This is a genomic window from Thermomonospora echinospora (assembly GCF_900108175.1).
Classification (GTDB): domain Bacteria; phylum Actinomycetota; class Actinomycetes; order Streptosporangiales; family Streptosporangiaceae; genus Thermomonospora; species Thermomonospora echinospora.
The window spans coordinates 55314-170374 of the sequence record NZ_FNVO01000009.1 but is presented as its reverse complement, the minus strand read 5'-3'; the positions used below and the strand labels follow the sequence as shown (position 1 = coordinate 170374).

General features: G+C 72.6%; 99 protein-coding genes and 1 riboswitch (2 of these 100 cut by a window edge). Of the genes, 40 read left to right on the top strand and 59 right to left on the bottom strand.

Annotated features, from left to right (window positions below):
• A protein-coding gene (locus tag C4U03_RS21315) for a YibE/F family protein (protein WP_103939594.1) crosses the window boundary here: on the top strand, positions 1-365 show its 3' portion. 1138 nt of this gene lie to the left of the window's left edge; only the last 365 of its 1503 coding nucleotides appear in the window; its start codon lies beyond the left edge, outside the window; the stop codon is at positions 363-365.
• A gap of 198 nt (positions 366-563) precedes the next feature.
• Here the strand turns inward: C4U03_RS21315 and C4U03_RS21310 are convergent, their stop codons facing one another.
• The 4 genes from C4U03_RS21310 to C4U03_RS21295 all read right to left on the bottom strand — a co-directional run bounded on the left by C4U03_RS21310 (position 564) and on the right by C4U03_RS21295 (position 3669).
• Entirely contained in the window at positions 564-1388 is an 825-nt protein-coding gene (locus tag C4U03_RS21310; RefSeq protein ID WP_103939593.1) for an energy-coupling factor ABC transporter ATP-binding protein, read from the bottom strand.
• 308 nt (positions 1389-1696) lie between these two features.
• Positions 1697-2437: a cobalt ECF transporter T component CbiQ gene (gene cbiQ, locus C4U03_RS21305; RefSeq protein ID WP_103939592.1), complete on the bottom strand. Its 741-nt coding sequence runs from the start codon at positions 2435-2437 to the stop codon at positions 1697-1699.
• A gap of 3 nt (positions 2438-2440) precedes the next feature.
• Positions 2441-2767, bottom strand: coding sequence for an energy-coupling factor ABC transporter substrate-binding protein (locus tag C4U03_RS21300; protein ID WP_103939591.1), 327 nt, complete (start codon positions 2765-2767; stop codon positions 2441-2443).
• A 182-nt stretch (positions 2768-2949) separates the two neighbouring features.
• Positions 2950-3669, bottom strand: a complete 720-nt coding sequence (locus tag C4U03_RS21295) for an energy-coupling factor ABC transporter permease (protein WP_235018016.1) — start codon at positions 3667-3669, stop codon at positions 2950-2952.
• Positions 3660-3885, bottom strand: a riboswitch (cobalamin riboswitch). (Overlaps the previous gene by 10 nt.)
• A 54-nt stretch (positions 3886-3939) precedes the next feature.
• Here C4U03_RS21295 and C4U03_RS21290 point away from each other — a divergent pair.
• Positions 3940-4290: an ArsR/SmtB family transcription factor gene (locus C4U03_RS21290; protein ID WP_103939723.1), complete on the top strand. Its 351-nt coding sequence runs from the start codon at positions 3940-3942 to the stop codon at positions 4288-4290.
• A gap of 263 nt (positions 4291-4553) precedes the next feature.
• Here the strand turns inward: C4U03_RS21290 and C4U03_RS21285 are convergent, their stop codons facing one another.
• Entirely contained in the window at positions 4554-4886 is a 333-nt protein-coding gene (locus C4U03_RS21285; protein ID WP_103939590.1) for a YnfA family protein, read from the bottom strand.
• Positions 4887-4906: 20 nt separating this feature from the next.
• A complete protein-coding gene (locus tag C4U03_RS21280) occupies positions 4907-5800 on the bottom strand; it encodes a polysaccharide deacetylase family protein (protein ID WP_103939589.1) in 894 nt (297 codons plus the stop codon).
• Between the two features lie 153 nt (positions 5801-5953).
• Between C4U03_RS21280 and C4U03_RS21275 the strand changes: the two genes are divergently transcribed.
• Both C4U03_RS21275 and C4U03_RS40515 read left to right on the top strand, forming a co-directional pair.
• Positions 5954-6709: an ABC transporter permease gene (locus C4U03_RS21275; protein ID WP_235018015.1), complete on the top strand. Its 756-nt coding sequence runs from the start codon at positions 5954-5956 to the stop codon at positions 6707-6709.
• Between the two features lie 1223 nt (positions 6710-7932).
• Positions 7933-8088 carry a hypothetical protein gene (locus C4U03_RS40515; protein ID WP_160147054.1) on the top strand — a complete coding sequence of 52 codons (156 nt, stop codon included), beginning with the start codon at positions 7933-7935 and terminating at the stop codon, positions 8086-8088.
• Positions 8089-8174: 86 nt separating this feature from the next.
• On the opposite strand, the gene C4U03_RS21270 is transcribed toward C4U03_RS40515, so the two are convergent.
• Complete coding sequence (locus C4U03_RS21270; RefSeq protein WP_103939587.1) at positions 8175-9368, bottom strand: serine hydrolase domain-containing protein; 1194 nt, start codon at positions 9366-9368, stop codon at positions 8175-8177.
• Positions 9369-9583: 215 nt separating this feature from the next.
• Between C4U03_RS21270 and C4U03_RS21265 the strand changes: the two genes are divergently transcribed.
• From C4U03_RS21265 to C4U03_RS21255, 3 genes are all read left to right on the top strand, one after another.
• Positions 9584-11275, top strand: coding sequence for a serine/threonine-protein kinase (locus C4U03_RS21265; protein ID WP_146087452.1), 1692 nt, complete (start codon positions 9584-9586; stop codon positions 11273-11275).
• Positions 11276-11901: 626 nt separating this feature from the next.
• The gene (locus C4U03_RS21260; RefSeq protein ID WP_103939722.1) at positions 11902-16224 is read left to right on the top strand and encodes a HAMP domain-containing protein; all 4323 of its coding nucleotides are present in this window, start codon (positions 11902-11904) and stop codon (positions 16222-16224) included.
• A gap of 45 nt (positions 16225-16269) precedes the next feature.
• The gene (locus tag C4U03_RS21255) at positions 16270-18705 is read left to right on the top strand and encodes a SpoIIE family protein phosphatase (protein WP_103939585.1); all 2436 of its coding nucleotides are present in this window, start codon (positions 16270-16272) and stop codon (positions 18703-18705) included.
• 38 nt (positions 18706-18743) lie between these two features.
• Here the strand turns inward: C4U03_RS21255 and C4U03_RS21250 are convergent, their stop codons facing one another.
• From C4U03_RS21250 to C4U03_RS21240, 3 genes are all read right to left on the bottom strand, one after another.
• Positions 18744-20042: an alkaline phosphatase family protein gene (locus tag C4U03_RS21250; RefSeq protein WP_103939584.1), complete on the bottom strand. Its 1299-nt coding sequence runs from the start codon at positions 20040-20042 to the stop codon at positions 18744-18746.
• Positions 20043-20335: 293 nt separating this feature from the next.
• The gene (locus tag C4U03_RS21245) at positions 20336-20599 is read right to left on the bottom strand and encodes a hypothetical protein (RefSeq protein WP_103939583.1); all 264 of its coding nucleotides are present in this window, start codon (positions 20597-20599) and stop codon (positions 20336-20338) included.
• Positions 20596-21039, bottom strand: a complete 444-nt coding sequence (locus C4U03_RS21240) for an ATP-binding protein (RefSeq protein ID WP_103939582.1) — start codon at positions 21037-21039, stop codon at positions 20596-20598. Before C4U03_RS21240 ends, C4U03_RS21245 begins: the two co-directional genes overlap by 4 nt.
• A gap of 368 nt (positions 21040-21407) precedes the next feature.
• On the opposite strand from C4U03_RS21240, the gene C4U03_RS21235 reads away from it, so the two are divergent.
• The 3 genes from C4U03_RS21235 to C4U03_RS21225 all read left to right on the top strand — a co-directional run bounded on the left by C4U03_RS21235 (position 21408) and on the right by C4U03_RS21225 (position 22907).
• The gene (locus tag C4U03_RS21235; protein WP_160147053.1) at positions 21408-22232 is read left to right on the top strand and encodes a helix-turn-helix domain-containing protein; all 825 of its coding nucleotides are present in this window, start codon (positions 21408-21410) and stop codon (positions 22230-22232) included.
• Between the two features lie 74 nt (positions 22233-22306).
• The gene (locus C4U03_RS21230) at positions 22307-22507 is read left to right on the top strand and encodes a DUF397 domain-containing protein (RefSeq protein ID WP_235018033.1); all 201 of its coding nucleotides are present in this window, start codon (positions 22307-22309) and stop codon (positions 22505-22507) included.
• A gap of 196 nt (positions 22508-22703) precedes the next feature.
• The gene (locus C4U03_RS21225; protein ID WP_103939721.1) at positions 22704-22907 is read left to right on the top strand and encodes a DUF397 domain-containing protein; all 204 of its coding nucleotides are present in this window, start codon (positions 22704-22706) and stop codon (positions 22905-22907) included.
• 79 nt (positions 22908-22986) lie between these two features.
• Here C4U03_RS21225 and C4U03_RS21220 read toward each other — a convergent pair whose 3' ends face one another.
• Together C4U03_RS21220 and C4U03_RS21215 are read right to left on the bottom strand one after the other, a co-directional pair.
• The gene (locus tag C4U03_RS21220) at positions 22987-23505 is read right to left on the bottom strand and encodes a DUF3237 domain-containing protein (RefSeq protein ID WP_200827374.1); all 519 of its coding nucleotides are present in this window, start codon (positions 23503-23505) and stop codon (positions 22987-22989) included.
• Complete coding sequence (locus C4U03_RS21215; protein WP_200827373.1) at positions 23502-23957, bottom strand: ester cyclase; 456 nt, start codon at positions 23955-23957, stop codon at positions 23502-23504. Before C4U03_RS21215 ends, C4U03_RS21220 begins: the two co-directional genes overlap by 4 nt.
• 78 nt (positions 23958-24035) lie before the next feature.
• Here C4U03_RS21215 and C4U03_RS21210 point away from each other — a divergent pair, with 78 nt between their 5' ends.
• On the top strand, positions 24036-24698 hold the full coding sequence (locus C4U03_RS21210) for a TetR/AcrR family transcriptional regulator (protein ID WP_200827372.1): 663 nt from the start codon (positions 24036-24038) through the stop codon (positions 24696-24698).
• A 254-nt stretch (positions 24699-24952) separates the two neighbouring features.
• Positions 24953-25780 (top strand): SAM-dependent methyltransferase, encoded by an 828-nt coding sequence (locus C4U03_RS21205; protein ID WP_235018014.1) that lies wholly within the window; start codon positions 24953-24955, stop codon positions 25778-25780.
• A gap of 72 nt (positions 25781-25852) precedes the next feature.
• On the opposite strand, the gene C4U03_RS21200 is transcribed toward C4U03_RS21205, so the two are convergent.
• The 7 genes from C4U03_RS21200 to C4U03_RS21175 form a co-directional block, all read right to left on the bottom strand.
• A complete protein-coding gene (locus C4U03_RS21200; RefSeq protein ID WP_103939579.1) occupies positions 25853-26308 on the bottom strand; it encodes an NUDIX hydrolase in 456 nt (151 codons plus the stop codon).
• Positions 26309-26412: 104 nt separating this feature from the next.
• Positions 26413-27075: a hypothetical protein gene (locus C4U03_RS21195; RefSeq protein ID WP_327373279.1), complete on the bottom strand. Its 663-nt coding sequence runs from the start codon at positions 27073-27075 to the stop codon at positions 26413-26415.
• Positions 27076-27236: 161 nt separating this feature from the next.
• Positions 27237-28088, bottom strand: a complete 852-nt coding sequence (locus C4U03_RS40510; RefSeq protein ID WP_160147051.1) for a tetratricopeptide repeat protein — start codon at positions 28086-28088, stop codon at positions 27237-27239.
• Between the two features lie 151 nt (positions 28089-28239).
• Entirely contained in the window at positions 28240-28959 is a 720-nt protein-coding gene (locus tag C4U03_RS21190) for a TauD/TfdA family dioxygenase (RefSeq protein ID WP_103939577.1), read from the bottom strand.
• A 176-nt stretch (positions 28960-29135) separates the two neighbouring features.
• Positions 29136-34286 (bottom strand): DNA repair ATPase, encoded by a 5151-nt coding sequence (locus C4U03_RS21185; RefSeq protein WP_103939716.1) that lies wholly within the window; start codon positions 34284-34286, stop codon positions 29136-29138.
• Between the two features lie 263 nt (positions 34287-34549).
• The gene (locus C4U03_RS21180; protein ID WP_103939576.1) at positions 34550-36712 is read right to left on the bottom strand and encodes a hypothetical protein; all 2163 of its coding nucleotides are present in this window, start codon (positions 36710-36712) and stop codon (positions 34550-34552) included.
• A 190-nt stretch (positions 36713-36902) separates the two neighbouring features.
• The gene (locus tag C4U03_RS21175) at positions 36903-37556 is read right to left on the bottom strand and encodes an OB-fold-containig protein (protein ID WP_103939575.1); all 654 of its coding nucleotides are present in this window, start codon (positions 37554-37556) and stop codon (positions 36903-36905) included.
• A 527-nt stretch (positions 37557-38083) separates the two neighbouring features.
• Here C4U03_RS21175 and C4U03_RS21170 point away from each other — a divergent pair.
• Positions 38084-38905 (top strand): transporter substrate-binding domain-containing protein, encoded by an 822-nt coding sequence (locus C4U03_RS21170; protein WP_103939574.1) that lies wholly within the window; start codon positions 38084-38086, stop codon positions 38903-38905.
• Positions 38906-38971: 66 nt separating this feature from the next.
• Here the strand turns inward: C4U03_RS21170 and C4U03_RS21165 are convergent, their stop codons facing one another.
• The 3 genes from C4U03_RS21165 to C4U03_RS21155 form a co-directional block, all read right to left on the bottom strand.
• The gene (locus C4U03_RS21165) at positions 38972-39832 is read right to left on the bottom strand and encodes a patatin-like phospholipase family protein (RefSeq protein WP_103939573.1); all 861 of its coding nucleotides are present in this window, start codon (positions 39830-39832) and stop codon (positions 38972-38974) included.
• Between the two features lie 58 nt (positions 39833-39890).
• Entirely contained in the window at positions 39891-40328 is a 438-nt protein-coding gene (locus C4U03_RS21160) for an acyl-CoA thioesterase (RefSeq protein ID WP_103939572.1), read from the bottom strand.
• Positions 40329-40390: 62 nt separating this feature from the next.
• Positions 40391-41134 (bottom strand): PaaX family transcriptional regulator C-terminal domain-containing protein, encoded by a 744-nt coding sequence (locus C4U03_RS21155; RefSeq protein ID WP_103939571.1) that lies wholly within the window; start codon positions 41132-41134, stop codon positions 40391-40393.
• A gap of 262 nt (positions 41135-41396) precedes the next feature.
• Between C4U03_RS21155 and C4U03_RS21150 the strand changes: the two genes are divergently transcribed.
• The 3 genes from C4U03_RS21150 to C4U03_RS21140 all read left to right on the top strand — a co-directional run bounded on the left by C4U03_RS21150 (position 41397) and on the right by C4U03_RS21140 (position 43727).
• Positions 41397-41783 (top strand): STAS domain-containing protein, encoded by a 387-nt coding sequence (locus C4U03_RS21150; protein ID WP_160147050.1) that lies wholly within the window; start codon positions 41397-41399, stop codon positions 41781-41783.
• A 41-nt stretch (positions 41784-41824) separates the two neighbouring features.
• A complete protein-coding gene (locus C4U03_RS21145) occupies positions 41825-43081 on the top strand; it encodes a PP2C family protein-serine/threonine phosphatase (protein ID WP_200827371.1) in 1257 nt (418 codons plus the stop codon).
• Positions 43082-43178: 97 nt separating this feature from the next.
• The gene (locus tag C4U03_RS21140) at positions 43179-43727 is read left to right on the top strand and encodes a PaaI family thioesterase (protein WP_103939568.1); all 549 of its coding nucleotides are present in this window, start codon (positions 43179-43181) and stop codon (positions 43725-43727) included.
• A 569-nt stretch (positions 43728-44296) separates the two neighbouring features.
• Here C4U03_RS21140 and C4U03_RS21135 read toward each other — a convergent pair.
• Positions 44297-45688: an XRE family transcriptional regulator gene (locus C4U03_RS21135; protein ID WP_235018013.1), complete on the bottom strand. Its 1392-nt coding sequence runs from the start codon at positions 45686-45688 to the stop codon at positions 44297-44299.
• Between the two features lie 197 nt (positions 45689-45885).
• Here C4U03_RS21135 and C4U03_RS21130 point away from each other — a divergent pair, with 197 nt between their 5' ends.
• The 3 genes from C4U03_RS21130 (at position 45886) to C4U03_RS21120 (ending at position 48014) form a co-directional block, all read left to right on the top strand.
• Entirely contained in the window at positions 45886-46335 is a 450-nt protein-coding gene (locus C4U03_RS21130; protein WP_103939567.1) for a hypothetical protein, read from the top strand.
• Between the two features lie 201 nt (positions 46336-46536).
• Positions 46537-47379 carry a class I SAM-dependent methyltransferase gene (locus C4U03_RS21125; RefSeq protein WP_103939566.1) on the top strand — a complete coding sequence of 281 codons (843 nt, stop codon included), beginning with the start codon at positions 46537-46539 and terminating at the stop codon, positions 47377-47379.
• A 170-nt stretch (positions 47380-47549) separates the two neighbouring features.
• On the top strand, positions 47550-48014 hold the full coding sequence (locus tag C4U03_RS21120; RefSeq protein WP_103939565.1) for a tetratricopeptide repeat protein: 465 nt from the start codon (positions 47550-47552) through the stop codon (positions 48012-48014).
• A gap of 43 nt (positions 48015-48057) precedes the next feature.
• On the opposite strand, the gene C4U03_RS21115 is transcribed toward C4U03_RS21120, so the two are convergent.
• Complete coding sequence (locus C4U03_RS21115; RefSeq protein WP_103939714.1) at positions 48058-48957, bottom strand: LysR family transcriptional regulator; 900 nt, start codon at positions 48955-48957, stop codon at positions 48058-48060.
• A gap of 92 nt (positions 48958-49049) precedes the next feature.
• Between C4U03_RS21115 and C4U03_RS21110 the strand changes: the two genes are divergently transcribed.
• On the top strand, positions 49050-50219 hold the full coding sequence (locus C4U03_RS21110) for an MFS transporter (protein WP_200827370.1): 1170 nt from the start codon (positions 49050-49052) through the stop codon (positions 50217-50219).
• Between the two features lie 49 nt (positions 50220-50268).
• Positions 50269-50790, top strand: coding sequence for a hypothetical protein (locus C4U03_RS40505; protein ID WP_160147049.1), 522 nt, complete (start codon positions 50269-50271; stop codon positions 50788-50790).
• Positions 50791-50850: 60 nt separating this feature from the next.
• Here C4U03_RS40505 and C4U03_RS21095 read toward each other — a convergent pair whose 3' ends face one another.
• The 3 genes from C4U03_RS21095 to C4U03_RS21085 form a co-directional block, all read right to left on the bottom strand.
• Entirely contained in the window at positions 50851-52209 is a 1359-nt protein-coding gene (locus C4U03_RS21095; RefSeq protein WP_103939562.1) for an ABC transporter permease, read from the bottom strand.
• A gap of 4 nt (positions 52210-52213) precedes the next feature.
• Entirely contained in the window at positions 52214-52993 is a 780-nt protein-coding gene (locus C4U03_RS21090; protein ID WP_103939561.1) for an ABC transporter ATP-binding protein, read from the bottom strand.
• Between the two features lie 115 nt (positions 52994-53108).
• Entirely contained in the window at positions 53109-55952 is a 2844-nt protein-coding gene (locus C4U03_RS21085) for an ATP-binding protein (protein WP_103939560.1), read from the bottom strand.
• A gap of 417 nt (positions 55953-56369) precedes the next feature.
• Here C4U03_RS21085 and C4U03_RS21080 point away from each other — a divergent pair, with 417 nt between their 5' ends.
• Positions 56370-57587, top strand: a complete 1218-nt coding sequence (locus C4U03_RS21080) for a PucR family transcriptional regulator (RefSeq protein WP_103939559.1) — start codon at positions 56370-56372, stop codon at positions 57585-57587.
• A gap of 55 nt (positions 57588-57642) precedes the next feature.
• Here the strand turns inward: C4U03_RS21080 and C4U03_RS21075 are convergent, their stop codons facing one another.
• The gene (locus C4U03_RS21075; RefSeq protein WP_160147048.1) at positions 57643-59325 is read right to left on the bottom strand and encodes a substrate-binding and VWA domain-containing protein; all 1683 of its coding nucleotides are present in this window, start codon (positions 59323-59325) and stop codon (positions 57643-57645) included.
• A gap of 339 nt (positions 59326-59664) precedes the next feature.
• Between C4U03_RS21075 and C4U03_RS21070 the strand changes: the two genes are divergently transcribed.
• A complete protein-coding gene (locus tag C4U03_RS21070) occupies positions 59665-60543 on the top strand; it encodes an alpha/beta hydrolase family protein (RefSeq protein WP_103939557.1) in 879 nt (292 codons plus the stop codon).
• A gap of 152 nt (positions 60544-60695) precedes the next feature.
• On the opposite strand, the gene C4U03_RS21065 is transcribed toward C4U03_RS21070, so the two are convergent.
• Complete coding sequence (locus tag C4U03_RS21065) at positions 60696-61601, bottom strand: NAD(P)-dependent oxidoreductase (protein ID WP_103939556.1); 906 nt, start codon at positions 61599-61601, stop codon at positions 60696-60698.
• A gap of 100 nt (positions 61602-61701) precedes the next feature.
• On the opposite strand from C4U03_RS21065, the gene C4U03_RS21060 reads away from it, so the two are divergent.
• Positions 61702-64932 carry a BTAD domain-containing putative transcriptional regulator gene (locus C4U03_RS21060; protein WP_103939555.1) on the top strand — a complete coding sequence of 1077 codons (3231 nt, stop codon included), beginning with the start codon at positions 61702-61704 and terminating at the stop codon, positions 64930-64932.
• Positions 64933-64969: 37 nt separating this feature from the next.
• On the opposite strand, the gene C4U03_RS21055 is transcribed toward C4U03_RS21060, so the two are convergent.
• Positions 64970-65503, bottom strand: a complete 534-nt coding sequence (locus C4U03_RS21055; RefSeq protein WP_103939554.1) for a DUF6817 domain-containing protein — start codon at positions 65501-65503, stop codon at positions 64970-64972.
• 274 nt (positions 65504-65777) lie between these two features.
• Here C4U03_RS21055 and C4U03_RS21050 point away from each other — a divergent pair, with 274 nt between their 5' ends.
• On the top strand, positions 65778-67397 hold the full coding sequence (locus C4U03_RS21050; RefSeq protein WP_103939712.1) for an AMP-binding protein: 1620 nt from the start codon (positions 65778-65780) through the stop codon (positions 67395-67397).
• Between the two features lie 136 nt (positions 67398-67533).
• On the opposite strand, the gene C4U03_RS21045 is transcribed toward C4U03_RS21050, so the two are convergent.
• The 5 genes from C4U03_RS21045 to C4U03_RS21025 all read right to left on the bottom strand — a co-directional run bounded on the left by C4U03_RS21045 (position 67534) and on the right by C4U03_RS21025 (position 71563).
• On the bottom strand, positions 67534-68643 hold the full coding sequence (locus C4U03_RS21045) for an XRE family transcriptional regulator (protein WP_103939553.1): 1110 nt from the start codon (positions 68641-68643) through the stop codon (positions 67534-67536).
• On the bottom strand, positions 68640-69341 hold the full coding sequence (locus C4U03_RS21040; protein ID WP_103939552.1) for a hypothetical protein: 702 nt from the start codon (positions 69339-69341) through the stop codon (positions 68640-68642). The genes C4U03_RS21045 and C4U03_RS21040 overlap by 4 nt, the downstream gene beginning before the upstream one ends.
• Positions 69342-69466: 125 nt before the next feature.
• Positions 69467-69751, bottom strand: a complete 285-nt coding sequence (locus C4U03_RS21035) for a hypothetical protein (protein WP_103939551.1) — start codon at positions 69749-69751, stop codon at positions 69467-69469.
• A gap of 536 nt (positions 69752-70287) precedes the next feature.
• On the bottom strand, positions 70288-70893 hold the full coding sequence (locus C4U03_RS21030; RefSeq protein WP_103939550.1) for a hypothetical protein: 606 nt from the start codon (positions 70891-70893) through the stop codon (positions 70288-70290).
• 316 nt (positions 70894-71209) lie between these two features.
• Entirely contained in the window at positions 71210-71563 is a 354-nt protein-coding gene (locus C4U03_RS21025) for a hypothetical protein (protein ID WP_103939549.1), read from the bottom strand.
• A gap of 570 nt (positions 71564-72133) precedes the next feature.
• Between C4U03_RS21025 and C4U03_RS21020 the strand changes: the two genes are divergently transcribed.
• The 3 genes from C4U03_RS21020 to C4U03_RS21010 all read left to right on the top strand — a co-directional run bounded on the left by C4U03_RS21020 (position 72134) and on the right by C4U03_RS21010 (position 75126).
• Complete coding sequence (locus tag C4U03_RS21020) at positions 72134-72850, top strand: polysaccharide deacetylase family protein (protein ID WP_200827369.1); 717 nt, start codon at positions 72134-72136, stop codon at positions 72848-72850.
• 58 nt (positions 72851-72908) lie between these two features.
• Positions 72909-74159, top strand: a complete 1251-nt coding sequence (locus tag C4U03_RS21015; RefSeq protein ID WP_103939547.1) for a glycosyltransferase — start codon at positions 72909-72911, stop codon at positions 74157-74159.
• A 457-nt stretch (positions 74160-74616) separates the two neighbouring features.
• On the top strand, positions 74617-75126 hold the full coding sequence (locus tag C4U03_RS21010; protein WP_160147047.1) for an STAS domain-containing protein: 510 nt from the start codon (positions 74617-74619) through the stop codon (positions 75124-75126).
• Between the two features lie 299 nt (positions 75127-75425).
• On the opposite strand, the gene C4U03_RS21005 is transcribed toward C4U03_RS21010, so the two are convergent.
• The 5 genes from C4U03_RS21005 to C4U03_RS20985 all read right to left on the bottom strand — a co-directional run bounded on the left by C4U03_RS21005 (position 75426) and on the right by C4U03_RS20985 (position 80287).
• Positions 75426-76352, bottom strand: coding sequence for an SAM-dependent methyltransferase (locus tag C4U03_RS21005; RefSeq protein WP_160147046.1), 927 nt, complete (start codon positions 76350-76352; stop codon positions 75426-75428).
• 279 nt (positions 76353-76631) lie between these two features.
• Positions 76632-77507, bottom strand: a complete 876-nt coding sequence (locus C4U03_RS21000; RefSeq protein ID WP_103939544.1) for a M56 family metallopeptidase — start codon at positions 77505-77507, stop codon at positions 76632-76634.
• Positions 77504-77869: a BlaI/MecI/CopY family transcriptional regulator gene (locus C4U03_RS20995; protein ID WP_103939543.1), complete on the bottom strand. Its 366-nt coding sequence runs from the start codon at positions 77867-77869 to the stop codon at positions 77504-77506. The genes C4U03_RS21000 and C4U03_RS20995 overlap by 4 nt, the downstream gene beginning before the upstream one ends.
• A gap of 70 nt (positions 77870-77939) precedes the next feature.
• On the bottom strand, positions 77940-78953 hold the full coding sequence (locus C4U03_RS20990) for a hemolysin family protein (protein WP_103939542.1): 1014 nt from the start codon (positions 78951-78953) through the stop codon (positions 77940-77942).
• Positions 78953-80287 (bottom strand): hemolysin family protein, encoded by a 1335-nt coding sequence (locus C4U03_RS20985; RefSeq protein WP_235018012.1) that lies wholly within the window; start codon positions 80285-80287, stop codon positions 78953-78955. Before C4U03_RS20985 ends, C4U03_RS20990 begins: the two co-directional genes overlap by 1 nt.
• A gap of 311 nt (positions 80288-80598) precedes the next feature.
• Here C4U03_RS20985 and C4U03_RS40500 point away from each other — a divergent pair, with 311 nt between their 5' ends.
• Genes C4U03_RS40500 through C4U03_RS20975 form a run of 3 tightly spaced genes read left to right on the top strand, consistent with a single transcriptional unit; the run spans position 80599 to position 82716 of the window.
• Positions 80599-80769: a hypothetical protein gene (locus C4U03_RS40500; protein ID WP_160147045.1), complete on the top strand. Its 171-nt coding sequence runs from the start codon at positions 80599-80601 to the stop codon at positions 80767-80769.
• Between the two features lie 52 nt (positions 80770-80821).
• Positions 80822-82069, top strand: a complete 1248-nt coding sequence (locus C4U03_RS20980; protein ID WP_146087450.1) for a sensor histidine kinase — start codon at positions 80822-80824, stop codon at positions 82067-82069.
• Positions 82066-82716: a response regulator gene (locus tag C4U03_RS20975; protein ID WP_103939540.1), complete on the top strand. Its 651-nt coding sequence runs from the start codon at positions 82066-82068 to the stop codon at positions 82714-82716. The genes C4U03_RS20980 and C4U03_RS20975 overlap by 4 nt, the downstream gene beginning before the upstream one ends.
• A gap of 231 nt (positions 82717-82947) precedes the next feature.
• Here C4U03_RS20975 and C4U03_RS20970 read toward each other — a convergent pair whose 3' ends face one another.
• The 6 genes from C4U03_RS20970 to C4U03_RS20945 all read right to left on the bottom strand — a co-directional run bounded on the left by C4U03_RS20970 (position 82948) and on the right by C4U03_RS20945 (position 89439).
• Positions 82948-84870, bottom strand: a complete 1923-nt coding sequence (locus C4U03_RS20970; protein WP_235018011.1) for a PhoX family protein — start codon at positions 84868-84870, stop codon at positions 82948-82950.
• Between the two features lie 161 nt (positions 84871-85031).
• Entirely contained in the window at positions 85032-85577 is a 546-nt protein-coding gene (locus tag C4U03_RS20965) for a hypothetical protein (RefSeq protein WP_103939538.1), read from the bottom strand.
• An 11-nt stretch (positions 85578-85588) separates the two neighbouring features.
• A complete protein-coding gene (locus C4U03_RS20960; RefSeq protein ID WP_146087449.1) occupies positions 85589-86200 on the bottom strand; it encodes a hypothetical protein in 612 nt (203 codons plus the stop codon).
• A complete protein-coding gene (locus tag C4U03_RS20955; RefSeq protein WP_103939536.1) occupies positions 86193-87464 on the bottom strand; it encodes an ABC transporter permease in 1272 nt (423 codons plus the stop codon). Before C4U03_RS20955 ends, C4U03_RS20960 begins: the two co-directional genes overlap by 8 nt.
• Positions 87461-88186 (bottom strand): ABC transporter ATP-binding protein, encoded by a 726-nt coding sequence (locus C4U03_RS20950; RefSeq protein ID WP_103939535.1) that lies wholly within the window; start codon positions 88184-88186, stop codon positions 87461-87463. The genes C4U03_RS20955 and C4U03_RS20950 overlap by 4 nt, the downstream gene beginning before the upstream one ends.
• Positions 88183-89439: an efflux RND transporter periplasmic adaptor subunit gene (locus C4U03_RS20945; RefSeq protein WP_235018010.1), complete on the bottom strand. Its 1257-nt coding sequence runs from the start codon at positions 89437-89439 to the stop codon at positions 88183-88185. Before C4U03_RS20945 ends, C4U03_RS20950 begins: the two co-directional genes overlap by 4 nt.
• Before the next feature lie 130 nt (positions 89440-89569).
• Between C4U03_RS20945 and C4U03_RS20940 the strand changes: the two genes are divergently transcribed.
• Complete coding sequence (locus tag C4U03_RS20940; protein WP_103939534.1) at positions 89570-90700, top strand: HlyD family secretion protein; 1131 nt, start codon at positions 89570-89572, stop codon at positions 90698-90700.
• Between the two features lie 62 nt (positions 90701-90762).
• Here C4U03_RS20940 and C4U03_RS20935 read toward each other — a convergent pair whose 3' ends face one another.
• A complete protein-coding gene (locus C4U03_RS20935; RefSeq protein ID WP_103939533.1) occupies positions 90763-91713 on the bottom strand; it encodes an MBL fold metallo-hydrolase in 951 nt (316 codons plus the stop codon).
• A gap of 204 nt (positions 91714-91917) precedes the next feature.
• Between C4U03_RS20935 and C4U03_RS20930 the strand changes: the two genes are divergently transcribed.
• Positions 91918-93312 carry an FAD-binding oxidoreductase gene (locus C4U03_RS20930; RefSeq protein WP_103939532.1) on the top strand — a complete coding sequence of 465 codons (1395 nt, stop codon included), beginning with the start codon at positions 91918-91920 and terminating at the stop codon, positions 93310-93312.
• Positions 93313-93379: 67 nt separating this feature from the next.
• Here the strand turns inward: C4U03_RS20930 and C4U03_RS20925 are convergent, their stop codons facing one another.
• On the bottom strand, positions 93380-93889 hold the full coding sequence (locus C4U03_RS20925; protein WP_103939531.1) for a YcxB family protein: 510 nt from the start codon (positions 93887-93889) through the stop codon (positions 93380-93382).
• A gap of 225 nt (positions 93890-94114) precedes the next feature.
• Positions 94115-94762, bottom strand: coding sequence for a LysE family translocator (locus C4U03_RS20920; RefSeq protein WP_103939530.1), 648 nt, complete (start codon positions 94760-94762; stop codon positions 94115-94117).
• Between the two features lie 238 nt (positions 94763-95000).
• Here C4U03_RS20920 and C4U03_RS20915 point away from each other — a divergent pair, with 238 nt between their 5' ends.
• Positions 95001-96338: an aminotransferase-like domain-containing protein gene (locus C4U03_RS20915; protein WP_103939529.1), complete on the top strand. Its 1338-nt coding sequence runs from the start codon at positions 95001-95003 to the stop codon at positions 96336-96338.
• A 293-nt stretch (positions 96339-96631) separates the two neighbouring features.
• On the opposite strand, the gene C4U03_RS20910 is transcribed toward C4U03_RS20915, so the two are convergent.
• Positions 96632-97342: a GntR family transcriptional regulator gene (locus tag C4U03_RS20910; protein WP_235018009.1), complete on the bottom strand. Its 711-nt coding sequence runs from the start codon at positions 97340-97342 to the stop codon at positions 96632-96634.
• 264 nt (positions 97343-97606) lie between these two features.
• On the opposite strand from C4U03_RS20910, the gene C4U03_RS20905 reads away from it, so the two are divergent.
• The 6 genes from C4U03_RS20905 (at position 97607) to C4U03_RS42540 (ending at position 105207) form a co-directional block, all read left to right on the top strand.
• Positions 97607-98851 (top strand): CoA transferase, encoded by a 1245-nt coding sequence (locus C4U03_RS20905; protein WP_235018008.1) that lies wholly within the window; start codon positions 97607-97609, stop codon positions 98849-98851.
• Positions 98852-98906: 55 nt separating this feature from the next.
• Positions 98907-99698 carry an FAS1-like dehydratase domain-containing protein gene (locus tag C4U03_RS20900; RefSeq protein ID WP_235018007.1) on the top strand — a complete coding sequence of 264 codons (792 nt, stop codon included), beginning with the start codon at positions 98907-98909 and terminating at the stop codon, positions 99696-99698.
• Between the two features lie 107 nt (positions 99699-99805).
• Entirely contained in the window at positions 99806-100960 is a 1155-nt protein-coding gene (locus C4U03_RS20895; RefSeq protein ID WP_103939525.1) for an acyl-CoA dehydrogenase family protein, read from the top strand.
• Positions 100961-101172: 212 nt separating this feature from the next.
• The gene (locus C4U03_RS20890) at positions 101173-101754 is read left to right on the top strand and encodes an ArsR/SmtB family transcription factor (RefSeq protein ID WP_103939524.1); all 582 of its coding nucleotides are present in this window, start codon (positions 101173-101175) and stop codon (positions 101752-101754) included.
• A gap of 205 nt (positions 101755-101959) precedes the next feature.
• Positions 101960-102712: an ABC transporter ATP-binding protein gene (locus C4U03_RS20885; RefSeq protein ID WP_103939523.1), complete on the top strand. Its 753-nt coding sequence runs from the start codon at positions 101960-101962 to the stop codon at positions 102710-102712.
• Complete coding sequence (locus C4U03_RS42540; RefSeq protein ID WP_103939522.1) at positions 102709-105207, top strand: ABC transporter permease; 2499 nt, start codon at positions 102709-102711, stop codon at positions 105205-105207. Before C4U03_RS20885 ends, C4U03_RS42540 begins: the two co-directional genes overlap by 4 nt.
• 164 nt (positions 105208-105371) lie before the next feature.
• On the opposite strand, the gene C4U03_RS20875 is transcribed toward C4U03_RS42540, so the two are convergent.
• From C4U03_RS20875 to C4U03_RS20835, 9 genes are all read right to left on the bottom strand, one after another.
• Complete coding sequence (locus C4U03_RS20875; protein ID WP_103939521.1) at positions 105372-106376, bottom strand: hypothetical protein; 1005 nt, start codon at positions 106374-106376, stop codon at positions 105372-105374.
• A complete protein-coding gene (locus C4U03_RS20870; RefSeq protein WP_103939520.1) occupies positions 106373-107515 on the bottom strand; it encodes a glycosyltransferase family 4 protein in 1143 nt (380 codons plus the stop codon). Before C4U03_RS20870 ends, C4U03_RS20875 begins: the two co-directional genes overlap by 4 nt.
• On the bottom strand, positions 107515-107865 hold the full coding sequence (locus C4U03_RS20865) for a hypothetical protein (protein ID WP_235018006.1): 351 nt from the start codon (positions 107863-107865) through the stop codon (positions 107515-107517). The genes C4U03_RS20870 and C4U03_RS20865 overlap by 1 nt, the downstream gene beginning before the upstream one ends.
• Positions 107862-108578: a hypothetical protein gene (locus tag C4U03_RS20860; protein WP_103939518.1), complete on the bottom strand. Its 717-nt coding sequence runs from the start codon at positions 108576-108578 to the stop codon at positions 107862-107864. Before C4U03_RS20860 ends, C4U03_RS20865 begins: the two co-directional genes overlap by 4 nt.
• 38 nt (positions 108579-108616) lie before the next feature.
• A complete protein-coding gene (locus tag C4U03_RS20855; RefSeq protein ID WP_103939709.1) occupies positions 108617-108964 on the bottom strand; it encodes a hypothetical protein in 348 nt (115 codons plus the stop codon).
• Positions 108961-109686, bottom strand: coding sequence for a hypothetical protein (locus C4U03_RS20850; protein ID WP_103939517.1), 726 nt, complete (start codon positions 109684-109686; stop codon positions 108961-108963). Before C4U03_RS20850 ends, C4U03_RS20855 begins: the two co-directional genes overlap by 4 nt.
• 53 nt (positions 109687-109739) lie before the next feature.
• Complete coding sequence (locus C4U03_RS20845; RefSeq protein WP_235018005.1) at positions 109740-110927, bottom strand: glycosyltransferase; 1188 nt, start codon at positions 110925-110927, stop codon at positions 109740-109742.
• Between the two features lie 225 nt (positions 110928-111152).
• Entirely contained in the window at positions 111153-114737 is a 3585-nt protein-coding gene (locus C4U03_RS20840; RefSeq protein ID WP_103939516.1) for a WD40 repeat domain-containing serine/threonine protein kinase, read from the bottom strand.
• A 95-nt stretch (positions 114738-114832) separates the two neighbouring features.
• Positions 114833-115061: the 3' portion of a HEAT repeat domain-containing protein gene (locus C4U03_RS20835; RefSeq protein ID WP_200827368.1), read on the bottom strand. 113 nt of this gene lie beyond the right edge of the window; 229 of the gene's 342 nt are visible here — the last part of the coding sequence; its start codon lies beyond the right edge, outside the window; it ends in the stop codon at positions 114833-114835.

Genomic DNA, 115061 nt, shown 5'->3' with positions numbered 1-115061 from the left:
CCGGCACCCTCGGCCTGATCGCCGCCGTCCCCATCACCACCGCCCTGGCCGCCCTCACCTGCGCCGCCCGTACCCGCCCCGCCCCGGACGACGGCCACGGCCCGGCACATCCGGACCACGACCACGGCCCGGACCACCCGCACGGTGGCCACTCCCTGCCCCATCCGCGCAGCGGTCATGTCTCGGCGCATCCGGATGACGATCACGCTCTGGCACCCCCGGGCGGCGGCCACACCTCCGCACGTCCGGACGATGACCACGGCCGGCCCCCTCCGCCCACCGGCCGGAGACGGCCCCGCCCGCCGGCCGCCGAGCCGGACGTGCCGCCGCCCGGCTGGTCGAGGTCGTCCGACCCCTTCGGCTGACCGCCGGGCGGCGGCACGTCTCGTCAACACGGGCGTGAGCCGTGACGTGCGGTACGGGACGCCCCGACGCCGAGGGAGGGAACGCCCACCCGCCATGCCCCTCGCCGAACACAGCGACACCGCTGGCATCACCGGACTCCGGCCGGCGCAGTCCAGCAGGGGACCGTCGCCGTCGGGAAGGCGTGCGGTGAGGGTGGATCAGTCGCCGGTCGCCGCGAGGTCGGCGGGTGTTCGGGGGTCGGGGGCGTCGGCGGGGAGGATGCCGTGGCGGCGCAGCAGGCGGCCGACGGCCGGACCCCAGGCCGGACGGAGCCGGGCCGCGTGCAGCAGGGCCTCGTCGGCGAGCAGGCCGGCGGCCGGGCCGGTGTGCAGGCGGCCGCCGGCCAGGACGGCGGCGTCCTGGGCCCAGCGGTGGGCGAGATCGACGTCGTGGGTGGAGGCCACGATGGTCGTGTCCGCCGCCTGCAGGTCGGCCAGCGTCGCCAGCAGGGCCTCCACCCCGGACGGGTCGAGCCCGGCGGTCGGCTCGTCCAGCACCAGGACGGCCGGGCGCAGCGCCAGCGCGCCCGCGATGGCCACCCGCTTGCGCTGGCCGAACGACAGCAGATGGGTGGGGCGATCGGCCAGCTCGGTGATCTCCATGGCGGCCAGCGCCTCCACCACCCGCGCCCGCACCTCGTCGGCCGGCAGCCCCAGGTTGACCGGCCCGAACGAGACGTCCTGGGTGACGCTCGCCGAGAACAACTGGTCGTCCGGGTCCTGCAGCACGAGCTGGACCCGGGTGCGCAGCTCGGTCAGCCCCCGCCGCGAGTACGACACGGGCGAGCCGTCCAGCCGGATCTCCCCGCGAGCGGGCCGCAGACCGCCGGTGAGCAGCCGCAGCAAGGTCGTCTTGCCGACCCCGTTGGGCCCCAGCAGCGCAAGCGAACGCCCCGCCGCCACATCGAGCGACAACCCGGCGAAGACCGGGTCCGCACCTTCGTAGGCGTACGCGACGTCATGGGCGCTCAGCACAGCGGTCACGGCAGCCTCCGCGAGGTAAGGGTGGCGAGGGCGGCCGGTGGGGTGCCTGGGGCCGCGCCTTTGTCGGCGTACGCGGCGTCGTGGGTGCTTAGCACAGCGGTCACGGCAGGCTCCGTGAGGTGGGGGCGGGGAGAAGGACCGGTGGGGTGACCGGGTCCGTGCCTTTGTTGGCGTACGCGGCGTCGTGGGCGCTCAGCACAGCGGTCACAACAGGCTCCGTGAGGTGGAGGTGGGGAGAAGGGCCGATGGAGTGGCCGGGTCTGCGCTTTTGGCGGGGTGAGTGAGGTTGTGGGTGCTCAGGGTGGTGGTCACGGCAGGCTTTGCAGGGTGAGGGTGGTGAGGATGGCCAGGGCGGCGGGGAGGGGGGCGGTGGCCAGGAAGCGGGTTTTCAGGGGGATCTCCGCGACGGCCACCGACAGGCTGCCGGTGTAGCCGCGGCCGGCCAGGCCGGCCTCCAGCCTGCGGGCCCGGTCGAACGACCGGATGAACACCGCCGAGCCCAGCCCGCCGAGGGACCGCCAAGCCGCCCGCAGTGACCGGGTGCCGAGCCGGCCCGCCTGCGCGTCGCGGATCCGCCGGGTGGTGTCCAGGACGACGAACAGCATCCGGTAGATCAGCGCGGCCACCTCCACCAGCGTGACGGGCAGCCCCAGCCGGGTCAGCCGGGGCAGCGTGTCGGCCAGCGGCGTCGTTCCGGCGAACAACAGCTGGCACAGCAGGGCGGCGGTGCAGCGGGCCACCACGTCGGCCGCCCGCCGTACCCCGCCGTCCGCCCAGCCGAGCCCGTCCGGGCCGACCGTCACCAGGAACGTCAGCGAGCCGGTCAGCGCGAAGCCCAGCGGGGTCCGGGCGGCCCGCAGCAGCGTGCGCGGCGGCACCCGGGCCCAGCCGAGCGCGACCGCCAGCGTGATCGCGGCGGTGACGGGCGCGCCCGGCCAGGGCGGCAGCACCAGCGCGCAGCCCAGCAGCCCGCCGGCCAGCAGCGCCTTGGCGGCCGGATGATGCCGCCGCCAGGGGCTGCGGTAGGCGGCGGCGTCGATGGCGAGCACCGGTCAGTCGTCACCCTGGCGGGCCGTCACCTCGGCGGCCAGCCGGCGACGTGTCCGCACCACCCCGAAGTAGTAGCCGAGGACGCCCGCCCCCAGCGCCGCCTGCAGGGCGAACAGCGCCGACTCGATCTCCCCGGACGGCGGCTCGTACAGCGGAGCGAACCAGGGCTCGTAACCGGGATCGTTCTCGGTGATCGCCGTCTCGGCCTGCCCGTCCGCCCCGGCGAACGGCTCCTCCTTGCCGTCCCCGGCCCCCATCGCCAGCGGCGCGACCGCCAGCGCCACCACCACCAGCACGATCAGCAGATTGACGACCGTCCCGCGCTTCATCCGTCCCCCTCGCGAACGTCCGACGGCACCCGGTGCGGATCGTGTGTCCACGCCACCCGCGCCGTGCTCCTCCACCTCGCCGGCAGCGCGCCGTGGAGTATTGCCTCCCGTCACGCGCCCGCTCGTTGCCGTCTGGTCTGCGTGTTCTCCGGTCAGGTCCGTGTCGTGGTTCCTCGGCTCGTTCACGCGGGCACCTCCTCGCGCTTGCGGAGGACGCCGAGGCGGATCAGGTCGGCGGCGGCCGAGGTGCGCAGCAGGCGGACGACCAGGACGGTCAGCAGGCCCTCGCTGACGGCCAGCGGGATCTGGGTGACGGCGAAGATGCCGCCGAACTTGGCCAGCGCCCCGGTGAAGCCGCTCTCGGCGTCCGGGAAGGCCAGCGCGAGCTGGACGGACGTGACGCAGTAGGTGGTCAGGTCGGCGACGAACGCCCCGGCGAACACCGCCGGCAGCAGCCCGAGGCGGCGGGTCAGGAGGTAGGCGGCGTACCCGGCCCACGGCCCGGCGACGGCCATCGAGAAGGCGTTGGCGCCCAGGGTGGTCAGGCCGCCGTGCGCCAGCAGCAGCGCCTGGAACAGCAGGGTGATGGTACCGAGCACGGTCATGATCGGCGGGCGGAACAGGATCGCGCCGAGCCCGGTGCCGGTCGGATGCGAGCAGCTTCCGGTGACGGACGGGATCTTCAGCGCCGACAGCACGAAGCAGAACGCCCCCGAGGCGCCGAGCAGCAGCTTGTCCTCGGGAGCGGCCTGGATCTGACGGTTGAGCCTGATGACGCCATGGACGATGAACGGAGCCGCCGCCGCGGACCACGCGACGGCATGAGTGACGGGGAGATAGCCCTCGGCGATGTGCACGGGCGTGACACCGGACCTTTCCAACACCTCGTGGACGGTGGTCAAGTGCCGTGGCCGGTCTCCTGGCTGACGGGTCCGGCCCGCCGTTCGACCTTCCCAGGCGCTCGCGCGCCCAGTGGCCTCCCGGCGGGACGTGACCCGTCGGGAAGGAACGGCAGGATCTCCCGATCACAGTGGCGAGGGCCGCTCCGGCCTTGGCGCATCCCCTGGCTGAGGTGCGCCGCACCGGAATTCCCGATCACCACGGCCCGGACAGCCTAGCCATACCTGCACGATTGCGCAGGTATGGGGATGGAGTTCTGGCACCATGGACAGGTGCATCTGGTGCCAGCCGACCGCGCCCACCGCCCCGCCATCGACCAGCACCGGGCCTGCGAGGCCATCGCGGCCATCGGCGACCGCGACCGGGTCGCCGCCTGGGCCCGCCGCTTCGACCTGCTGTCGGAGCCCGGCCGGCTCACCCTGCTGCTGGCCATCGACTCCGCCGGCCCGATCAGCGTGACCGACCTGGCCACCGCCGCCGGCATGTCGGACACCGCCGTCTCCCAGGCGCTGCGCCTGCTGCGCACCGCCGGCGTCGTCGAACCCCAGCGCGACGGCCGCGTCGTCCGTTACCGCATCAGCGACCCCGGCATCCGCCCCCTCCTCAAAGCCGCCACCACCTGATCCCCGCCCCGCGTCGCGTCACTGTCCCGCCGCACCGCACACCCTCGCGAACGAACGGACGCCCACCGCCCGACGCGAGAGCGCCGGCGGCATGACCGGCCAACGGCCCAGGGGACACGGATCCGCACCTGATGGCGTCAGCCGTGCGGGTCGTACGTGCGGGGTCGTAGATGGCCTCAGCCGCGCGGGGCCGTACGTGATGACCTCGACCGCGTGGGGCCGTACGTGATGGCCTCAGCCGCGCGGGGCCGTACGTGATGAGCTCAGCCGCGCGGGGCGTACATGATGATCAGGACGCCCAGCAGGCACAGGGCGGCGCCGGCGAGGTCCCAGCGGTCGGGGCGGAAGCCGTCCATGACGATGCCCCAGGCGAGGGAGCCGGCCACGAAGACGCCGCCGTACGCGGCGAGGATGCGGCCGAAGTTCGGATCGGGCTGGAAGGTGGCGACGAAGCCGTAGGCGCCCAGGGCGATCACCCCGGCGGCGATCCACAGCAGCCCACGGTGTTCCCGCCAGCCCTGCCAGACCAGCCAGGCGCCGCCGATCTCGGCGAGCGCGGCCAGGACGAACAGCAGCAGGGAGCGCAGGACGGTCACCGGCGCAAACTATCCGACCCTCATAGCGGAACGAACGTCATGCCCCGCTTCTTGAGCCGGGGCAGCACCTGGCGCAGGGCGGCGACGGTCTGCGAGCGGTCACCGCCTCCGTCGTGGCAGAGCATGATCGCGCCCTCCTCGCTGTCGAGCAGGGCGCGCTTGATGCGGCCGACGCCGGGGCGGCGCCAGTCCGACGGGTCGACCTCCCAGCCGATCGGGATCATCCCGTACTCGGCGGTCTCCTCCATCACCTGCCGCGACCAGGCGCCGCCGGGGGCGCGGAAGAACTTGGGGACCACCCCGGTGACCTGGGCGACCCGGGCGTGGGCCTCGGCGATCTCGCGGTGGATCCGCCGGGCGCCGATCAGGTTGAACGGCGAGGGGTGGGTCATGGTGTGGTTGCAGATCTGGTGCCCGGCCTCAACGATGCGCCGGGTGAGGAGCGGATACTCCCGCACCATCTCGCCGACGACGAAGAACGTGGCGGTGACCTGGTGCTCGGCGAGCAGGTCGAGGATCTGCGGGGTGTACTGGGGATGCGGCCCGTCGTCGATGGTCAGCGCGAGGGCGCGGGGCGGACGGTCGGGGTCGGGGCCGAGCTCCTTGAGGTTGGTGACCGCGTCCTTGCGTCGCCGCACCCGGGTCGGCTTCCAGCCGGGCCGGCCCGGCAGCAGGGCGGCGGACCCCAGCCCCGGAGGCTGCCCGGGGACCGGCGGGGTCTGTACGGGCAGCGAAGGGGAGGCCGAGGGGACCAGGCCGGGAGTCCGCGAGGGAGTGGGGCGGGCGGCGGGCCCGGAGGAGTTGGCCGCAGCGCCCGTGACACCCCGCACGCTGTCCGAGGCGGTCGCCACCGCGAACCCGACAGCGCCCAACGTCCACAACAGCCGACGGCGGGTCGGCGCGCTGAACTCCATGGCTCAAAAAGGTATCGGGCATTTCCTCGTCCAAGCGTGGTCTTCCCATCAAAACTGGTCATTCCCGGGCACCCGGTGTCGGCGGCATCGTTCGGCACCGCAGGTGGAATGCTGGAGAGCGTTCGCGGCTCCCGGGACGGTGCAGGAGGACGCGTGGCAGCGGTCGCGACGGCACCCCAGGTGGGGCCGCTGCTGGCGGTGGTCCTGCTCGTGCTCGCCGCCGTCGCCGCGCTGGTGGTACGGCTGGGCGGGCTGGGAGCGGGACGCGAGGTCGCCGTCGCCGCCGTGCGCGCCGTGGGGCAGCTCGCGGCGGTGTCCCTGCTGATCGCCGCCGTGCTGCGCAGCGCGGGCTGGACGGGCGCGTTCATCGCGATGATGGTGGCGATCGCCGCGCTGACCGCAGCCCGCCGCATCGCCGGGTCCCGCCGCGCGGGCGCGATCTGGTGGGCGGGGGTGTCGATCGTCGCCGGGGTAGGCCCGGTGCTGGCCCTCGTCGTGGGCTCCACGGTGGTGCCGGCCGAGCCGGTCTCGGTGCTGCCGATCGCCGGGATCCTGATCGGCGGGGCGATGACCGCCACCGCGCTGAGCGGCCGCCGCGTCCTGGAGGAACTGCACGGCCGGTACGGCGAGTATGAGGCGGCGCTGGCGCTCGGGCTGATGCCCAGGGACGCGGTGCTGGAGGTGTGCCGTCCGGCCGCGGCGCTGGCGCTCGTCCCGATTCTGGACCAGACCCGTACGGTGGGGTTGGTCACGCTGCCGGGCGCGTACGTCGGAGTGATCCTGGGCGGTGCCGACCCGATCCAGGCGGGCGCGACCCAGTTGCTGGTGCTGATCGGCCTGCTGGCGGCCGAGGCGGTGTGCGCGCTCACCACGCTGCACCTGGTCGCCGTGGGCAGGCTCCGGCCCTGAACGAGACGGAGCACAGTCCCGGCGGACAGGCTCCGGCACCGGGCGGGATGGAGGGCTGCCGTCGTGGTGGCCGCCGCGCCTCGCGCGACGGAAAGGCGGGGAGAACGGCCTTTGGGGCCAGACGGGATGGAGGGCCGTTGCCGTGGTGGCCGCCGCGCCCGGTGTAAGGGGGCGGGCTCCGGGGGTGGCGGGAAGGCGGCCGGAGTACGGTTGCCGGGCGCGGGCGGGTGAGGAACGCGGTGCGCCCGCTCCGGCCGCCCGCTCCCCTCGGAGCCCCTGCCGCCCGGCGGTCTCGGGGGCGAAGCGAAAACGCGGAGCGGCAAGGGATTAGACGATAACGCCGCAGGTGATTCGCGTGAAGTGACCGAGTGTCTACGGTTATTCACAACGTGTGTCAGTGGCCGGGAGGTATTCGTTGACGGGGTCGGGTGTGATTTTCGGCGCTCGGAGCCATGGATTGTGGCGAAGCTGTTAACGTTGTGTGACCTCGGAGCTCGCCCGGTCGCGTCCGTCGCGGCGCGGCGCGGGCGATCAGGGCCATGGCCCGGCGCAGCGGACGGGCAGGTGACGACCGAGATCATGCTGGGCGGTGCGCCACGGGGGCCGATCTGCTCGCATGCGTCCACCGTCATGTCCGCTGACCCCGCCGCCGGGCCGGGTCACGCACCGTATGCCCCCTTGTGTTCCCGTACGCCTGATGTCGGTGCCGCCATCCCTTTCCTCCTCCGCCCGGACCGGCGCATGCCCGGACTCTGCTGCGGCCTTGATGTAGTTGCAACCCATTTGCGATAGTGGCCGTATGGCGACCTGCATCGAGAAGCCGTGGTCGCTGGACGGACGTGGCCGCCCGGCTCTCCGCCGCCAGGCAGGGCTGACAGACCCCGTGACGTCACGGCGCGAAAAGCTGCGGCGCCTTCTGGACCGGGATCATGCTCAGAACACGTTCCCTCACGGTCCGGAAGGCGCCGCCTCGCATTGTCCACCCTCCGGGAGGGGCACGCAGCTTGTTCACCCTCCGGCAGGCGGACGCGGTTTGCTCACCCTCCGGCAGGCGGACGCGGCGCGGGGCCGCACTCCGGTCCGGTGCGGCATCGGGACGTGAGGCCGGGCGCCCCTCGACGCGTCCGGTGCGCGCGACACGGAACGACGTGCCATGATCCCTCGTTCTCCGGGTAGGGGAACGGGCGAGCCCGATCCCGCGAATCCCACCGGAGGAGGAACCCGTGGCCTCTGTGGTCAACAAGATCCGGCGCTGGCTGCACACCCCGCAGGGCAGGCAGGCCCGCGCCCATGCCGAGCGGCTGGCCCGTGACCCGCGCAACCGTGCCCGCCTGCGCGGCCTGCTGAACCGCCGCGGCGGAAGCTCCCACCACCACTGAGCACCGGCCTGGCCCCGACCGCATCGGCCCGCCGACGCGTGGACCGATCGGGGCAGGCCGGGGCGGTGCGGCGGCCTGAGCATGGCTCAGGGCAGTGCGGCGGCGGCCGGTGCCGTGGAGCGGGTGGCGGCCACGTGGGCGGCCACGGCGCGGAAGGCGGTCAGCTCTTCGCCGCCGGAGGTGGTGGAGTACACGGTGTTCTTGGTGATGACGACGCCGTGCCGGGGGGAGACGTAGATGCGCTGGCCGCCGAGCCCGGACGCCATGTAGTCGCCGTGGTCGCCGCCCCCGATCCACCACTGCAACCCGTACCCGCGTGAGGTCTCGCCCGCGGGCTCGTTGAACGGCGCCGAGGGCCGCGTCGAAGCCCGCACCCACGACTCGGGCACGACCTGCCGGTCTCCGACGCGCCCGTCCCGCAGGTACAGCAGCCCGAACCGGGCGAAGTCGCGTGCCGTCGCGTGTACGCAGCAGTACCCCAGGTCGGCGTCGTAGTGGTCGCTGCCGAGGTAGGCCGTGTCGGCCATCCCGCCGGCGTTCCAGATCCGCTGTTGCAGGTAGTCGCGGAACGGCAGCCCCGTCGCGCGGGCGACCACCCAGGCCAGGACGAAGGAGTTCATGCTGGTGTACTCGAACCGGCTGCCCGGCTCCCACCCGCGCCGCTGCCGGCCCGCCATCCGCTCGATGGACGCGCCCGCCGCGGCCGCCGCGTGCACCACCGGGACGTCCTGCTCCTCGGTCCACTCGATGCCGGACGACATCCGCAGCAGGTCCCGGATCGACACCCCCGCGTACCCGGACCGGCCCAGCTCGGGGACGTATTTGGTCACCGGTTCGTCGATGGACCCGATGTGCCCCTCGCTCAGGGCGATCCCCACCGCCGTCCCGGTGAACGACTTGGCCACCGACCACGACTGGAACCGGGTGTCCCGGCTCGCGCCCCGGTAGCGCTCGGCCACGATCCGCTGCCCGTCCAGCACGACGAAGCCCAGGGTGCCCGAACGCAGCAGGAAGTCGTCGATCGTGTACCGCTGCCCTTCCCACTCGTACGACACCGGCAGCGGTTTGATCGCCTCCTGCAACGGCACGGGGTCGGCCGAGGGCCGCAGCGTGCTCCAGGGCATCAGCAACTGGGACGGCCGGTCGGCCCACGGCCCGGCGGGCGCTGCGGCGGCCGACGTCCGGACCGCCGGGGCGGCGGACGCGTGGGCCGCCGGTGCCGGCGCCGCGGTGACGAGAACGACGGCGGACAGCGCCGCCCAGGCCGCTCTGGCGTACATCGGACTCCTCGGGGCTCGCCGGACGGGGACCGCCCGATCGTCCATCCGCCGGACTGGGCGGACAATGTCCCGGCGGATAGATTTCGCCGTACTCCTCCACGGCGAATGCGCACGCGCGGCGTAGTCCTGTTGTGTTCCGTCCTCTCGGTCTCACGGAGGAGTCAATAGGCTGCTGTGTCCCGATATGGTCCGAAGACCCGGGGGAAGGCGGGGCTGTGGAGCCTGGAGAGGTGCTGGACGGCAAGTACCGCTTGGTGCGGCGGCTTGGCCAGGGCGGCATGGGAGAGGTGTGGGCCGCCGACGACCTGACCCTCAACCGGCGGGTCGCGGTCAAGATCGTGCTGTCGAACCTGGGGACCAACCAGGAACTGCTCCAGCGCCTGCGGCGCGAGGCCCAGGCCGCGGCGTCCCTGCAGCACCCCGGCATCACCGTGGTCCACGCGATGGGGGAGCACGAGGGCCATCCGTTCTTCGTGATGGAGCTGCTGGAGGGCCGCGACTTCCTGGCCCTCCTGGAGGCCAATCCGCACGGGCTCCCGGTCGCCCACGCGGTGTCGCTGGCGGCGCAGGTCGCCGACGCCCTGGCCTACGCCCACCGTAAGGGGGTCGTGCACCGCGACATCAAGCCCGCCAACCTGATGGAGCTGACCGAGGGCCGGGCCAAGATCTGCGACTTTGGCGTGGCCCGTTTCGCCGACGCAGCCCCCGGCCTCACCCCGCTGGGCATCATGATCGGCACGCCTCCCTACACCGCCCCCGAGCAGTACCGGGGCGGCACCGCCGACGGGCGCTCGGACCTGTACTCCTTCGGCTGCACCCTGTACGCGCTGCTGACCGGCAGGCCGCCCTTCACCGGCCCCTCGATGAGCGCGTTCATGCACCAGCACCTGCACGAGGCCCCGCCGCGTCCCACCGCCCTCAGGCCGGACATCCCCGCCGATCTGGAACGCCTGGTGTTGCGGCTGCTGGCCAAGGACCCCGCCGAGCGGCCCGCCATGGCCGACGTCCTGGCCAAGCTCAACGAGCTGAACGCCGCCCCCGCGGCGGCCGCGCCCGCGGCCACCCAGCCCTTCGCCCCGGCGCGGACCGCGGCTCAGCCGCCGCTCCCTCCGGTCGGCCCGCCACCGGCCGACCCGCACCAGGCCCACCAGGCGTTCCAGCCGCCAGGCCCGCCGGCCGATCCGCCCCAAGCCCACCAAGCGCACCAGGCGCCGCCCGCCCCGCCGCAGCCCGTCCAGGCGATCAACGGTGCCGTCGCCCGGCTGCGCGGCCGTCCCGCCCGAGCCGTGTCCAGGTTGTGGCGGGCGCTCGCGTCGGGCGCCGGATGGATGTTCCGCGCCCCCGGCCGGATCGGCCCCGATCCGGCGCACCGCCGGGACGGCGTGGGCCTGGTGCTGCTGGTCGCCGCGGTCGTGTCGGGCACGCTCGTGTGGTCGCGGACGGAGCTCGCCGTGACGACGGCGGGGGCTACGGCGCTCAGGGGCACCTTCGGCCTGGGCGCGTTCGTGCTGCCCGTCCTGGTCTTCCTACTGGCGGGCCGGGTCTTCCGGCGTCCCGAGCGCGGCGCGCAGACCCGCCGGATCCTGCTGGGCTCCATCCTCCTGAGCATCGGGCTGCTGGGCGTCGTCCATGTCGCCGCCGGCGCCCCCAATCTGTTCGAGAGCCCCGAAAAGGTGTCCGACAGCGGGGGCGTCATCGGCTGGCTCGTCGCCGTCCCGCTGGAGGCGGCGCTCACCGCCTGGGGAGCGATCCCCCTGCTGCTCCTGCTCAGCGGCTACGGCCTGCTGGTCGCCACCGCCACGCCCCTGAACCGCGTCCCCGAACGCCTGGCCCGCCTGGTCACCTTCCTCACCTCGGGCGGCGGTGACCGGACTCCCGAGGAACGGCAGGCGCCCCCCGGCCCCTGAACGCGTCCGGCCGAACGCTTGAGAACGCTCGAGAACGCGCGGCGCCACCGGCGTTCTCCGGCAGGCACGTCCTTGGGCATGACCGCCGGAACGACGACGGCGCCGCTGTCACCGGCGTTCTCCGGCGAACATGTCCTCCCGCAGAGCGACTGTCGGAACGATGGTGGCGCGGTGCCATCGGTGTTCTCCGGTGGACATGTCCTCTCGCAGGAAGGATCGTCGGAACGTCGGCGGTGCGGTATCGCCGGCGTGTCAGGTCAGACCGGCTATGGGGATTACGGAAAGTGACGAAATGTCCTTCGTTCGGCCGGGCCGGTCATGCGGGCCGCAGCTTCGACTCGCGGTGCCACGAGGCCGGTCGCGGGTCGCGTTGCCCGCGTCGGCCATGCCTCCGAAGTGCGCGTTCATGGCGGGGACGAATACGGGCGCGGCGGATAATGCGGCCATGGGGCAGGCTGTCGTGAAATGTACCGAGGGGTCTGGCGGCTCAGGTAGGGTCGCCAACAGCCCGTTAATTGCTATACGGAAACTATGCGGTCAGGGGCGTGGCGGCGCGGTTCGGTTGCCGAGGCCCGCGGTGGGTGGGCCGGAAGGCCCTGCTGACGGAGCAGGACGAGGTAGGGGACATGAGTGACGCTGCCAAGAGCGGCCCGCGCCCCGCGAGGAGCGCGACGACCCGGCGGACCGGCGGCAACAAGGTCGGCGAGCCCGAGCTCCGGCAGCTCCTGGCCGGGCTGACCGCGGTACGCGACGGCAACTTCGGCACCCGGCTGCCCGACGACGCCGACGGCCTGATGGGCGAGATCGCCACGGTGTTCAACGGCATGGTGGACCAGTTGTCGCTGTTCACCTCCGAGGTGACCCGGGTGGCCCGCGAGGTGGGCACCGAGGGCCGGCTCGGCGGCCAGGCCAAGGTGCACGGTGTCTCCGGCACCTGGGAGGACCTCACCGACTCGGTGAACGCCATGGCCGGCAACCTGACCACCCAGGTCCGCGACATCGCCCAGGTGGCGACGGCGGTGGCCAAGGGCGACCTGTCGCAGAAGATCGACGTGGACGCCCGCGGCGAGTTCCTGGAGTTGAAGAACACCGTCAACACGATGGTGGACCAGTTGTCGTCGTTCGCCGATGAGGTGACCCGGGTGGCCCGGGAGGTGGGCAGCGAGGGCCGGCTGGGCGGTCAGGCCGACGTCAAGGGCGTCTCCGGCACCTGGCGGGACCTCACCGACTCGGTGAACTTCATGGCGGGCAACCTGACCAACCAGGTCCGCAATATCGCCCAGGTCACCACCGCGGTGGCCAAGGGCGACCTGTCGCAGAAGATCACCGTGGACGCCCGCGGGGAGATTCTGGAGTTGAAGAACACCGTCAACACGATGGTGGACCAGTTGTCGTCGTTCGCCGACGAGGTGACCCGGGTGGCCCGGGAGGTGGGCAGCGAGGGGCGGCTGGGCGGTCAGGCCGACGTCAAGGGCGTCTCCGGCACCTGGAAGGACCTCACCGAGTCGGTCAACGTGATGGCCGACAACCTCACCGCGCAGGTGCGTTCCATCGCCGAGGTGACCACCGCGGTCGCCAAGGGTGACCTGTCGCAGAAGATCCGGGTGGACGCCCGCGGCGAGATCCTGGAGCTGAAGGAGACCATCAACACGATGGTCGACCAGCTCTCGGCGTTCGCCGACGAGGTGACCCGGGTGGCCCGCGAGGTCGGCACCGAGGGCAACCTCGGCGGGCAGGCCACGGTGCGCGGCGTCTCCGGCACCTGGAAGGACCTGACCGACAACGTCAACGTGATGGCCTCCAACCTGACCGGCCAGGTGCGCTCCATCGCGCAGGTGGCCACGGCGGTGGCCCGCGGCGACCTGTCGCAGAAGATCACGGTCGAGGCCAAGGGCGAGGTGGCCGCGCTCGCCCAGACCATCAACACCATGGTCGACACCCTGTCGGCGTTCGCCGGCGAGGTCACCCGGGTGGCCCGCGAGGTCGGCACCGAGGGCATGCTCGGCGGGCAGGCCCAGGTCCCCAATGTCGCCGGGACCTGGAAGGACCTGACCGACAACGTCAACTTCATGGCCAACAACCTGACCAACCAGGTGCGCAACATCGCCCAGGTGACCACCGCGGTGGCGCAGGGCGACCTGACCAAGAAGATCGACGTGGACGCGCGCGGCGAGATCCTGGCGCTGAAGACCACCATCAACACGATGGTGGACCAGCTGTCGGCGTTCGCCGCCGAGGTCACCCGGGTCGCCCGCGAGGTGGGCAGCGAGGGCCGCCTCGGCGGCCAGGCCGAGGTCGAGGGCGTCTCGGGCACCTGGAAGCGGCTGACCGAGAACGTCAACGAGCTGGCCGGCAACCTCACCCGCCAGGTCCGCGCCATCGCCGAGGTCACCAGCGCGGTCGCCGAGGGCGACCTGACCCGCTCCATCACCGTGGACGCCTCCGGCGAGGTCGCCGAGCTCAAGGACAACATCAACTCGATGGTCCGCTCGCTGCGCGAGACCACCCGGGCCAACCAGGAGCAGGACTGGCTCAAGACCAACCTGGCCCGGGTCTCCGGACTGATGCAGGGGCACCGCGACCTGTCCATCGTGGCCACCCTCATCATGGACGAGCTGTCCCCGCTGGTCGCCGCCCAGTACGGCGCGTTCTACCTGACCGAGGAGACCTCGCAGGGCACCGAGCTGCAGCTCATCGGCTCCTACGGCTACCCCGAGGACGGTGACCCGGCGGTGCAGGCGCGGCCCACCCGCTTCCGGCTCGGCCGGTCGCTGGTCGGGCAGGCCGCGCGCAGCCGGCAGGCCATCGTGGTGGACGACGTGCCGCCCGGCTACGTCACCGTCTCCTCCGGTCTCGGCCAGGCCGCCCCGGTCAGCCTGGTGGTGCTGCCGATCGTGGTCGAGGACCAGGTGCTGGGGGTGATCGAGCTGGCGTCGGTGCGCCCGTTCACGACCGTCCAGCGCGACTTCCTCGCCCAGGTGATGGAGACCATCGGCGTCAACGTCAACACCATCATCGCCAACGCCCGCACCGACGAGCTGCTGGAGGAGTCGCAGCGGCTGGCCGCCGAACTGCAGGCCCGTTCGGAGGAGCTGCAGGTCCGCCAGGAGGAGCTGCAGCGCTCCAACGCCGAGCTGGAGGAGAAGGCGGCCCTGCTGGCCACCCAGAACCGCGACATCGAGGCCAAGAACCTGGAGATCGAGCAGGCCCGCCAGGAGCTGGAGGCCCGCGCCCAGCAGCTGACGCTGGCCTCCAAGTACAAGTCGGAGTTCCTGGCCAACATGAGCCACGAGCTGCGCACCCCGCTCAACAGCCTGCTGATCCTGGCGCAGCTGCTGGCCCAGAACCCCACCCGCAACCTCACCCCCAAGCAGGTCGAGTACGCCGGCATCATCCACTCGGCCGGCTCGGACCTGCTGCAGCTGATCAACGACATCCTCGACCTGTCCAAGGTCGAGGCGGGCAAGATGGACGTCACCCCCGAACCGGTCCGGCTGCGCTCCCTGCTGGACTACGTCGAGGCCACGTTCCGCCCGCTGACCTCGCAGAAGAGCCTGACCTTCCAGATCACCACGGCGGCCGGGCTGCCGGTGGACCTGTACACCGACGACTCCCGGCTGCGGCAGGTCCTGCGCAACCTGATGTCCAACGCGGTGAAGTTCACCGAGACCGGCGGGGTCGAGCTGCGGATCGAGCCGGCCGACCCGGGCGAGCTGCCGGCCGCGGTGCGCGCGCACGGCCAGGCCATCGCCTTCCGGGTGGTCGACACCGGCATCGGCATCGGCGAGCACCAGCTTGAGTCGATCTTCGGTGCCTTCCAGCAGGCCGACGGCACCACCAGCCGCAAGTACGGGGGCACCGGGCTCGGGCTGTCCATCAGCCGGGAGATCGCCCACCTGCTCGGCGGCGCCATCATCGCCGAGAGCACCCTCGGCGAGGGCAGCACGTTCACCCTCTACCTGCCCGTCGCCCGGCCCGACTTCGTGGACGCCGCCCAGACGCCGGAGGAGCCGTCGGAGGACACCGACGTCGAGGCCGACGCCGCCCCCGTCGTCGTCTCCTCCGCGCCGTCCGCGCCGCAGCCGGCCCGGCCGCGGCGGCTGTTGGTGATCGAGGAACGGCCGCGCGGGCTGCTGTCACTGGTGGCCGAGAGCGCCGTGGGCGACCTCGGCGACGTCGGGGCGGCCGACGGGCGCGGCCCGGTCGAGATCGTCACCGCCGTCGGCGCCCAGGAGGCGGCGGCCGCGCTGGCCGCCGAGTCCTGCCACTGCGTGGTGCTGCAACTGGACGTCCCCGGCGGTGAGGCGACGGCGTTCCTGGAGGCCATGGACGGCGACGCGGCGCTGCGCGGGGTGCCCGTGCTGGCCCACAACAACCGGCGGCTGGACCCCGAGCAGGAGCAGGCGTTGCAGGCCCGCGCGCAGGACCGGCCGTTGGAGCTGCTGTCCAGCCTGGACGAGCTGCGCGAGCGCATCGCCCTGCACCTGTCGGCGGACAAGCCGGGCCATGTCCTGCCGCTGGTGCGGTCGGAGGGCACCGCCGCGCAGGCCCCGCGCAAGGAGGTGGACGGCACGCTGGCCGGGCGCACCGTGCTGGTCGTCGACGACGACGCCCGCAACGTCTTCGCCGTCACCAGCATCCTGGAGCTGCACGGCATGCGGGTGCTGCACGCCGAGAACGGCCGGACGGGCATCGAGGCGCTGCACGGGCACCCTGAGATTGACTTGGTCCTGATGGATGTGATGATGCCGGAGATGGACGGTTACACGGCGACCGCCGCCATTCGGCGGACCCCGGCCCACGCCGACCTGCCGATCATCATGGTGACCGCCAAGGCGATGCCCGGCGACCAGGAGAAGAGCCTGGCGTCGGGGGCCAACGACTACGTCACCAAGCCGCTGGACGCCGACGACCTGATCGCCTGCATCCACCGTTGGCTGGACGCGTGATGTCCCGTCCGGCGCCCTGTCCGTCCCTTCCCGAGGAGCAGTCCAGTGCACACCGGTGATCCACGGGAACTTGCCGACGGCGGTCCGCCGCCCACCGCACCGCCCACCGAGCCCGCCACCGGGTCGGGCGAGGGTGCGGACGGGGGCGTGGGCAGGCTGGCGAGCACCGTGGAGCGGCTGCGGCGGCAGATCGAGCAGGCCGAGGCCGCCGCCGACGGCCGTGCCCTGATCGAGCTGGCCAAGGGCGTGCTGGTGGAACGGCTGCGCTGCGGACCGGCCCAGGCAGCGCGGCAACTGGACGAGCTGGCCCAGGAGGCGGGCCGTTCGCCGCTGGAGCTGGCCGCCGAGATCATCGACCAGGCGGCGCAGGACCGCCTCAGCGAGGTCGCCCGCGAGTTCCTGGCCGGAACGGGCCCGGCCCGGCCGGACGACGACGAGGCGGCCGCCGTCGCGCTCCGGCTACGTACCGCCGAGTCCGGGGCGCTGGCCGCCGGGGACGCCCAGGCGGTGGCCGAGTCGCTGCTGGAGCACGCGCTGTCCCCGCTCGGTGCGACGGCCGTGGCGATCTGGGCCGCCGGGCCGGACGCGTCGCTGACCCTTGCCGGCTGGGCCGGGTTCTCCGCCGAGGAGCCGGCCCGGTGGCGTTATGTGCCGCCTGGCGTGGTGACGCCGGCCCGCTGCGCCCTCGCCGACCGCCGCATGTCGTGGTACCTGTCGCTGTCCCGGACGAGCCTGCCCTCCATCGGCCACCGCGACCTGCCGGACGGCGGCCGCGTGGCGGTCCCGGCGGGCGTCGGCGGCCGCGTCCTGGGCGTACTGGAGATCTGCTGGCCGGACGAGCTGGAGCCGCAGCCGCCCCAGATCGAACGCCAGATCGAGGCGCTGGCCGAGCTGTGCGCCCACACCCTGGAGACCCACAGCGCGCCCTCCGCCGTCGTGGTGGACCCCCCGTACGTCGCCCAGCGCGAGCTGGTGGAGCTGGTCGACCTGGCCGACGGGCTGCACGACCCGGCCCTGGTGCTGCGGCCCCACCTGGACGCCGACGGACGGCTCGCCGACTTCCGCGTCCACCATGTGAACGGGCGCTTCGTCGACCCGGCGGGACGCCCGCGCGCCGCCGTCCGGGGCGGGCTGCTCCTGGAGACGTACCCGATGGCCGCCGGGCAGAGCGGACTGTTCGAGATCGTCGAGCGGGTGCACGCCACCGGTGAGCCGTTCCGCGCCGAGCGGATGGCCCTGACCGCCCTCGTGGACCAGGTGCCGCTGCCCGGCGATTCCGACATCAGCGTCAGCCGGCTCGGCGACGGCATCCTGCTGATCTGGCGGATCGAGGACGAGGCGGCCAGGCTGGCGCGGCTGCTGCAGCACGCCCAGCGCCTGGTACGCATCGGCGGGTTCGAGGAGAGCATCCTCACCGGCAAGGTCACCTGGAACGAGCAGTTGTTCGCCCTGTACGGGCTGGAGCCCACCGCCGAGCCTGTCCCGCTGCGGCGGCTGCCCGACCACGCGCACATCGACGACGAGGCCGCCATCGGCCGGTTCCTGCGCAGCGTGCTGCACCACCACCGGTCCGCCTCGGCCGCCTTCCGCCTGCAACGTCCGGACGGGATCGCCCGGCACATGCGGGTCGTCGCCGAGCCGGTGCTGGACGCGCAGGGCCAACTGCTCGCCGTACGCGGCGCCTACCAGGACATCTCGGCCCAGCACTGGACCGAGGTCGCGCTGGCCGCCACCCGGGACCAGCTCGCCCACACCGAGCAGCAGGCCGCCGAGCGCAACCGGCTGGCCCGCCAGCTCCAGCAGGCCATCATGCCGCCCACCCGGGGCCCCATCGACGCCCTTGGGCTGCACATCGTCACCCGCTACCGTCCCGCCGAGAAGGACCACCTGGTCGGCGGCGACTGGTACGACGCGGTGGTGCTGCCGTCCAAGCAGGTCATGCTGTGCGTCGGCGACGTCGCCGGGCACGGCATCGAGGCGGCCACCGACATGGTCGTCCTGCGCAACGCCCTGCGCGGCCTGGCCACCACCGGCGCCGGCCCCGGCCAACTGCTGACCTGGCTCAACCAGGTCGCCCACCACCTGACCGACAACGTCACCGCCACCGCGCTGTGCGCCCTGTACGACCCGGCCACCCGCGTCCTGCGCTGGGCCCGCGCGGGCCACCTGCCCCCCGTCCTGGTCCGCGGGCAGGAGGACGCCACCACGCTCCCCATGGTCGGCGGCCTGCTGCTGGGCGCCCTGGCCGAGGCCGAGTACCAGGAGGGGGAGCTTCAGCTCCAGCCGGGCGACATCCTGCTGATGTACACCGACGGCCTCGTGGAACGCAAAGACCGCTCCATGCAGGAGTCCCTGCAGCACCTGATGACCACGGCCCAGACCCCCACCGACACCCTCGAACAGCGTCTGGACTACATGCTGACCCACAGCAACTCCGACACCGACGACGACACCTGCCTGGTGGGCGTCCGCCTCCCCTGACGTACCCGGCGGTATGGCCGTACCGTCGCTGGAGCGGGTCAGTCCAGATCCAGTTCCCAGTCGTGGACGTCGGCGAGGTCGCGCAGGCCACGCCATGGCTCACGGCAGTCGTCCTTGGCCGGGTTGCAGTTGCAGGGTCTTCCCACGACCTTGGGCACCTCCCACTGTGGCGGGGTGAGCATCGGGGGGCGGGTGAAGTCCAGGACCTCCGCGATGTCGCGGGCGGCGGCGTCCCTGGGCGACAGCGGCTCAAGCCCCCACCGCGACTCCACCGCCTTCAGCACCGAGGTGTGGTCGTAGAGGCCGCTGGCGACGTGTCCACGCCGGGCCCAAGGCGAGATGACCAGGCACGGCACCCGGAAGCCGCGCAGCCCCCAGGAGGGATGGGCGTCGGGCGCGACGGACGGGGGGACGTGGTCGAAGAATCCGCCCCACTCGTCGTAGTTGATGACGAGCATCGTCCGCCCCCAGGCCGGACTGCGGGTGACCGCCCGGTAGACCTGGTTGAGGAAGTACTGGCCCGCGCGGATGTCGGCGTGCGGGTGGTCGTCGGCCGAGGTCCCGTTGGCCTCGCCCGAGAACTTCGGGTCCACGAAGGACAGCTCGGGCAGGTCGCCCTTGGCGCAGTCGTCGAGGAACTGCGGATACGGGTGGCTGATCGACCGGTACTTCTTGCCCCACAGCGCGGTGAACGGCAGGTCGCTGTAGTAGTACCGGCCCCGCAGCCCCGCCTCGGCGAGCCGGTCCCAGATCGTCGGCATCTCGGGGATGCGGTGGGAGTTGCGGATCCGGTCGGTCCGCGCGGCGTGCTGGTAGAGACGGTTCGGGTACGTCGGCCCCATGAAGGCCGCGAAGTAGTTGTCGCAGACCGTCCAGTACGGCGCGGCGTGGCGGTAGAAGTCCAGATCCTCCGCCAGGTAGTAGCCGATGGCGAACTCGTCACTGCGCGGCGCGCGCAGCCAGCCGTCGTTGGCCCCGTCGTTGTACTGGATCCGGCCGCCCCGGAAGGAATGGTTGGGGTCGGGGTGGCCGCAGCCCTGGAAGTCCCGCAGATGGCGGGTGGAGTGCTCCTCGCCCTCCCGGTCGACGAACGTGAGCCCGTCCTGTTTGCCGTTGGCGTTCGGCAGCCATCCCAGAAAATGGTCGAACGACCGGTTCTCCATCATTACGACCACGATGTGGTCGATGCCCGGCTTACCGGACGGCGGCGGCCCCGCGAGGGCCTGCGGCTCGGTCCCGATCTGCGGTCCGGCACCGGTGTAGGTGACGCCACCGGCCATGGTCACGCCGACCGCCGCCGCGGCCCCGGCCAGGAAAGTACGGCGCGAATAAGGCATGCACCAACATGTACGCGACCATTCGCCGCGCCGGATAGGCGTTCTCGGTTCAGATTCCCCTATCCGCAGGCAGATCATCTGACATGCCCATGAATTTACCGATGGGCGACCGAATGTGACGATCGCCGAACGGCCTTCCGGGGAAGCGGGACAAGGTATTACGGAGATTCCTGATCCTGTCCCCGAATTCCGGACTCGTCCCTTTATCTGGCACTTCGCCGTTCCGTCGGAGAACTGCCGGCACCTGCCCGGCGTGCAGGGCTCCGGCCGCGAACCCGGTCGGCACTCCTCGATCAGAAGGAGTCGCGGCGCTGAACGTTGCGGGGGTTCGAGGGCGGGGCCGGGAGGGTGAGGGCGCGCAGGAGGGTCCGGGCGGCGGGGGAGTTGAGGCGCAGGAGGACGCTGGGCTGCCCGGTGGCGTCCACGAAGGGGGAGACGACGAGGGGGCAGGCGACGCCGTGGCGGGTGAGCCAGTGCAGCAGGTGGTCGTGGACGTCGTGGGCGAGGAGGACCGCTTGGCGTTCGCGTTCGGTGAGGGGGTCGGACGGGATGCTCACGGGCGGTCTCCGTTCGGGGTGAGGGCCGGTGGGTGCGGGAGTTCGAACCAGACGGTGCGGCCGCCCTCGTGGGTGTGGGTGCCGCAGCGGCCACCGGTGAGGTCACGGACCATCCGCAGGCCCCGGCCGCTGGTGGCGTAGGTCGCGGGGTCGGCGATCTGGGGAACGCTGGTGGCGGAGCCGGCGTCGGTGACCTCGACACGGACGGCGCCGTCCAGGGCGAGGACGGTGATGTGAACGGTCCCGGGCGTTCCGCCGGGGCCGAACTGGCCGGAGTCGGAGTGCTCGATGGCGTTGGTGACCAGCTCGCTGCCGAGCAGTTCGGAGTCGTAGCAGGCGGGATGCTCGGCCCCGAGCAGCCCGCGCAACCACCGCCGCACGACCCTGACCTGACTCGCCTCGGCCACGATCGCCATCGACCCGAGAACGGCCGCGGCCATCACGACCCCCCACCGAGCCGGAACGGGCCCGTCCGGTCCGCCCGACGCGAGGTGGTGCGGTGCCGCTGCGACGGTGAACGCCAACGAACACCGGTTGGCGGAACGGCGGGAGATGGGGCTTGGCCCCGCCCAGGTACGGGACTCCTATGGAAGATCGTCATGAGCTGCCTCGGTCTGGAAGCGGAGCAAACTACACGGAATTCGCTCCTCTGCAGAGTTGGATGACTACGCTCTGCACTGTAAGGAACGTCATAGGTATCGTGCAAGTAGCATGATGAAGATGGAAGTTGCACGTTCGTGTGCGATCTTTGGAGATCAGGAGTGCTGACGTGGCTGTTGTCTCCAGCCCCACGACCAGAGGCCGACGTTTGGCGTTCGAGCTGCGCAAACTCCGCGAGCGTGCCGGGCTGACGCCCAGCCAGGCGGCCCGGCAGCTCGGCTGGTCGCTCAGCAAGCTCACCCGCATCGAGAAGGCGCAGACCCAGCCCAAGAACGCCGACATCGAGGCGGCGCTGGCGCTGTACGGCGTCGATGATGCGACCCATGCCGCGCTGGCCAAGCTCGCCAAGGACTCCTGGAAGCGCGGCTGGTGGACGGCCTACGCCGATGTCTTCAGCGGAAGCATCGTCGCCCTGGAGGACGAGGCCAGCGAGATCCGCGCCTGGGAACCACAACTCGTCCCCGGCCTGCTCCAGACCGAGGACTACGCCCGCGAGGTCATCAGTACGTACACCGGTGACCAGGTGGCGGTTCAGCGACGTGTGATGGCTCGTATGAATCGCGGAATGCTGCTACGGCGCCCAAACGCTCCACAGTTGCACGCCGTATTGGACGAGGCTGTACTGCGTCGGGCCATCGGTGGTCGGGAAGTCATACGGAAGCAGCTCACTGCTCTCACCGAGGCAGCCGGACGGCCGAACATCACGATCCAGGTCCTTCCCTTCGACGCCGGCGCGCACCGGGGTTTGGAAGGGTCCATGGAGCTTCTGAGCTTCAACGACGACGATGAGCTCGACGTGGCCTTTGCCGAGGGGCCCATGGGAGACATCTATCTGGAGAGCGCTGAGGAGGTTGCTCGCATTAGGGTTGGTTTGGAAGCGATCTGCCATGTAGCAATGTCCCCGAGCGAGTCCGTCAAGTTCATCACTGCCCTGGCTCAAGGGGACCGACCCCAAGGAGCGTCTCCCGAATGATCCACCTATCAGACATCCCCTGGCGTAAATCTCGGCACAGCGGCCCCAGAGACAACTGTGTCGAGGTCGCCTCGATGGACCTCTCCCACGCTGGCTGGCGCAAGAGCCAGCGCAGCGGCAACGGCGGTGCCAACTGCGTTGAGGTCGCCGATGCCGGGCGTGTGGTCGCCGTGCGCGATAGCAAGGACCCGGAGGGTGGCATCTTGGCGTTCCAACAGGACGCGTGGGGTGCCTTCGCTCAGCGGGTCAAGGGCGGTTGTTACGACATCAGCTGACCCGCCGCTCGGCACGGTCGATCATTTGGACGGCGAGCACGATGGCCTATGCTGCCGTCTTCAGCGGGAGTATCTTCGCTCTGGAGGACGAGGCCAGCGAGGTCCTTGCCTGGGAACCACAATTCATCCCGGCCAAGTCGGTCCAGCTCATCACCGCGCTTGCCCGGAACGGAAGCCCGTGAGGAGCGCCGCCCAAATGATTACCCCGCCGAACGTCGTCTGGCGCAAGTCCCGCCGCAGCGATAACGGCGGGCAGAACTGCGTAGAGATCGCCAGCGCCGAGCAGGCTGTCGTCGTGCGCGACAGCAAGGATCCGGAGGGTGGCATCTTGGCGTTCCGGCAGAGTGAGTGGAGTGCCTTCGCTCAGCGGATCAAGGGCGGTTGTTACGACATCAGTTGACCCGCCGTTCGGCACGGCTGATCGCCTGGGAGGACCTCAGGGGGACCGGCCGATACGGCGGGGCTGTGATGGCTTGTTGTCACAGGAGTTGGAAGACCCGGTAGGCGACTCCGCCTTTGACGAGGTACCCCGACCCCACGCCGACGACGTCGTTCAGCCAGGCGTACTGCTCGGCTCCCGTCTCGAAGAGGGCGTTGGTCCGGAAGTAGTACCGGGTGGGGTCCACCCGGTGGCTCTCGGCCGGGTCGGCCAGGGCGGCTCGTAGTTCGGGCGGTGTGACCAGGCGACCGCCGTAGGTCATGTGCACGAGGGCACCGTCGTGGGTGCGCAGGGTCAGCCGGACGTCCAGGTTCATGGTCCCGTCGGTCCGGAACACCGCCCAGTCGCCGCCGCTGTCCAGCACTTCGCCGTGCAGCTTCGGGCCGTCGAAGGAGCCGCCGGCGGAGCCGAAGAGGACCCGCCGGCCGAGTGGCCCGTTGCCGAAGTTCAGCGCGGGGTCCAGATCGACGACCATGTCGAAGAGGTGTGCCGTCTCGATCCGGCCGACGTCCTTCAGCCGTGGGTCGGGGGCGGGCCGGGCCTCGTTCAGGTCGCTCACGCCACGGCCCTCCGCCTGAAGAGCCTTTCCCGGGCCTCGTCCGTGGAGACGCCCGACTGGGCGCACAGGGACGACAGGTCGAAGAGGAAACGCTCGGCGGCGATCAGGCCGTCCCTGAAGCCGAACTGGATGAACACCGGCAGTTCGGCGCGCCTTCCGTTGGGGGCGAGGCCGAGACCGGCGGCGTGCATGGTCATCCGCACCGTCCCCCAGCAGACCAGCGTCTCGCCGTTGTCGGCGTGCCCGTCCAGTGCGACCTCGTAGTCCGGGAACGCCTTGAAGAACCAGGTGAGCGCCGCCTCGTTCTCCGCCGGGCCGCGGACCGTCGTCCCGAAGGCCGGGACCTCCAGCTCCATCTCCCGGTGGAGGAGCCGCATCGCCGCGGGAACGTCCTGGCGGCTCTTGGCCTCGGCCAGCGCCTGTGCCAGCTCGAACATGCGATCGCCGTCCATCAGCTCATCCCTCCGTGTCGCGAGGAGTTAAACGTACGATCGTTCGTACTTTTATGCAAGACTGGCACAATGGAGCCGATGAGCGAACGCATGCGCCGGCCGGCCCCCGACAACGGCCTCCGCGCGACCGGCCGGACGGACCAGGCCGTAGGCGACCGGCGACGGCTACGGGGCGCCGAATCCCGGCAGGCCATCACCCGCCACGCCGTCGACCTGGCATCCCTGGAAGGGCTCAACGGCCTCAGCCTGGGCCGGCTGGCCACCGACCTGGGGATCAGCAAGAGCGGCATCCAGACCCTCTTCAGGACCAGGGAGAACCTGCACCTGGCCGTCATAGAGACCGCGGAACGGCTCTTCGCCGACGCGGTCGTGCTGCCCGCGCTGGACGCCGCCGCCGGCACCGCCCGGCTGCGAGCCCTGGTGGAGCACTGGATCGGCTATGCCGAAGCACCACTGTTTCCGGGAGGCTGCTTCTGGGCCGCGAACCTCGCCGACTTCGACAGCCGCCCCGGCCCTGTCCGCGACCGACTGGCGCATCAGCATCAGGGGTGGGTCGCCCTCCTCGCCGAAGAGTTGCGGCAGGCGGTGGACTCCGGTGAGGTCGCCGACCTGGACGTGGAACTCGCCGCCTTCCAGATCGACGCGGTCCTGATGGCCGCGAACACGGCGCTGCGTCTGGGCGACCGCGACGCCGCCGGCAAGGTCCGCCGCGTGGTCGGCGAACTCCTCCGCTCCCGGTGACTTCCAGGCCGAGGGCCAGGGACGTACCGGCAATGCCCGGCATCGCGCCGACCGCCTTACCCGGTGGAGGGGCCGGAGCCTTTCGGCTCGGCGCCTCGGCTCGGCGCCGTGCTGCGGGAAGTCTGTCCCGGCTGTCGCGTGGCCGATCCGGCGAACTGTACGAAGTCCTGAGAGGTCCGGCCTTAAGATCGGCTGCACCGGCGTCGTACGGTACGGCGGGCGCTCGGTGGGGCTTCGGCAGTCGGGAGTGACCTGTGGAAGGAATCGGGGAGCCGTCGGCCGGTGCCGGGCGGGTGCCTGTGGGGATCGACCCGACCGTGCCCAGCATCGCCCGTGTCTACGACTACATGATCGGTGGGAAGGACAACTTCGCCTCCGACCGCGCCGTGGGCGACATGATCAAGGAACAGTTGCCCGGTGCGGTGACGATCGCCGTCGAGAATCGCAGGGTGCTCGGGCGCGCCGTGCGGTACCTCGTCCGGCAGGCGGGGATCCGGCAGTTCATCGACATCGGCAGCGGCCTGCCCACGGCCGAGAACGTGCACCAGGTCGCCCAGCGGCACGCTCCCGAGTCCCGGGTGGTCTACGTCGACAGCGACCCCATCGTGCTCGCGCACGGCCGGGCCCTGCTGGACGAGAACGATCGCACGGCGGTGATCCAGGCCGACGCCCGTGATCCGCGCGGGATCCTGGACGACTCCGCGACGCGGAAGCTGATCGACTTCGACCGGCCCGTCGGCGTCATCCTGTGCGCGGTCCTGCATCACCTGGAGGACGAGGAGGACCCGGCCGGCATCGTGGCGACCCTGCGCGAGGCGGTCCCCTCCGGCAGCCACCTGTTCATCACCCACTTCCGCACCGAGCACAACGAGGAGTCGCAGCAGATCGAGCAGATGCTGCAGGCGTCCTTCGGCCGCGGGCGGTGGCGCGAGCAGCACGAGATCGAGTCCTTCTTCACCGGACTGGAAATGGTCGACCCGGGCATCGTGCCGCTGGTCGAATGGCACCCGGACACCCCACCGGACCGGGAGCCGACGGCATGGGACCGACTCATCGTCGGCGGAATAGGCCGCAAGCCGTAGCCCGCATGGGTCGTCCGGGAAGCCCGCGCAGATGTCATGAGGTGACCGGCTGCTGGGGGAGGGTGCCCGGAGTCACGCGGTCGGCTTGCCCGTCATGGCGTACCAGCGCTTGATGGACGTCTTGTACTGCTCGGGCATGGTGAGGCCGCCGACCTCCCCGGGGGAGAACAGGCCGAGGGCCTTGTGCTCATTGGAGCTGCGTGGGGTCTGGAAGCCCGTGTAGTGGGCTCCGTAGGTGACGATAAAGACGTGGCGTAGTGGAGTGATCTCATAGACCCAGGTGTCGACCAGATCCTCCACCTTCACGGTCAGCCCCAACTCCTCCTCGACCTCGCGTGCGACGCACTCGTCCGGCCGTTCCCCCACTTCGAGCTTTCCGCCGGGTAGTTCCCACTCCTCGCGCTCGTTCTTGAGCAGCGGGACCTTTCCGCCGTAGTCGATGATCAGCTTCACCGAGACGGGAAGCTGGTACTCGAAGTAGCCGGGGTTCCGTTCGACCAGGAAGGGGGGATGGTCGGTGGTCGACATGTTCGCTCCTGTTCGCCGCGCAGGGCCGGCCCCCGGTTCGCGGTACCGGGTGCAGTGATGGTCTCGTGCGCCGTCCGGTGCCGGACGGCCGTGGCCGATGCCGGTCAAACCTGGAGCAGCACGGCCGCCACATCGTCGGATTTCTTGAATTTGCCCGCCACGGACTCGGCCGCGTCCTCGAAGGCGCGCATTTCGGTGATCACTGCATCCACGCCCTTGGCCAGGCAGGCGTTGAGCAGCGCAGGCCAGTCGGCGAAGAGCCGGTATTCCGTCACGGCTCTGGCCAGGCCGTCCGTGCACAGCAGGACGACGAAGCCCGCTCCGCGCCGACGAGGGACCAGCAGGGAATGCGCGAAGAGGTTCCCGTCCGGATGGCCGGAGAAGACCGACTCGCCGTTGATGCCGCGGATGTACTCCGAACGCCGCCGGTACATCGCCGAGGTGATCTCGTCCATCGTCAGGTCCTGGGCTCGCGCCTGCTCGACCGCGGCGGCCTCACGCGCGTCGAAGAACCCGGTGCTGATCTCCAGCTCCAGCGAGTCACCGCACAGGACACCGACCGCGTCTCCGACCCGGACGATCTCCAGGACGTCTTCGTGCACCACGAGCAGGGTCAGGGAGCAGCAGGGATGCTGTTGCATCTCCCGCAGGTCGTGGCGGGCCAGTTCAGCGACGATCTCGGCCTGTATCTCGGTCAGCAGGAGGGTGCCCGAGGCGACGGTGCCGTCGGCGCCGCGCGTCTGCAGGGCGCCCTGCAGACGATCCACGAGCCAGTGGACGTTCGAGACGGCGGGCAGATTCCGCTCGTTCCGGAAATCCGATGCGCCGTCGATGACCCAGGCGCAATTTCCGGACATTCCGAATCTGTCCTCGGAGAGCCGATCTGATGCGCCGGCCGCTCCTGCCGAATCAACGAGCTTCACACCTGTCACCCTTCGACTAGATACGGCACGACCAGCAGTACCCCACCCACCAGGTACATGAACAGGACTCGCCATACCGACTTCGAACTTGCCAGGGTGAACGACGCGAAGACGATGATGATGGACCCGGCCATGCCTTCGATGAGGCGGATGCTGTCCGGCCATCTGGCGCTGGCGGCGAGGTTTCCCGTGGTCGCGATGAAGGCCACCACCGCGGCCAACAGGCCGAGCAGTTGCAACTGCTGTGCTTTGAAATCGGTCAGTTCGCGGCGATTGTCCTCCTGCTGCCGCCGCCAGTACGCGCGCTGTTGCAGCAGCTCGATGCGGATTCGGGTGGTCTGGTACTGCGTCAGCCTCCGCTGGTAGTCCCGGGTGGTCCGCGGCTCCAGCTCTATGGCCTGGTTGACGGCGGCCCGGGCGGCGCCGAAGTCTCCCCGGATCGCGAGTATGCGGGCTCTGGTCTCGAAATAGTGGCCGATCTGCCCGTGTGTCAGCGCTATCGCCTGGTCCACGGATCGTTCCGCCTCCCGAAGCTCGGCTTCGACGACGGAGTCGGAGCGTTCGAGATACTCGATCAGAAAGGCCGCGAGCTGGTGCACGACCCCGGCCACATCGGGCATCAGCTCGGCCGCGCGCCGGGAGTACTCGACCGCGCTTCTCAGGCTACTGGCGTCTCCTCTGTTGCGCGCGACGATCGCGTGGAACGTGTAGACATAGGGCTCTTGCTCGAACTCGTGACCATACTGCCTCAGCACGGATTCGTACTCGGCGTACCTTTCCTCCCGCCGGAGCCTGAGCAGCCAGCCGTACAGGGCCGCGAACCGCACGTCGGTGGGATGCCGGGTGCTGCGCAGCACGTCCGCAAGCTGTGCCTCCGGGTCGGAAAGGCTCTCGACGACCTCCCGTATGCCGGTGGAGAAACCGGGCGTCGTCGCCGGGGGCAACGCGGCGAGCCGTTGGACGAGCCGAGCGCGCGGGCTCTGCCGGGAACCGCGCCCGACCGGCCGCCTAGCCATCGAAACCAAAGGGGATCGTGTGGTCGGGGCCTGGCGTCGCCAGGAACCGGACCACGGTGCGCTCTCCGACGAACGACCGCCGTCCGTGCAGGTAGCGATAGTTGTCGATCAGATATCCCTCGCCTGGGCCGAGGTCCAGCACCACGGGTCGCGAACACAGCCTTTTGAGCTCGCCGATGAATTCCTCACCGGCCGGCCCCATGGCCGCCGGACGGGCGATGCCGTCATCGCGAAAACGAATCCGTACCCCGCCCGTCGGTGCGGAGTCGATGAGCGGCCGTAGGGTCCGTCCCTTCCTGGTTTCCAGAAAGGCCGATCTCCGGGCGGTGGAGAGCCTTCGCCGCCGGGACCAGGCGGTCAGCACCCGCGCCGAATCCGCGAGAAGTGCCTGACCTCCGGCCCGCGGGGCGGCCAGGACCAGGGTCGCGACCACCGCCGGTGGTTCGGCGCAGGTCGCGCGATCGGTGTGGAGCGCCAGCCGGTCCCTGGTAAATCCGCTCAACCCGGCCGGCGGCCGGGTGTGCCGGGCGCGGATCAGCGTGATTCCGGGCGCGCTCTGATGCGGATGATCGTACGGCCTTCCCCAGTCGAAGACGTGGGATCGCACAGATCCCAGATCGCCATTGCGGAAGTAGAGCACTCCGCGCTCTGCGAGCGCACCGGGAACATCGTCCTCGGAGATCCCTCGCCCCTCCGTGGAGAAGATCTTCATGGTCGGCCACCCTCAGAAGTCCGAGATGCAAATCTAGGGGAATGGCGACCTGCTGTCCATGAGTTCCGAACTGTATTCGGTCATCCATAATTACAGATATGGACGAAATTGCAGGATAGTGCAGTTTTAAGGGCGAGGAGGGCTTGAAAATCGCAGAGGGCTGTAGGTTCTGGCGGTCAGGGTGCCGGGGTGGGGCGCGTGGTGGCGCGGTGGATGGCCTGTTCTATGTCGCCTACCCGGTCGGCGAGGAGGCCGAGGGCGCCGACGGCTCGGGTGACGGCGTCGTCGTCCTGGCCGCCGAGGGCCTTGGCGCGGAGGTAGGACTGTTTGACGTCGTGCCAGCGGGTGGCCTGGGCGGTGGTGAGGGTGCCGCGTAGTTCGGCGAGTTTGAGGAGGTTGGCTTCGGCGCCGGCGGCCAGGGTTTGGGATTCGCCTAGGTAGTGGTCGTCGATGAGGGATTCCAGCTCGGTGTCGTTCATGACGGGGACGATGCGTTCGGCCAGTTTGTTCATGTTGCGGTAGGAGCCCTGGAGCTGGAACGGGGGCTCGGTGCGGGAGTCGTCGGACTGGGCGGCCGAGGCGATGTAGGCCCGGTTGGCCGCCAGCACGATCTGCTGGACGCGCAGCAGCTTGCGCAGCACGGACACCATCTGGTCCAGCTCGACCTGGGAGTAGGGGTGGGAGAGCCGGTCGGGGCGGACCGAGTCGTCGCCCTTGGCCAGGCGGACCAGGAGCTCCAGGTCGCCGCGGTCGCGGGTGGACAGCGGCGCCAGGACGGGGTTGGAGGTGAGGGCGTTCTCGATGTAGCTGAGGGCGAACAGCTCGTCCTTGCCGGACAGGACGTCGCCCAGGTTCCACACGTCGGCCCGGTTGGCGAGCATGTCGGGGATGCGGAACCTCTTGCCCGCCTCGGTGTACGGGTTGCCCGCCATGCACACCGCGAAGCGCTTGCCGCGCAGGTCGTAGGTGCGGGTGCGGCCGTTCCAGACGCCCTCCATGCGGCGCTGGGCGTCGCACAGCGAGATGAACTTCTGCAGCAGCTCGGGGTTGGTGTGCTGGATGTCGTCCAGGTAGAGCAGCGTGTTGTTGCCGCACTCCAGGGCGAAGGAGATCTTCTCGATCTCCTGGCGGGCGGTGGCGCTGGGCGCCTCGGCCGGGTCCAGCGAGGTGACCGAGTGGCCCAGGGCGGGGCCGTTGATCTTGACGAACACCAGGCCGAGGCGGCTGGCCACGTACTCCATCAGCGTCGTCTTGCCGTAGCCGGGCGGGGAGATCAGCAGCAGCAGGCCCATCTGGTCGGTGCGCTTGGCGTCGCCGGACGCCCCGAGCTGCTTGGCCAGGTTGTCGCCGATCAGCGGTAGGTAGACCTCGTCCAGCAGCCGGTTGCGGACGAACGCGCTCATCACCTTGGGCCGGTACTCCTCCAGCCGCAGCCGGGCGCGTTCCCGATCGACCAGCTCGCCGCGCCGCTTCTGGTACGCCCGGTAGGCCGGGACGCGTTCGGTACGGAACGCGCGGGTGCGGGCGAGGAACTCGTCGATGCGCAGGTCCAGCCGCCGATCGGTGATGCGCGGGTGGGCGCCCAGCAGGCCCTCGACGGTGGCGCTCAACGTGGCGGACGAGTCGTGACGCGGAACGGCGGCGCCGCACAGCTCGATCGCGACGGCCTCGGGCAGGTCCATCTCGAAGCCCTCCGCCTCGCCCTGGGACGAGGCGAAGGCGCGCAGCCACGCCTCCACGAGCTGCTGTCGGGCGGCGAGGTCGTCGCCCAGCGCGCGCAGGTCGTCCTCGAAGGCGGTCAGCGAGTGCGAGCCGCCGCCCCCCAGCGCCCGGCGGAACAGCTCCAGCAGCCTGCGGGCACCCGCCCCCGTGACGAAACCGCCAACGTTCCCGGCCAGCTCCTCGAACAGGTACTCCCCGGCCAACGGGTCAGGCCGAGCGCCCCGCCCCTGCACCGCGGATCCAGAGGCCATCCCTGAGCCGAACGAGCCGAACGAGCCGGCCGGGTCGGCCGGGTCGGCCGGGTCGGCCGGTGGTGATGCGGGGTCGTTGGAGCGGAGCCCGTCCGGTCGTCCCCCGGAGAGGTCGGCGGACCCGGACGAGGACTCCGACGGCGTGACATTGAGGTCGTGCCGGTTCATGAAGACGGCGATGGCCTGGGTCAGCTCGTCGTGGAGTTCGGTGATGGCGGGGGCGGAGCCGAAGGCGGCGCGGGCGCGGGCCAGGGAGGCGGCCCGGCGGGTCCAGCGGGTGCGGGCGGCCTCGTCCGTGCCGTACGCCCAGAACAGCCGGGCGGCGGCGCGGGCGGACGGGGGGTAACGCAGCAGGCCGGCAGCCGAGTGCAGCCGCAGCAGAGCCTGGAGGATCAGCGTGGCGTCGTGGTCGTGGACGCCGCGTTCGTAGCCCTCGTCATAGCGCGACTCGGCGACCTTCCGGACGGCCGTCAGGAGGGCGTCTTCGGTGACGGCGGCTTCGTGCAGGGACTCCAGCGTGAGGCCCCCGGCGCCGTTCTCGGCCATGGCGAGGATGGACGCGGCCAGGTGCTCGGCCCGGTAGACCTCGGGGGACTCCGACACCAGCGGCTGGTCCCAGTACGCGCGGGTGCCGGTGAACCCTTCGTCCTCGACGGGGGAGCGGTAGTCGGTGCCGGTGACGGCGTACGCCATGCCGCCGGAGTGCGGGACGAGGGTGAGGTCGATCGGCTGGGTGTTGACCGCGAAGCGGTGCCGGCCGAGGCGGATGCTCTCGCCGCCGTCGGTGAACAGGTCGGCGCGGTCGCGCAGGGAACGCCCGGCCTCCTGGCGGGCGGCCTTGACCCGGCCCTCCAGCTCCTCGGCGCGTACGGCGTCGCCCAGCGTCCGTAGCTCCTCGGCGACCTGGCGGAGCTTGGCCACCATCGGGTCGGCGGCGAAGTAGGTGTTGATCTCGTCCAGGGACGCCAGGTTCGCCACCCGGCGGCGTACCCCGGCCAGGGTGCGGTCGGCGGAGGCGGCCAGCCGGTCGGCGCGGCGGGCCCGCTCGTCCAGCAGCGACTGCCGGCGCGAGGAGAACGCCTCGTAGACGTCCTCGCGCTTGGCCGACAGCTCGGCCAGGAAGTCGTCGAAGTCGCCGAACCGGGTTTCCAGGTCCTCCAGCCGCAGCATCAGCCGGCCGAGCTGCTCGTCGCAGCGCTCGGGGGTGTCGGCGACCGCCAGCGCCCCGGCGACGGCCTGGCCGAGCAGCGCGAACTCGGCGGCGAACGCGGCCCGCCCCTCGGTGGCCAGCAGCTCCCGGCGACGGGCCTCCAGGGTGGCGCGGGCCCGGTTGACGCCGCCGAGGACCTCGCCGATGCGCTCCAGGATCCGGGTGCGCACGGTGGCGTCGGCGATGTCGAGGGAGCCGACGACCTCGGTCACCGTCTCCAGTGCGGCCGACCGCTCGGCCAGCCGTTCGCCGAGCGGCTTCGCGGCCGCGACCGTGGTGATCTCGGCGGCCTCGGCGACCAGGTGTTCCACGTCGGCGTGGTAGCCGGTGAACGCGTCCTCGCCCTGGAGGAACGCCACCGCGCGCCGTCCGGCGCCCGCCAGCTCGGTGTCCAGGTCGGCGTCGAGGCGGTCGAGCCGTTCGGTGTCGACGTAGCGCAGCTCGCGCAGCGTGACCAGGTGGCCCTGTTCGCGGCGCAGCGCGGCGAGCTGCTGCACCCAGGCGTCGGCGGTCTTGGGCGCCTCGCCCCGTACCGTCCGCACCAGCGAGGCGATCTTGGTGGCGGCCTCGTTCACCGCCTCGGCGGCCTGCGCGGTGAGCGCCTGGACGTTCTCGAACTCCTCCAGCACCTGCTCGGCCGCGGCCCGGACGGCCGTCAGCGGCGCCCGCAGGTCGCCCAGCTCGGCCTCGCCCAGCCAGTGGTAGTGGTCGAACACCCGGGCGCAGGCGGAGATCAGGCCCTCGTAGACGGCGGTGGACGGGGCCATCTCGCCGACCATCCGCGACACCGACAGGCAGTCGGAGATGCCCCGTACCAGCTCGGCGTTGCCGACCCGCTCCAGCGGGCCGGTGCCGACGGGCTGCGCGGCGGCGTAGGCGTCCGACAGGTACGGGGTCTGCCACACCTGCATCGGGTGGACGCGGGTGGGTTCGTCGGACGTGGCGCGGAACACCACCAGCGTGCCGTCGTCGAACAGCGAGTAGCCGTGGCACGGCAGCGGCGCGGCGACCTGCTTGCGGATCACGTTGTAGGGCAGCAGCAGGGTGCGGCCCTCGGCGCGGGCGTGGAAGACGTACAGCACGTCCTCGCCGTTGGTGGAACGGATGACGCGCTCGAACTCCAGGCCGGCCACGTCGGTGTCGAACGTCCTGGCGGCCCCGGTGGTCAGGTAGTAGCCCCCGGGGAAGATCAGCCCGTGGTCCTCCGGCAGCCGCTGGCACGCCTGGCCGATGCCGTCCAGCCGCACCACGTCCTTGGTGCGGGTGTTGAAGATCAGGTGCCGCCATTCGGTCTCGTTGTACGGGCGGACGCGCAGGCAGATCAGCGACCCGATCCGGGCGTAGTGGACATCGGCGTCGGCCAGGCTCTGCAGCGGCTCGTCGACCGGCTCGCTGTAGACGCCCTCGCCGGACTCGGTGTTGTTCTCGATCTTGACGGTGAGGTCGCCGCCGACCGTCTCCACGAACAGCTCGTCCTCGATGGAGATGTGCGGGTGGCGGCCCATGACGTGCTGCTCGCGGGTGGTCTGCACCCACGTGAAGTCGTGCGAGGGCGGGAAGACGTGGTCGCGTTCGCCCTGGGCGTCGAGGTACTCGGCGGTGCCGTCCGGGTGGATCTGCCAGCGCAGCACCCGGATGTCGGTGGTGCGCGCCCCGGTCTGGAACACCGCCAGCAGCTTGCCGTCCAGCCGGCGCAACTGCATCAGCCGGGTGTCGCGGTAGTAGCGGTAGAGGTCGGCGAAGTCCTTCTCGAAGCGGGGGTCGCGCAGCAGCCCCGGCGCCTCGTCGGCGGCCACGTCATCGAACCGGAACGCATCGCCGTCACGGGTGAAGCGATGCAGGGAGAAGACGTCGTCGATCGTCGTCTCCGGCTTGAGCCCGATGAACACGTTGTAGCCGAACAGCATCAGCCCCGACTGGTGACCGGGCTCCCCGTCCGCGGGGACGACGGCCCCGGTGACCGGGACGATGTCACGGGGCACGCAGTTGTTGCCGGTACGGATCCGCTCGGTGCCCAGCAGTCGCAGCTCGGCGCTGCCGAAGACCTCCACCCGGCGCGCGTTGAGCGTCTCGGCCCGCCGCGCCAGCTCGGCCGCCTGCTCGGTCAGCCGCGCCCGCAGCACCTCGTAGGTGCCGCTGTCCATCCCCGGGCCGCCCGCCTGCCCGCCACTGCCGTCGTCTCCGGGCACGGCCGCATGCCCGGCGGCGTCGGTGGCGATCTCCGTCACGAATCCTCCTAGTGGCGTATGGCGGCCATGCCCACCGCAACCGGCGACCGCCCGTTCACGAGTCGTTCCGGAACGGCCATCCGCCGGACCGTTCCGTCGCGCCGTGCCGGTGTGCACGGGTGGCCGGTCGGGGCCGGGGTGTCGCGGGCGGGCGGCCGCCCGCGACACCCCGCTACGGGTCAGTGGTCGCCGTTGACGGACTTGACCGTGGAGACGGCCGGCTGCGGGGTCAGGGCGTTGACCGGGGCGTCGGACAGGCCGAGGCGCTGGGCGGTGGTCAGCAGCTCCGACAGCTTGTCGGTGTCGGGGCCGCCGGCCTTGATGAGCTTGGCCAGCAGGGCGGACAGGGTGAGGTCGCGGACGTCGCCGGCGCCGATGGAGCCGAGCACGCGGGTCAGGTCCTCGGTGAAGCGGCCGTTGCCCTCCAGCCACGGGCCGGCCAGCGAACGGGTGACCTCGGAGTTGCCGACGAACTGGTCGATGCCCTTGCCGAGCGCGACCGAGCCGACCAGCTTGTCGAAGAACACCGTGTCGCCGCCGACGATGCTGATGTCGGCCTTGGTGAGCCCGGCCGCCAGCACGTTGGCCTGCTGCTCGGCGACCTGCCGCTGCACGTCGATGCCGGCCAGCCGGATGTCCTTCTCGGCCTCCAGCCGCAGCCGGTACTCCTCGTGCTCGCGGGTGGCGTCCGACAGCTTGGCCATCGCCGCGGCCTTGTCGGTCAGGCCGGCCGCCTCGGCCTTGAGCTTCTCGGCGATGCCCTCGGCCTGGGCCAGCGCCTTGTCCTTCTCGCCGTCGGCCTCGGCCTGCAGCCGGTCGCGCAGCGCGGCGGCCTCCACGGCCCGCTTCTCGCGCTCGACCGTGGCCTCGGCCAGGCCCTCCTTCTCGATCGCGGCGGCGTTGCGCTCGCGGATCTGGGCCTCGATCAGGCCCTCCCGCTCGACGATCTCGGCGTTGCGGGCGCGGACCTGCGCCTGGGCCAGCCCGGCGGCGGCCTCCTCGGCCTGCACACCCTCGGCCAGCCGGATCTTGGCGCGGGCGTCGAGGTCGGCGGCCTGCTGCCGGGCCTCGGCCAGCACCAGCTCCTCGCGGGCCCTGAACTTGGCCGCCGCCTCCGCGGCCTCGGCCGCCTTGATGTCCTTGACCAGCGCCTCCTGCGCCTCGGCCTCGGCCTGGATGACCAGCGCCTGGCGGGTCCGCTCGGCCTCCTCGACCGTGCGCAGCCGCTTGATGTTCTCCTCCTGCTCGGCCACGGTCTTCTCGACCGCGATCCGCTCCCGGACGACCTCGGCGATGTCCCGCTTCTCGGCCTCGACCTCCTTGTCGGCGGCGATGCGCGTCAGCTCGGTCTCCCGCTCGCGGGCGATGACCTCCAGCAGCCGGTCCTTCTCGATCCGCTCGGACTCGACGGCGAGGACCCGCTCGCGGTTCTTCTCGGCCACCGCGATCTCGCGGGCCTTGTTCTCGTGCTGGATGCCGAGCTGCTCGTCGGTGCGGATGTGGGCGGTCTGCGCCCGCAGCCGCTCCTCGGCCTGCACCCGGGCGATCTCGGCCTCCTCGCGGGCCTTGACGGTCTCGATCTCGCGCCGCTGCTTGGCCTCGGCGTCGGCCTCCCGCCGCCGCAGCTCCAGGATGGCCTCCCGGGCGTCGACGTTCTGGCGGGTGATCTCCTTCTCCTCGTTGCGCTGGAACTCGTTGGTGCGCACGTGCTCGATCGCGGTCAGCTCGGTGATCTTGCGGATGCCCTGGGCGTCCAGGATGTTGGACTTGTCCAGCGAGGTCAGCGGGGTCTGCTCCAGGTAGTCGATGGCCGCGTCCTCCAGGCTGTAGCCGTTGAGGTCGGTGCCGATGACCCGGATGATGTGGTCGCGGAACTCCTCGCGCCGGGTGTACAGGTCGACGAAGTCCAGGTGCTTGCCGACGGTCTTGAGGGCCTCGGAGAACTTGGCGTTGAACAGTTCCTGCAGCGTCTCCTGGCTGCTGGCCCGCTCGGTGCCGATCGCCTGTGCCACCTTGATGACGTCCTCGACGGTCTTGTTGACCCGTACGAAGAACGTGATGCGGATGTCGGCGCGGATGTTGTCCTTGCAGATCAGGCCCTCACGGCCGGTACGGGCGATCTCGATGGTCTTCACCGAGATGTCCATCACCTCGGCCTTGTGCAGCACCGGCAGCACCACCGCGCCGGTGAAGGTGACGTCCACCTTGCGCACCTTGGAGATGATCAGCGCCTTGCCCTGCTCCACCTTGCGGAACAGCCGGCTGGTCATGATCACCAGGCCGAGCGCGATCAGCAGGACGACGGCGATGAGCACGCCGAGCCCCAGGGTGATGGATTCCATCAGCGCTCCCTTCGGGGGGTCAGGTCGCGTCCTGTCAGGGCGGCGGGGACTCAGGACGACGGTCGGTCGAAACAACGAGGTCAGGGCAACGAGGTCGGGACGGTGGGGCGGCCGGGGCGTCGAGGCGGAACGACGGGCGGTCAGGACAACGAGGTCGAAGCGGTGGGGCCGCAGCGGTGGCGGCCCCGGGTCAGGGCAAGGGGCGGTCGGGATCCAGGGCGGCGTCGTAGGGCATGACGCGGAAGAACTCGCCGGCCGTGTCGTAGTCGAAGATCAGGGCGCTGCTGCCGACGGTGAGCGGCTCGGCCAGGGGATCGGGGGTCTCCTGGCGGACCTGGATGATGGCCGACGAGCCGTCCGGCGAGGTGATCTCGGCCTGGCCGAAGTCGGGCCCCACCGTGGACGTGCGGATCACGCACATCCGGCCCACGAAGTCGTGCCGGGACGACTCGCGGACCTGCGGCAGGGCCTTGCGCAGCGGCATCACCACCAGGCAGGTGACCAGCCAGCCGGCCACCACGGCCAGGGTCAGCGCCAGCAGCCCGAGGGCCAGCGTCAGGGGCGAGGAGAGGTCGAAACGATCCAGCACGACGGCACCGACCAGACTGAAGAACCAGGAGAAGGCGATCAGCAGCGAGAGCGCGACGGTCACCGGCACCTCGCCCAGCCGCAGCGCGCCCAGGAAACCGCCCAGGCCCGCGGCCCCGGCCTCGGCGTCGCCGTCCAGCAGGTCCAGGTCGGCGGCGCCCAGCACCACGAACGCCCAGTAGCCGACGACGACCAGCAGCGAAAAGGTGAAGAGCACGGTGGGGAAGGCGAACACCGTCCCGACGAACTCGCCCATGGTCTAACCGACCTCCCCCGCGTCCGCCCCCGCCTGGTGGCGGGGACCCGTGGCCGTCTCGACCCGGTCGGTGACCGGGTCGTTTGCGGGGACGACCGGAAGACTGGCGGTGTTGCCGGCCGATGGACAGCCCGGTCGTCCTTGCCGACCAGGCTTCCCGGCACACCGTGAGGCGAATGATACAGATATGTCTGGTTGTTGCCCAATCGAATTGTCCGGGGCGCGTTCCGGGCGGCCTTGAGCCGGGCATTCGAACGGTACCGCCCGCGACCTCCCGTCTCCTTGCTGCACGGGTGATTCGACGGGATCGGATGGATCTCGGTTCCCTTTTCCGTCCATGACCGGAACCGGTCATCGGACCAGGGTGCGTTCCCCGAGTCGGCCGGGCGACCGGATCGACGGGCCTGAAGATCTTGACCAGTGGCGGCGGGTGCCCCAGCATGGCGGGCGGAGCCGTGCCCGGCCCGCCGTCGTGCCGGTGGCCGTTGACCCGGCGTGTCCGCGGCGGACACCCGTTTGGAGGGACGATGCGGTCGCCGGTGGTGTCGTTCGCCCTGGTCGTTCTGGCCGTCCTGACCTGCGGTGCCTGCGCCGGTCCGGGAGGCGGTTCGTCGATCCTCGACAAGGGGACCGTGGTGGTGGGAGTGCGGCCGGACCTTCCCGGGCTCGGGCTGCGCCGGCCGGACGGCACGTTCGAGGGCTTCGAGGTGGACGTGGCCAGGGACCTGGCCGTCCGGCTCGGCTGGAAGGTCAGGTTCGTGGCGGCGCTGGCCGCCGACCGCGAGCCGTTGCTGTTGTCGGGCCGGGCCGACCTCATGTTCGGCACGTTCTCGGTCACCCCCGAGCGCAAGCTCAAGGTCGCCTTCGCCGGGCCGTACCACGTCTCCTACCAGGACATTCTGGTGCGTTCCGGTGACCGCCGGATCAACGGCGTGCGCGACCTCAAGGGCCGCCGGATCTGCGCGGTGGAGGGCGCGAACGCGGCCGAGCGCGTGGTGCGGGAGCGGGGGGTGCCCGCGGTGCCGGTGCCCGCCCCCCACTACGACCGGTGCATGGCCATGCTACGCACCGGCGAGGTGGAGGCGATCACCACCAACGACGTGATCCTGGCCGGGCTGATCGCCCGGGAGAGGGGCGCCGGCCTGCGGCTGGTCGGCGCCGGCTTCGGCGAGCAGCGGACCGGGATCGGTATGCGGCGGGGCGACGTGGCGGGCTGTGAGGCGCTCAACCGGGCGATCACGCAGATGTACCAGGACGGCACCGCCCGCAGGCTGCTGTTGAGATGGTTCGACGGCACCGGTCTGGAGCTGGGGACGATCGCCGTCCCGCAGTTCGAGGGCTGCTCTTGAACGGGCGGCCCGCACCGGCCGGCCGCAGGCGGCGGCCGTTTGCGGCCCGGCCGGTGACGGGCGGTGTCACACGGACGGCTCCCATGCCTTGCGGACGTCGTCGGTGACGGCCGAGGCTTGCCGGAGGCCGGCGTCGAAGGCGGGGCCCCAGAGTTTGGGGCTGAGCAGGTCGGCGCCGAAGGTCTCCATGGTGGCCTGGTCGGGGCCGATGGCGACGGTGCGGGCGTCGCCCAGCTCGGCGAGCTCTTTTTCCAGGGTGGCGCGCGGGGTCAGGTGCGCCATCGGCTCGACGATGACCACGGCGGCGGCGCCCTTGGCCAGGTCGGCGTTGGTGACCGAGCGGCAGCCGCCGTCCATGTAGCGGCGGCCGTCGATGGCGACCGGCGGGAAGACGCAGGGCACCGTGCAGCTCGCCCGTACCGCCAGCGCCAGCGGGACGCTGGAGGAGCCGTCCCAGACGACGAACGAGCCGTCCTCGACGTCCACCCCGGTGATCAGCAGGCGCCGGTCGGGCCACTCCTGGCTGGGCAGCCGGGTGCCGACCTCCTCCAGCACGGCGGCCATGGCCTCGGTCTCGGCCTCCAGCGCCATCCGGCCGACCCTGGCGCGGGCCTCCTGCGGGTCGAGGGAGGCGTCGTAGAGGATCGCGAAGGCCTGCAGCACCACGTTCAGGTCCACGTCGGCGGGGGCGGTGCCCCGGCCGTCGCCCTCGGCGCGGGCCGACATCCGCCGCACCGCCTCGGTCATGTCGGCGCCGTGCGCCGCGAACGAGCCGACCACCGACCCGGCCGAGGTCCCCACGAACAGGTCGGCGCCGGTCAGGTCCACCCCCTGCTCGGCCAGACCGGCGAGCAGACCGGCCTCCCAGGCGATCCCGGCGACGCCACCGCCGCCCAGCACCAGTGCACGTCCGCCGTTCATCGTCATGCGGTCATCCCTTCGGTTCGGCCGGCCGGCGGTTCGCGCATCGGCTCGCCGTTCGTCGTCATGCGGTGGTCTCTTCGGTCGGGCCGGTCAGCAGTGCGTTCATCGCCGAGCGCATCGGCTCGCCGATCTCCACGGGCCGGCGCGTCTCGCGGTCAACGAACACGTGGACGAAACGGCCCTCGGCGACCGGGGTCTCGCCGTCCTCGCGGAAAAGCCCGACTTCGTAGCGGACGCTGGAACGGCCCAGATGCCCCACCCGCAGGCCCACCCGGAAGGGCTCGGGGAATTCGATCGAGCCCTTGTAGACGCACTGCGACTCCACGCACAGCCCGATGGAGCGGCTCCGGTGGATGTCCAGGCCCGCCTCCCGGATCAGCCAGGCGTTGATCACGGTGTCCATCACCGAGTAGTGGACGGCGTTGTTGACGTGGCCGTAGACGTCGTTGTCCTTCCACCGGGTGGGGACGGTCTCCCAGTAGCCGTACTCAGCGTTCACGGCGAGCAGTTTATGTTCGAGTGTCGCCAATGGGCCGTTGGGCCCCGTCCCGGCGGGCGGCGTCACCGGGAGCCCGACAGGACGTGGTCGGCCAGGAAGCGCCCGAACGCGGCCTCGGCGCGTTCGTAATGGGCGCGCAGCTCGGAGCCGGGCCAGCCGTCCGGCAGCAGCTCGCCGGGGAGCAGCGGGTCGGCCATCAGGTGGCGCAGCACGGCGGCCGAGACGGTGAAGTGTTCGGCCGCCGGGGCCGCCCGGTCGAGTGCGGCGATCAGGCGGCGGGCCGTGGCCGCCCACCCCGGCAGGTCCCACAGCGCGGCGGCCAGCCGCCGGGGGTCCTGCTCGGGCCGTCCGAGGAGGAACGTGCACTGCTGGGCCACGATGGCGGGCCGGTCGAGGGCGAGGTTGGCCGGACGCAGCCAGGTGCCCTCGCGCAGCTCGGCCAGTCGCAGCCCGGCCATGGCCTGGCGGAGGGCGGCGCGGTCGGCGGCGGGCCGGCGTTCGGCGGTGATGACCGCGATTTCCCAGGAGCCGTCCCAGGGGCGGGTGCGCGGCGAACGGCTCTCGTCCTGGCGGGCCTGGCGGCGCAGCAGCCGTTCGGTGAGCTGGTACGCGCCGTCCACCTGGACGAGGTCGCCGGCGGCGACCATGCGCGACAGCGCCACCCGGACGGTGCCCTCGGCGATGCCGAACAGCTCACCGACCCGGACCAGGTGGCGGGCGGGCATCCGCGGAGGGTGGGAGCCGAGCAGCGTGCTCAGCACCACCGAGCGGGCGGTCAGCGGTCGCAGGTCGAGGGTGTCGGTCATCACTGCCTGCGAGGGTACTTGCACGGTCCCGGCCGCCGCGGTTTCCGTTTTCTTGGGCCGGTTTTGAACGGGCCATGGCACTCGGGGGAGTTTCAGCGGGCACACCGACAGGTCTGAAAGGAGGTCCGCACGATGGGCCGCCCGACACGCCTCCGGGGAGCTCTCGATGATCGGTGTCCGTCCTGCTCCGTCCACTCCCGACGGCGTTCGCTGGCCGCATGTTCCCCCCGATGACCCTTCCGGCCACACCGTCGACGGCGGCATGACGGCCGAAGCGCTGGACGTGACCCTGGAGCGGCGCGGCCCCTGGACCGTCCTGGCCTTGGCGGGCGCGCTGGACTTCACCACGGTTGGCTCGCTGGCCCGCCGCCTGGACGAGGTCCTGGCCGGCGCGGCGGACAGGGCGCCCCCGCCCCGTCTGGCGCTGCGGCTGGCCGACCTGGCCTTCTGTGACTCCAGCGGCGTGAACGCCATCATCAACGTTCACAAACGCCTGGTCGCCGTCGGCGGCCGGCTCGTTCTGGTCGCCCCCAGCCGCCCGGTGACCCGTCTGCTGGACATCACCGGGCTGGCCCGCTGCCTGACCGTCACCGACACCCTGCCCGATGGTCCGCCGCCCGGATCGCGGCCGGAGGACGAGGGCGGCTGAGGCCGTGATCGGGCGTTGTGGTCGGAGGAGGCAGGGGCCTGATGCCCGGTGTTGAAAAGGTACTGCGGATGCTGGGCGAGCTACTGCGCGCCGGGCATCTGACCGGGATCGAGCAACTGCCGGGCCTGGTGACCAAGCAGGCCGCGGTGGCAGATCTGGAGCAGGTCCACATCTATGTGGCCGACCTGCGTCAGCAGGTACTGCGGGAGCTGACCGGTCAGGGACTGGACGCCGGTGAGGGAGGGCAGGAACTGCCGATCGAGAACACCTTGGCCGGGCGGGCCTTCCGCGACGTCCGCACCATCGCCGCCCCCGGCGCCGGTGCGGGTCGGCAGCGGTACTGGGTGCCGATCCTGGAGGGCGCCGAACGCCTGGGCGTGTTGCGGGCCGACGCCGCCGACGGCGACGCCGACGCCGACGCCGACGCCGACGGCGACGGCGGCGATGACGTGCGTCAGGCGCTGGAGCATCTGGCGTCCATGATCGGCCTGCAACTGATCAGCAAGAACCTCTCCAGCGATTCCTACGCCCGGCTGAGGCGTACCGAGGAGATGAACGTGGCCGCCGAGATGCAGTGGGCGCTGGTGCCGCCGCGGTCCTTCGCCAACGGCCAGGTCACGATCTCGGCGGTGCTGGAGCCGGCCTACCGGGTCGGCGGTGACGCCTTCGACTACGCGATGGCCGGTGACACGCTGCACCTGGCCGTCTTCGACGCCATGGGCCACAACATCGCCGCCGGGCTGACGGCGAACCTGTCCATAGCCACCTGCCGCAACCAGCGCCGCCAGGGCGTCGACCTGGCCTCCATCAGCGACCGCATCGAGCGGGTGCTGATCGAGCAGTTCGGCCCCGGTCGCTACATCACCGGCGTGCTGGCCGACCTGGACCTGGTCACCGGCCGGCTCAGCTGGGTCAACCGCGGCCACCAGCCCCCGGTCCTGATCCGCGGGGGACGCTGGGTCACCACCCTGAACTGCCTGCCCGCCCATCCGATGGGCACCGACCTGGACCTGCCGGTGACCGTGTGCCGTGAGGACCTGCAACCCGGCGACCGGATCCTGCTCTACACCGACGGCGTCACCGAAGCCCGCGACGCCTACGGCCGCGAGTTCGGCCTGAGCAGGTTCACCGAATTCATCATCCGCCACCAGGCCGACGGCCTGTCGGTCCCCGAGACCCTGCGCCGCCTGATGGGCGCCGTCCTCGCCTATCACGGCGGGCAACTTCAGGACGACGCCACCGTCGTGTTCTGCGAGTGGCACAACCCCATCCCGGACCGGGAGAACCGCGTGCTGTGACCTCCGCCCGAACCCCCGGCGAACGGCCCTGACGTGATGTGGCTCTCCATGCTTACGGCTTTCCGCCGAACGCAGTCGATATGTAATGTCTGGAAGCATGACCAGTCCCAGTGAGCCCCGCGCCGCCAGGCGTTCCAGCGCGGCCTCGCCGCTCACCACGCCGCCGTCGGACGCGGCCGTCCCCGTCGTGGACGCCTCCGCCGTCCGCGACATGGAGGACGTCGGCGAGGTCCTGGGCAACGCGTGCTTCGGTTGCGGCCCGGACGTGCCGCACGGGCTGCGGATCAGGCGCACCGGCCACGACGGCAGCACCGCCTACGCCGAGTTCACCGTGCAGCCCGAGCACCAGGGGGCGCCGGGGCTCGCGCACGGCGGGATCCTCGCCTCGGCGATGGACGAGATCCTCGGCACCTCGGCCTGGCTGCTGGGCGGCCGGTACGTGACCGGACGGCTGGAGACCGACTACCTCGCCCCGGTCCCTGTGGGCTCGGTCGTCCACCTCACCGCCCGCTGCACGGGAGTGGACGGACGCAAGGCCTACATCGAGGGCGAGGCCCGCCTCGGCGGCCCGGACGGCCCGATCGCGGTACGCGCCGCCAGCATTTTCATCAAGGTGCCGCTGGAGCACTTCACCAAGGAACGCTGACCCGCCAGGTCCCGCCGGTCACCTGTCGGCGGGGCTTTCGCACGGCTGGGAAAGACAGGCGCCCCATCCTTTGGTGAGGTAGCGGGCGGGACGGATTCGATGACGTCCATGGCCTGTCGGCCGCCCTCGCCGGGATCGGTGCGGGCGTACGCGACGGCGCTGTAAAGGCCGAGCCGGACCGACGAGTACAGGGGGTGTCGGGCCGGTAGAAGCGCCGTGCGGCCCGCTGCACCTCTTCGGCCGGGCTCGTGTCTTCGCCGATCTTGACGTTATTGCAGGCTGAACGGCACCTAGAGCGCAATAACGTCAAGATCGCCGAAATTCGGAGTGTAGAGGGGGTGTGAGCGCGTCCGCAGAGCGTTCAATTCCCGCCGATCTTGACGTTATTGTTGCCTGAACGCGGTTCAGGGTGCAATAACGTCAAGATCGGCGGGATCCGCTGGGCGGGGGATGTTGGGGGTGCTGCGCTAGTGCGTTCTTTGGGGCGGTCTCGGCTGATGGTGCGCACACCTTCTGGGTTGCCCGCGCCCGTTAGGGGTACGGATGTTCCTCTGAGGAACGGCGGATGATCAGGCGCTGGCCGTCAGCGCTTGCAGTTCGCGGGCAGCGGGCAGCCTGCGGGCCTCGGGTGGCAGTGTCCGTAGGATCTGTCCTGTCAGCGACGCCCTTCCGGCGGTCGCGGCGTCAGGGTGGCGTTCCAGGGCGGTGATCGCCCGCTCCAGTCCCGTCTTCACCTCCCGCGCCTGGATGAGCGCAGCCGCGTCCATGAGCGCCAGGTTCGAGCGGGGGCCGTGCGCGTCGGGTGGGTAGAGGCTCTCAGCCTCCGCCACCGTCGCGTGAGCCCGGCGGTCCCCGGAGAGGGCGTGCACGTAGGACTCGGTCCACCGCAACTGGCTCTGCCGGAAAGCGAACACCGACTGTCCGTCCTGGTGCGGAAGCCCGTCGAACGTGCGCTTGGCCTTGGCCAGGGAGGCATAGGCCTGGGCGGTGTCGCCCTGGGCGACGGCGGCGTAGGCGCGTGCGGCATGAGCGCGGGCCAGCCCGGCGGACGGCCCCCCGTCCGCGATCGTGACGGCTTCGTCGGCCAGGGCGACGACGGTGGAGGTCGGCCGTCCGGTCCAACAAGCTTCCTGGGCGGCCCGGCCACGCACCCATACACGCAGGTCCGTATCGCCGCAGGCGTCAGCGGCGCGTATGGCGGTGGCCCAAGCGGTGCGTACGGCACGGATGTCGCCCCGGTCCCCCAAGTTGATCGCCAGACATGCCGACAATCCGGCGCTGACCCGCAGCATCCGCTGCCGCTCCGGTTCGGCGAGCTGCCGCCTGAGCAATTCGCCGACGGTGATGATGTCGGAGGTCAGGTCCCTGGTCAGGGCTCCGGCCGGCCGGGTGATGAGCAACTGCCCGTACTCGTGGACGGTGCGCTCCCACTCGTCCAGATCGAGAGGGTTGCCGAGCGCATCATCGATCCCGCTGAGGACGCCTTCGAGAGATCCCGGTGGGATGGCCGTTCCCGCACCGAGCGCGGCCAGCAACTGGAGTGCAGCGCGACGTCTCATGTCGTCATCCCTGAAGTCGGGAACAGGGCTCACGCCCACGGTACCCATCGGGTCGGTGGAATAGGGCTGCGAAAGCTCTTGAACGGCGCGGACCTCGCCGGAGTCGGACGGCGAGAGTGGCGGGGTGGCCTGGGTGGGGGCGAATAGTTCGGCCTCAGGGAGGTCGAACACTGTGGCGTAGGCGGTGCGGTACATGGCGGAGATTCCGCCGCCATCCTCCCATTCTTTGATGTGGCTGGCGACGGTGACGTGTGAGGGTTTTTGCCTGTCATCGATGGCGTCGAGCAGGAGGCGGGCCAACTCGCGGCGGCCCCATCCGCGATGGTCGCGTTCGGTCCGCAGGCGCGCTCCTCTGGCGCGTCCTTCGGGGGTGATCTTGGCTCGTCTTTCGGCTCGGCTCATGGTGCGTGCACCTTCCGGTCACCCCGCACCCCTGGGGGAGCGGACGTCCCCCTAGGGGGGTCGGCCAGTCCCCCCATCATGCCCTCTGGCCTACGCCGTGTGACGTGGTTTCACTAACCATGTGTAACCAAGCGGCCCCGGCCCGACGCTGCAACGTCGGGGAGTTCCGGGGCCTGGCCAGGAAAGCGAGTCCTGACGTGAGTAAGAGCCTAGCGCCCCCTGCGTGGCCGATCCCCGTACCTCGTTCGCAGGAGCAGACGCGGCACCGGCAGCAGAGCGAGCTTCGTGCCCAGTTCCCCGACGCCGCCGCCTGGTACGGACCCAAGTCCGGCCGGTGGCTGGCCGCGCCGACCGGTGCGACCGGCCTGATCGAGGCGCACACCGCCGCCGGCCTGTCCGCCCTGCTCGAACAGCACTACAAGCAGCTTCTCCCCCCGACCCCCCGGCCGGTCCTCCCGCAGCGCCAGGCCCAGCGCCGCAGACCGCTCGGGGACCAGCCCCCCGCCCGCCGGAGGCCGCAGCATCGTCCGGCGGGCGGGGGCTCCACCACCCCGGCGGCCCGCCACGGCCGCCATGAGGCCGTCCGCCGACCAGGGCGGTTCCGCCGGGCCTTGACCCGGCTCGGGCTGATAGCGAGCCCCGCGTGAACCGCGCCGGGATGGGGGCGCGGTGATGGATGCCGTGTTCGTACGGCCCACCTGGCGTACCGGTCAGGGCGAGGCCGGCGGCCAGTAGAGCGGGGTGGCGGCCTCATCCGACCCCCTGGGGCCGCTGCTCCTTCCGAGACGCGGATGTGCCGATGCTGAGGAGGGGTCGGCACATCCGCCATCCCGAGAGTGAGAACAACCATGGATACTCCAGCCAAAGGCTGCCTGGACTACGGGGCCGCCGCCGAGTCGCCGCAGGTGCCCGGCGTGGACGGCTTCGGCGAGCTGCTGCGCGACTGCTACCGGGCCGGTGCCCGCCGCGGCGTCGCACGGCAGGTGATCGAGCGGTCCGACGGCTTCGTGAGCGTGGAGGACGCCTTCCGCTACTTCACCCGCCCCGACGAGTGGATGGTTCCGGAGCGCCGCGCGGTCGAGCTGGCGGCCGGGCGGGTCCTGGACGTCGGGTGCGGGGCGGGCCGCCACATGATCGCCATGCGGAACTGCCAGGAGGTCGTCGGCATCGACCCGTCGCCGGGCGCGGTCGAGGTGGCCCGGTCGCGCGGCCTGGACGCCCGGCTCGGCACCGTTCAGCGGCCCGGCGACCTCGGTACGTTCGACACGATCATGCTCCTCGGCGGCAACCTCGGTCTGCTCGGCAGCCGCGAGCAGGCCCCGAAGGTGCTCGGCAGCCTGGCGAGGCTGGCCCGTCCGGGCGCCCGCATGTACGCGATCGGACGCGACCCCTACGCCGTACGCCCGCCCGAGCACCTGCGCTACCACGACACGAACCGCAAGGCCGGCCGGATGCCCGGCCAGGTGCGGATGCGGCTGCGATACCGGTGCTGGGCGTCGGCGTGGTTCGACCGGCTGATGGTGTCGCCGTACGAGCTGGAGATGCTGGTGACCGGCAGCCCGTGGCGGCTGCTGGACTGCTCGGCCGTGTACGCCACGGGCTTTTTCCTCGCCGAACTCCAGCACGTCGGCACCCAGCGTGCCATCACGGATGCACCAGCGACGACACCACCGCAGCGCTCCAGAAGCTGAGCGGGCAGATCGGGACAAGCCGCAGGTCATCGGCTTATGCGTCGAGTGAGGCGGGACGGTCTGTGGTGGGTGCTCAGCGGGGACGGCGGCGGTCAGCAGCTTTGAAGGCCGTAAGGCACGTCGGGTCAGTAGGCTGACCGCGATTGCCCGCTGTGGTGAAGGAGCTGCACATGACCACCGACCCGACGATGACCCGGATCGGCCAGGCGGTGGAGTTGCATCACCACCAGGGTCAGCGTGAAGCCGCTCGCGACCTGTTCGCGCAGATCTGGGACGACATCGGCGGTGAGCAAGGCGACCCGCTGCATGTTTGCGTCCTCGCCCACTCGATGGCCGACGTGCAGGACGACGTGCGCCAGGAGCTGATGTGGGATCTGCGAGCGCTCGCCGCCGTCGCTCTCGTCACCGATGAGCGGGTGGCTCAAGCCGGGGTGCCGCTTTCAGTGGCCGGCCTGTATCCGTCGTTGCACCTGAACTTGGGTGAGTGCTATCGCAAGCTGGGCGATTTCGACCGCGCCCGTGAGCACCTCCAGCAGGCGCGGGCCGAGATCGGCGCGCTTGGCGACGACGGGTATGGGCAGCTCATCAGGGGCGGCCTGGAGCGGCTGGCCAAACAATTGGACGAGGCCACCTGACCACGCCCAGGCCCCGCGCAGGGCGACGGGGCTGCGTCCCGCCCTACGCCGAGTTCGTGGCGGCGGCGGTTGCGGCGCAGGCCAGGGCGCGGATGCGGGCGTTCTCTCCGGCGCATCGCCACACCACCCCGAACCGGGACTCCGGTAGTCCCTCGACCGGCACGAACGTGGTGTCCGGCCGGCAGTGGTAGGCGGCCGTCGATGCGCAGAACAGCAGCCCGCCCCGGCCTGCCGCGATCATGGTCAGCGCCTCCTGGAGGGTGGCGACCACCGGGCCGCGCGGGATCGGCCGGCCGGCGGGCGTGACGGCCGGGGAGAAGATCTCCGCCCAGTACCGCGGCGCCGGGTCGGCGATCTGGATCAGCGGGTGGTCGGCCAGTTCCTCGACGTGGACGGCGGCCCGCCCGGCCAGCGGATGGGTGCGGGACACCGCCACCGTGACCGGCTGCGCGGGGAACGTGGGGCCGACCACCAGGCCGGGCTCGGCCACCGGCAGGCACACGAACGCCGCGTCCACCTCTCCCGAGCGGACCTGCCCGAACGGGTCGGCCAGCGGTAGTTCCACGACCTCGACCTCGGTGCCGTGGCCGCCCTCCTGGAAGGCCAGTACGGTGCCCATCACCGCCGCGTTCGGGGTCCCGACGAACCCGACCCGCAGCGTCCCGTCCACCCCCCGGGCGGCGGCGCGGGCGCGCTCCATCGCCTCGTGCAGCGACTCGAAGGCGGGGCGCACGTCCTCCAGGAAGCGTTCGCCGAGCGGGGTGAGCCGGACCCGGCGGCTGGTGCGTTCCACCAGCGGGGCGCCGACCCGGTGCTCCAGGGAGCGCAGCAACTGGCTCACCCGGCTCTGCGACAGGTAGAGCCGCTCGGCCGTCCGCCCGAAATGCAGTTCCCGGCTCAGCACCAGGAAGCATTCCAGTTCGCGCAGGTCCATCCGCGTCATCGGCCCCCGTCCTCGATCGATGAGCCCGGCTGATCCCATCATCAGCGACTCGTCGTTGTTCCGCATCGATGATCGTCGACAGGCTGGCCATCATGACCGAAACTACCTTGGCGCCTGTTGGGGTCGCCCGCTGGACCGCCGTGGCGGCGCTGTTCCTCGGCACGTTCTCGCTGGTGACCAGTGAGATGCTGCCGGTCGGGCTGCTCACCGAGATGGGCGCCGACCTGAACGCCTCCGACGGGGTGACGGGCCTGGTGATGACGGCGTGCGGGGTGGTCGGCGGGCTGTCGGCGCCGCTGCTGGTCACCTGGCGGGCCGACCGGCGGCTGGTGCTGACCGGCGCGCTCGGCGTGCTGGCAGTGGCCAACCTGGTCGCCGCACTGGCGCCCAACATCGTGGTACTGCTGGCGGCGCGGCTGCTGGCGGGACTGTCGTTCGGTGGGTTCTGGGCGCTGGCGGCGGGGATGGCGGTCCGGCTGGTGCCGGCCGCGTCGGTGCCCCGGGCCACCGCGATCATCCTGTCCGGGGTGTCGCTGGCGTCGGTGGTCGGCGTCCCGGCGGGCACCCTGCTGGGCGACGCGACCTCGTGGCGGGTGGCCACCGGGGTGCTGGGCGTGCTGTGCATGGCGGTGCTCGCGGTGCTGGCGTTCGTGCTGCCGCCGCTGCCCGCCACCCAGACCCTGCGGCTCGGCGACTTCCCGGCGCTGCTCGCCCGTCCCGCCGTACGGGCCTGCCTGGGCGGGCTGGCGCTCGTCGTGGTGGCCCACTTCGCCTCCTTCACCTACGTGCGGCCGGTGCTGGAGGACATCTCCGGGGTGGACGCCGGGCTCGTCGGGACGCTGCTGCTGGTCTACGGAGTGGCCGGGGTCGCGGGCAACTTCGCGGTCGGCGCGCTGATCCCCAGGCTGCCGTACGGGGCGACGATCCTCGCGCCGGCGCTGCTGGCCGCCGCCGTGCTGGCGATCCCGCTCGCGGGCGCCGGCACCGGCCGGGCCGCGCTGCTGCTGGCCGTGTGGGGCGTCGGGTACGGCGCCGTCCCGGTCGTCTTCCAGAGCTGGATCATGCGGGAGGCGCCGGACGCCACCGAGGCGGGCTCGGCGATGGTCGTGACGGGCTTCCAGGTGTCCATCGCGTTCGGCTCGCTGCTCGGCGGCCGGATGGTGGACGGGATCTCGCTGACGAGCGTGCTGTGGCTGGCCGGGGTCCTCGCCGTGGCCTCCCTGGCCCTCGTCTGGTCCTCCCGCCCCGCCCCCGCCCGGTGAGACCGCGGACCCCATTTACCGGCGGGCGGGGCCGGGTCATACTCGGGGCGTGATCTTGCGAGGTGCGGTGGTGGCCGTTCTGGCCCTGGGCGTCGCCGGGTGCTCGGACGCGGGGGACCGGGGAGACGGACAGGCGGCCGCGACGCAGGCGCCGTCCTCCGTCCCGGCCGTTCCACCGGGGCCTCCGGTGTGCGATCCGCCCTCGCCCGTGCGGGCCTCCTCGTTCTCCTCGGGACTCCCGGAGGTGCAGGGGACGGGACGGGGCGCGCAACTGTGGGGGATGGTCATGATGCGGCACCCCTACCCGCCCTTCCCGGTCGGTGACACGGCCGAGGAAGAGGTCAAGATCGTGTGGCGGATGACCGGGAAAGGGCCGCTGCGGATGGCGCTGACCGGCCCGGACGGCAAGGCCCGCCGGCTGGCCTGGGGTCCGGAGTCCCATTCCGGCAGCACCTACGAACGGCCGGGCGACGAGTGGGGGACCGGTTTCCGGTTCACCGAGCCGGGCTGCTGGCATCTGCGGGCGACCCGCGACGACGTGGCCGCCGACGTGTGGCTGAAAGCCGGCTGAGCGGGCCGGCCGCCGTACGCGGCCGCCCCGCTCCAGGGCCGGTGGACGGGATCGGCGGGGTCAGACCGCCGCCGCCTCGATGGCCGGGATCCGCAGGGCGCGGACGGCGGTGGCCAGGCTGGCGGCCATGGTCAGGACGGCGGCGACGGCGACGATCGCCAGGAAGGTGCCCGGGCCGCTGTCCGGCAGGACGGTGTCGGTGCGGGCGAAGGTGAACGGCAGGATCGTGAACAGGGAGGCGACCGCGCCGAACAGCACGCCGGTGACGGTCAGCACGGCCGACTCCAACGTGACCATGGCCAGCACCTGGCCGGGGGTGGCGCCGGTGAGGCGCTGGCGGCCGAACTCGCCCCGCCGGTAGGTGGTGGTGGCGACCAGGGTGTTGATCAGCATGATCGCCGCGAACAGCACGACCATCCCGATCACCACGAAGTTGAGGGTCTCGATGCTCTTCTGCTCGTCGTTCTTGAGCAGGCCCTCGGCGGCGATGGCGGCGCTGTCGACGTCCTGCATGTAGAGGGTGCCGGTGGCGATCCCGGTGAACAGGATGATCGGCATCAGCGCACCGGCCATCTGGTGCGCGCGCTGCCGGACGTTCTGCACGGTCAGGTGACCGGCGGCGCCGCCGAAACGCTCCAGCGGGGCGGCCGGCAGCCCGGCCACCCGGCGGACCAGCACCGGGCCGAGCAGGGCGAACCCGATGGAGGCCCAGATGGAGGTCTGCCCGGCGGTCTGCATCGCGTCGCTGCCCTCGCCGTGCATCACGGTGGCGGTGACGACGGCCAGATCCGCGGCCAGCAGCAGGAACACGATGCCGCCGACCAGCCGCTTGCGGCTCATCCGGCGCGGCTCGGCGGTGGCGTCCATCAGCGACTCGGTGACCCGCAGCCCGGTGGTGCGGCGGGCGGTCAGCACCGCCGAGCCCACCGCCGCCACGAACGTGATCCCGCACCCCATCGACAGGGCGGCCGGGCCGAAGACGTGCGTCACGTCCGGCGCCACCTGCTCGGTGTCGATCAGCAGCGCCAGCAGGGCCCGCCCGCCCAGCATCCCCGGCAGGACGGCCAGCGCGACGGCGGCGACGGCCAGCACGGCGGTCTCGCCCAGGATCATCCGGCGGAGCTGGGCGGGGGTGGCGCCGATGCTCTTCAGCAGCGCCATCTCGGTGGCCCGCTGCCGCACCGCCAGGCTCAGGGTGGAGGTGACGGCGAACAGCACCAGGATCAGGCTCCACCCGCCCACCACGCTCGCCATGGTGACCAGGGTCTCGACGTTGGCGTCCGAGACCCCCGTACCGCCGGCGGTGTCCAGCATGGACGCGAACGACATGATCATGACGGCGCCGAGCAGCATCGCCAGGAAGCTCGCCACGAACGCGGTGGCGCGGTGCCGCAGGGAACGCAGTGCCAGGGACAGCATCGGATCAGACCCCCGACATCGCGCGCCTGGCGGCGACCTCGTCGCCCAGGCGGGTCAGCCGCTCGGCGACGGCCTCGGCGGTGGGGTCGGCCAGGTGCCCGACGAGATGCCCATCGGCCAGGAACAGCACCGAGTCGGCGTACGAGGCGGCCACCGGGTCGTGGGTCACCAGCACGACCGTCCGTCCGTAGAAGCGCACCGTCTCCTGCAGCAGCGTCAGCACCTCGCGGGCGCTGCGGGTGTCCAGCGCCCCGGTCGGCTCGTCCCCGAAGATCAGCTTGGGTGAGGTCACCAGCGCGCGGGCGATGGCGACCCGCTGCTGCTGCCCGCCCGACAGCTCGGCCGGACGGTGGCCGAGCCGGTCGCCGAGCCCGACCCGGCGCAGGATGTCCACCGCCGCGTCCGGGTTGGCCCTCCGGCCGGCCAGCTTCAGCGGCAGCAGCACGTTCTGCAGCACGGTCAGCGTGGGCAGCAGGTTGAACTGCTGGAACACGAAGCCGATCCGCTTGCGCCGGAACTTCGTCAGCTCGGCCTCGCTCCCGCCGGTCATCTCGGTGCCGTCCACGTACACCCGGCCTTCGGTGGGCCGGTCGAGCCCGGCCGCGCACTGCAGCAGTGTGCTCTTGCCGGAGCCGGACGGCCCCATCACCGCGGTGAACGTGCCGGCCGACAGGCTCAGGGAGACGTTGGCCAGCGCGGTCACGGGGTTGTCCTCGGTGCCGTACACCTTGCGCACCGACACCAGCCGGAGCGCCTCCCCTTGGGGCTTGATTCGCTGTGTCATGGTCCAAGGCTGCGAGCCGGTGCTGACCGTCCGCGCACCATGCGCTGACCGCCGCCCGGCCCCGCGGGACGGACGACGGTCAGCGCGTCGGTCAGCGCCTTGGTCAGCGCGCCGGTCAGCGCAGCAGCATGGTCAGCTCCACCCGGGAACGGATGTCCAGCCGGGTGAAGATGTTGCGCAGATGGTGCTCGATGGTGCGCGGGCTGAGGGTGAGCTGGGCGGCGATCTCCCGGTTGGTGGCGCCCTCGGCGACCAGCCGGGCGATCTGCAACTGCTGCGGGGTCAGCTCGTCCAGCCCGGCCGGGGCGCAGTCGCGGGCGGCCGGCTCGACCGTCTCCCCGGCCGCGCGCAGCTCCGCCCGCGCCCGCTCGGCCCACCGCTCGGCCCCGTACTCGGTGAAGATCTGCAGGGCGTCGCGCAGATGGTCGCGGGCGGCGCGGGGCCGCCGGCCGCGCCGCAGCCGGTGCCCGTACAACAGCGCGGTACGGGCCAGCTCGAACGCCGACTCGGCGGAGGAGTGCAGCCGCAGCGCCTCCTCGAAGTGCGCCACCGCCGCCTCATCGCAGCCGGCCAGCAGCGCCCGGCAGCGATGCGCCAGCGCCAGCCGGCCGGGACTGCGGGTGCCCTCGGCCCACCGCTCGTAGGTCTCCAACGCCTGCACGGCCTGCCGCCGCTGGTCACTGCGGACGGCCGCCTCCACGAAGTACGGGGCGGCCAGCACCCGGATGGTGCGGTGCTGGGCCCCGGTCACGGTGCGCAGCCGCAGCCGGGCGGCGGCGTCGGCGGGCCGGTCGTCGGCCAGCTTCAGGCAGGCCAGCGCCCACGACGCCACTGTGGCCGGCCGGCTCAGCCCGCGGGTGCTGATCGGCTCGGCGACGGCCGCCAGATGGGACGCGGTGGCCTCGCGGTCCCCCTGGAACGCGCTGACCAGCGCCATCAGGGCCAGATGGTCGACCGCGCAGTTGTCCTGCCCGGCGGCCCGCGCCAGCCGCAGCCCCTCCGCCGAGTCGGCCAGCGCGGCATGGAACCGGCCCAGCAGGCACTCCACCAGCGACAGGGTGACCAGTGACCACGGCAGCAGCGCCGTGGCCCCGGACCGCCGCGAGCCGTGCACCGCCTGCACGGCCAGCTCGTAGGCCCGCAGGTCCCGGCCGAGGGTGATGGCCGCGACGCTGCCCCAGACCTTGGCCACCGGGTCGGGACTGGCGCCGCCCAGCTCGACCACCCGCCGCAGCGACTGCCCGGCCTGTTCGTGGTCACCGTGGACGGTGGCCGTCATCCCGGCGATGTGCGCCGCCATCAGCTCGGTCACCGGATGCCCGGCCGGATGCCGTAGACCGGCGGCGAGCCGGGCCGCCCGACGCTGGGCGTGCAGGTCGCCGGACAGGTCGGCGGCCTCGGCCGCCGACATCAGCGCCGCCAGCGCCAGGCCGCCGTGCGGCTCGGCCAGCCGGTCGGCCGCCTCCAGCAGCAGCCGCCCGGCGACGGCCGGCTGCCCGGCGCGCAGCTCGATCTCCCCCAGCAGCCGGTCGGCCCGCCCGGCCGGCCACGGCGAACGGATCAGCGGCCGGGCCTGCCGCAGCAGCATCCGGGCGGTGTGCGGCCGGCCGGCCTGCCAGAAGTCCTCGGCGGCGGCCAGCAGCCGGTCGGCCCTGGTCGCCGGGTCGGGGGTCAGCGTCGCCGCCCGCCGCCAGGCGCGGGCCGCGTCGTGGTGGTTGCCCGCCGCCGCGGCCTGGGCGGCGCCCGCGCACAGCTCGTCGGCCAGCGCCGGGTCCGGCCCCTCGGCGGCCGCCGCCCGGTGCAGGTCGCGGCGCAGCCGGTGCCAGGGCCGGTCGAGCACCCGGGCCAGCAGCCGGTGCGCCGCGTGCCGCTCGTTCAGCGCCGCGTCCGCGTACAGGCAGCCGCGCACCAGCGGGTCGCGCACCCGGACGGCCTCGCCGTCCACCCGCACCAGCCCGGACGAGCGGGCGGTCTCCCACTCGGCCAGGTCGATCCCGGCCTCGGTGGCGGCCCGGGTGAGGGTGTCCAGCTCCAGCCGGTCGTCGACGACCGCCAGCAGCACCAGCGCCCGGGCGCCCGGCGGCAATCGGTACAGCCGCCGCCGGTAGTGGGTGCGCATCCGGCTGCGCCGGGGCAGCGCGGCGGGCGGCGGCGCCTGCCCGGCCAACTGCTCGGGGGTCAGCTCGGCGGCCAGCTCGACCAGTGCCAGCGGATTCCCGGCGGCCAGCTCCAGCAGCTCGGTGGCGGTGTCGCCGCAGCAGCCGGCGGTCCGGTCGCGCAGCACGGCCAGTGCGTCCCCGGCGCCGACCGGGCCCAGCCGCAGCGACCGGATGTCGGCCAGGCAGTCCAGCTCGGCGTACGCGCCGCGCTCGCTGCGGCTGGCGAACAGCACCAGCACCGGCTGCGCCGTCAGCCTGCGCGCGGCGAACGTCAGCGCCTCCAGGGACGGCCGGTCCAGCCAGTGCGCGTCGTCGATCCGGCACAGCAGCGGACCGTCCCGGCCCAGCTCTGACAGCAGGCCGTACACCGCGCGGCACAGCGCGAACGGCTCGGCGGGCGGCTCGGCCCCCGCGTCGGTCAGGAAGGCCAGCGCGGCGGCCTGCTCGGCCGGCAGCCGGTCCAGCCACGCGGCCACCGGCCGCAGCATCCGGTGCAGGCCGGCCAGCGCGAACCGGGCCTCGCCCCGCACGCCACGGGTGCCGATCACACGGAAGTCCGGCCCGGCCTCGCCCGCGGCGGCGTCCAGCAGGGCGGTCTTGCCGAGGCCGGGACCGCCCACGATCGCCAGTGCGCCGCCCCGTCCGCGGCGGGTGCGGGAGACCAGGTCGCGCAGCTCGGCCAGCTCCTCGTCCCGCCCGTGCAGGACGGGACGGTGCGCGGCGACGGGCTCCGGCGCGGTGGCCGTCGTGGCGGCCGTTTCAGGGGCCGGGGGAGGGGCCAACAGTGAGTCGGGTGGCATGTCGCTCCTTCCCGCTCAGGGCTTCGCTCAGTTCGGCGGGGTAGGGGTTTCGGTCGGCGTGGAGTCGACGGGCTCACCCTGGATCCTGAAGCCGCCGAGCGCGCCGGTCCAGCGTGCGGACGTGGCGGGTGCTGTCCACCATGCGGTGCCGCGGCGGCCGGAACGGCCGCCCCACCAGGGGGCCTGCTCTGGGGGCGGGAACGTGGAGCGGGCACGTCGCCTCCTTGGGGGGACGCCTGGCACACCAGCACGCCCCGTCGGGCAGGTCCAGAGCGGCATCCGAAGTGAGGGACGGGTCTCAACGGGCCGGGCCTTCGGTTGTGTGCGCACACAATCCCGGCTTTTTGTTGGATCGCTTATATAGCGTCGCGGTGGGGGCGATGGCAGCATGAGCGCACTCACCGAGGGAGGTGGCGCATGGGTGCACTCACAACCTCGTCCGACAAGGCCGACCGCACGATCATCCGGCGGGCGGTGCGCAGGCTTTCGGACCATCTGCCGCAACTGGCGGACCGGCTGGTCAACGAGATCCTCGCCGGAGAGGGGCAGGATCGTCCAGCCGAACTGCGCGCCGACCTGTGGGAGTTGTCTCACATCGGGCTGGGCCACGGCATCGAGGCGATCCTGGACCCCGGCCGCGGCCGCGCCGACCTGCGCTGGGCCGAGGAGCTGGGCCGGCGCCGCGCCGAGCAGGGGCTGCCGCTGGACCAGCTGCTGCGCTCCTACCGGCTGGCCGGCTGCGTGTTCTGGGAGGGCCTGGTCGAGGTCGTCAGCGAGGAGGACCCGGCGCACGTGCCGATGCTGGTCCGCAACGCCACCCAGACCTGGCACACCATCGACCAGCAGTCCACCACCGCCGCGGAGGCCTACCACCGCACCGAGTACGAGCTGCTGCGCCGCAGCGAGGAGCGGGTGCACGCGATCGTCGACGCGCTGCTGGAGGGGCGCGGCACCGACCCCGGGCTGCTGCCGGCGGCCACCCGCGCGCTCGGGCTGCCCGCCCAGGGCCGCTACGCGGTGGTGGTGATCGACCAGAGCGACATGCTGGACGGGCGGGGCTTCAGCCGGCCCGCCGACGGCGGCGGTCTGCGGTTCATCTGGCGGATGCGGGCCGACACCCAGCTCGCCCTGGTCGGCCTGGGCACCGCCGACCTGGCGGAACTGGTGGAGGTGCTGCGGCCGCGGGTGCACGGCCACGCCGGGATCAGCCCGGTCGTGGACACGCTGGCCGACCTGGGCAAGGCCCGCTGGCTGGCCGAGCTGGCGCTGCGCACCTGCCGGGAGCCCGGCGCCGAGATCGCCCGGCTGGACCGGCGGCTGCCGGACGCGCTGGTGGTCTCCCAGCCCGAGCTGGCCGACCGGCTGGGCCGCGGGGTGCTGGGCGCCTTCGCCGAGGTGAACCCGGCCTTCCGGGACGTGCTGGTGTCCACGCTGACCACCTGGCTGGACTGCGACGGCTCGGCGTCCCGGGCGGCCACCCGGCTGTACTGCCACCACAACACGGTGCTCAATCGGCTGCGCCGCATCGAGCAGCTCACCGGGCGCTCGCTGAACCGGCCCCGGGAGCTGGTCGAGGTGGTGCTCGCGCTCAGCGCGCTCAAGCTGGTGGGCCGGAACGAGCCCACCCGCGGCTGACCGGTCCCGGCTGACCGGTCCCGGCGGGTCGGCACCCGGGCTTCAGCATCCGGGCTCAGCACCGGGGCGAGCAGACCCGCCGGGCGGTGCCGGCCAGGAAGATCTTCTTCATGTCCGCGGGCGTGTGGGCGATGTGCACGCTGCCATGCGTGGCCCGCGCCAGCTGCTCCAGCTCGTTACGGTCCACCTCGTCGCCGAAGCCGATGATGACGACCTGGACCGGGCGGTCGGGGTCGTACTCCTTGCGCAACTGGGCCAGCGTCCGGCTCAGCGTGGGGCCGTCGGGGTCGTCGTTGCGGCCGTCGGTCATCAGCAGCACCGTGTTGACCATGTCGGGCTTGTAGGTCTCGCGCATGTGGGTGAACGCGGCCAGCACCGTGGCGTACAGCGCGGTGTCGCCGTCCGGCTTGGGCCGCAGCGACGACAGCGCGCTGAGGATGCGCTGCCGCCGGGTCACCGAGCCGATCCGCTCGCCCAGCGGCCCGAGCGGCACGTTCTCCCGCCAGTCGCGGCGGCCGTCCAGGTTGGTGGAGAACACCCACTGCCCCAGCTCGGTGTCGTCGGGCTGCAGCGCCAACCCCATCTGCGAGGCCTGCGCGAGGACCTGCAACCGGGTGGCCCTGGTGCCCGGCACCCGCTCGATCATCGACCCGGAGACGTCGATCAGGGAGAGCATCCGGGTGGTCAGCGACAGCTTCGCCCACGCCTGCAGGGCCTGGCGGACGTCCTCGGCCTTGGGCACGGGCAGCAGCCCCATCCCGGCGGCCTCCGTCCCGCCCGTGGTGCGCAGCCCCAGGGCGCGCAGGCTCTGGCGGGTCTGGCCGCCGCGCACCTCCCGTTCGAACAGCCGGGCCGCGGCGCTCCTGTCCTCGTCGTCGGCGACCAGCGTGTACGGGTAGTCCAGGACGACCGTCCCCTCGGCGGGCCGGACGACCTGCAACCGTTCGGCGGGCCGATCCCGGTTGTGCCCGAGCACCGCCTGCTCGGAGGTGATCAGGACGCGGTCGCCGACGCCCCGGGCGAACTGGGCCCGTACGTCGGGGACGACGCTCTCGCGCAGGCCCCGGACGATGCCGGTGAACTTGGCGGTGGCGTCGCGGTCGCCGGCCAGCACGGAGCGGATCACGATCAGCGTGCCCAGCCCGACCGCGTGCCGGCCGGGATCGGGCATCCGCGCCTTGCTCCCGCCCGAGGTCAGCAGCCGCTCCCAGCTCGGCGGGGCGGTGGCGCCCACCCCGCGCACCGAACGCGGGACCGCGGCGACGATGGGCGTCTCGGCGATGGAGAACCCGGGCTGCGGCATCCGGACCGCGGCCGGTGAGCCGTCTGAGCCGTCACCGGGGGTCAGGTTCGCCCACAGGGACGAGTCGGGGATCCACACGTCCGGGATGCTCCCGGCGTCACGTGAGCTGCCCGAGCCCGACAGCAGCGTCGCCACCGCCTGCGGGTCGGCGGAACGCACCACCGCCTCGACGCAGCGCCCGCCGGTCACATGCCGCTGCCCGTTGAACCGGTCGGCCGCCGCCTTGATCGCGGGCGCCAGCTCCGGCGCCACCGTGACGTTCAGCTCCAGGGCGCCGCGCGTGACGCAGCCGAGAGATCCGGCGAACGCGTAGCATCCCCCGCCCACCAGGGCCGTCGCCGCCACGATCCCCGCCACCGCGGCCAGGCCGCGACGCCGGGACCGGCGGTCGGAGCGGCGCGTCGGCGGGACGGGGCGCCCCTGACCGGAGCTCACCGTCCATCCGTCGGACGGGTCCGGATGGCCCGGCCGGCTGCTGTGACGTCCGCTCACGCTCGCCCCCATTTCGACACATGCGTCCAGCTCGGCGCCGGAGTTCCAGCAGGGTCGTCCGCCGAAGGTGGGCGGTCAATCGGAAGGCGCCAACACTGTCGGCGCGCATCGCCGGTCCCGCCGCCCGCTGTGGTCGTTCACAGCGAACGCCGCCGATCCTGGGGTTTCGCATACGGCCGGTGATTTCACCGATGCCGGATGGGTGCGTCCACACCAAGACTCCTGGAAGTCCTCGGCACCCCCCGCCCCGCCGAGGGCGCAGGAGAAAGGACGACCCGACCGATGAACACGAACCTGGCGCGCAAGCTGCGGACCCTCCCCGCGCTGCTGGCCCTGGCCGGCAGCGCCATCGTCGCGGCTCCGGCCGCGAACGCGGCGGCCAACCCCTATGAGCGTGGGCCGGCCCCGACCGAGTCCAGCGTGACCGCGGTGCGCGGCCCGTTCGCCACCTCGCAGACCACCGTCTCGTCCCTGAGCGTGACCGGCTTCGGCGGCGGCGTCATCTACTACCCCACCACCACCAGCGAGGGCACCTTCGGCGCCATCGCCATCTCCCCCGGCTTCACCGCCTACTGGTCCAGCCTGGACTGGCTCGGCCCCCGCCTGGCCTCCCAGGGCTTCGTGGTCATCGGCATCGAGACCAACACCACCCTGGACCAGCCCGCCAGCCGCGGCGACCAGCTCCTGGCCGCCCTGGACTACCTCACCCAGCGCAGCTCGGTCCGCACCCGTGTCGACGCCTCCCGCCTGGCGGTGGCCGGCCACTCCATGGGCGGCGGCGGCACCCTGGAAGCCGCCAAGGACCGCACCTCACTCAAGGCCGCCATCCCGCTGGCTCCCTGGAACACCGACAAGACCTGGCCCGAGGTGCGGACCCCCACCCTGATCATCGGCGGCGAGTCCGACGCCGTCGCCTCGGTCGCCAGCCACTCCATCCCCTTCTACAACAGCCTGTCGAACGCCCGTGAGAAGGCCTACCTGGAGCTGGACAACGCCAGCCACTTCTTCCCGCAGGTCTCCAACACCACCATGGCCAAGTACATGATCAGCTGGATGAAGCGGTACATCGACGACGACACCCGCTACGACCAGTTCCTGTGCCCGGCCCCTCGCGCCATCGGCGACATCTCCGACTACCGCGACACCTGCCCCAACTCCTGATAGGGCACCCGGAGGGCGGGCCACCCGGCGTGGCCCACCCCTCCGCACCCGACCCGCACCACACGACGGCGGCCGCGCCACGCGCGGCCGCCGTCGCCGTGCCGTCCCGGCCGAATGGAGGCACCCCCTCCGTCACCGCCGGCCGCGGGCCCCTACCGCCCGGAGGCCGCCTGCGGGTCCCGGATCACCTCGATCACGCTGGTCAGGCCCTCGGCCCCGTGCCCGGCGGCGTCCGCCTGGGCGAACAGATCCCGCAGCGCGCCGGGCATCCCGGTGTGCAGCCCGGCGTCCCGGAACGCCTCGACCACGTGCGCCGCGCCCACCGCCTGCATGTGCAGGCTGTTCTGCTCGCCGGGGTACTCGCGGGCGTCGATCTCCCGGGTGAGGATCGGCAGGAACCCCATCGGGCCGTCCCCGGTGAGCTGGCCGTACAGCCTGGCGGCGAAGGGCCGCAGGTCCTCGGCCGTGGCGCCCGCCGACCCCACCAGCGCCACCGCGTGGAAGTAGGAGGTCAGGGTCGACCAGAACATCATGAGCATCGCCTGGTAGTAGAGCATCGCCAGGCCGGGGTCGGCGCCGACGTAGGTGACGGCGCCCAGTGTCTCCAGTGTCTTGCGGTGGGTGTCCAACGCCGGCTCGGGCCCGCTGTAGAAGACATAGGAGTCCGGCGTGCCGATCCCCGGGGGCGGCACCATGATCCCGCCCGTGACGAGCCGGGCGCCGTGCCCGGCCGCCCAGCCGGCCGCCTCCCGCAACTCCTGCGGGGTCCCTGAGCTGAGGTTGACCAGCACCTTCCCGTCCAGCGCGGCCTCGGCGCCGGCGAACGTGTCGTACATCGCCGGGTAGTCCAGTTGGCTGATCACCACCAGTTCGCCCGCCGCCAGGGCCTCGGCGGGAGTGCTCGCCCTCTGGGCACCCTTGTCCACCAGCGGGTCGGCCTTGGCCGCCGTGCGGTTCCACACCGTCGTCGGCCGCCCGTCCTTGAGGAACGCCTCCGCCATCGCCGCGCCCATCGCGCCCAGCCCGATCACCGTCACCGGCGCGTCCCCGTTGTGCATCGCGGTCTCCCGTCGTGTCGTGTCGTGACGGCCCCACCATGGCGACCGGCCCTTCGGAATCGCTTCGGGACGGCTACGGGCGGCCGGATACGCTGGCCGGGTGCGCTTCGGGGTGCTCGGTCCGCTGGCGGTGTGGACGGACGGCGGCGAACCGGTCAGGGTGCCTGAGGTGAAGGTCCGCGCCCTGCTGGCCGATCTGCTCGCCCACCGGGGACGCCCCGTACCGGCGGACCGGCTGGTCGATGACCTGTGGCCCGGCCGCCCGCCCCGCAGCCCCGCCGCCACCCTCCAGGCCCGCGTCTCCCAGCTGCGCGGGGCGCTGGAGGCCGCCGAACCGGGGGCCCGCGCCCTCGTCATCCGGCGGGCGGGCGGCTACGCCCTACAGGTGGGCGCCGACGCGGTGGACGCCGGGCGCTTCGGCCTGCTGGCCGAGCGGGCGCGGCGGGCCACCGACCCGCGCACCCGCGTGCGGCTGCTGTCGGACGCGCTCGCGCTGTGGCGGGGGCCCGCATTCGCCGACTTCGCCGACGCCCCGTTCCTCCAGGCGGAGATCGCCGGGCTGGAGGAGCAGCGGCTGCTGGTGTTGGAGGAACAGGCCGAGGCTCGCCTGGAGCTGGGAGAGCACGCCCTGCTGGCGGGCGAGCTGGCGGATCCGGTGTCCCGGCACCCGCTCAGGGAACGGCTGCGCGCCGCACATCTGCTGGCCCTCTACCGAGCCGGCCGGCAGGGCGAGGCGCTGGCGGGCTACCGGGAACTACGCGAGCGGCTGGCCGACGAACTGGGCGTGGACCCTGGCCCCGCGCTCGTGGCGCTCCACCAGGCGATGCTCCGGCAGGATCCCGCCCTCGCCCCCGCCGCCGAGCGTCCCCGTACCAACCTGCCCGCCCAGCTCGGCGACCTCATCGGCAGGGCGGAGGCCGTACGCCGGGCGACAGCGCTGCTGGAGACCGACCGGCTGGTGACGCTCACCGGGCCGGGCGGGGTCGGCAAGACACGGCTGGCCCTGGCGACGGCCGCCGGGCTCACCGATGAGTTCCCCGACGGCGTGTGGCTGGTCGAACTCGCCTCGCTGGAGCCGGGCGCGTCCGTCGCCGAGGCCGTGGGGGCCGTGCTGGACGTCCGCGACGACGCGGCGTCCGGACCTCCCCCCGGCCGGCGCCGCCTCGAACCTGCCGCGCACCTGGCCGCCGCGCTGCGGGGCAGGCGGGTGCTGCTCGTCCTCGACAACTGCGAGCACGTGGTCGAGTCCGCCGCCGAGCTGACCGCGCTGCTGCTGCGGACGGCGCCGGAGCTGCGCATCCTGGCCACCAGCCGAGAACCGCTGGGGATCTCCGGAGAACGGGTCCAGGCCGTCCCGCCGCTGGACCTGCCCGATCCGGCGGCGCCCGCAGGCGGGCCGCCGGAGTCGAGCGCGGTGCGGCTGTTCGCGGCGCGGGCCGCCGCCGCGGCGCCCGGATTCATCCTCGACGAGAGCACCGGCCCGGCGGTCGCGGTGATCTGCGCGCGGCTGGACGGCCTGCCGCTGGCGCTGGAACTGGCCGCCACCCGGGTACGGGCGCTGGGCGTGCGGGAACTGGCCGCCCGCCTGGACGACCGGTTCCGGCTGCTGACCGGCGGGCGGCGCGACGCCCCGGCCAGGCAGCGGACGCTGCGCGCCGTGATCGACTGGAGCTGGGAGCCGCTGACCGGGCCGGAGCGCGCGGTGCTGCGCCGGCTGGCCGTTCACCCCGACGGCTGCACCCTCCAGGCCGCCGAGACGGTCTGCGCGGGCGACGGCGTCGAGCGGGCGGACGTGCCCGACCTGCTGTCACGCCTGGTGGACCGTTCCTTGGTGGTGGCGGCCCCGCGGGGCTCCGGGGAGGTGCGCTACCGCCTGCTGGAGTCGGTGGCCGCATATTGCGCCGAACGCCTGGAGGAGGCGGGGGAGCAGGCGCGGGTCCGGGACCGGCATCTGCGCTACTACACCGACCTGGCCGTGAGCACCGAGCCGTCGCTGCGCGGTAGCGGGCAGCGGCGGTCGCTCGAACTGCTCGACCTGGAGGCCGCCAACCTGCGCGGCGCACTGGAATGGGCGGCCCGCCGGCATGCCGCCGACCAGGGTCTGCGCCTGGTCAACGCGCTGGCTTGGTACTGGTACCTGCGGGGGCGGCTGGGCGAGGCCCGCCGCTCGCTCGCCCTGGCGCTGTCGATCGATGGCCCGGCGCCCGCCGCCGTCCGCGCCCAGGCCATGTGCTGGCGAGCGGGCATGGAGGTGGCCGCTGGGGACGACTTCGGCGCGGCCGAGGAGGGAGAGGCGGCGCTCGCGCACTACCGGGAGACCGGCGACCGGGCGGGGCACGCCAGGGCGGAGTGGTTCCTGACGTTCGTCCGCTGGGCCTATGGCGACCTGTCGGCGCATGAGACTCGGCTGGACGGAGCGCTGGCGACCTTCGGCCTCCTGGGCGACCGGTGGGGGACGGCCGCCGCGCTCGGCACCCGCGCCAAGCTGGCCCTGAGCCGGGCTGACCTGGCCGCCCTCGAACGCGACGCCGAGCGCAGCCGGGCCCTCTTCCGCGACCTCGGCGACGACTGGGGCCTGATCGAGGCCACCGACGCCCTGGGCAAGCACGCCGAGATCGTCGGCGACTACGACCGCGCCGCCCGGCTCCGCGGCGAGATCCTGCGCGTCGCCGAGGACCTGGGCCTGTGGGGGCAGGTGTCGTTCGCGCTGTCCGGCCTGGGCCGGATCGCGCTGCTCACCGGCGACCTGGCCGGCTCGCGCGCACTGCACGACCGCGCCGGCCGGCTGGCCGCCGAGCACGGTGACAAGTCCGCCGAGGAGTACGCCGGCGTCGGCCTGGGCCTGGTGGCCCGTCGCGAGGGCCGGCTCGACGAGGCCGACCGCCAGTTGCGCCGCTGGCTGGCGTGGCTCCGTCAGGTGAACGGCGACGCCGGGGTCTCCTTCGTCCTGGCCGAGCTGGGCTTCGTCGCCGAACAGCGGGGCGACGCGCAGGCGGCCCTGGCCCTGCACACCGAGGCCCTGGCCGCCGCCACCGGCCACGCCGAAGACGAGGGGCCGTCCGGGGATCCCCGGGCCGTGGCGCTGGCGCTGGAAGGGCTGGCGGGGGCGCACTCGCTGGCGGGCGACCCGCGGCAGGCCGCGCGGCTGCTCGGTGAGGCGGCCGGGATCCGGGAGTCCGTGGGGGCGCCGCTGCCGGACGGCGAGCGGGGCGACGTCGAGCGGGTCACCCGGCGAATCCGTGCCGCGCTGGGCGACGAGGCGTTCGGCGAAGCGCTCCGGCAGACCCCGGCGGACTTCCTGGGGCCCTGGAGCGGGCAGACGGTCTCGTAGGCGGGCCGCTCGCCCGCTGTCAGGGTGGTCGGGCGGATCAGGGCAGTACGGTGCGGACGGCGTGCCGGGCGGCGTCGCCGAGCAGCGCGTCCCAGGAGGTGAACAGGTCGCGCAACCCGGGGCCGTACCGTTCGCGGAACTCGGGGTTGATCTCGACGAGGTCCAGTTCGTTCGCCACCGTGAGCTCCGCGAAGTCACGGCGGGCGGCGGGCGGGGGATCGGACCGCTCGCCGCTGAAGCGGTCCCGGAACGGCCCGCCGCGCGCCAGTTCCGGATAGGAGGAGGCGCGGTCACAGCTCGCGTAGAAGTAGACGAGGTTCTCGGCCTCCTCGCCGATGCACGCGACCAGTTCCGCCCGGCGGCTCGTCTCGCCCAGCGCGGTGGCGAACCCGTCCGTGCCGTAGAACGCGTGGCACAGCCCCGCCAGCCGCACCGCCGGACGTACCCGCCACCGTTCCAGCATGGCGTGGACGCGCTGAAGGTGAGCCAGCAGTGTTCCGCCGGGATGTGCGATCTCCTCCGCACCTCGTCCGGCGAGCAGGTCCAGCGCGGCGGCCGTCCGATCATCCATGCCGCCATCGTGCGGACGCCACGGCCCCGGGTCAACGCATGTGCTTCCTTTGACCACCCCCGAGGGCTGCTCGGACAGACCACCGGGACGATTTCCGTGGGCGAGGAAGTTAGCGGCACGCGGTGACGGAGATATGTCAACTGGGTGATAAAAGACGAGACCGGCGGGTGGGCCGGATTCATGGCGATCGGCCGATTCCGCTGCCTACTCTCGGCATTCGCCGGCGCCGGCGGGACGGCCGTCCCCATGTGCCGGCGGGAGACGGAGAGCGGTGGTGGCGGAAAAGGCCGGGATCGGACGGCGGGCCGGAGCGGCGTTCAGGATCGCCGTCATGTTCGGGCGCAGCGGACTGTGGCGGCCGGGACACCCGACGCGGGTGGCGCGGCAACTGGCCGGGCTCCGGCGGTGGGGCACCACGCTGGGCGGGTCGTTCATCTCGGCGGCGGCCCGCGACCCCGACCGGCCGGCGATCGTGGACGACTACGGGGCGCTGACCTACGCGGAGGTGGACGCCCGCACCGACCGGCTGGCGACGGCGCTGGGCGAGGGCGGGGCCAGACCGCGGGTCGCGGTGCTGTGCCGCAACCACCGGGGCATGGTGGAGACCCTGGTGGCGTGCAGCAAGCTCGGGTCCGATGTCGTTCTGCTCAACACGGGGATGAGCGCCGAGCAGTCGCTGAAGGTGCTGGACGAGCAGCGGATCGAGGTGCTCGTCGCCGACGCGGAGTTCACCGGCGTCCTGGAGGGCGCCCCGGAGACGGTGCGCGCCCTGACCGCCGACGGCCCCGGCTCGGACCTGGCCGGGCTGATCGAACGGGCGGGTGACGCCCGCCTCGCCCCGCCGCCCAGGCCCGGCCGCACCGTGGTGCTCAGCTCGGGGACGACCGGGCGGCCCAAGGGAGCCGACCGGCACTCCAGGCCGGGCCTCAGCCCGCTGGCGTCGATGCTCTCCCGGATCCCGCTGCGGGTGCACGAGACGGTGCTCATCGAGGCGCCGCTGTTCCACACCTGGGGTTACGCCAACCTGCAGATGGCCATCGCGCTACGGGCGACGATGGTGCTGCGCCGCCGGTTCGACCCGGAGGGCAGCCTGCGGGCCGCCGCCGTCAGCCGGGCCACCGTGCTGGTCGCGGTGCCGGTGATGCTGCAGCGCATGCTGGAGTGGCGGGCCGAGGCCGGAGCCGAGGAGATGCCCGACCTGTCCGCGCTGCGAGTGGTGGCGGTGAGCGGGTCGGCGCTGCCCGGCGGCTTGGCGACCAGGTTCATGGACGCCTTCGGCGACGTGCTCTACAACCTCTACGGGTCCACCGAGTCGTCCTGGGTGACCATCGCGACCCCCGAGGACCTGCGGCACCACCCCGACACGGCCGGCACCCCGCCGCCCGGGACCAGGCTGGCCATCTTGGACTCCGGCGGGCGGCCGGTGCCGCCGGGCACGGTCGGGCGGATCTTCGCCGCCAACGAACTGCTGTTCGCCGGCTACACCAACGGCGCGGCCAAGGAGATGCACGACGGCCTGATGAGCCTGGGCGACCTGGGCCGGATCGACGAGCGGGGCCGGCTGTTCGTGCAGGGCCGCGACGACGACATGATCGTCTCCGGCGGGGAGAACGTCTTCCCCGGCGAGGTCGAGGACGTCCTGAACGACCTGCCCCAGGTGCGCGAGGCCACCGTGGTCGGCGTCCCGGACACCGACTTCGGGCAGCGGTTGGCCGCCTACGTGGTGCTGAAGCCGGGCGTGGAACTGACGGCCGACGAGGTGCGCGAGCACGCCCGCCACCGGGTGGCGAGGTTCGCGGTGCCCAGGGACGTGCACTTCCTCGACGAACTGCCGCGCAACGCCACCGGCAAGATCGTCCGCAGGGACCTGCCCCCCGGCCCCGCCGGAGCCTAGCGGCCCGTCGGCGCCTACTGCGGCGCCTACAGACCTTCGCCGATCTTGACGTTGTGGTCGTCTGAACGCGGTTCAGAGTCCAATAACGTCAAGATCGGCGGGATCTGCCGGGTGAGGGGGCGCGGTGGGTGCCGCGTCAGAGGGCCGGGCGGGTGCGGGGTGGTACCAGCAGGTCCAGGTCGGCGCGGGTGACGCGGGCGGTGGTGGCCAGGTGGTCGCGGTCCGTTCCGGCGATCGCGGCGACCTCCATCGCCCGGACGAGCATGGTCGGCGTCTCCAGGGGGCGGGGCGGCCCCGGCTCCTGGCGGCGCCAGCCCCTGGCGCTCAGGGTGCTCATGGCGTTGCGGTAGGTGACCTCCTTCATCACCTTGAGGGTGCGGGCCCGGTAGAGCAGGGCGGCCATGCTCACCCCCCACTCGGCCTTGAGGGCGGCCAGCCGCGTCCAGTCGGCGGTACGGGGGAGGGCGTCGGCGATGTCCTCCTCCGGCATCAGGAACTCGGCGGCGAACCGGTTGGCCTGGTCCTCGACGACCTTGCTGCCGGGCTCGGCGTCGGCGTGCATCACCAGGTGCCCGAGCTCGTGCGCCCCGTCGAAGCGGTTACGCCAGTAGTCGCCCTTGGCCGGGTTGAACATCACCATCGGCCGGGGGTGGGCGCTCACGCTGAAGGCGTCCACCCGTTCGGTGGAGGGGGGCAGCACGATGACGACGATGCCGCGGGACTCCAGCAGCCGTACCACGTGCGCGATCGGGCCGGGCGCGGCGGCCAGCGCCGCCCGCGCCGCCCGCGCCGCCCGCACCGGACCGGGCCCGGCCATCTCGTCGGGATGCACCGGATACTCCGGAACGTCCACGGGCGGGAACTCCACGACCGCCTCCAGCGCGGCCACGATGTCACCGGCGATCCGGCCGTAGGCGAGCGCCTGGTCGCGTTCGATCTGCGTGGTCGAGCGCAGCGACCGGAAGTGGGCGTGCGCCGAGTCGAGCACCGCCCTGCCGTGCCCGGCGTGGAAGAACTCCACCGGCACGCCCAGCGCGAAGGCCAGCCGGGACAGCGTGATGGCCGACGGCCGGTGCACCCCGGCCTCGTACTGGCCGATGGCGGTGGGGGTGGTGCCGATGGCCTCGGCGAGCTGGTTCTTGCGCAGGCCGCGCAGGCGGCGGGCCAGGGTCAGCCGCTGGCTGTCGAACAGCAGCCGGGCCTGGTCGGCACGTCCGCCCGGACGCCCGTCCTCGTGGTCGCTCACCGTGCCGCTTCGGCCGCCGTTCCGTCTGTGGCCGCGCCCGGCTCGCGCAGGCGCAGCGGAACGCCGTCGGTGTCGTCGCTCCACAGCGGCATGGTCGGCTCGGCGATGCGGCGGGGGTCGGGGCCGAGCGTCTCGGCGGTGAGCGGCCTGCGCCACCACCAGGGCGAGCCGGCGTCGGCGTTGTAGCGCGGGCGGCCGATGAACAACTCGGTCTCGATCGGCTCGTCGGTGGCGCTGTGCGCCAGCACCAGGGTGACGGGGGCGGCGGCGGGCCGGACGCTGATGCCCAGGTCCAACGTGAGCTGGGGGTCGCCGGGGAAGTCCTGCCGGGAGACGGCCTGCTTGGTGGGGCTGTCCTGGTCCCAGCGGATGGCGTCGACGGCGCCGAACTCGTGCCGCTTGAGCAGGACGCGGTAGGCCCCCAGCCGCCAGCCCGGCGATCCGTTCAGGTTCTCGCGCACCACCCGCCCGGCGAGCGGGCCGCCGGCGCCCCGGCGGGGCGGGTCGATGCCGAACGCCTGGTCGAGCTGGGACTCCAGCACGTCGAAGGAGGTGTAACCGAAGGAGCGGTCCTTGAACCCGGCGGCCCGGCTCAGCGCCCCGAGGACGATCCGGGTGGTGGCCTCGTGCGCGTCGCGCAGCGCGTGGAGGAAGCCGGCCTCCAGCAGCGTGTCCCAGGCGTCCTGTGCTTCGGTCATGCCCGGAACTGTAGTCAATCCCAGTATCCGGCGTCCCGAAATGAAGTGGTGTGTCCGGCCTCCGGTGGGCGGACACGACGAGGGGGCCGGCGCCGGGCGCCGACCCCCTCAGTGCGAACCCTGGGTCAGTGGTTCTTGTTCAGGATGGCGTTCGACTGCTCGCACTCGGCCTTGTAGATGTCGTTGGCGCTGTTGACGGCGAGCAGCGCGACGTCCTCGATGATGTCCAACCCGAGCAGGCCGTTGTGCTCGTTGCCCTGGTCGATGTCGCACTTGTTGGCGAGGACGTTGTGGTGGTTGCTGTAGATGTCCTTGTCGTGGTCGCCACCCGCCATCGCGGGCGTGGCGCTCATCAGGACGCCACCGGCGGCCACGGACAGAATGCCGGCCGCTGCCAGTCGCTTCAGCACTGTGATCTCCTTCTTCCGATTGCGGTATACCGATCCGGCTCCGGCGTTTACGTCGGCGTGCGGCGACGCGCCGCCGCGCCCCTCGCCGGGGCACAAGAACAATGAATATCACCGGGTGCACCGCGGAACCAGTGACATCCGCGAATGCGGGGAACTCTTTCCCGTTGTATTGCCTGCTCCGGTCGGCGCAATTTTCTCATTGTCGTGGATGGCCGGATTATGAATTGTGCGGGCATGTGCTCGTGGGGCCGCCCGGCTTGTCCGATAGACCTTTGTCGTGCCGGATCGCCGTACGGTGAGATGCGAATTCGGAATTTCGCCGGTCCGGCCCGTCCGCCACCGGGTCGTGCCCGGCGCGAGGCCGGGTCGTACCGGGCGCGAGGCGGCGGTCTCACACCGCCGTGCACACCGGACGGTGCCGGTCCCGCTCCCCGGCGGAGCCTCCTCCACCGGCCCCGCTCTCCGGTGGAGCACCGCCGGGAGAACGACCGGAGGGGCCGGCGCCAGGCGCCGGCCCCTCCACGTGCGGACCGCGGTCAGCGGTTCTTGTTGTAGATGACGTTGGCCTGGTCGCACTCGGCCTTGTAGACGTCGTTGCCGCTGCCGAGGGCGAGGATCGCGACGTCCTTGATGACGTCCAGGTCGACGAGGCTGTACTCGTTGCCCTGGTGGATGTCGCACTTGTTGACCAGGACGTTGTCGTGGTTCTTGTACTTGTCCCGGTCGCCGATACGGCGGAAACCGTAGTCGTCGTCGCCGTAGAGGTCGTCGTCGCCGTACAGACCGTCGCTGTCGCCGTACAGAGCGTCGTTGTCGTAGCCGGGCTCGTTGGAGCCGTAGCGGTCGTCGGGACGGTTGGAGCCGTAGCCCTCGTCGGGGCGGCCGTAGCCGTAGCCCTCGTCAGGACGGTTGTAGCCGTCGTTGGGGCGGCCGTGGGCCTTCTTCTTGCCGCGGGCCGGCGCCTTGTGGTGGTGGCCGGGGTTGCGGACCTTGCCGTTGTGGTGGCGGCTGTGGCTGTGACCGTGGTGGCGGCCCTTGTTGCGGCCGTGGTCGCGGTCGCCGGCCATCGCGGGCGTGGCGCTCATCAGCATGCCACCTACGGCGGCGGTCAGAATGCCGGCCGTTGCCAGTCGCTTGAGCACGGTTTCTCCTTTTTCGTGTTTTGAATGGCGATCTCGACGTGCGGCATGCGCAGCCCGCCGGTCACGGGTCAATGCCTACACCGTGTGCACCCGGTTGTCGATGTCGGCCAGAGAACTCGGGCGCTTTTTTCCCCGCGCATTGCTTTGAATGGTGGCGGTGAAGTGCAAAACGGCGGGCAGGGTGTTTTCCGGGGCTTGTCCGACTCTCCGGATGCTGGAAAGGAGAAGTGCGACCGGATCGACCGGACGGCGTGCCCGCCCCGGACCTGCGGAGGGGCCGGCGCCCGGCGCCGGCCCCTCCACGTGCGGACCGCGGTCAGCGGTCCTGGTTGACGATGTAGTTGACCTGCTTGCAGCCGCTGGACGCGCTCCTGGAGACGCGGCCGCGGTCGGAGTCGTCGGAGCCGTCGAAGACGGCCGGGAACAGGAACTCCATGCCCCGGAACATCTCCCTGAACTCACTCCTGAAGTCGTCGCCGCTGCCCTGGTAGCTGCTGCCGCGCGGGTTGCTGCGGCTGCCGTCGGGGCAGTTCACGAGGACGTTGTTGCTGTTGTCGTAGATCTGCGGGTCTTGGTTCCTGCGGGTATCGGCCATGGCGGGCGCGGCACTCACCAGCACGCCACCCGCGGCCACGGTCAGGACGCTCGCCGCCGCCAGTCGCTTGAGCACGGATATCTCCTTCTTCCGATTGCGGAATACCGATCCGATTCCGGACCTGCCGGTTGAGGCGGCCCGCCGGTCAGGGGCTAGGACTACACCGTGTGCACAGGACTGTCGACGTAGGTTGCCGATTCCGGCTGCTTTTTTCCCCGCGCATTGCTTTGAACGGCGGCGATACGGGACATGGGGCGGCGGCGGTGTCCCTTTCCGGGGGTTCGTCCGGGCGGCGGGTCCGGCGCGGGCCGCAGGCGTGACCGAATTGGACCGGAGGGTGCGCCGGTGTGCCGGATCGGACGTCGCCAACAGATGGTCAAGCATCGGCCGATACCGAGTCAAGTTCCTGGTTGCGGCAAAGGGGCTGTGCCAGGCTCGGGTGCCGCCCGGGAGGACGCCTGGACCGGTTTCGGGCGCATGTCCCTGACGGTCCGGCCGAGATCCCGTGGCGCACCTGTTTCCCGGGGCCGTCCGGTGACCGTTCCGGCCGTTCCTCGTCCGCGGGCCGTTCCGGAGACCGAGCCGGGACCCCGGGGGCCCGGATCCACGCCGCAGCCGTACGGGAGAGAAGAAGGTGAGCGGTCGGTGAAACGCAGACCGGCGGGAATGCCGCTGATCCTGAGGTACCGCTCGGTGGGCCGGACCGAGCGGGGTCCGGCGCGGCCGAACGTCCCGCCCGAGGTGTTCGAGCGGCAGATGGACTGGCTGTACCGCAACGGGCTGCAGGGCGTGAGCGTCGGGGAACTGCGCGCGGCGTGGCGGGCCGGCCGGGCGCGCGGCCTGGTCGGGCTGACCTTCGACGGCGGCTACGCCGACTTCGCCACGCGGGCCGCGCCGGTGCTGCTGCGCCGGGGCTTCACCGCGACCGTGTTCGTGGCCGCGGCGGAGATAGGCGGGGAGAGCACCTGGGACACCGGCCCCCGCCGCCGGCTGATGTCGGAGGACCAGATCCACCGCGTCGTGGGCAAGGGCATGGAACTCGGCTCGCACGGGCTGCGGTACGTGTCGCTGCCCGGGACGGACGACGAGGAGCTGGTCGAGGAGCTGACCCGCGGCCGGTCGATGCTGGAGGACCTCACCGGCGGGCCGGTCACCGGCTTCGCCTATCCGTACGGACACGTGTTGCGGCGTGAGATGGACGCCGTGCGCAAGGCCGGTTACGAGTACGCGTGCGCGGTCTGGCGTTCGCTGCTCAACGGTGACCACGCGCTGCCCCGCACGCGCATGGGCGACCACGACCGCGGGGTGCGGATGTGGGCCAAGGTCTTCCGGCACCAGCTCGTGTGGAGGACCCGGGTGTGATGAACGTTTCGCGGGTGCGCGTGACGACGCGGATGGACAGCACCGTGGAGGTGACGAGATGACACGCCCCCCACGTGTGCTGCACGTCGTCCAGCCGACGACCTCCGGAGTGGGCGCCTACGTGGCCGACGCGTGCGCCGACCAGCAAAGGCGCGGCTGGCACGTGGCGGTGGCCTGCCCGGACGAGGGGGACCTCGCGCGGCGTCTGGCCGAGCTGCGGATCGTCCGGTTCCGCTGGGCGGCGGAGCGGGTGCCGGGGCCCCGGACCCTGGCCGAGGCCCGCCGTCTGCACCGGCTCGTCGGGGCCTTCCGCCCCGACGTGGTCCACCTGCACTCCTCGAAGGCGGGGCTCGCCGGGCGGCTGCTGCCCAGCACCGCGCGGGGACACCGGCCGGTGGTGGTGTTCCAGCCGCACGGCTGGTCGTGGCCGGCGGCCGGTGGCGGGCTGGGGTGGCTCGCGCTGTGGTGGGAGCGGGCCGCCGCCCGCCGTACCGATCTGCTGGTGTGCGTGGGGGCCGGGGAGGCGCAGGTGGGGATCGCCGGGCGGGTGCCGGGGCTGCTGCGGATCGTCCGCAACGGCGTCGACCTCACCCGGTTCCGGCCCGCCGGGGCGGAGGAGAAGGCGCAGGCCCGTGCCCGGCTGGGGATCGACCCGGACGCGCGGCTGGCGGTGTGCGTGGGCCGGGTCACCCGGCAGAAGGGTCAGGACGTGCTGCTGAAGGCATGGCCGCTGGTCAGGGCGGGCTGCCCGCGCGCCGAGCTGGCCGTCGTCGGCAGCGGTGACCGGCTCGCGCGGGCTCGCAGGCAGGCCGGTGCGGGCGTCCGGTTCACCTATGAGGTGGACGACCCCCGTCCCTGGTACGCCGCGTCGGACGTGGTGGTGGTGCCGTCACGCTGGGAGGGGCTGCCGTTCACCGCGTTGGAGGCCATGGCGACGGGGCGGCCGGTGGTGGCCTCCGACATCCCCGGGCTGTCGGAGCTCGTGGCGCCCGGCGCGGGCGCGCTGGTGCCGCCCGGGGATGTCGGGGCGCTGTCCGAGGCGCTCGTGGAACGGTTGTCGGACGCCGGGACGGCCGAACGGGAGGGGCTGGCGGCGGCCGGGCTGGCGCTCGGCTGCGCGGCGGACCGCACGTTCGCCGAACTGGCCGCCGTGGTCACCGAGGCCGTGCAGGACGTCCGGGGCGTGTCCGCGCCCATCGGAGTGCCGGTGGCCGCGGTCCCGCCCGGCGGCGACCTGCGGCGGCCCTCCGGTGAACCGCGCGCCCACCGCGTACCGGGCGGCCGTCCTTTTGCGGCGCCACGGCGGTGACCGAATATCCGCAAAGGAGCCGGAGCACCGTTGCGGATTTCTGCTCGTCCATCGCCGGGCGGGCCGGCGGAAAGGCCGGGAGAATGTGCGGTGAAAAGCGCCGGCGGAGCGCGTCCGCGCCCTGCGGGAAGCGGTGACCTCCCGGCGTTCGCGACAAGTACCCCAACAGGGGGCGAACCGGGACTCTCTGGACATGGCCGGGGCCGGATCCGCCCCGGACCGCCCCGGGGCGGGTCAATGCCGCTTGGACCAGTCTTGACCCACGGCCAAGTGTCCTGTCCGGGGGCCCGGGTATTTTCTTCGGCAATCGAGTACTTCTCCCAATGGTCGGTTCACACGTTGTGGCAACTGGTGGAGGTAATCGATCTGCACCGGCGGGGCCGCATTCTCTGGCGGCCTCGCCATTGATTCTTGGACCATGTGGCTCGCACCCCTCGGGAAGGGTCTTCGATGGCTTATGACGTACGAATGCCGGTACAAGTCACCGCCCGAGCCGGAGCCGGGGCCCGGCCTGCGGGTCCGCGTCCACCGCACCGGCAGCGATCTGGTGGTCGAACTGACCGGTGAGCTCCGGTCGAGCACCGCCGAGATCCTGCGGGCGTCCCTGACGGGCGCGCTGCGGGCGGTGCCGGGGCCGCGGGTGGTGCTGGACCTGTCGGGAGCCCGGCTGGCCGACCGCTTCGGCCTGGGCATCCTGGTCGCCCTGCGCAACGCGGCCGACCGGGCGGGTGGACGGATGATCCTCGTCCGGCCGCCCGCCGAGGTCCTGGCGCTGCTGGCCGAGACGGGACTGGACCGGCACCTGCACGCCTGTCACAGCCTGGAACTGGCCGGAACCCGGATGCCGGGCGGCATCCGGACCGCACAACTGCTGCCCGTCCGCGGCCCCGACCCGCAGACCCTGTCCGCCCACCTGTCCCACGAGCCCACCGGCAGGCAGCCCGCACCAGAGGGCACGGAGGCCTGAGCCCGGCCGCCGACGGGAGCCACCGTCGGCGGCCACCATGACGCGCGGCAACCGGACCAGGAACGGCGGAGCCGCACCATCCGCAGGCCGTCAGATGGGTTGTATACGGATGGGCGAGGTCCCGGCTGTGCGGTCGTCATGGCGCGCGGCAACCGGGCCGGGACGGTGGAGTCACACCATCCATACGCCGTCAGATGAGGTGGACGGGGTGGTACCCGGATGGGCGGGACTCCGGCCGCGCGGCGGCCGGACCAGAGACGGCGGAGCCGCACCAACCGGTCGGCCGCCCGTGTACGTCGTCAGACGAGGTGGACGGGGTTGCAGCCGGACGGGCGGGACTCCGGCCGTGCGGTCGTCTCGGCGGGAGGGGACGACAGCGGACGCGAACAGGCGACCCCCGCGTACATCAGGCTGTGCTCCGGCGGTTGTGAGGCGATGTCGGGCCACCACTCCCCGGTGAAGACCAGACCCGGATCGACCGGCGCTAAGTCGCCGAAGAACCCGGCGACCTCCTCCCGGCCGCGCGGCACCAGCGGACGGCCGCACTCGGCGGCGAACAGGCGGGCGGCCTCGGCGGTAGCGGCGGTGGCGACGTCGGAGGCCAGGTGCGAGACGGCCAGTGCGCTGCCGGCCGGGAGCGCCCGGCGGATCCGCGCCACCGCCTCCTGCGGCCCGTCCGCGTCGGCCAGGAAGTGCAGCACGGCCGTCAGCAGGACGGCGACCGGCCGCTGGAAGTCCAGCAGCCGGCCGGCACGCACCGTGTCGAGCACGTGCTCCGGATCGCGCAGGTCGGCCCGGAGCACGGCCACGTTCGCGTTCTCGACCAGCAGCGCCCGCCCGTGCGCCAGCACGACCGGGTCGTTGTCGACATAGACGACCCGCGCCCCCGGCATGGTGCGGTCCGCGATCTGGTGCACGTTGTCCCGGGCGGGCAGGCCGCAGCCGATGTCCAGGAACTGACTGAACCCGGCCTGCGCGAGGCGGCGCACCGCCCGGCCGACGAACGCCCGGTTCTGGCGGGCGGCCAGACCCAGCATGGGCTGGACCCGCAGCATCCGCTCGGCCAGCGCCCGGTCGGTCTCGTAGTTGTCCTTGCCGCCGAGCAGATGGTCGTAGACCCGGGCCGGGCTGGGGCCGGACAGGTCCAGGTCGACGGGGGGCTCCGCATCGTCCCGCCCGTCCCGTTCCCACCACCCGTCCGGCCGGAATGGGCGCGCGTGGTCCACGGTCGAACCGCCTCCCAGGTCAAGGAAAGCCGAGGTCTCATTGTGGCCAGCCGGACGCTCCGGCAAGGCAGAACCCCATTTTCCGGGTGTCCGACACAGGTGTGACCGCAATGTCAGAGACGATCTGTCAGAAATGCCGTCACCTGCCATGACAGACATGGTTACGGTCGCGGGGCAGGTGGCGCTGTCCGCATCCGGCCGCGCAGGCCGTGCAACCACCACGGAGCGCCGGCGGGGAAGAGCCGCCCGGCCCGCTCCGCGCGGGGCCGTTCCGGCGGGTCAGGACAGCAGCGCCAGGGCCAGCGCGTGATCGAGTTGCAGGGCGGTCAGCGCCAGGACGGTGGAGGGCAGCCCCATGCCGGCCAGCAGGACCGGCCCGGTGAAGGTGCTCTTGGCCGGCGGCGCCGCCAGCAGCGCCTCGACCCGCTGCACCACGCCCGACTCGGCGAACCCGGGGACGGCCCCCCAGCCCTGCGAACGGGCCAGCGCCACCCGCGCCACCGTACGGGCCACCAGCACCCGGTCGCCCACCGCCTCCGCGGCGTCCTCGTCCGCCCAGCGCTCGACCGCCAGCCGCAGCCGCTCGTCCAGCCGCCGCAGCGGTGGCAGCAGGCCCGCCGCCAGCGCTCCGGCGGCCAGATAGCGGTGGTGGCGATGCCGCAGATGGGAGCCCTCGTGCTCGAAGACGACCCGCAGCTCGGGCGAGGTCAGCTCGGTGAGCAGCCCGCGGGAGACCAGCACGCCGCCGCGTCGGCCGGGGATGGCCAGCGCGATGGGGACGTCGGTGTCCGGCAGCCGCTCGGCGGCCCGCCGCGCCTGCCGGATCTCCTCCGCCCATCCGGCCGCGAGCCGCACCGTGATCGCCAGGCCGACGGCGGTGAGCACGGTGGCCGGTATCCCCAGGGTCGCCGGGATCGGGGTGTCGTCGCCGATCAGCGTCCACTCCGGCAGCCGGTCGGCCCACTGTGGGCGCAGGCTGGCTCCGTAGTTGATCGCGACGAACAGCAGCGTGCCGGCGACCGCGGTGGTGGTGCTCGCCGCCACCGTGCCCAGCAGCCGGGCCTCCCACGCCGGATGCAGCGGCAGGACCACCCGCCCGGCGGCCGTGCCCAGCGCCAGCGTGACCACCAGCGGCAGGAAGGTGAACCAGTTCACCCGTGGTCCCCGGGCTGCTCGGCCAGGATCTCGCGCAGCGTCGTCTCCTCCTGCGGGCTCAGCGTCCGTACGAACTGGCTGAGCACACCGGCCGGGTCGCTGGCGAACCGCAGGTGCGAGTGCATCCGGTCGGCCACCAGCCGGGCCTCGTCCACGGCCAGCCGGTACAGGTAGTGCCGGCCCGCCCGGACCCGGGTCACCAGCCGCTTGTCGTGCAGCCGGAACAGGATGGTGTTGACCGTCGTGTACGCCGGGGCGCCGGCCAGCCGGGAGCGCAGCTCGGCCGTGGAGACGGGGCCGTCGGCCGCCGCGAGCGCGGCGAGCACCTCGGCTTCGAGCTGTCCGAGCGGGCGTCGTGTCAACGTTCCTGCCTCACTGGGGGACTTCGGCCGGCCCGGCGGACGGGGACGCCGCCCGCCGGGCCGGGCCCGGTCAGTGCGGGTTGGCCGCCAGCAGCTGGCCGAGCAGGTCGTCCATGCTGACGATGCCGCGGATCGAGCCGTCCGACTCGGTCACCAGGGCCAGCTGGGCCCGGTCGCGGCGCAGCCGGGTGGCCGCGTCGAGCACCGAGGTCTGGGCGTCCAGCCTGGGCACCGGATAGCACATGTCGGCCGCCCGCTGCCCGTTCCGCGCGATGATCGCGTCGCGGACGTGCACGACGCCGAGGATGGCGCCGTCCTCGTCGCGCACCAGGGTCCGCACGTGCCCGCTGGCCTCGGCGGCGCGGCGGATGTCCAGCGGCCCGGCCGCGGACGGCACGGTGGTCACCCGGTCGGCGGGCACCGTCAGGTCGCCGATGGCCGCGTCCCGGATGGTGATGACCCGGTCGAGCAGGTCGTGGTCGCGCCGGTCGATCAGGCCGAGCCGCCGGGACTCGCCCAGCAGGTGCCCCAGCCGCTGCGGGTCGGTGTGGCTGTCCAGCGCGTCGCGCGGCGGCACCCCGATCAGCCGCAGGAAGCCGTTGGACAGCCCGTTCATCACCGCCAGGATCGGCCGGGCCACCCGGGCGAACGCCCGGAACGGCATCGCCAGGATCAGTGCCGACCGCTCCGGATGCGAGATCGCCCACGACTTGGGCACCATCTCGCCGATCACCATGTGCAGGAACGTCACCACCGTCAGTGCCACCGTCAGCGCCACCGCGTGCGAGGCGCCCTCCGGGGCGCCCAGCTCGTGCAGCGGCCCGGCCAGCACCTTCTCGAAGGCGGGCTCGGTGACCACGCCCAGGCCCAGCGTGCACATGGTGATGCCGAGCTGGGCCCCGGCCAGCATCAGCGACAGCTCCCGGATCCCGGCCACGGCCGCCGCGGCCGGCCTGCTGCCGGCCCGCGCCGCCCGCTCCAGACGCGGCCTGCGGGCCGCCACCAGGGCGAACTCCGCGCCCACGAAGAACCCGTTGCCGATCAGCAGCAGCACGGTGACGGCGATGGCGGTCAGCGGATCCATCAGCCCTCACCCCCGGCCGTGGCCAGCACCCGGACGCGCACCTCGCGGGGCACCCGGCGGGCCACGCTGAGCACCTCGATCTCGGCCTCGCCGAGCTGACCCTCGGTGGGGTCCAGCTCCACGACGACCCGGTCGCCGGGCCGCGGCAGCCGGCCCAGCCGGGAGATCACCAGCCCGCCGAGGGTGTCGTAGACCTCGTCCTCGGGCAGCTCCAGCCCGGTGAGCGCGGCGACCTCGTCGATGCGCAGCGCCGCGTCCACGGTCCAGTCGCCGTCCGCGACGGCCGCCGAGGCGGTCTCGGCCACGTCGTTCTCGTCGCTGATCTCGCCGACCAGCTCCTCGGCGATGTCCTCGAAGGTGAGGATCCCGGCCAGGCCGCCGTACTCGTCCACCACGCAGGCGAACTCCTCGCCGGTCTCGCGCATCCGCTCGATCACCCCGTACAGCGGCTGCGAGCCGGGCACCAGCAGGGCGGGACGGGCGATCCGGCCCACCGGCGTGTCCGGCGTCAGCGTGTGGTCGGCCAGCTCGCGCACCCCGGCCACGCCCACGATGTCGTCCACGTCCGCCCCGTACACCGGGTAGTTGGTGTGCCCGGAGCGGCGCACGTGCTCGGTGAGCTCGGCCACCGTGTCGCCGGCCGCGACGGTGATCACCTTGGGGCGGGGCACCATCGCCTCGTCGGCGGTGCGCTCGCCGAACGTCAGCGCGCGCTCCAGCACCGCCGACAGGTCGGCGGGCAGGTGCCCGGCCCGGTGGGACTCGCCGATGATGTCGCTGAGCTCCTCCAGGGTCGCCCCGTGGTGCAGCTCCTCGGCCGGCTCGATCCCCACCGCGCGCAGCAGCCGGTTGGCGGTGTTGTCGAACAGCCTGATCACCGGCCCCGCCACCGCCAGGTACGCCAGGGTGGAGGAGGCCAGGACCCGCGCGATGGCCTCGGCCCGCGCCAGCGCCCAGTTCTTGGGGATCAGCTCGCCCATCACCATCTGCACCACGGTGGCGATGGCGAAGCCGACCGCCACGGCGATCGCCCCGACCGCGCCGTCCGGCACGCCCATCCAACCCAGCAGCGGGCGCAGCAGATCGGCCAGCGCAGGCTTGGACAACAGGCCGACGACCAGCCCGGTGACGGTGATTCCCAGCTGTGCGCCCGAGAGCATGAACGACAGCCGGCCCATGACCTCCAACGCCCGGCGGGCCTTGCCATCGCCCTGCTCGGCGGCGTTGGTCAATGCGGCCCGATCGGCCGCGACGTACGCGAACTCCTGTGCGACGAAGTACCCCGTCGCCGCCGTCAGCACGAACAGCGCGACGACGCCTAGCACGATGCTCACCGCGAGCCACCCGCACGGGTGCCGGGTCTATGACTGGAAGGGTCCGACATAGCGGACTCTCAGCTCCTTTCGACTACGGCTGTAATACCCGCAACGTACCACCCGACCTGCGTCTTCCCCAGACCCAAGTACCCCATGCAACCCGCACCCCGGGCACACCGTGAGCCACGCCATGCCGATGCCGGGCGACCTGCGGAAAAGGACCGGCCGATGTCCAGGCTCGTACTTGAGTATGAGACGCCGGATTCGCTCCTGAGCGGGAGGCGGCAGAGCCGGAGATCTCCGTAGCTTCCCGGGTGGGGAGGCCACCGATGATCGAAGTCAGGGAGCCGGGCAAGCGGTACGGCGACCGGACGGCCATGGACGGGCCGTCGTACCAGGTGGGGAGCATCGGCGGCTGGCCGTCGCTGGGCCTGGTGTGCGGCTACAGCGCGGTCCTGCTGGCGTTGGCGGCCGTCATGCTGCGGCGCAGGGACGCGTGAGCGAGCGCTTCGCCGCGGTCGTCCGGCGTGCTTGGCTGAAGGGGTGGCAGCGATGGGAGTTCGCCGGGTGGCGCGGGCGGGGTGGGACGACCTCGCCCCCAACGCGGTGGGCCCGCTGCTGCCGCTGTCCCCAGGGACGGGCTGGGCGCCGCATGTGCTGGTGGGGGCGCTGGCGGTGATGCTGGCCGGGTTCTCCTGGCACACGCTGCTGATGGACTACGGCCTGGCCAATGAGCAGGCGGCGGTGCTGGGGATCACGCACGCGCTGGCGCTCTTGGTCTGCCTGTACTGGCCGATGGCCGGCTGGTGGCTCTCGCTGGCGATGGTCGTGGTGACGGCGCTGTCGGCCGCGTCCGTCCGTCCCCTGGCGGGCGGGCCGCTGTGGACGGGGCCTTCGCTGGCGGTCCATCTGTGCGTGCTGGCGCTGGTCGGACTGCGGGTGCGGCCCCGGGTCCTGGTGGAGATGTGGCTGCTGACGGTGGCGGCGGGGGTGGTGCTGTCGGCCGAGCTGCCGAGGCGGGAGGAGTTTCCGGGGCTGCTGGAGCCGGTGTTGCTGGCCGGCGCCGCGCTGGTGGCGGCCGGTGCTCTGCGCGGACGCGGAGAGGCGATGCGCAGGCTGGCCCGGCAGCAGCAGATCAGCGAGCGGGAGCGGTCCCGTCGGGAACTGCTGGAGGAACGCGCCCGGATCGCGCGTGAACTGCACGATGTGGTGGCGCACCATATGTCCGTGGTCGCCATACAGGCGGAGGCCGCGCCCTACCGGGTTGCGGACCCGCCCGCCGAACTCGCCCGCGGTTTCGAGACCATCCGTGCGAACGCCCTGGCGGCGATGGACGAGCTGCACCGGATCCTGGGCCTGCTGAGGAACGAGACCGCCGAGCAGGAGCACCGGCCGCAGCCGACGCTGGCGGGGCTGGAGGAACTGGCCGACAGCGTGCGGGAGGCGGGGCTGACGGTGGCCCTGACCGTTTCGGGGGAACGCCGCCAGGTGTCCTCGGGGGTCGGGTTGTCGGCGTACCGGATCGTTCAGGAGTCGCTGAGCAACGTGCTGCGGCACGCGCCCGGAGCGGACGTCCGCGTCGAGGTGGAGTACGGGCCGGACCGGCTGGAGGTACGGGTCGCCAACGGGCCGCCCGCCGGACGGCCCGCGATCTCCAACGGCTCGGGCCACGGGGTGGCCGGGATGCGGGAACGGGCCGTCATGCTGGGCGGCGAGCTGGCGGCCGGGCCGCGTCCGGACGGCGGTTACCAGGTGACGGCCACGCTGCCGCTGCCCGACGCGGAGGGTCGGCGCGCATGATCCGGGTACTGATCGCCGACGACCAGGAGATGGTCCGGGAGGGGTTCTCGGTGCTGCTGAACGCCCAACCCGACATCGAGGTGGTCGGCGAGGCGGCGGACGGCGGGGAAGCCGTCGCCAAGGCGGCCGAGCTGCGCCCCGACGTGGTGCTGATGGACGTGCGCATGCCCGTGATGGACGGCCTGGAGGCGACCCGGCGGCTGGCCGGCAGCACCGGGGTGCTGGTGCTGACCACGTTCGACATGGACGAGTACGTGTACGCGGCGCTGCGGGCCGGCGCCAGCGGCTTCCTGCTGAAGAACTCCTCGGCGCGGGCGCTGGCCGACGCGGTACGGGTGGTGGCCGCCGGAGACGCGCTGCTGTCCCCGGTGGTGACCCGGCGGCTGATCGCGGAGTTCGCCAGGCTGGGCGGCCCGCGGGCGCCGAGCCGGCGGCGGCTGGAGGGGCTGACCGAGCGGGAGACCGAGGTACTGGTGCTGATCGCGCACGGCATGTCGAACGCCGAGATCGCCACCCGGCTGGTGGTGGTGGAGCAGACCGTGAAGACGCACGTCAGCAACATCCTGGCCAAGCTCGGCCTGCGCGACCGCACCCAGGCGGCGATCTACGCCTACGAGACCGGGCTGGTCCGGCCGGCCCAGTACTGACCGGACCCGCCGACAGGACACGGCACACCGGGCAGGACGCGGCACACCGGGCAGGACGCGGCACACCGGGCAGGACGCGGCACACCGGGCAGGACGCGGCACACCGGCCCCTCCCGGCGGGCGAGGCCCGCGCCACGGCGACGCCTCGCCACCCGGCGGCGTCGGACGGGTGACGGCGCGGCCGGGCCCGGCCGCGCCGTCACCGCTCCGGGAACGTCCCGGACCGGCGGGTCAGGCGCCGATGACGCCGCCGTCCTTCCTGCGGATGACCACGGTGGCCGAGCGGGGGCGGCCCGCCGGGTCGTGGTCGGGCCAGGAGCTGACGGCGTTCGGGTTCTGCGGGGTCGGGGCGGCCTGCCAGAAGGTGGTGGCCTCGCCGGGGTGCTGGACGTTGACGAACATCGTCCGCTGGTCGGGGGCGACCGCGAAGCCGGTGATCTCGCAGCCCCGGGGGCCGACGAGGAAGCGGCGGATCTCGCCGGTGCGCGGGTCGGCGGCCAGCATCTGGTTGTTGCCGATGTTGTCGTGCCCCCGGTCGGGACGGTTCTGGGTGGAGTTGGACACGTCGGTCTGGATCCACAGCCGGCCGTCGCGGTCGAAGCCGATGCCGTCCGGGGAGCCGAACACGTCCTCGGGGGCCAGCGTGACCTGCGGGTCGTAGGCGGGGTCGCCGGCCAGCAGGAAGATGTCCCACTCGAAGGAGGTGGCGGTGTTGTCGCCGCGCCGCTCCCGCCAGCGGACGATGTGGCCGTAGGGGTTGGGCTTGCGGGGGTTGACCTTGTTGTCCCAGCCGGAGCCGTTGGTCAGGGTGAGGTAGACGTCCTTGTTGTCGGGGTGGACGGCCACCCACTCGGGCCGGTCGAGCTTGGTGGCGCCCACCGCGTCGGCGGCCTGGCGGGTGCGCAGCAGCACGTCGGCCTGGTCGGCCCAGCCGTTGGCCTTGGTGAGCGGGCCGGTGCCGTGCTTGAGCGGCAGCCACTGGCCGGAGCCGTTGTCGTTGAACTTGGCGACGTACAGGGTGCCGTGGTCGAGCGGGTTCTTGCGCAGGGCGCGCAGGGCCTTCCAGGGGGCGCTGCCGACGAACTTGTAGACGTACTCGCCGTCCTGGTCGTCGCCGGTGTAGACGACGACCCGGCCGCGCGACTCGGTGACGGTGGCGCCCTCGTGCTTGATGCGGCCCAGCGCAGTGCGCTTGACCGGGGTGGAGCCCGGGGAGAACGGGTCGATCTCGACGACCCAGCCGAACCGGTTGATCTCGTTGGGGTTGGCGGCCAGGTCGAAGCGCGGGTCGGCCTGGTGCCACTTGTAGCCGCCCCCGGCGCCGCTCACCCCGTAGCGGGCCTGCTCGGCGGTGGGCTTCCAGGAGGAGTCGGTGGCGCCGAAGTAGCTGTTCCAGTTCTCCTCGCAGGCCAGGTACGTGCCCCAGGGGGTCTGGCCGTTGGAGCAGTTGTTCAGCGTGCCCATCGGCTTGGTGTTGGCCTTCAGCGCCGGGTGCGCGGGGCCGACCGGGCCGGAGAAGGTCACCGGGGTCGAGCCGGTGACACGGCGGTTGTACTTGGAGTCGACCAGCTGCCACCTGCCCTTGACCTGGGCGACCTTGGCGACGGTGACGCCGTGCGCGGCCAGCGCCTTGTCGACCTTGGCCTTGGTGATCTGCGCGTCGCCGTCCGGGAACAGCAGCACCTGGTCCACGTACTCGTGGTTGAGCACCAGCAGGCCCTGGCGGCTGCCCAGCGGGCCCGCGCCCAGCGGGAAGAAGCTCATCCCGTCGTGGTGGGAGCCCACCTGCAGGGCCTGGTCGGCCGCGGTGTTGGAGGCGTCCTTTTTCCAGGCCGGGCCACGCGAGCTCAGCGGGGTGCCCCAGGGGATCAGCACCTCGGCGGTGTACCCGGCGGGGACCTTGATCTTGTCGTCGGTGCTCGGCGGGACCGCCTGGAAGCCCAGCAGCCCGCGCCCGCCCTTGCCGCGTCCCTTCGGGGCGGGGGCGGGCGCGGCGGCCGCGGAGCCGACGCCGGCCGTGGCCCCGATGAAGCCGGCCGCCGCGACCACGGTGCCGCCACGGATCACCGAACGCCGCGACAGCCGGGCCTCGACGATTTCCTGGAACGTCGAGTTCCCCGACGGGTTGGAGCTGATGTCGTCAGGGTCCGCCATCGGGCGAACGTCCGCTGCGGTCATTGGTGGGCACCTCATCGCTTCTACACCGGAAAACCGGCAGGTCACACGGTCATCGGCAACCTAGAGCGCGTCAATGGCCGCCCGGCGGACGAAAAATGAACGGACCCTGACGAATGGCCTCTCACCTGGGCGGCAGGTCAGGACGCGGCCGGGACCGGGCTCGGTGTGGGCAGCAGGGGGCGGCACTCCTTGAGAGCCTTGGCGATCTTCGGGTCGTCGGTCCTGAGGTCGCCCGGACGGGCGTTCTCGGCGATCTGGGCGCCGTTCTTGCCCATGCAGTCGCGGAAGGCGGTCATGGCCTCGACGCCCAGCCCGCCGCCCCGGCCGTTCGGGGAGGGCCGCAGTGACGCGCACGCCTGGAACGCCTTCTGCTGCTCGGCGTTCATCGACGGCATACCGGGGCCGCCGGGACGTCCGCCGGGCCGGTCGGTGGGCCGATCGGTGGGCCGCCCGCCGGGCCGGTCGGTGGGCCGTCCGCTGGGCGGGGCTCCCGAGGGCCTGGGGCCGCGGTCGGGCAGTTCGACGCCCTGTTCCTTCAGGCAGTCCTGGAACGCCCGCATGGCCGAGTCGCCATTGCCGGGCTCGGCGGTCGCGTCGTCGTTCCCGCCGTTCCCGCCGCAGGCGGTGAGGGTCAGCAGGGCGGCCAGCGCGGCGGCGCCCAGCGTGATCCGGGAAGCGGTCATGGTCGGTCTCCTCAGTTGCCCTGGCCGGGGCGGCCGGTCCGCCCGGACCCTTCGGTGATGGTGGAGGCGGTCACCTTGCCGGAGTCGTCGCCGTCGCCCTGGACCGTGACCGTGGCGCCCGGCTTCAGGTCGGTGACCTTGCCCGCCCGGCTGAGCCGGATCGTCGTGGCGGCGCTGGTCTCGACGGGCACCACGGATCCGTCGGCGGTCTGCACGTACACGGTGGTGCCGCTGATGAGCTTGACCGTGCCGACCGTGGTGCCGTCCCCGGCCCCGCCGGCCATCGGGCCGCCGGCCTGGCCGCCCGGGAGGTTGCCGCCGGGCCGCTGGGCGGCGCCCAGTGCCGGGATCGCGGAGGACCCGTCGTCGCCCCAGTGCCGCTGTGCCTGGATGCCGCCGAAGAACGCGACCGCCATCAGCGCGGCCACGCCCAGCAGCAGCGTCGAGGACGGCCTGCCGCGCCCGGCCGGGGCCGCCCGCAGCGCGGTCTCGACGTCGTCGGCGAACGGGGAGGAGGCCAGCACCTCCTCCGGGTCGGGCGGGGCGCCCCCGGCATCGCGGGCGGGGGCCGCCGGTGTGCCGCTCCTGCGCATGGACTTCTCCTCTTCCAGGTGGTCACTCATGGCGCAGCGCCTCGATAGGGCGCAGCCCGGCGGCGCGGCCGGCGGGCAGGCCGCCGAAGAGCAGGCCGATGCCGACCGACACGCCCAGCGCGAGCGCGATCGACTCCGGGACGACGACGGGATCGACGCCGACGATCGTGAACTGGCTGCCGACCACCCCGAGGGCCACCCCGAGCAGCCCGCCGACCAGGCTGAGCACGGTCGCCTCGGCCAGGAACTGCCCGAGGACGGCCCGCCGGGGCGCCCCGATGGCCTTGCGGATGCCGATCTCGCGGGTCCGTTCGGTGACGGTGACCAGCATGATGTTGGTGATGCCGATCCCGCCGACCAGCAGGCTGATGGCGGCCACCGCGCCCAGCAGTACGGTGAAGGTCCGGCTGGACTCGCTGACCGTCTCCTGCAGGCCGGCCTGGTTCTGGATGCTGTAGTCGGCCGTGGAGCCGACGCCGATGCCGTGCCGCTGGTCGAGGATCTGCGCGATCTCGGCCTCGGCCGTGTCGGTGGACTCGGCGTCCTTGGCGGCCGCCACGATCCGGTCCAGCCCGCCGAAGCCGGTCAGCGACTGCCGTACCGAGGTCAGCGGGGCGATGGCCAGGTCGTCGGAGTCCTGCAACCCCGAGGAGCCCTTCTCCCTGAGCACCCCGACGATCGTGAACGGCACCCCGTTGACGGCCAGTCGCCTGCCGATCGGATCGACCGTGCCGAACAACTCCTCGGCGACCGTCGTCCCGATCACCACGACCTTGCGGGCCTGGTCGACGTCCGCCTCGGTGAAGGCCGCGCCCCGCGCCACCTCGCTGTCGGAGGTCTCGAAGTAGGCCGGGTCGCTGCCGACGAACGAGGAGATCGCGTGGCTGCCGCCCTCGTAGGCGGCGGTGGCCGACTGCACGGTCACCACCGGGGACGCGGACTTGACCGACGGGGCGTCGGCCAGCGCCTCGGCGTCCTCGACGGTCAGGTCCTTGGCCTGGATGCGGGGGCCGGTGTCCTGGGACTGCCGCTGTCCTCCGCCACCGCCGGGCATCCGCATCCCGCCGCCGGGGCCGCCGAACCCGCCGCCGCCCGAGGTGGACGGTCGGATCGTCAGCGTGTTGGAGCCCAGCCGCGCGATGTTCTCCTGGATCTGCAGCGAGGAGCCGTTGCCCACCGCGACCAGCAGGATGACCGCACCGACCCCGATCATGACGCCCAGCGTGGTCAGCCCGCTGCGCAGCTTGTCGGCGGCCAGCCCGCGCAGCGCGAACCGCAGGATCTCCCAGCTCATGTCGCCTCCCGGAGGGCGGGTGCGGGGGCGTTGCGGCGGTCCTCCACGATCCGGCCGTCCACCAGCCGGACCACCCGCCGGGCGTGCGCGGCCACCTCGTCCTCGTGGGTGATCAGCACGATGGTGCGGCCCCGGGCGTTCAGCCGGCCCAGGATGTCCAGCACGTCGCGGGTGGAGCGGGTGTCGAGGTTGCCGGTCGGCTCGTCGGCCAGCAGCAGGGCCGGCGCGGTCACCAGCGCCCGCGCCACCGCGACCCGCTGCTGCTGGCCGCCGGACAGTTCGTTGGGCTCGTGCCGGACCCGGTCGCCGAGGCCCACCAGTTCCAGCGCGGCCAGCGCCCGGCGCCGCCGCTCGCCCGCCGGGACGCCGCCGTAGGCCATCGGCAGTTCCACGTTGGCCAGCGCGCTCATCCGGGGGATCAGGTTGAAGGACTGGAAGACGAAGCCCAGCCTGCGGTTGCGCAGCACCGACAGCCGGGCCTCGCTCAGCGCTCCGACGTCGGTGCCGTCCAGCAGGTAGCGGCCGGAGGTGGGCACGTCCAGGCAGCCGAGGATGTTCATCAGGGTGGACTTGCCGGAGCCCGAGGTGCCCATGATCGCCACATAGTCGCCCCGGCGGACCTGGAGGGACACGCCGCGCAGCGCGTGCACGGCCGTCTCGCCCTCGCCGTAGACCTTGGTGATGTCCCGGACGTCCAGGACCGGGACGTCGGCCGCGCTCACGGCCGCCCACCGCCGGGCATGCCGCCGCCCGGCAGCCCGCCGCCCATGCCGCCGCCGAACTGGGGGCGCCCGCCCGACCCGCCGCCGGTGGTGGTCGTGTTGAGCAGGACGGTGGTGCCCTCGCTCAGCCCCGACCTGATCTCGACGCCCTGGTCCCCGCTGAGGCCGGTCTCGACCACCGTCGTCGTCCGCTGCCCGTTCTGGACGACGGTGACGGTGCTGCGCCCGCCGGCGGTGCGGACCGCGGCGGCCGGGACGTACAGGACGTCGTCGGCCTGGCCGGTGACGACCGTGACCTTGCCGGTCTGGCCGAGCCGCAGCCCGGACGGCGGGTCGGCCAGGGAGATCCGCACCCCGTACTGCACCACGTTGTCGGTGGTCGTCGAGGTCTGGTCGATGGAGGCGACCTTGCCGGAGGCGGTGACGTCCGGCAGCGCGTCGAACGTCACGGTCGCCGGCCGGCCCTTCTTGATCTTGACGATGTCGGCCTCGGTGAAGCTCGCCGTCATCTCCAGCCGGGAGGTCGCGGCGATCGTCAGGAATCCCGAGCCGGTGGACGAGCCGGATCCCGAGCCGGACCCCGCGGAACCGGAACTCGAACCGCCACCGCCGGCCCCGCCCTGTCCGCCGCCGCTTGTGCTGCTCCCGCTGCTCCCGCTGCCGCCGGACGGGCCGCCGACGGTGCCGTTGAGCGCGGTGATCGTCCCGCTGAACGGGGCCTTCATCGTGGTGCCCGACAGTTGCCGCAGCGCGTCGTTGTACTCCGCCTTGGCGGAGACGTAGGTGGAGTAGCCGGACGCCGTGGCGGTGTCGCCCTCGGCGGCGGCGTCCAGCGCGGCCTTGGCGGAGGTCACCGCCTCCTGGGCGGCCTCGTCGTCGAGGGTGGCCAGCACCTGGCCCTTGGTCACCTTGTCGCCGACCTTGACCCGGATGGACTCCACGGTCCCGCTCGTACCGAAGCTGAGGTCGGCCGTCCTGGCGCTGGTCACCGAGCCGGACGCGGACACCGACGCCAGCAGCGTGCCGCGGGAGACGGTCGCGGTACGGGCCGGCGCGGCCTGCTCGCCGTCACCGGTCAACGCGGTGTAGCTCAGCGCGGCGGCGGCCAGCAGGACCGCGGTGAGCGCGCCGTTCACCACCAGCCTGCGCCGGCCGACGGAGCGGCGCGCGCGGTGTCCGGCCGGCCCCGGCCCGGGCGAGGGGGACGCGGCCGGCGCCGGCCGGAGCCTGCGCGGGAGGATCTGTGCCTTCACCCCTGGCAGAGTGCCGGTGACAGGTGAAGGCGATCTGAGAGGGCCATGAGAGATCCGGGCCGGTCCTTCTCACCGAATTCTCACCTTCCCGGAACGGGACGCCCAGAATGCTCGGGCATCCTCGTCTGCCATGACCCGACGCCCCCTGATCCGCAGACTGCCGCAGGCTCCGGTCCCGGCCCGGCCGGCGCTCGCGGTGGCGATCGCCGTCTCCGTCGTCATCGCCGTCGCCGTGGTGGTGCTGTGGCCGGGCGGCGGCGCCTCCGCGCCCGCTGCGGCCTCCCGTGGCGCCGCGGACGCCGAGGCGGTGACGACGGTGACCGCCGCCGGAACGGTGCGCAGCGCCGACACCCGCGAGCTGGCCTTCGGCACGTCGGGAACGGTGACCGGGCTCGGCGTCCGCGTCGGGGACAAGGTCAGGGCCGGCCAGGTCCTGGCCCGCCTCGACGACACCGAGGCCCGCGAGGCCCTGGAGGTGGCCGAGGCCGCGCTGAACGCCGCCATCGAGGCGCGCGACCGGCCGTCCGGCGGCGGGACCCAGGACCAGTGCGTCACCACGACCATGGCGACCACCGGCTCGCCCCTCCCCACCGCGACCCGGACCGTACAGCCGACTCCTTCACCGACCCGCAGCACGTCTCCCGGTGGCGGTGGAGGCGATCAGCCTGGTGGCGACGGCGGCGACCGGTCCGGCGGCGGGGGCGGTGGCGATCAGCCTGGTGATGGCGGCGGCGGCCGGTCCGGTGGCGGCGGCCGGTCCGGAGATGACCAGTCCGGCGGCGGCTGCCAGGCGGGCGGCGGGGGCCAGGCGGGCGGTACCGGATCGTCGGACCGGTCGGCGGTGCAGGCCGAGGCACAGGTCACCCAGGCCGAGGCCAGGGTGAGGCAGGCCCGGCGCGCGCTGGCCGGCACCCGGCTGACCGCGCCGATCGACGGCACCGTGCTCGCCGTGTCCGGCACCACCGGAACCCAGGTGTCCGGCACCGGCGCCGGCGGCTTCATCACCCTCGGCGACCTGACCGAACTGCAGGTCGAGGGCATGTTCTCGCAGAGCGACCTGGCCCGCCTGAAGATCGGCCAGGAGGCCGGGATCACCGTGACGGCCCGGCCCGGGGAACACTTCACCGGAACGGTCGTGCACATCGACCCGGCCGCCACCGTCGACGGCGACCTGGTCCGCTACGGCGTCAAGATCGCCTTCGACGACTCCCCCCAGGGCCTGCTGGAGGGCATGAACGCCGGCGTCACCATCACCCCCTGACCCCCGGACACCGCCCGCTGGAACGGAGTCCGGCCGTTCTCCGGTCCGTGCGAGACGGGCGGCTAGACCGAGGTGGGCATCGGGCCGCCGTTGAAGGTGACCGCGTCCAGGGCGGCCTTGGCCAGGTCGAAGGGCTCGCCGGTCTTGTCGGCGTAGACCCGGTGCACGTTGAACGCCAGCCGTTCGGCGTCCGCCCAGGTGGCGAACTCGCCCAGATCGGCACGCTGGACGGCCTCCAGCGGCGGCACCCCGTCGTGCAGGCCGTCGGTGGCGACCTCCAGGACGAACCGGTAGTAGCGCTCGTGCGCGGCCAGCACCTCGGGCAGCGCGGCCTCGTCACAGATCGGGCCGTGCCCCGGCACCACCCGCGCGGGCTCGAAGGAGGCGACCCAGTCCAGCGAGCGCAGCGCGCCGGTGACCGAGCCCATGCCCAGCATCGGGGTCAGCCCGTTGAAGATCAGGTCGCCGGTGAACAGCACCCGCTCCTGCGGCAGCCAGGCGACCACGTCCCCCGGGGTGTGCGCGGGGTAGCCGGGATGGCGCAGCTCGACCCGGCGGTCGCCGAGGTTCACCGCCAGCTCGGAGGTCATCGTCAGGTCCGGCGGGCGGCGGGTGACCGCGCCCCAGTCCGGCACCGGCTCCCACAGCGGCGGGCAGCCGTCGATGATGAAGTCGGCCAGGATGCCCCGGCGGGTCTCCTCGTGCGCGATCAGCACCGTGGTCGCGGGCAGCAGCGAGTTGCCGTGGGTGTGGTCACCGTGCAGGTGGGTGCTGACCGCGTAGCGCAGCGGAACGTCACCGGTGGCCGCCCGCAGCGCGTCCAGGAACCGGCGGGTGCGGGCCTCGGTGGCGCAGGTGTCGATGACGAGGACGCCCTCCGGCCCCGCCACCGCCCCGGCGTTGTTGACCCACCACGTCGCCTCGGGCTGCACCCAGGCGTAGACGTCCTCGGTCAGCTGGTGCAGGGCGGCGTTCGCAGGCCCGGCGGCGCCGCCGGATGCCGATGTCGTCATACCGCCGAGCCTACTGAGGCTCCCGGCGATTGCCCCCGATCCCGGCGATTGCGGCAAGCCGTCCGGCCGATCTTGGACGTGGCCGGATGATCTTTCGTTCCGGTATCCGCTGTGGTGAGACCTTTTTCGCAGTACCGGCCCCGGCCCGAACCGGCGTTCCCGGCGCGCTGTCATATCGCCCGGAAGCTGACGGGGAGGACTTGGATGTCTCTGGTAACGATCAATCAGGCCGATGTGGACACGCTCGCGGCGGCCGTCGCCGGTCCGGTGCTGCGGGGGCGGGATCCGCAGGCCGGCGAGGAGCTCGGCGGGTTCGCCCCCGCTCCCGGCCACCGCGCCGACCTGGTGGTGGGGGCCGCCTCGGCGCAGGACGTGGCCGCGGCGGTCGCCTTCGCGGAACGGCACGGCCTGGCCGTCACCGTGCACTCCACCGGGCACGGCATGTACCGGCCCGCGGACGGCGGGCTGGTGATCACGACACGGCGGATGCAGGGCGTGGAGATCGACCCGCAGGCGCGTACCGCCCGGGTCGAGGCGGGGGTGCGCTGGGAGAGCGTGGTGCAGGCCGCCGCCGGGCACGGGCTGGCGGCGCTGTGCGGCTCGGCCCCCTCGGTGGGCGTCGTCGGCTATCTGGTGGGCGGGGGCATCGGGCCGTTCGTCCGCACCTACGGGGCCTCGGCCGACTACGTCCGCTCGTTCGAGGTGGTCACCGCCGACGGCGCGCTGCGGCAGGTCGGCGCCGACCACGAGCCGGAGCTGTTCTGGGCGCTGCTCGGCGGGGGCGGGGCGTTCTGCGTGGTCACGGCGGTGGTGATCGAACTGGCGCCGCTGACGCATTTCTACGGTGGCGGCGTGTACTTCCCCGGCGAGGCGGCCGCCGAGCTGCTGCACGCCTACCGCGAGTGGGCACCGGGGCTGCCCGAGACGACCACCACCTCGATCGCGGTGCTGCGGCTGCCCCCGGACCCGGCGCTGCCCGAGCCGCTGCGCGGGCAAATGGTGGTGCACCTGCGGGTCGGCCACGTCGGCCCGGCGGAGGAGGGCGAACGCCTGCTCGCCCCGATGCGCGGTGTCGCCAGGCCGCTGATGGACATGATCACCCTGCGGCCCTACCGGGAGGTCGGCTTGATCCACATGGACCCGGAGGCGGTGCCGGTGCCGATGGCCGAGAACGGGCTGGCGCTGGCGGAACTGCCCGCCAAGGCGGTCGACGCGCTGCTGGACGTGGCCGGTCCGCAGTCCCGGCTTCCGCTGACGAAGGTGGAGATCCGCCACGTCGCCACCGGCCGCGTCAAGGACCCGTCCACGCTGAGCGCGGTCACCATGCGGGATGCCGTCTTCTGCACGCACGTCGTGGCGGCCGCACCTCCCGGCCTGGAGGAGGTGACGAACGCGGCGGTGGGCTCCCTCATGACGGCCCTGGAGCCGTACGGCACGGGCCGCACCCCGTACACCTTCCTGGGCCCCGGCGACGACGCGGGCCGCACGGGCTGGCCCGCCCCCGCCGTTGAACGCGTGGCGACCGTCAAGCGCACCTACGACCCGCGCAACATCCTCCACTCCGGCCGAGCCCTCCCGGACCCGGCCGACATGTCCTGACGTTCCCCGAACGGCCCGGCCCTCCCGGCCGGGCCACCCGGGTAACACCGACCATGAGGGCGGTCTTTCAGAGGGCTCCGGCCTTCTGCCGGGCGGCGAAGAAGCCGTCGAGTTCGGCCTGTTGCTCGCTGGTGAAGGCGCGCCTGGGGAGGAAGGCCGAGCACTGCTTGCCCACGAAGAGCAGCCAGAACTCCGGGGTGCTCACGACCCGCCCGAACAGGGGCCACCGCATCGTGGTGGCGGACTGGTCGGTTCGGTACTCGTACCCGTCGTCGGTGAACCGGAGAGTCGTGGGCACGCAGAGGTACGTGAGCTGCCGCTTGGCGAGTCGGCGGGCCGACCAGGCCAGCACGAAGGGGAACAGGACGGCCCCGGCGAGCATGCCGACGCCCAGCCCTATGGCGTCGACCAGGAGGCAGGTGATCCCCGACACGGCCAGGATCGTCGGCACTGCCAGGCGGACGGCCCTGAGCTGTAGCTTGAGGCCCCGGTGGAGGGCTCGCCCCACTTCATCGGGCGTGAGCTCGTATTCGATCGTGAAGTCCACCATGCCGCCTTCGTCCAGGAAGGCGACCATCCTTCACAACCCCGCCCGGCGTCGCAACGCCGTGCCGCGTTGCGGACGACGACTGGACCGGACGCCCGGCCACCTCGCCGATTTTGACGTTATCGCACGCTGAATCGCGTTCAGGCGACCATAACGTCAAGATCGGCGCGTCTTTCGGGTCAGTGGGGGGTCGGGGCGGGGTGAGGCGGGGCCCCGCCGAGGCTGGACGGACATCGAATGCGCGGGGCGACGGTGTCAGAGGTCCGGCGGGCCTGCGGAGTCGCCGAGGGCGAGCATGATGGCCAGTGTCCCGAGCATGCCGCCCATGGCGACCCGCTGTGCCCGCAGCCAGGAGGGGCGGTCGGCCAGGAGGTTCGCGATGGCGCCGGCGGCCAGCACGATCGACAGGTTCACCGAGACGGCCACCGCCATCTGGAAACCGCCGAGGACGATGCCCTGGAGCAGCACGTTCCCCTTGTCGAGGTCGATGAACTGCGGAATGACCGAGATGTACAGGATGGCGATCTTCGGGTTGAGCAGGTTCGTCATCAGGCCCATGGCGAAGAGTCGGCGCGGGGAGTCCGCCGGCACGTCCTGAACGGTGAAGACCGACATCCCGCCGGGCTTGACGGTGTTCCAGGCGAGCCACAGCAGGTAAAGGGCACCGGCGATCCTGATGACGGACAGGAGTTCGGGAACGGCGGCGAACAGCACCGCCAGGCCCAGGTTCGCGCCCACCAGGTAGACCAGGAACCCGGCCGCTACCCCGCCCAGCGAGATGATTCCGGCCCGGCGGCCTTGGCCGATGCTCCGTGACACCAGGTACAGCATGTTCGGGCCGGGGGACAGGACCATCCCGAGCGCGATGGATGCCACGCCGAGCACCGCGCTCTGTTCGACCATCGCCACCACCTGCTTTCTGCGATCGACACGGCGTTCGCGGGCACGCCCCGAACGGCTTTCCATGCCGTTTCGCATCGATTTAGGCCGCTTGCATCGAAGCTATCCGGTAGCTCTATCTCAGTGCAATATGTATATTGCTCTCGGAGCAATTTTGTGTTTGGCTTCTGTGTAGCTCGCTTTGCGCCCGTGTGCCGTCCTGGTGCCACGCTCATGCGGCGCCCACGGAGAGGAGACGGCGATGGCGGACTACCGGCGGGTGGCCGACGAGGTGGCCGCGGACATCACGGCCGGACGGCTGCGGCCGGGCGACCGCCTGCCGACACAGCGGGAGTTCGCCCGGCGGCGGGGCATCGCCGCCTCCACCGCCGCCCGCGTCTACGGGGAGTTGACCCGCCGTGGCCTGACGGTCGGCGAGGTCGGCCGCGGTACGTTCGTGCGGGCCACCGCCCGGCAGCCGGGCCCCGCCCTCGCCGAACCCGCCGACTCCATGATCGACTTGGAGCTCAGCCACTGCGTCGTGCCCGGGCAGGCGGAACTGCTCGCGGGCGGCCTCGGCGCCCTGCTGCGCCCGGACGTCCTGGAGTCGGCCATGCGGCCGATCGGCGTGGACGGCACCCCCCTGGCGCGGAGCCTCGTCGCCGACCTGCTCGCGCGCGGAGACTGGCGGCCGGACCCGGCGCGGGTGCTGTTCGCCGGCAACGGCCGTCAGGCGATCGCGGCGGCCGTGTCCGCGCTGGTCCCCCCGGGGGCCCGGCTGGGGGCCGAGGAGCTGACCTATCCGGTCCTCAAGGCGATCGCCGGCCGGCTCGGGGTCACCGTCGTACCACTGGCCGTCGATGAGGCCGGACTCGTCCCGGAGGCCGTCGAGGCCGCCATGCGCAAGGCCCCGCTGAAGGCGATCTACCTCCAGCCCACGCTGCACAACCCGCTGTCGCTCACCATGCCCGAGCAACGCCGGGCCGAGCTCGCCGGTGTCCTGGAGCGGCTGAACATTTTCGCGATCGAGGACGTCATCTGGTCGTTCCTGCGGGATGACCTGCCGCACCTCGCCGCGCTGGCCCCCGAGCACACCCTTGTCATCGACAGCCTCTCCAAGCGGCTCGCGCCCGGACTGACCCTCGGGTTCGCCGTCGTCCCGCAGGCCGCCGCCCCGAACATGGCAACGGCCCTGCGCTCCGGCGGATCGACGCCGATGCGCTTGGCGCTGGATGCGGCGACCCGGTGGCTGACCGACGGCGTCCTACGGTCGGTGACCCGCGCCAAGCAGCGCGAGGCGGCCGTCCGGCAGGAGATCGCCGCCCGGCATCTGGGCGAGTTCGCGGTCCACGGCGACCCGCGCTCCTTCTACTGCTGGTGGGAGCTTCCGAGCCCATGGCGGGCCGACACCTTCGTGGCCGCCGCCGCCCGCCGCGGCATCGCCGTCACCCCCGGGGCGGCCTTCACCGTAGGCCGGTACCGCGCCCCGAACGCCGTCCGGCTCGGCCTCGCCTCTCCCCCGGCCGAAACCCTCTCACACGCCCTGGCCACGCTCGCCGGGCTGGCCAGGTCCGCCCCGGACGACCTGGTCGCCGAGTGACCGGTCACAGCTGGCCTGGCGCGAACCGCCGCCGTCGCACGCCGGAGCCGGAAACGACCTTCACGGGTCGCCGCCCGGGTCGCTCTCGAACGCCGCGTTCACCGCGATGAGGAACCAGGCCCCGGCGACCATGCCGGCCAGGCCGTTCCTGCGGTGGAGTCTCAGAACGAGACCGTGCCAGGGATCGCCCTGTTCACAGGACCGCCGGGTGAAGAGAGCAGGGCAATGGCCTGTCCTGGACTCTCGGGCTTGGGGCGGGAGGGGGCCACTAGGGGTGCGTACGCGGGGGTGCGTTACTTCGGTGGTGCGGGGGGCTCCTCCAGGACGCCGCGGCTGCGGAGGTGGTCGATCAGGAGGCGGCCCACGTGGCGGATGTGGTCGGTCATCGCCGTGCGGGCGGCCTCGGGGTCGCGGGAGTGCAGGGCGTCGAAGATCGCGGAGTGGTCGTGGGCGGACGCCTCGGCCCAGCCCTCGACCTTGCCGAAGAAGCGCAGCGGCACGTAGTGGACGGTCAGGTTGAGCAGGGCGGTCATCCGGGAGGAGCCGGAGGAGCGGTTGATCGTCCGGTGGATCTCGTGGTTGAGGGCGTCGACGAGGTCGGCGGCGCCGTCCCGGGCCGCCCGCTCCAGCCTGGCCTGGATCCGCCGCAGGTGTTCGATCTCCGGCTCGCCCAGCGCGGTCGCCGCGCGGGCGGCCAGCTCGCCGGCGATGTAGGACTGGACGTTGAACAGGTCGTCGACGTCGCGTTCGGTCAGCGGCAGCACCCGGAAGCCGCGGCGGGGCTCCCAGCGGACCGCGCCCTCGCTGTGCAGGATCATCAGGGCCTCCCGTACCGGGGTGGCGCTGATGCCCAGCTCGGCGGCCAGATGCTCGGTGCGGACGTAGGCGGGGGCGCGCAGCTCGCCGATCATGATGGCCTCCCGCAGGTGGACGGCGACCTGCTCACTGAGCTGCTTGCCCGCCAGCGCGGGACGGCCCGCGCTCGGCTCCGCGTCGCCGGACATCGGCCCCTCCTCCGCCGTCGGCCTCTTCCGGACCAGGCCGAGCATAGAACGGGGCCACCGCGAACGGCTCCAGGGCGGCGACCGGCGGACAGGAAAGCCCGGCACGGTGATCGGGCCCAGGGAGCCGGCCTGCGGCGTCGCCCCACCCCATAGGGCCACCCGGCAGGGTGACGCCGCAGGGTGAGGGATATTCTATAGAATCCATAATCAGTGAGACGATCGGGGCGCCGTCCCGGCCGTCCCTGGACGTCCGAGGAGCGCGAGTTGGCTGGTGAGGAGAGTCCCGGCGGGTTGCCGCTGGCGGGGATGCGGGTGATCGAGCTGTCCAGCTTCGTGGCCGCGCCGCTCGGCGGGATGACGCTGGCGCAGCTCGGCGCGGACGTGATCCGGATCGACCAGATCGGCGGCGGGCCGGACATCGACCGCTGGCCGCTGGCCCCGTCCGGGCGGAGCCTGTACTGGGCCGGGCTCAACAAGGGCAAGCGGTCGGTCACCGTGGACCTGCGGTCGCCCGAGGGCCGCCGCGTCGTCGCCGACCTCGTCGCCGAGAGCGGGTTCGTCCTCACCAACGCCGCCCCCCGCGACGGCCTGGCCTACGAGCAACTGCGCGAGCGGCGGCCCGACCTGGTCCATGTCCGGCTCCTCGGCCTGCGCGGCGGCGGCAACGCCGTCGACTACACGGTGAACGTCTCCACCGGCTTCCCGTACGTGACCGGCCCCGAGGACCACGCCGGCCCGGTCAACCACGTTCTGCCGGTGTGGGACGTGGCGTGCGGTCTCTACCTGGCGGTGGGCCTGCTGGCGGCCGAACGGCGCCGGCTGCGCACCGGGGAGGGGCAGCGGATCGAGGTCGCCCTGAGCGATATCGCGCTGGCCACCGCCGGGAACCTCGGCTACCTGGCGGAGGCCCAGTTGTGCGCCGAGCCCAGGCGCCGGATCGGCAACGACCTGTTCGGCGACTTCGGGCGGGACTTCGCCACCGGCGACGGGCGGCGGGTCATGATGGTGGTGCTGTCGGCCCGGCACTGGCGTGACCTGGTCGCCGCGACCGGCCTCGGCGAGGTGACCGCCGCGCTGGAACGGGCGCTCGGCGTGGACTTCCGGGAGGCGGGCGACCGCTACACCCACCGGGAGACCCTCGCCGGGATCCTCACCCCGTGGTTCGCGGGCCGCACCTGCGCGGAGATCGAGGAGGCGTTCAAGGGCACCTCCGTTCTGTGGTCCCGCTACCGCAGTTTCTCCGACCTGGCGGCGGACGGCGCCGCCACCCTGCGCGCCGAGCCGCTGATGGGCGAGCTGACCCAGCCCGGCATCGGCCGCCACCTCGCTCCCGGCTCCCCCCTGCTGCTCGGCGGAACGCAGCGTTCGCCCAGTCCGGCGCCTCTGCTCGGCCAGCACACCGACGAGGTCCTGCGCGAGCTGCTGTCCCTGCCCGACGACGAGCTGAACGACCTGCGCACCCGTGGCGTGGTCGGAGAGCAGGCGTCCGGCGTCCGGCGGGAGGTGTGAGGTGACCGAGGGGCTTGCCGCGCATGTGAGCGGATGGAGTCCGAGGGCTCAGTCCATGACGGACGAGCTGCCGCCCGGTCCGGCGGCGGTGCTGGCCGGAGTGCTCGACCGGCCCGGGGACGCTCCCGGTCAGGGGGAGCCGCTGCCACCGCTGTGGCACTGGCTGTACTTCCTCGAATGGCCGGCGCAGTCGGAGCTGGGCGCCGACGGACATCCCGCGCACGGGCACTTCCTGCCGCCGATCCCGGAGCGGACCCGGATGTTCGCCGGGGGCAGGCTGCGGGTGCACGCGCCGCTTGAGGTGGGCCGCCCGGCGGTACGCACGTCCACGCTCGCCGGGGTCAACGTCAAGCAGGGCCGGACGGGCGAGATGCTGTTCGTGACCGTACGGCACGAGATCCGGCAGACCGGCGAGCTGCGGATCACCGACGAGCAGGACCTGGTGTACCGCTCGGGGTCGGCACCGGCCCGGCACGAGCTCGACACCCGGCCGCTGCCGTCCTCCCAGGACCCCTGGCGGCTACCGGTGGCGGCCGACACACCGCTGCTGTTCCGCTTCAGCGCGCTGACCGCCAACGCCCACCGCATCCACTACGACGCGCCGTACGCGCGGGACGTGGAGGGTTACCCCGGGCTCGTCGTCCATGGCCCGCTGCTGGCCGTTCTCATGGCCGAGCTGCCCCGGCGGCACGCTCCCGAACGCCGGGTGACCGGCCTGACGTACCGGTTCCGCCGGCCGGTGTTCCTGGGGGAGCAGGCGCTGGTGACCGGCGGCCCGGACGGGCGGCTGGCGGTCGTGGGGCCTTCCGGCGAGTCGAGGGCCGAGGCCACGGCGGAGTTCGCGTGACCTCCCCGAAGGGCCGGACGATCGGCAGGCGCGTGGCCGGTCGTGGGCGCCGGGTGCCGGTCTGTGCCGGCGGGCGCCGCGCCGCGTCGGCGGAAAGGAACTGAGACATGTACGAGCTGGACGCCGAGGAGCGCGCGGTCGTGGAGACGGTCCGCGACTTCGTGGACCGCGAGGTGCGGCCGGTCGCCCGCGACCTGGAGCATTCCGACACCTATCCCGAGAAGCTGATCGAGCAGATGAAGCGGCTCGGCGTGTTCGGGCTGGCCATTCCCGAGCCGTACGGGCCAGGCAGCGTCTCCACGCCGTGTTACGCGCTGGTCGCCGAGGAGCTGGCGCGCGGCTGGATGAGCCTGGCCGGGGCGATGGGCGGCCACACGGTGGTGTCCAAGCTGATCCTGGCGTTCGGCACCGAGGAGCAGAAGCGGCACTACCTGCCGCGCATGGCGACCGGGGAGGTCCGCGCGGCGATGGCGCTGACCGAGCCCGGCGGCGGCTCCGACCTGCAGGCGATGCGGACGGTGGCGGCCAGGGACGGCGACGACTACGTCATCGACGGGGCCAAGACCTGGATCACCAACGCCCGCCGCGCCCAGCTCATCGCCGTGCTGTGCAAGACCGACCCCCAGGCCCGGCCCGCGCACACCGGCGTCAGCATCCTGCTGGTGGAGAAGGTCCCGGGCCTGACCGTCTCCAAGGACCTGCCGAAGCTGGGCTACAAGGGCGTGGAGAGCTGTGAGCTGGTCTTCACCGGCTGCCGCGTCCCCCGTACCGCCCTGCTCGGTGGGGTGGAGGGCCAGGGCTTCGCGCAGATGATGAAGGGGCTGGAGATCGGCCGCATCCAGGTCGCCGCCCGCGCCACCGGCGTCGCCCGCGCCGCCTTCGACGACGCCTTCCGGTACGCCCAGGAGCGCGAGAGCTTCGGCAAGCCCATCTGGAAGCACCAGTCCATCGGCAACTACCTGGCCGACATGGCCACCAAGCTGACCGCCGCCCGCCGCCTGCTGATGTACGCGGCCGAACGCTACGACAGCGGCGACCGCTGCGACATGGAGGCGGGCATGGCCAAGCTGTTCGCCTCCGAGACCGCCATGGAGATCACCCTTAACGCCGTCCGGATCCACGGCGGCTACGGCTACTCCACCGAGTTCGACGTCGAACGCTACTTCCGCGACGCCCCGCTGATGATCGTCGGCGAGGGCACCAACGAGATCCAGCGCAACGTCATCGTCAAGCAGCTCATCAACCGGGGCGGTCTCACCTGACGCGGTGACCGCCCGCCTTCCGGCCGCCGTGGGCGTCCGGAAGGCGGGTCCGCGTCCAGGCTCGCCGGCACGGCCTTACCGGCGCCGCCCACCAGTCCCGGCCGCCCGCCGTTCCGTACGGCGGGCGGCCGAGGTGTTTCAGGACATGTCGACGACCTGGGGACTCCCGTACGAGGGTTGCACAATCTTCTGTGCACAATTAACTTTGCATCATGACCGAGCCCCGGGAGATCACCGATCTGGAGGCGCTCAAGGCGCTGGCGCATCCGCGGCGGCAGGCCATGTTGCGGCATCTGGAGCTGCACGGGCCCGCCACCTCGGCGACCCTCGCCCGCGCGCTGGACCTCAACACCGGCGCGACCAGCTACCACCTGCGCGAGCTGGCCCGGCACGGGTTCGTGGCGGAGATGCCCGAACGCGCCCAGGGCAGGGAGCGGTGGTGGCAGGCGGTCCGCCGGGACCTTCGCTTCCCCCGCCGTTCCCAGCAGGACGAGCAGACCCGGGCGGTCGTGGACGAGATGAACCGCCTGGCCTTCGCCTCGGACCTGGAGCTGTTCGCCCAGGCCCAACTCCAGGCCGACGACCAGGGCCCGTGGGCCGACCTCCCCTACTCGCGGGGCTCCATCCAGGTCACCCCGGACGAGCTACGGGATTTCTTCGAGGAGTTCATCGCACTCCTCAACCGCTACAAGCGCCCTCCCGAGCAGATGCCGTCCCAGGCCCGTACCGTCCTCACCCGTTTCCTGGCCTTCCCGGCCCCCGACGACCAGCCGGCCGAAGGTCCCTCCCCGTGACCACCCGGTCCTCAGACAGGACGACATGACGACTTCGGACGGCGGGCGGCAACCCGGCGTCCGGAGGGACGGCCAGGCCAGGCCCGCGGAGGGCGTGGTCCGGCGAGATGAAAGCGGGCCGCCGAGCGGCAACTCGGCGGCCCGATCCAGCGGAAGGGCACCCGTCTCCACACGCGGCATCCCTCCAGGGAAAGGACAGCAACTCATGCCCCCTGTACGCAAGCCGGCGGACCCGGCCGTGCGGCTCGACTCGGTCAGCAGGACCTATGGACGCGGCCCGGCCGCCTTTACCGCGTTGCGGGAGGTCAGCCTCGACGTTCCGCGCGGGGCGTTCACCGCGGTGATGGGGCCGTCCGGATCCGGCAAGAGCACCCTGCTGCACTGCGCCGCCGGGCTCGACCGGGTCGGCTCCGGGAGGGTCTGGCTCGGCGGGGTCGAGCTGACCGGGATGGGCGAGACGGCGCTCACCGAGTTGCGGCGGGAACGCGTCGGCTTCGTCTTCCAAGCATTCAACCTGGTGCCCGCGCTGACCGTCGCGCAGAACGTCACACTGCCGCTGCGGATGGCGGGCGTCCGCGTCGAGCGAGCGCGGGTGGCGCAGATGCTGGAACGGGTCGGCCTCGCCGGGCGGGCCGGGCACCGGCCGGGGATGCTGTCCGGCGGGCAGCAGCAGCGGGTCGCCATCGCACGGGCGCTGGTCACACGGCCGGAGGTGGTGTTCGCCGACGAGCCCACCGGCGCGCTCGACACCGTCACCGCGCGGGAGATCCTGGACCTGCTGCGGGAGGCGGCCGACGACCTGGGGCAGACGGTGGTGATGGTCACCCACGACCCGGTCGCCGCCGCGTACGCCGACACCGTGCTGTTCCTGGCGGACGGGCGGATCGCCGACGTGCTGGAACGGCCGGGCGCCGACCGGATCGCGGGCCGGATGACCACGCTGGGGGCGCGGGCATGATCGGCCTCCTCGCCCTGGCGACCCTGCGCGCCCGCAAGGCCGCGTTCGCCGGGTCGTTCCTGGCGCTGCTGTGCGCCGCCACGCTGGTCGGCGCCTGCGGGGTACTGCTGGAGACCGGGCTGCGCGGCGGCATCCCCACCGAGCGGTACGCGGGAACGCCCGTCATGGTCGCCGCCGACCAGAGCCTGCACTGGACCAAGCACAAGAAGGACAAGGCCAAGGTCAAGAGCAAGCCCCTCACCGAGCGGGCCTGGCTGCCGGAGTCGGTCGCCGGCCGGCTGCGGTCCGTTCCCGGTGCCGCCGCGATCGTTGCGGAGGTGACGTTCCCCGCGACCGTTGTGGAACGGGCCGGGAAGGCGCCGTCCTGGGGCCATGCCTGGGACTCCGCGCGCCTGACCCCGTACACGCTGCGCGAGGGACGGCCGCCCACCGCACCCGGCGAGGTTGTGCTGGACCAAGGCAGGGTCGGTGAGGAGGTGACGATCCAGGCCACCGACGCACCCGCCCGGTACCGCGTCGTGGGCGTCACCCGGGAGCGGCTGCCCAGCCAGACGAGCGTGTTCTTCTCCGCCGGCGAGGCGCGGCGGCTGGCCCGGCACGACGGCCAGGTCACCGCGCTGGGCGTGCTGGCCAGGCCCGGCGTGGACACTGGCGGGCTGGCGCGTGCGGTGACCGCGGCGGTGAACGGCACCGGCGCCAAGGTCCACGCCGGGAGCGCGCGGGGGCCGCTGGAGTTCCGTGACGCCGACCAGGCCCGGGTCATGCTGATCAGCATGGGCGGCGCGCTGGGCGGCACGTCGCTGCTGGTGGCGGTCCTGGTGGTGGTCGGCACGTTCTCGCTGTCGATCCGGCAGCGGCAGCGGGAACTGGCGGTGCTGCGCGCGGTCGCCGCCACGCCCCGGCAGGTCCGCGCGATGATCGGGCGGGAGGCGCTGGCCGTGGGCGTGCTGGCGGCGGTCCCGGGCGCCGCCCTGGGCGGGCCGGTGGTGGCGTCCTGGCTGCGTTCACGGTTCGTGGAGCTGGGAGCGCTGCCGGACACGCTGGCCCTGGCGCGCAGCCCGTTCCCGGTCGCGGCGGCGGTGGCGGTGGCGGCGACGACGGCCGCCGCCTGGATCGCCGCGCGAGTGTCGTCCCGCCGCACCCTGCGGATCAGGCCGACCGAGGCGCTGTCGGACGCCGCGACCGAGCCGCCCGGCACCGGCCGGGTCCGAGCCTTCGCCGGGCTGGTCGCGCTGGCCGCCCATGTCGTGCTGCTGGTGGTGCTGAGCGGCCTGGACACCGAGGCCGCCGCCTCGCCGGTGACGTTCCTGACCGTGGTGGTGGCCGCCGTCGCCGTCGCGCTGCTCGGCCCCTGGCTGACGCGCGCCACCACCGCCGTGCTCGCCGTGCCGTTGCGGCTGTCGCGGGGACCGGGGTTCCTCGCGGCGGCCAACACCAGGGCGGCGGCGGGACGGCTGGCCACGGTCGTCACGCCGATGGCGCTGGCCGTGGCCATGACCGGCACGATCCTGTTCGTCCAGACGACCATGGGGCACGCGGCGCAACGGCAGGCGGAGGCCGGGACCACCGCCGGGTACGCGCTGGCCGGGATCGCCGGGGTGCCGGACCAGGCCGCCGACGACGCCCGCCGGACGCCCGGAGTCACCGCCGTCACCCGGATCGTGCACACCACCCTGCGCGTGGGACAGGACAAGTACCCCGCGCAGGGCATCACCCCGGCGGGTGCCTCGGCCACCCTGGACCTGGACGTACGGGACGGGTCGCTCGACCGCCTCACGGACGGCGCTGTCGCGCTCAGCACCACCGCCGCAGGCCACCGGAACGCACGCATCGGCGACCGCATCGCGCTCACCCTGGGCGACGGCGCCAAGGTCACCTCCCGGCTCGTCGCCGTCTACGAACGCGGCTTGGGCTTCGGCGACGTGACCCTGCCCTTCGACCTGGTGGCCGCGCACGTCGACCGGCCGCTCGCCGACACGGTGCTCATCAAGGCGGACCCGGCGGCGCACACCGCACTGGCCGGGCTCGCCCGCACCTACCCCGGCCTGCGCGTGCTGGACGGCGACGGTATCCGCGCCGCCCAGCGCGACCGCCAGGCCACCACCGCACAGGTCAACTATCTGGCCATGGGCCTGATCATCGCCTTCACCGCGATCAGCCTGGTCAACGCGCTGGCGATGGCGACCGGGGACCGCCTGCGCGAACTGGCGGCACTGCGGCTGGCCGGCGTCACCCGCCGCCAGGTGCTGCGGATGCTGCGCTGGGAGACCCTGGTCCTGGTCCTGGCCGGCGCGACGACCGGGACCGCGATCGCGTCCGCCACCCTCACCGCGTTCGCGACCGGCATGACGGGCACCCCCAGCCCCTACGCCCCACCCCTCGCCTATGCCGGCCTCGTGGCCACGGTGACCGCCCTCGCCCTGGCCGCCACCGCCCTACCCGCCCGCATCCTGCTCCGCACCAAACCGGCCGAGGCGATCAGAGCCCGCGAGTGACGACCCGACAGGCGCGGGCGGTCACCACCGTGTCCGCCCGCGTCCTGCCCCGTTGTCAGACCGGCCGAGGCGATCAGAGCCCGCGAGTGACGGTCTGACCGGCGCGGGTGGTCACCGCCGTGTCCGTCCGTGCCTTGTCCGGCCAGGGCGGCCGAGGCCGCGGGTCATGCTGGTCGGCGGGTGCGGGCGGCGCGGGTGAACTGGTCGTCGAGGGTGCGGGGGAACGGCAGCATTCGGTGGCGGTCCCGCCAGGGGGACAGTTGGCGTACGGCGTTGAAACCGGCGGCGGTGATGATGCGTTCGGCGGACGGGAACAGCGGCCACACCGGGTAGACGTCCAGGTGGGCGATTTGGGCGGGCAGGTCGGCCGGGCGGTGCGGGCTGACCAGGGTGAGGCGCGGTGACAAGCCCTCGACGGCGGCCAGGTCCCGGGCGTAGGCGACGAGTTCGCCGATCTCGGCGTCCGGCCCCGAGTGCACGACCAGCCAGGCGCCCGGTCCGAGCGTGGCGGCGGCCTCCGCCGGTCCGACCGGCTCACCGCCGTGCCCGGCGGGTCGCACACCGGCCGGAAGCCGCGTGCCGGACGGGGGCCGGGCGCCGGAGGCGGCGAGGAACGCAGTGGATGCATCCGGCCAGGCACCGGGTCGAAAGCGCCCACCGGGGACGGCCGCTGGGGCGCTGGGCGAGGGGTGTCCGGTTACAGGTGGTTCGACCAAGGTCAGGGGGGTGACCTCGCGTGATACCGAGCGGAGGTGGGCGTCGTGTTCGGGGGTCAAGGGCTCCAGCATGTACGTGCGGTCGAAGCGTGGCGGGTCGGTGGGCAGGAGCGGGCGGTAGGCGTCCCAGCGCAGGAGGCGGGCCAGGTGGACGACGCTCGTGCCGGGCGGGATGGCGGCGGCGGTGAGTTCGCCTTTCAGACCGGCCGGGAAGGCGTCGATGAACAGTTCGTCGGCGGCGAGGTCGGCGAGTGTGGCGGCGATCCAGTCGGCGAGGCCGGTGGAGGACGGGGCGCGCAACACCGTCCAGCCGCCCGTGACGCGGGGGTCGGCGGCGAACGAGGAGTCGGTGAGGACCGTCACCGGCTCCCCGTCCAGGCCCAGCGTGTGCAGGGCCGCCCGGAGGCGGGTGAGGTGGCCCAGGCCCTCCCCGCGGACGTAACAGGCGATCACGTCCCGGATACTTCGCCGAAGACCTTCAGGTAGCCGGCGGTCTCGGCGGCGGGGGTGAAGTCGCGACGGATGCGTTCGGCCGCCGCCGCGCCCCGCTTGGCCAGGTCCTCGTCGTCGGCCCGCGCCAGCCGGTCGATCGCGGCCCGGCAGGCGTGCCGGTCGCCCGCCGGGAAGGCGAACCCGATCTCCTCGTCCACGATGTCGCCCAGGCCCCCGGCGTCCGAGGCCAGCAGCGGGATGCCCAGCGCGGCGGCCTCCAGCGCCACGTTCGGCATCCCGTCGTAGAAGGACGGCAGCGCCACCACGTCACAGGACGCGTACACCGACGGCAGTTCGTAGCGGTCCAGGAACGGCAGCATCGAGTGGGGGACCGTGTCGGACCGCTCGGCCAGCCACTGCTGGACCACGTCCTCGACCTCGCCCACCAGCAGCAGGTGGAACGCCTCGGCGTGCCCGGACGCCCGCAGCGCGTCCAGCAGGAAGCCGACGCCCTTCTTGTTCTTCAGATGGCCGATGATCCCGATCGTGCGCCGTCCGGGGGCCACGTGCTCGGCCCGCCAGGCCAGGGCGCGGTCCCGTTCGGACGGCAGCACCTGCCAGTTGTCGGTGTCGACGCTGTTGGCCACCCAGGTCACCGTGGCGTCCGGCGCCAGCGCCGACACCAGCGGGGCGTGCGAACCGGCGACCACGCACACCCGCGCCGAGACCTGTAGCGCGTCCCGCAGCACGCCCCGGCGGCGCATCGAGAAGATCCCGGTGTCGATGTCGTTGCCGCGCAGCAGCGTGACCAGCGGCGCCCGCAGCAGCGCCGCCACCACCGGGGCGGCCAGCAGCGCGTACGTGCCGCCGAACGCGACCACATGGGTGTAGGCGCCCCGGGTGAGGTTCTCGGCGGTGAGCGTCGTCCACAGCCGGCGCAGCGCGTGCTCGGGGTCGTCCTGCAACGGCGCGGTCAGCAGCCGCCCGCCGTGCTCGCGCTCCACCTGCCAGGGCCGGTTGCGCCGGGTCAGGTGCGCGACGTCCACCTCGACGCCGGCGCCGCGCAGGCCCCGTACGATCCGGTCGCACGACTCGGTCATCCCGCCCCGGCTGGGGGGATAGTGCTCGGTGATCCACAGGATCCGCATGTCCGCCGTCATCAGCTGTCCACAAAGCTCGTGTCGTCGTCCGGGATGAGGTCGTCGCCGCCGTGGGAGTCGCCTGGGTCGAAGGCGCCCCGGTCGTAGGCGTCGAGCCGCGAGTACCAGCCGCCGTCGTCGTAGACGTTCTCGATCCGCTCGTAGTAGTCCCGCCGGTAGCGGCGCGACCAGCCCTTGTCGAACGGGCCGGGCGGGGAGTCGGATCTCGCGGCCAGGCACTCGGGGCACAGCCCGTCCGCCTCCTGGTGCTCACCGCACACGGCGCGCCCGCACTGCGCACAGGACGCCACGGAGGCCCGGCCGCACAGGCCGAGCAGGAAGAAGCCCGTGGGCACCGTGCACGGGGTCAACTCGTCCTCCTCGCGGCCTTTGGCGGGGTCCACCGGAACAGCTCGGTCAGCACGTCCAGAATCCGTTCGGGGGTGGGCCGGACCTGGGCGTCGACCGCCAGCTTCGCGTCCGTGCGGATCACCGTCCGCTCGCCTTCGCGCACCCGCACCGACACGAACGGCGGGGGCGGCGTGGCCGGGCGCCGGACGGCGGCGCCCCGGGGCAGCGTGCGGGTGGCGCTGACCCGCGCGACGCCCTTGGTCTTGACCTTGATCTTCAGCCGGCCGCTCCGGCTCCGTTTCTCGGTCCTGCGGTGCCGGACGTGGTCGGTGACCGACAGGTCCAGGACGCTGCCGTCGCGCAGGTCGGCCCGTAGCCGCAGCCACGGGTCGGTGACGTACCACTCGGTCCGCTCGACGGCCGGCGGGGCGGGCAGCGTACGCCGGGGACCGGCCTTGTCCTGCGGGGCCAGACCGCGCAGGTCGGTGGTGACCTGCAAGGTGCCGTCCGGCGGGACGTCCTCCAGCACCGCCCGCACGATCGGCATCAGCAGCTCCCTCGCCTCCTCGGGCGGTGCCCAGGCCGAACGCCGTTTGGCGTCCTGCCAGGCCAGGCTGTCGATCAGCTCCGCCCACTCGGCGGGCCGCAGCGACACCGACAACTGTTTGCGCCCGACCAGCCCCATGTGCAGCGGATGCACCTGCCGCTTGGCGGCACGCTTCCAGAACCTCAACGATCACCACCCATCGGTCGCGGCGTACGGCACCGGCGTCAGCTGTCGACGAAGCCGTCGTCGCCGTCGTGGTCGTAGTCGCCCAGGTAGTGGCCCTGACCGGGGTTGAAGGCCCCCCGGTCGTACTCGTCGAAGCCGGAGTACCAGGTGGCGTCGCCGTAGGTCTGGGAGCTGCGCGAGTAGTAACCGCGCCGGTAGCCGCGCACCCACTGCTCGTCGTAGGGGCTCCGGGTCGGGGAGGCCGCCGCCCGGCACTCCGCGCACAGCCCGTCCGGCCCGTAGTGCTCCTGGCAGGTGGGGCGGCCGCACTGCGCGCACGGCGCGACGGCGGTCCGGCCGCAGTGCCCGAGCACGAAGAAGCCGGAGGTCACGGTGCACCGGTTCAACTGGTCCTCCTCGCGGGCCGGGCCAGGCCCGGCGGGGTCCATCGGAACGCCTCGGTCAGCACGTACAGGATCCGCTCGGACAGTTGGGCGTCGTCCTTGGGGAACTTGGCGCTGGTCCTGATCACCATCCGCCGGTCGTTGCGGACCCGTACCCGCAGCCAGGACGGCGGCGGGACGGCGGGCTGCCGGACGGGCGCGTCCCTGCGCAGCCTCCTGGTGGCGGTGACCTGCTGCACGACCTTGGTCTTCTGCTTGGTCTTGTGCTTGCCGCGCACCACCTTGTGGATCTTCCGGTAGCGGACCCGGTCGGTGACCGACAGGTCCAGGACGCTGCCGTCGCGCAGTTCGGCCCGGATCCGCAGCCAGGGGTCGATGGAGTACCACTCCTTGATCGACCGGATCGGCCGCTGGACGGCCAGGTCGCGCTGCGGGGTGAGCTTTTCCGGGAAGTCGGGGCCGCGCAGGTCGGCGGTGATCGCCAGCACGCCGTCGGGCCGCATGTCCTGCGACAGCACCCGGATCAGCGGCACCAGCACGTGGTGGGTCCGGTGCGGCGGGGCCCACTTGCGGCGTTTGACCACCGCGTCGTGCCCGGCCAGGCTCTGCACCAGCGCCGCCCAGTCGGCCGGGCGCATCGCGGCGCTCAGCCCCCGCTGCCAGATCAGCCCCTGGTGGAGCGGGTGGAAGTTGCCTATAGCGGCCTTGGTCTTCCGCCAGAACATTCCCGGACCACCGCCAATCGCGAGCAGGACGCAGGTATGGGGACGATACGCCGCTAGGGCGAGATCGTACGGTAAACCTCCGCGAGCAGGGAGCGCGAGTGTCCCCAGGTGAGACCGTCCGTGATCCGCCGCCGGGCCCGCCCTCCCATGGCCCGTGCCGCGTCCGGGTACTCCAGCAGCACCCGGACGGCCCGCGCCAGCTCCGCCGGCCGGTCCGGGGCGACCAGCCTGCCGTGCTCGCCGTCGGCCATCAGCTCCCGTACGGCGGGCAGGTCGGAGGCCACCACCGGCGTCCCGGCGGCCATCGACTCCAGCACCTTCAGCGGCGCGCAGCCCTGGTCCAGGTTGCGGGCGCAGGCGGTCAGCGGCGCCACCGACACCTCGGCGTTCGCCAGCCAGGCGGCCACCTCCGCGTGCGGCAGCGTGAACCGCCACTCCACCCGCTGGTCCACCCCGAGCCGTTCGGCCAGCCGCCGCAGTGGCCTGGCCCGCCGTTCCGGGACCGACGAGCAGATCACCAGCCGCAGTTCCGGCAGGTCCGCCAGCCGCGCGAACGCCCGCAGCAGCACGTCGACGCCCTGCCACGGCTGCAACGCGCCCACGTAGACGATGTACCGTTCGGGCGCGTCGCCGGGCCGCTCCGCCGGCGCGGGCACGTCCGCCCCGTTCGGCACCAGGTGGATCCGCTCGTGCGGCACCCCGAGCTTGAGCACGGCGTCCCCGATCACCCGGGACGGTACGACCACCGCGTCACTGCGCTCCAGGCACAGCCGCTCCAGATCCCGGACCTTGGCGAGCGTGCTGGGCGCCGCCGACGGCCAGGTGTGCGCCATCTCGATGGACGGCAGCCCGTTCACCTCGTACACCACCCGGTGGCGGCGTCCTTCGGCGGTCACCACCGGCAGCGCGCTCCACGGGTCGCGGACGTGGCACAGCTCCAGCGTGTCCAGGTGTCCTCGCAGGTGCCAGGCGACCCACGCCGAGTACGCCTCCGCCCGGTCGATCAGGTTCGGGATCTGCTCCTCGAACCGGACGATCTCGCGCTCGCCCTCCCGCTGGTAGCGGGGCAGCCCGCCGCCGCCCAGCACCCCCAGCAGCCCGCCGCCGTAATGGTCGAACAGCTCATCGGCCATGTGACCGATGTGCACCGCCGACCCCTTGCTCGACGGGAACCGGTCGAACGCGAAATAGGCCGCCCGATGCCGAAACGGCGCGACCTCCCCCTGCATGTCCACCCGCACGCCGCGAACCCTACCGATCCCGGCCGACCTGAGCAGTCCCGACTTCCGCACCGCCGCCGCCCTGACCGGCGACGCCGCCCACTGCACGGCCGCCGTCCCGCACTGCTGCGGACTCCGCCAGGCTCGTCGGACGGTGCTCTGCAGGCGGCGCGCTTGTCGGGAACGAGGACCACCGCAGGCCGCGGGACAGTGACTCTGCGGCCAGGTCGCCCGCCGAAGAGCGGGTCAGCAGGTCTTTCGGTAGGGGAGTTCGGGGATGTAGCGGTCCCACTCCTCCGCCGTCAGCGGGCCGCCGGTCTTGGCGCACAGGGCGGGCAGGGCTCGGGCGGGATCGAGGACGTGTTCGCGGAAGGTCCCGTCCAGACTCAGGGTGTAGAGCGAGCGGCCGTTGCGGTCGAAGGCCAGACCCTCGATCTGGGAGGGGTGGGCCAGCAGCGTGAAGGAGAACTGCCGGCCGATCTCGGCGTCCCAGAGCCGGACCGTGCCGTCCCCGTCGCCGGTGGCGAGCGTCCGGCCGTCGGGGGAGAAGCCCGCGACGCTGACGACTCCCGGGCCGCTGCGCAGGGGCGGGCCGACGGTCTCGCCGGTCCGGGGGTTCCACAGGACGAGGTCGGTGGAGTTGTTCGAGGAGATGACGGCGGTCTCGCCGTCCGGGCTCAGCGCCAGCACGCTCCCCAGGGGAGGCGGCCGTGGGCTCAGCGGACGGCCGGAACGGACGTCGAACATGCCCTCGCTGTTGCCCAGCAGGACCCTGCGGCCGGACCGGTCGAAGAACAGGCCCGGGACGCGCAGGCTCAGCAGCGGTTCGGGGGTCTTGACGTCGATGGAGGACAGCCGCCGGGCGGTGGCGACGTCCCAGAACTGCAGTTTCTTCTTCCCGTCGTGCTCGGCGTAGACGGCGACGGTGCCGCCGTCCGGGGAGAACGCCAGGTCGATCCATTCGGCGCGGGAGGGGCGGTCCGGAAGGAAGGCGGGATCGGTGAAGGCGGCCACCTGCCTGCCGGTGGCCACCTCCAGGATCTGGATGGCCACCCCGGGTCCGGAGAACCGGGAGATCAGCCGACCGTCCGGGCTGAGCCGCTCGGTTCCTTCGATGTTGCCGTCCGGTTCGGCCGGGGGCTCCCGCAGCGGGGGGTGGACCACCCGCCTGGCGTGTACGTCCCAGATGTGCTCACCGGCCGCCATCAGCGTCCCCGTCTCGTCGAAGGAGGCGGGGTGCGCGGACTCGGTGGAGTATTCGCCGTGGCGGAGCATGGACGGCCGGGTGTAGTCGCTAATGTCCAGGGTGCGTATCGCGCCGTGGGAGTCGTCGCAGCGCAGGATGCGGTTTCCGGGGCCGAACCACACGCGGGAGCAGTCGGCGTCCTCGACGCCGCGCCGGAGGGTCTCTCCGGTACCGGTGCTGAGACCGCCGGATTCGCCCAGGTGGAGCTTCCACAACCGCGTTCCGTCGGTGACGAACCCGCCGTCCTGGCTGAAGACCAGACCGTGGCCGCTGGACTCGCCGAGGTATTGCGTCTCGTCGGAGCCGAGCTCCCCGATCCTGATGGCGCCGGCCACCGAGCGCGCCACCAGCCGCCCGTCCGGGCTGAACTCGATCAGGTCGCCGTCATCGTCGAGGCCGCCGTCCGGGTCGTCCGGCCAGATCCGGGACAGCGGGACCTTCCGCCGCCCGGGGACGTCCCACAGCTCGGCCTCCTTGCCGTCCGGGCGCAGCACGAGGTACCGGCCGTCCGGGCTGACGTCGTTGAAGCTGAGCGTGGAGACGTCCCGTTCGATCCGCAGGAGGCGCCGGCGTCCGGGCACGTCCCACAACTGGACCGAGCCGCCGGTCCACACCACCACGACGTTGTTGCTCTTGCCGAAGAACACCGCCGCCGGGTCGTCGCCCGCACCGGTGTCGATCGCCTCGCCCAGGGGACGGCCGGAGCCGGCGTCCCAGAACCGCAGCGTCCCGCCGGTCGCGGCGGTGGTGACGAGGGTCCGCCGGTCCGGGCTGATCGCGACGTCGTGGACCGCGGGCCCCGGCGTACGGAACTCCCGGATCGGCCGGCGGGTGTCCAGGTCCCACAGCCGGACGGTGGTGGACTCCGCGACGACCAGGGTCCGCCCGTCGGCGGCGAGGTCGGAGGGCGTGTCGTTCATCCGGAAGCCGGGGGCGGTGAAGGAGTCCTCCTCCGGCTGGTTCAGTGCGTTCAGCAGCTCCGACCGGGTCTCCCGGACGTCGGCCAGGCGGGCGGCGGCGATGGCCAGGCGGCGGCTGGTGCGCGGGTCGGTGGCGCGCAGCGTCCCGGCCTGGGCGGCGACGCGCCGGGCGACGGCCTCGTCCCGCTGGCGGGCGGCGGTCCGCTGCTGCACGGTGGCGACGACGGAGGCGGCCACCGCCACCACCAGCAGGCCGGAGAGGGCGGCCACCAACAGCCGCCGGGTTCGGGCGCGCTGCCGGGCGAGGGCGGCGCAGGCGTCCAGGAAGGCGCTCTCGACCCGGTTCAGGGTGGCGTTCAGGCGGCCGGTGGCGGCCCAGCCCATCGCCCCTTCCAGACGCGTCCCCTGGTAGAGGTCGCCGTTCTTGCGCCCGTGCCGGTCCCACAGCAGTGCCGCGTCGGTGAGCGCCCGGTGAACGCTCAGGCCGGCGCGTTCGGCGTCCACCCAGGCGCGCAGCCGGGGCCAGGCCCGCAGCAGCGCGGCGGTGGTGAGGGCGACGGTGTCGCCGTCGCGGGTGAGCATCCCCGCGTTGGTGAAGGCGCCGAGCACCTCGCCGACCGCCCGCGGGTCGGTGTGGCCGTCGTCGAACTCGCGCAGGTCCGCCCGGCGTACGGTGTCCTCGGCGCCCTCGCCCGGGGTGACCAGCCGCAGCATCATGGGCGGCACCGCCGCCCGCGCGGCCGGCGACAGCCCTGCGTACACCTGCTCGGCCGTGTCGCCGAGGGACGGGGTCAGCCTGGTGCGGTCCTCTTCCACCTCGGCGGCGGCCCGGCTGCCCGCGTTCAGCAGCCGGGCCGTCTCGTTGCTGCCGCCGAGGAGGGCGAGCAGGATCCGCTGTGCCGAGGGCCGTTCAGCGGGGTTCTTGGCCAGCGCCGCCGCGACGGCCCGCCGCAGCGGGTCGTGCAGGGGGCCGAGGTCGGGTTCGTCGTTCAGCACGCTGTGCATCAGGGCGGTGAGCTGGTCGCCGGTGAAGGGCGGGCGGCCCGTGGCGGCGAACAGCACCAGCGCCCCCCAGGCCCACACGTCCGCCGCCGGTCCCGCCCGTTCGCCCCGGAACACCTCCGGCGCCATGTAGCGGGGGGTGCCCTTGACCTGGCCGGTGGCGCTGCGCGACATCTCGTCGGTACGGGCGATGCCGAAGTCGATGACCCGGGGACCGCCGGGGCCGAGCAGCACGTTCGCGGGCTTGAGGTCCCGGTGGATCACCCCGGCCTGATGGATCGCGGTCAGCGCGGTGGCGACGCCGACGGCGAGCTGGTGCAGCCTGCCGGGCTCGAACGGGCCGTCGGCCGCCACCGCCCGCTGCAGATCGGGTCCGGGCACGTACTCGCTGACGACGTAGGGGCGTTCGCCCCCCAGCTCCACCGCGAGGATCCGGGCCGTGCAGAACGACGCTACCCGCCGAGCCGCCTCGACCTCCCTGGCGAACGCCTCCCGCACGCCGTCCTCAAGAAGGTCGCCGTGCAGCGTTTTGATGGCGACCCGCGTCCCGTCGGCGGCGTAGCCCTCGTAGACCACGCCCTGCCCGCCCGCGCCCAGCCTGCCGGCCAGCCAGTAGTCACCGAGCTGCCGCGGGTCGCCGGGCACCAGCCGCGCGTGTCCCATCCCGCCTCTCCCGGTCGCCCGCCGACATCGTCGTCTAGATCATCTCCAAAGGAACGGCCGAGGGGAACACGTTCTTCCGGGGTGAGAACGGGCGGTCAGAAGATCCAGCCCTCGGCGCGGGCGCGGTCGAGGGCCTGTTCGGCCTCGCGGGTGCCGAGCATCTCCAGGCCCCTGATCGCCCAGAACTGCAGCGTCTCGTCGGAGCCGTCGAGATGGGCGGCCAGCACCGGCAGCGCCCGGGGGTCGCGGGCCTCCGCGACGAGTTCCAGCAGCAGGCAGCGCATCGCGGCGTCGTCGTGCTCCCGCTCGAACGCGGCGACGAGC

Coding starts and splice junctions, on each gene's coding strand:
- C4U03_RS21300 (WP_103939591.1), bottom strand. CDS start 2,767: ATGAAGCGCGGGACGGTCGTCAATCTGCTGATCGTGCTGGTGGTGGTG.
- C4U03_RS21280 (WP_103939589.1), bottom strand. CDS start 5,800: ATGGAGTTCAGCGCGCCGACCCGCCGTCGGCTGTTGTGGACGTTGGGC.
- C4U03_RS21270 (WP_103939587.1), bottom strand. CDS start 9,368: ATGTACGCCAGAGCGGCCTGGGCGGCGCTGTCCGCCGTCGTTCTCGTC.
- C4U03_RS21260 (WP_103939722.1), top strand. CDS start 11,902: ATGAGTGACGCTGCCAAGAGCGGCCCGCGCCCCGCGAGGAGCGCGACG.
- C4U03_RS21250 (WP_103939584.1), bottom strand. CDS start 20,042: ATGCCTTATTCGCGCCGTACTTTCCTGGCCGGGGCCGCGGCGGCGGTC.
- C4U03_RS21240 (WP_103939582.1), bottom strand. CDS start 21,039: ATGGCCGCGGCCGTTCTCGGGTCGATGGCGATCGTGGCCGAGGCGAGT.
- C4U03_RS21230 (WP_235018033.1), top strand. CDS start 22,307: ATGGACCTCTCCCACGCTGGCTGGCGCAAGAGCCAGCGCAGCGGCAAC.
- C4U03_RS21225 (WP_103939721.1), top strand. CDS start 22,704: ATGATTACCCCGCCGAACGTCGTCTGGCGCAAGTCCCGCCGCAGCGAT.
- C4U03_RS21215 (WP_200827373.1), bottom strand. CDS start 23,957: ATGGACGGCGATCGCATGTTCGAGCTGGCACAGGCGCTGGCCGAGGCC.
- C4U03_RS21210 (WP_200827372.1), top strand. CDS start 24,036: ATGAGCGAACGCATGCGCCGGCCGGCCCCCGACAACGGCCTCCGCGCG.
- C4U03_RS21200 (WP_103939579.1), bottom strand. CDS start 26,308: ATGTCGACCACCGACCATCCCCCCTTCCTGGTCGAACGGAACCCCGGC.
- C4U03_RS21190 (WP_103939577.1), bottom strand. CDS start 28,959: ATGAAGATCTTCTCCACGGAGGGGCGAGGGATCTCCGAGGACGATGTT.
- C4U03_RS21185 (WP_103939716.1), bottom strand. CDS start 34,286: ATGGACAGCGGCACCTACGAGGTGCTGCGGGCGCGGCTGACCGAGCAG.
- C4U03_RS21180 (WP_103939576.1), bottom strand. CDS start 36,712: ATGGAATCCATCACCCTGGGGCTCGGCGTGCTCATCGCCGTCGTCCTG.
- C4U03_RS21175 (WP_103939575.1), bottom strand. CDS start 37,556: ATGGGCGAGTTCGTCGGGACGGTGTTCGCCTTCCCCACCGTGCTCTTC.
- C4U03_RS21170 (WP_103939574.1), top strand. CDS start 38,084: ATGCGGTCGCCGGTGGTGTCGTTCGCCCTGGTCGTTCTGGCCGTCCTG.
- C4U03_RS21165 (WP_103939573.1), bottom strand. CDS start 39,832: ATGACGATGAACGGCGGACGTGCACTGGTGCTGGGCGGCGGTGGCGTC.
- C4U03_RS21155 (WP_103939571.1), bottom strand. CDS start 41,134: ATGACCGACACCCTCGACCTGCGACCGCTGACCGCCCGCTCGGTGGTG.
- C4U03_RS21150 (WP_160147050.1), top strand. CDS start 41,397: ATGACGGCCGAAGCGCTGGACGTGACCCTGGAGCGGCGCGGCCCCTGG.
- C4U03_RS21145 (WP_200827371.1), top strand. CDS start 41,825: ATGCCCGGTGTTGAAAAGGTACTGCGGATGCTGGGCGAGCTACTGCGC.
- C4U03_RS21140 (WP_103939568.1), top strand. CDS start 43,179: ATGACCAGTCCCAGTGAGCCCCGCGCCGCCAGGCGTTCCAGCGCGGCC.
- C4U03_RS21135 (WP_235018013.1), bottom strand. CDS start 45,688: ATGAGCCGAGCCGAAAGACGAGCCAAGATCACCCCCGAAGGACGCGCC.
- C4U03_RS21125 (WP_103939566.1), top strand. CDS start 46,537: ATGGATACTCCAGCCAAAGGCTGCCTGGACTACGGGGCCGCCGCCGAG.
- C4U03_RS21120 (WP_103939565.1), top strand. CDS start 47,550: ATGACCACCGACCCGACGATGACCCGGATCGGCCAGGCGGTGGAGTTG.
- C4U03_RS21115 (WP_103939714.1), bottom strand. CDS start 48,957: ATGACGCGGATGGACCTGCGCGAACTGGAATGCTTCCTGGTGCTGAGC.
- C4U03_RS21110 (WP_200827370.1), top strand. CDS start 49,050: ATGACCGAAACTACCTTGGCGCCTGTTGGGGTCGCCCGCTGGACCGCC.
- C4U03_RS21095 (WP_103939562.1), bottom strand. CDS start 52,209: ATGCTGTCCCTGGCACTGCGTTCCCTGCGGCACCGCGCCACCGCGTTC.
- C4U03_RS21090 (WP_103939561.1), bottom strand. CDS start 52,993: ATGACACAGCGAATCAAGCCCCAAGGGGAGGCGCTCCGGCTGGTGTCG.
- C4U03_RS21085 (WP_103939560.1), bottom strand. CDS start 55,952: ATGCCACCCGACTCACTGTTGGCCCCTCCCCCGGCCCCTGAAACGGCC.
- C4U03_RS21080 (WP_103939559.1), top strand. CDS start 56,370: ATGGGTGCACTCACAACCTCGTCCGACAAGGCCGACCGCACGATCATC.
- C4U03_RS21070 (WP_103939557.1), top strand. CDS start 59,665: ATGAACACGAACCTGGCGCGCAAGCTGCGGACCCTCCCCGCGCTGCTG.
- C4U03_RS21065 (WP_103939556.1), bottom strand. CDS start 61,601: ATGCACAACGGGGACGCGCCGGTGACGGTGATCGGGCTGGGCGCGATG.
- C4U03_RS21055 (WP_103939554.1), bottom strand. CDS start 65,503: ATGGATGATCGGACGGCCGCCGCGCTGGACCTGCTCGCCGGACGAGGT.
- C4U03_RS21040 (WP_103939552.1), bottom strand. CDS start 69,341: ATGACCGAAGCACAGGACGCCTGGGACACGCTGCTGGAGGCCGGCTTC.
- C4U03_RS21015 (WP_103939547.1), top strand. CDS start 72,909: ATGACACGCCCCCCACGTGTGCTGCACGTCGTCCAGCCGACGACCTCC.
- C4U03_RS21010 (WP_160147047.1), top strand. CDS start 74,617: ATGACGTACGAATGCCGGTACAAGTCACCGCCCGAGCCGGAGCCGGGG.
- C4U03_RS20990 (WP_103939542.1), bottom strand. CDS start 78,953: ATGGATCCGCTGACCGCCATCGCCGTCACCGTGCTGCTGCTGATCGGC.
- C4U03_RS40500 (WP_160147045.1), top strand. CDS start 80,599: ATGATCGAAGTCAGGGAGCCGGGCAAGCGGTACGGCGACCGGACGGCC.
- C4U03_RS20980 (WP_146087450.1), top strand. CDS start 80,822: ATGGGAGTTCGCCGGGTGGCGCGGGCGGGGTGGGACGACCTCGCCCCC.
- C4U03_RS20975 (WP_103939540.1), top strand. CDS start 82,066: ATGATCCGGGTACTGATCGCCGACGACCAGGAGATGGTCCGGGAGGGG.
- C4U03_RS20970 (WP_235018011.1), bottom strand. CDS start 84,870: ATGGCGGACCCTGACGACATCAGCTCCAACCCGTCGGGGAACTCGACG.
- C4U03_RS20965 (WP_103939538.1), bottom strand. CDS start 85,577: ATGACCGCTTCCCGGATCACGCTGGGCGCCGCCGCGCTGGCCGCCCTG.
- C4U03_RS20960 (WP_146087449.1), bottom strand. CDS start 86,200: ATGAGTGACCACCTGGAAGAGGAGAAGTCCATGCGCAGGAGCGGCACA.
- C4U03_RS20955 (WP_103939536.1), bottom strand. CDS start 87,464: ATGAGCTGGGAGATCCTGCGGTTCGCGCTGCGCGGGCTGGCCGCCGAC.
- C4U03_RS20940 (WP_103939534.1), top strand. CDS start 89,570: ATGACCCGACGCCCCCTGATCCGCAGACTGCCGCAGGCTCCGGTCCCG.
- C4U03_RS20935 (WP_103939533.1), bottom strand. CDS start 91,713: ATGACGACATCGGCATCCGGCGGCGCCGCCGGGCCTGCGAACGCCGCC.
- C4U03_RS20930 (WP_103939532.1), top strand. CDS start 91,918: ATGTCTCTGGTAACGATCAATCAGGCCGATGTGGACACGCTCGCGGCG.
- C4U03_RS20925 (WP_103939531.1), bottom strand. CDS start 93,889: ATGGTCGCCTTCCTGGACGAAGGCGGCATGGTGGACTTCACGATCGAA.
- C4U03_RS20920 (WP_103939530.1), bottom strand. CDS start 94,762: ATGGTCGAACAGAGCGCGGTGCTCGGCGTGGCATCCATCGCGCTCGGG.
- C4U03_RS20915 (WP_103939529.1), top strand. CDS start 95,001: ATGGCGGACTACCGGCGGGTGGCCGACGAGGTGGCCGCGGACATCACG.
- C4U03_RS20910 (WP_235018009.1), bottom strand. CDS start 97,342: ATGTCCGGCGACGCGGAGCCGAGCGCGGGCCGTCCCGCGCTGGCGGGC.
- C4U03_RS20900 (WP_235018007.1), top strand. CDS start 98,907: ATGACGGACGAGCTGCCGCCCGGTCCGGCGGCGGTGCTGGCCGGAGTG.
- C4U03_RS20895 (WP_103939525.1), top strand. CDS start 99,806: ATGTACGAGCTGGACGCCGAGGAGCGCGCGGTCGTGGAGACGGTCCGC.
- C4U03_RS20890 (WP_103939524.1), top strand. CDS start 101,173: ATGACCGAGCCCCGGGAGATCACCGATCTGGAGGCGCTCAAGGCGCTG.
- C4U03_RS20885 (WP_103939523.1), top strand. CDS start 101,960: ATGCCCCCTGTACGCAAGCCGGCGGACCCGGCCGTGCGGCTCGACTCG.
- C4U03_RS42540 (WP_103939522.1), top strand. CDS start 102,709: ATGATCGGCCTCCTCGCCCTGGCGACCCTGCGCGCCCGCAAGGCCGCG.
- C4U03_RS20870 (WP_103939520.1), bottom strand. CDS start 107,515: ATGACGGCGGACATGCGGATCCTGTGGATCACCGAGCACTATCCCCCC.
- C4U03_RS20850 (WP_103939517.1), bottom strand. CDS start 109,686: ATGTTCTGGCGGAAGACCAAGGCCGCTATAGGCAACTTCCACCCGCTC.
- C4U03_RS20840 (WP_103939516.1), bottom strand. CDS start 114,737: ATGGGACACGCGCGGCTGGTGCCCGGCGACCCGCGGCAGCTCGGTGAC.